General features: G+C 57.3%; 108 protein-coding genes, 4 tRNA genes, 3 rRNA genes and 3 pseudogenes (2 of these 118 running past the window's edge). 63 read left to right on the top strand and 55 right to left on the bottom strand.

The window, feature by feature from the left end:
* A protein-coding gene (locus AB1E37_RS22270) for a cupin domain-containing protein (RefSeq protein ID WP_117116885.1) crosses the window boundary here: on the bottom strand, nt 1–184 show its start. The gene continues 938 nt to the left of window position 1, outside the view; the window shows 184 of its 1122 coding nt (coding positions 1–184); its start codon is at nt 182–184; its stop codon lies beyond the left edge, outside the window.
* Between the two features lie 591 nt (nt 185–775).
* On the opposite strand from AB1E37_RS22270, the gene AB1E37_RS22265 reads away from it, so the two are divergent.
* From AB1E37_RS22265 to AB1E37_RS22245, 5 genes are all read left to right on the top strand, one after another.
* Nucleotides 776–2315: ribosomal RNA gene (locus tag AB1E37_RS22265) — 16S ribosomal RNA — on the top strand.
* Between the two features lie 85 nt (nt 2316–2400).
* Nucleotides 2401–2476 (top strand) — tRNA-Glu (locus tag AB1E37_RS22260).
* Nucleotides 2477–2658: 182 nt separating this feature from the next.
* A 23S ribosomal RNA gene (locus AB1E37_RS22255) occupies nt 2659–5559 on the top strand.
* 188 nt (nt 5560–5747) lie between these two features.
* Nucleotides 5748–5863, top strand: a 5S ribosomal RNA gene (rrf, locus tag AB1E37_RS22250).
* Together the 16S, 23S and 5S rRNA genes with 1 tRNA gene alongside form the textbook arrangement of a ribosomal RNA operon.
* A 590-nt stretch (nt 5864–6453) precedes the next feature.
* The gene (locus AB1E37_RS22245) at nt 6454–6771 is read left to right on the top strand and encodes a hypothetical protein (RefSeq protein ID WP_002887322.1); all 318 of its coding nucleotides are present in this window, start codon (nt 6454–6456) and stop codon (nt 6769–6771) included.
* Nucleotides 6772–6811: 40 nt separating this feature from the next.
* Here the strand turns inward: AB1E37_RS22245 and AB1E37_RS22240 are convergent, their stop codons facing one another.
* The 4 genes from AB1E37_RS22240 to trpS all read right to left on the bottom strand — a co-directional run bounded on the left by AB1E37_RS22240 (nt 6812) and on the right by trpS (nt 13058).
* On the bottom strand, nt 6812–7936 hold the full coding sequence (locus AB1E37_RS22240) for an ABC transporter permease (RefSeq protein ID WP_032448236.1): 1125 nt from the start codon (nt 7934–7936) through the stop codon (nt 6812–6814).
* Nucleotides 7936–10680, bottom strand: a complete 2745-nt coding sequence (rbbA, locus tag AB1E37_RS22235; protein WP_032448237.1) for a ribosome-associated ATPase/putative transporter RbbA — start codon at nt 10678–10680, stop codon at nt 7936–7938. The genes AB1E37_RS22240 and rbbA overlap by 1 nt, the downstream gene beginning before the upstream one ends.
* Nucleotides 10677–11744: an HlyD family secretion protein gene (locus tag AB1E37_RS22230; protein WP_014599028.1), complete on the bottom strand. Its 1068-nt coding sequence runs from the start codon at nt 11742–11744 to the stop codon at nt 10677–10679. Before AB1E37_RS22230 ends, rbbA begins: the two co-directional genes overlap by 4 nt.
* Before the next feature lie 306 nt (nt 11745–12050).
* On the bottom strand, nt 12051–13058 hold the full coding sequence (gene trpS, locus AB1E37_RS22225; protein WP_004178473.1) for a tryptophan--tRNA ligase: 1008 nt from the start codon (nt 13056–13058) through the stop codon (nt 12051–12053).
* 504 nt (nt 13059–13562) lie between these two features.
* Between trpS and AB1E37_RS22220 the strand changes: the two genes are divergently transcribed.
* The 4 genes from AB1E37_RS22220 to AB1E37_RS22205 are packed head-to-tail and all read left to right on the top strand — an operon-like array spanning nt 13563 to nt 17998.
* A complete protein-coding gene (locus tag AB1E37_RS22220; RefSeq protein WP_002887349.1) occupies nt 13563–14546 on the top strand; it encodes an autoinducer 2 ABC transporter substrate-binding protein in 984 nt (327 codons plus the stop codon).
* Nucleotides 14547–14596: 50 nt separating this feature from the next.
* On the top strand, nt 14597–16081 hold the full coding sequence (locus AB1E37_RS22215; protein WP_004177552.1) for a sugar ABC transporter ATP-binding protein: 1485 nt from the start codon (nt 14597–14599) through the stop codon (nt 16079–16081).
* Nucleotides 16074–17045: an ABC transporter permease gene (locus AB1E37_RS22210; RefSeq protein ID WP_004177551.1), complete on the top strand. Its 972-nt coding sequence runs from the start codon at nt 16074–16076 to the stop codon at nt 17043–17045. Before AB1E37_RS22215 ends, AB1E37_RS22210 begins: the two co-directional genes overlap by 8 nt.
* Nucleotides 17042–17998 (top strand): ABC transporter permease, encoded by a 957-nt coding sequence (locus tag AB1E37_RS22205; RefSeq protein WP_002887352.1) that lies wholly within the window; start codon nt 17042–17044, stop codon nt 17996–17998. The genes AB1E37_RS22210 and AB1E37_RS22205 overlap by 4 nt, the downstream gene beginning before the upstream one ends.
* Before the next feature lie 36 nt (nt 17999–18034).
* Here AB1E37_RS22205 and AB1E37_RS22200 read toward each other — a convergent pair whose 3' ends face one another.
* A complete protein-coding gene (locus AB1E37_RS22200; RefSeq protein WP_004177550.1) occupies nt 18035–18817 on the bottom strand; it encodes an NAD(P)H-dependent oxidoreductase in 783 nt (260 codons plus the stop codon).
* Nucleotides 18818–18903: 86 nt separating this feature from the next.
* Here AB1E37_RS22200 and AB1E37_RS22195 point away from each other — a divergent pair.
* Both AB1E37_RS22195 and fosA read left to right on the top strand, forming a co-directional pair.
* Nucleotides 18904–19811 (top strand): annotated as a pseudogene (locus AB1E37_RS22195) (LysR family transcriptional regulator).
* Nucleotides 19805–20224 carry a FosA5 family fosfomycin resistance glutathione transferase gene (fosA, locus tag AB1E37_RS22190; RefSeq protein ID WP_032448239.1) on the top strand — a complete coding sequence of 140 codons (420 nt, stop codon included), beginning with the start codon at nt 19805–19807 and terminating at the stop codon, nt 20222–20224. Before AB1E37_RS22195 ends, fosA begins: the two are co-directional and overlap by 7 nt.
* Nucleotides 20225–20295: 71 nt before the next feature.
* Here fosA and AB1E37_RS22185 read toward each other — a convergent pair whose 3' ends face one another.
* Nucleotides 20296–21708: a PLP-dependent aminotransferase family protein gene (locus tag AB1E37_RS22185; RefSeq protein ID WP_004222417.1), complete on the bottom strand. Its 1413-nt coding sequence runs from the start codon at nt 21706–21708 to the stop codon at nt 20296–20298.
* 177 nt (nt 21709–21885) lie between these two features.
* Between AB1E37_RS22185 and AB1E37_RS22180 the strand changes: the two genes are divergently transcribed.
* The 4 genes from AB1E37_RS22180 to AB1E37_RS22165 all read left to right on the top strand — a co-directional run bounded on the left by AB1E37_RS22180 (nt 21886) and on the right by AB1E37_RS22165 (nt 24807).
* Nucleotides 21886–22050 (top strand): DUF1127 domain-containing protein, encoded by a 165-nt coding sequence (locus AB1E37_RS22180; protein WP_002887388.1) that lies wholly within the window; start codon nt 21886–21888, stop codon nt 22048–22050.
* Nucleotides 22051–22214: 164 nt separating this feature from the next.
* Nucleotides 22215–22679: a MarR family winged helix-turn-helix transcriptional regulator gene (locus tag AB1E37_RS22175; RefSeq protein WP_004177547.1), complete on the top strand. Its 465-nt coding sequence runs from the start codon at nt 22215–22217 to the stop codon at nt 22677–22679.
* A gap of 6 nt (nt 22680–22685) precedes the next feature.
* Nucleotides 22686–23753 carry an HlyD family secretion protein gene (locus AB1E37_RS22170; protein ID WP_002887394.1) on the top strand — a complete coding sequence of 356 codons (1068 nt, stop codon included), beginning with the start codon at nt 22686–22688 and terminating at the stop codon, nt 23751–23753.
* Complete coding sequence (locus AB1E37_RS22165) at nt 23743–24807, top strand: DUF2955 domain-containing protein (RefSeq protein WP_002887411.1); 1065 nt, start codon at nt 23743–23745, stop codon at nt 24805–24807. The genes AB1E37_RS22170 and AB1E37_RS22165 overlap by 11 nt, the downstream gene beginning before the upstream one ends.
* Here the strand turns inward: AB1E37_RS22165 and AB1E37_RS22160 are convergent.
* The 8 genes from AB1E37_RS22160 to AB1E37_RS22125 form a co-directional block, all read right to left on the bottom strand.
* Nucleotides 24804–25058 carry a DUF3343 domain-containing protein gene (locus AB1E37_RS22160; RefSeq protein WP_002887412.1) on the bottom strand — a complete coding sequence of 85 codons (255 nt, stop codon included), beginning with the start codon at nt 25056–25058 and terminating at the stop codon, nt 24804–24806. The genes AB1E37_RS22165 and AB1E37_RS22160 overlap by 4 nt on opposite strands.
* Nucleotides 25055–25822 carry a putative 2-hydroxyacyl-CoA dehydratase activator YjiL gene (gene yjiL, locus AB1E37_RS22155; RefSeq protein WP_004177545.1) on the bottom strand — a complete coding sequence of 256 codons (768 nt, stop codon included), beginning with the start codon at nt 25820–25822 and terminating at the stop codon, nt 25055–25057. The genes AB1E37_RS22160 and yjiL overlap by 4 nt, the downstream gene beginning before the upstream one ends.
* A 9-nt stretch (nt 25823–25831) precedes the next feature.
* Entirely contained in the window at nt 25832–26983 is a 1152-nt protein-coding gene (locus AB1E37_RS22150; RefSeq protein ID WP_002887414.1) for a double-cubane-cluster-containing anaerobic reductase, read from the bottom strand.
* Between the two features lie 97 nt (nt 26984–27080).
* Nucleotides 27081–27320, bottom strand: a complete 240-nt coding sequence (locus tag AB1E37_RS22145; RefSeq protein WP_002887416.1) for a DUF2164 domain-containing protein — start codon at nt 27318–27320, stop codon at nt 27081–27083.
* Between the two features lie 25 nt (nt 27321–27345).
* A complete protein-coding gene (gene mdtM / locus AB1E37_RS22140; protein ID WP_029884232.1) occupies nt 27346–28587 on the bottom strand; it encodes a multidrug efflux MFS transporter MdtM in 1242 nt (413 codons plus the stop codon).
* A gap of 53 nt (nt 28588–28640) precedes the next feature.
* Nucleotides 28641–29933, bottom strand: coding sequence for a DUF445 domain-containing protein (locus AB1E37_RS22135; protein WP_004146918.1), 1293 nt, complete (start codon nt 29931–29933; stop codon nt 28641–28643).
* Nucleotides 29926–30588: a LysE family translocator gene (locus AB1E37_RS22130; RefSeq protein ID WP_004177543.1), complete on the bottom strand. Its 663-nt coding sequence runs from the start codon at nt 30586–30588 to the stop codon at nt 29926–29928. The genes AB1E37_RS22135 and AB1E37_RS22130 overlap by 8 nt, the downstream gene beginning before the upstream one ends.
* A gap of 47 nt (nt 30589–30635) precedes the next feature.
* A complete protein-coding gene (locus AB1E37_RS22125; protein ID WP_004211325.1) occupies nt 30636–31451 on the bottom strand; it encodes an AraC family transcriptional regulator in 816 nt (271 codons plus the stop codon).
* 215 nt (nt 31452–31666) lie between these two features.
* Here AB1E37_RS22125 and AB1E37_RS22120 point away from each other — a divergent pair, with 215 nt between their 5' ends.
* Complete coding sequence (locus AB1E37_RS22120) at nt 31667–32605, top strand: Rpn family recombination-promoting nuclease/putative transposase (RefSeq protein ID WP_004222429.1); 939 nt, start codon at nt 31667–31669, stop codon at nt 32603–32605.
* A gap of 158 nt (nt 32606–32763) precedes the next feature.
* The gene (locus tag AB1E37_RS22115; RefSeq protein ID WP_004146105.1) at nt 32764–34134 is read left to right on the top strand and encodes an NAD-dependent succinate-semialdehyde dehydrogenase; all 1371 of its coding nucleotides are present in this window, start codon (nt 32764–32766) and stop codon (nt 34132–34134) included.
* Nucleotides 34135–34231: 97 nt separating this feature from the next.
* Here AB1E37_RS22115 and AB1E37_RS22110 read toward each other — a convergent pair whose 3' ends face one another.
* The 4 genes from AB1E37_RS22110 to AB1E37_RS22095 all read right to left on the bottom strand — a co-directional run bounded on the left by AB1E37_RS22110 (nt 34232) and on the right by AB1E37_RS22095 (nt 38599).
* Complete coding sequence (locus AB1E37_RS22110; RefSeq protein ID WP_004177540.1) at nt 34232–34777, bottom strand: YfaZ family outer membrane protein; 546 nt, start codon at nt 34775–34777, stop codon at nt 34232–34234.
* A gap of 390 nt (nt 34778–35167) precedes the next feature.
* A complete protein-coding gene (yjiA, locus tag AB1E37_RS22105; protein WP_032448240.1) occupies nt 35168–36124 on the bottom strand; it encodes a GTPase in 957 nt (318 codons plus the stop codon).
* An 11-nt stretch (nt 36125–36135) separates the two neighbouring features.
* Nucleotides 36136–36339 (bottom strand): YbdD/YjiX family protein, encoded by a 204-nt coding sequence (locus tag AB1E37_RS22100; protein WP_002887451.1) that lies wholly within the window; start codon nt 36337–36339, stop codon nt 36136–36138.
* A 109-nt stretch (nt 36340–36448) separates the two neighbouring features.
* Nucleotides 36449–38599, bottom strand: a complete 2151-nt coding sequence (locus tag AB1E37_RS22095; protein ID WP_002887454.1) for a carbon starvation protein — start codon at nt 38597–38599, stop codon at nt 36449–36451.
* A gap of 384 nt (nt 38600–38983) precedes the next feature.
* Between AB1E37_RS22095 and AB1E37_RS22090 the strand changes: the two genes are divergently transcribed.
* Both AB1E37_RS22090 and AB1E37_RS22085 read left to right on the top strand, forming a co-directional pair.
* The gene (locus tag AB1E37_RS22090) at nt 38984–39607 is read left to right on the top strand and encodes a hypothetical protein (protein WP_004222437.1); all 624 of its coding nucleotides are present in this window, start codon (nt 38984–38986) and stop codon (nt 39605–39607) included.
* 127 nt (nt 39608–39734) lie between these two features.
* A complete protein-coding gene (locus tag AB1E37_RS22085) occupies nt 39735–40445 on the top strand; it encodes a transcriptional regulator (RefSeq protein WP_074455031.1) in 711 nt (236 codons plus the stop codon).
* 74 nt (nt 40446–40519) lie between these two features.
* Here AB1E37_RS22085 and AB1E37_RS22080 read toward each other — a convergent pair whose 3' ends face one another.
* The 12 genes from AB1E37_RS22080 to AB1E37_RS22025 all read right to left on the bottom strand — a co-directional run bounded on the left by AB1E37_RS22080 (nt 40520) and on the right by AB1E37_RS22025 (nt 51166).
* A complete protein-coding gene (locus tag AB1E37_RS22080) occupies nt 40520–41032 on the bottom strand; it encodes a 4-hydroxyphenylacetate 3-monooxygenase reductase subunit (RefSeq protein WP_002887467.1) in 513 nt (170 codons plus the stop codon).
* 19 nt (nt 41033–41051) lie between these two features.
* Entirely contained in the window at nt 41052–42614 is a 1563-nt protein-coding gene (hpaB, locus tag AB1E37_RS22075; RefSeq protein WP_004222444.1) for a 4-hydroxyphenylacetate 3-monooxygenase, oxygenase component, read from the bottom strand.
* A 224-nt stretch (nt 42615–42838) separates the two neighbouring features.
* Nucleotides 42839–43729 (bottom strand): 4-hydroxyphenylacetate catabolism regulatory protein HpaA, encoded by an 891-nt coding sequence (hpaA, locus tag AB1E37_RS22070; RefSeq protein WP_004177537.1) that lies wholly within the window; start codon nt 43727–43729, stop codon nt 42839–42841.
* Between the two features lie 9 nt (nt 43730–43738).
* Entirely contained in the window at nt 43739–45097 is a 1359-nt protein-coding gene (gene hpaX, locus AB1E37_RS22065) for a 4-hydroxyphenylacetate permease (protein ID WP_004222447.1), read from the bottom strand.
* A 21-nt stretch (nt 45098–45118) separates the two neighbouring features.
* The gene (gene hpaI / locus AB1E37_RS22060) at nt 45119–45916 is read right to left on the bottom strand and encodes a 4-hydroxy-2-oxoheptanedioate aldolase (protein ID WP_032448241.1); all 798 of its coding nucleotides are present in this window, start codon (nt 45914–45916) and stop codon (nt 45119–45121) included.
* 10 nt (nt 45917–45926) lie between these two features.
* On the bottom strand, nt 45927–46730 hold the full coding sequence (hpaH, locus tag AB1E37_RS22055; RefSeq protein WP_002887487.1) for a 2-oxo-hept-4-ene-1,7-dioate hydratase: 804 nt from the start codon (nt 46728–46730) through the stop codon (nt 45927–45929).
* A 108-nt stretch (nt 46731–46838) separates the two neighbouring features.
* Nucleotides 46839–47219: a 5-carboxymethyl-2-hydroxymuconate Delta-isomerase gene (locus AB1E37_RS22050; RefSeq protein ID WP_004151392.1), complete on the bottom strand. Its 381-nt coding sequence runs from the start codon at nt 47217–47219 to the stop codon at nt 46839–46841.
* A gap of 9 nt (nt 47220–47228) precedes the next feature.
* A complete protein-coding gene (gene hpaD / locus AB1E37_RS22045; protein WP_004222457.1) occupies nt 47229–48086 on the bottom strand; it encodes a 3,4-dihydroxyphenylacetate 2,3-dioxygenase in 858 nt (285 codons plus the stop codon).
* 1 nt (nt 48087) lies between these two features.
* A complete protein-coding gene (gene hpaE, locus AB1E37_RS22040) occupies nt 48088–49554 on the bottom strand; it encodes a 5-carboxymethyl-2-hydroxymuconate semialdehyde dehydrogenase (protein WP_004222460.1) in 1467 nt (488 codons plus the stop codon).
* Nucleotides 49551–50315, bottom strand: a complete 765-nt coding sequence (locus AB1E37_RS22035; protein ID WP_004177534.1) for a fumarylacetoacetate hydrolase family protein — start codon at nt 50313–50315, stop codon at nt 49551–49553. The genes hpaE and AB1E37_RS22035 overlap by 4 nt, the downstream gene beginning before the upstream one ends.
* On the bottom strand, nt 50312–50944 hold the full coding sequence (locus AB1E37_RS22030; RefSeq protein ID WP_004146085.1) for a fumarylacetoacetate hydrolase family protein: 633 nt from the start codon (nt 50942–50944) through the stop codon (nt 50312–50314). Before AB1E37_RS22030 ends, AB1E37_RS22035 begins: the two co-directional genes overlap by 4 nt.
* A 57-nt stretch (nt 50945–51001) precedes the next feature.
* Complete coding sequence (locus tag AB1E37_RS22025; protein ID WP_020805208.1) at nt 51002–51166, bottom strand: hypothetical protein; 165 nt, start codon at nt 51164–51166, stop codon at nt 51002–51004.
* A 64-nt stretch (nt 51167–51230) separates the two neighbouring features.
* Between AB1E37_RS22025 and hpaR the strand changes: the two genes are divergently transcribed.
* A complete protein-coding gene (hpaR, locus tag AB1E37_RS22020) occupies nt 51231–51671 on the top strand; it encodes a homoprotocatechuate degradation operon regulator HpaR (RefSeq protein WP_002887503.1) in 441 nt (146 codons plus the stop codon).
* A gap of 3 nt (nt 51672–51674) precedes the next feature.
* Here hpaR and AB1E37_RS22015 read toward each other — a convergent pair.
* Nucleotides 51675–51939 (bottom strand): annotated as a pseudogene (locus AB1E37_RS22015) (FAD/NAD(P)-binding oxidoreductase); the annotation flags it as partial.
* Between the two features lie 212 nt (nt 51940–52151).
* Between AB1E37_RS22015 and AB1E37_RS22010 the strand changes: the two are divergent.
* Nucleotides 52152–53168, top strand: a complete 1017-nt coding sequence (locus AB1E37_RS22010) for an Ldh family oxidoreductase (RefSeq protein WP_004222478.1) — start codon at nt 52152–52154, stop codon at nt 53166–53168.
* A gap of 118 nt (nt 53169–53286) precedes the next feature.
* Here the strand turns inward: AB1E37_RS22010 and AB1E37_RS22005 are convergent, their stop codons facing one another.
* Entirely contained in the window at nt 53287–54507 is a 1221-nt protein-coding gene (locus tag AB1E37_RS22005) for an amino acid deaminase (RefSeq protein ID WP_004177531.1), read from the bottom strand.
* Nucleotides 54508–54550: 43 nt separating this feature from the next.
* Nucleotides 54551–54730 (bottom strand): annotated as a pseudogene (locus AB1E37_RS22000) (hypothetical protein).
* On the opposite strand from AB1E37_RS22000, the gene AB1E37_RS21995 reads away from it, so the two are divergent.
* From AB1E37_RS21995 to AB1E37_RS21975, 5 genes are all read left to right on the top strand, one after another.
* The gene (locus AB1E37_RS21995) at nt 54708–56147 is read left to right on the top strand and encodes an amidohydrolase family protein (RefSeq protein WP_002887553.1); all 1440 of its coding nucleotides are present in this window, start codon (nt 54708–54710) and stop codon (nt 56145–56147) included. The pseudogene AB1E37_RS22000 and the gene AB1E37_RS21995 overlap by 23 nt on opposite strands.
* Nucleotides 56148–56157: 10 nt before the next feature.
* Entirely contained in the window at nt 56158–56550 is a 393-nt protein-coding gene (locus AB1E37_RS21990) for a RidA family protein (protein ID WP_004222482.1), read from the top strand.
* 185 nt (nt 56551–56735) lie between these two features.
* The gene (locus tag AB1E37_RS21985; protein WP_004222484.1) at nt 56736–58223 is read left to right on the top strand and encodes a sodium:solute symporter family protein; all 1488 of its coding nucleotides are present in this window, start codon (nt 56736–56738) and stop codon (nt 58221–58223) included.
* Between the two features lie 9 nt (nt 58224–58232).
* Entirely contained in the window at nt 58233–59105 is an 873-nt protein-coding gene (locus AB1E37_RS21980) for a 2-dehydro-3-deoxygalactonokinase (RefSeq protein WP_004222486.1), read from the top strand.
* The gene (locus tag AB1E37_RS21975; RefSeq protein WP_004146077.1) at nt 59092–59691 is read left to right on the top strand and encodes a 2-dehydro-3-deoxy-6-phosphogalactonate aldolase; all 600 of its coding nucleotides are present in this window, start codon (nt 59092–59094) and stop codon (nt 59689–59691) included. The genes AB1E37_RS21980 and AB1E37_RS21975 overlap by 14 nt, the downstream gene beginning before the upstream one ends.
* Here the strand turns inward: AB1E37_RS21975 and AB1E37_RS21970 are convergent.
* Both AB1E37_RS21970 and AB1E37_RS21965 read right to left on the bottom strand, forming a co-directional pair.
* On the bottom strand, nt 59688–60551 hold the full coding sequence (locus AB1E37_RS21970; RefSeq protein WP_004177525.1) for a MurR/RpiR family transcriptional regulator: 864 nt from the start codon (nt 60549–60551) through the stop codon (nt 59688–59690). The genes AB1E37_RS21975 and AB1E37_RS21970 overlap by 4 nt on opposite strands.
* 69 nt (nt 60552–60620) lie before the next feature.
* Nucleotides 60621–61154 carry a GNAT family N-acetyltransferase gene (locus tag AB1E37_RS21965; RefSeq protein WP_002887560.1) on the bottom strand — a complete coding sequence of 178 codons (534 nt, stop codon included), beginning with the start codon at nt 61152–61154 and terminating at the stop codon, nt 60621–60623.
* Nucleotides 61155–61186: 32 nt separating this feature from the next.
* Between AB1E37_RS21965 and AB1E37_RS21960 the strand changes: the two genes are divergently transcribed.
* From AB1E37_RS21960 to AB1E37_RS21920, 9 genes are all read left to right on the top strand, one after another.
* A complete protein-coding gene (locus AB1E37_RS21960; RefSeq protein ID WP_032448242.1) occupies nt 61187–62008 on the top strand; it encodes a GNAT family N-acetyltransferase in 822 nt (273 codons plus the stop codon).
* Between the two features lie 108 nt (nt 62009–62116).
* Nucleotides 62117–64882, top strand: a complete 2766-nt coding sequence (locus AB1E37_RS21955; protein ID WP_004222493.1) for a sigma 54-interacting transcriptional regulator — start codon at nt 62117–62119, stop codon at nt 64880–64882.
* Between the two features lie 100 nt (nt 64883–64982).
* On the top strand, nt 64983–65405 hold the full coding sequence (locus tag AB1E37_RS21950; protein ID WP_002887606.1) for a PTS sugar transporter subunit IIA: 423 nt from the start codon (nt 64983–64985) through the stop codon (nt 65403–65405).
* A gap of 14 nt (nt 65406–65419) precedes the next feature.
* A complete protein-coding gene (locus tag AB1E37_RS21945; RefSeq protein ID WP_002887607.1) occupies nt 65420–65890 on the top strand; it encodes a PTS sugar transporter subunit IIB in 471 nt (156 codons plus the stop codon).
* Between the two features lie 16 nt (nt 65891–65906).
* A complete protein-coding gene (locus AB1E37_RS21940; protein ID WP_002887608.1) occupies nt 65907–66686 on the top strand; it encodes a PTS mannose/fructose/sorbose/N-acetylgalactosamine transporter subunit IIC in 780 nt (259 codons plus the stop codon).
* A complete protein-coding gene (locus tag AB1E37_RS21935) occupies nt 66664–67515 on the top strand; it encodes a PTS system mannose/fructose/sorbose family transporter subunit IID (RefSeq protein ID WP_004146068.1) in 852 nt (283 codons plus the stop codon). The genes AB1E37_RS21940 and AB1E37_RS21935 overlap by 23 nt, the downstream gene beginning before the upstream one ends.
* A 12-nt stretch (nt 67516–67527) precedes the next feature.
* The gene (locus AB1E37_RS21930) at nt 67528–68589 is read left to right on the top strand and encodes an SIS domain-containing protein (protein ID WP_004222497.1); all 1062 of its coding nucleotides are present in this window, start codon (nt 67528–67530) and stop codon (nt 68587–68589) included.
* Between the two features lie 17 nt (nt 68590–68606).
* Nucleotides 68607–69617, top strand: coding sequence for an SIS domain-containing protein (locus AB1E37_RS21925; RefSeq protein WP_004222500.1), 1011 nt, complete (start codon nt 68607–68609; stop codon nt 69615–69617).
* Between the two features lie 133 nt (nt 69618–69750).
* Entirely contained in the window at nt 69751–70683 is a 933-nt protein-coding gene (locus tag AB1E37_RS21920; protein WP_075201676.1) for an Rpn family recombination-promoting nuclease/putative transposase, read from the top strand.
* Between the two features lie 54 nt (nt 70684–70737).
* Here the strand turns inward: AB1E37_RS21920 and opgB are convergent, their stop codons facing one another.
* From opgB to AB1E37_RS21890, 6 genes are all read right to left on the bottom strand, one after another.
* Nucleotides 70738–73029 (bottom strand): phosphatidylglycerol--membrane-oligosaccharide glycerophosphotransferase, encoded by a 2292-nt coding sequence (gene opgB / locus AB1E37_RS21915; protein WP_032448243.1) that lies wholly within the window; start codon nt 73027–73029, stop codon nt 70738–70740.
* Nucleotides 73030–73286: 257 nt separating this feature from the next.
* Nucleotides 73287–73778, bottom strand: a complete 492-nt coding sequence (locus tag AB1E37_RS21910; RefSeq protein ID WP_002887620.1) for a DUF2501 domain-containing protein — start codon at nt 73776–73778, stop codon at nt 73287–73289.
* Between the two features lie 65 nt (nt 73779–73843).
* Nucleotides 73844–74581 (bottom strand): DNA replication protein DnaC, encoded by a 738-nt coding sequence (gene dnaC, locus AB1E37_RS21905; protein ID WP_002887623.1) that lies wholly within the window; start codon nt 74579–74581, stop codon nt 73844–73846.
* 2 nt (nt 74582–74583) lie between these two features.
* Complete coding sequence (gene dnaT / locus AB1E37_RS21900; RefSeq protein WP_002887624.1) at nt 74584–75123, bottom strand: primosomal protein DnaT; 540 nt, start codon at nt 75121–75123, stop codon at nt 74584–74586.
* A 102-nt stretch (nt 75124–75225) separates the two neighbouring features.
* Nucleotides 75226–75699, bottom strand: coding sequence for a threonine/serine exporter (locus tag AB1E37_RS21895; RefSeq protein ID WP_002887631.1), 474 nt, complete (start codon nt 75697–75699; stop codon nt 75226–75228).
* On the bottom strand, nt 75690–76466 hold the full coding sequence (locus AB1E37_RS21890; protein WP_004146059.1) for a threonine/serine exporter ThrE family protein: 777 nt from the start codon (nt 76464–76466) through the stop codon (nt 75690–75692). Before AB1E37_RS21890 ends, AB1E37_RS21895 begins: the two co-directional genes overlap by 10 nt.
* 279 nt (nt 76467–76745) lie before the next feature.
* On the opposite strand from AB1E37_RS21890, the gene pobA reads away from it, so the two are divergent.
* From pobA to bglJ, 4 genes are all read left to right on the top strand, one after another.
* On the top strand, nt 76746–77930 hold the full coding sequence (pobA, locus tag AB1E37_RS21885; protein WP_004146953.1) for a 4-hydroxybenzoate 3-monooxygenase: 1185 nt from the start codon (nt 76746–76748) through the stop codon (nt 77928–77930).
* Nucleotides 77931–77946: 16 nt separating this feature from the next.
* The gene (locus AB1E37_RS21880) at nt 77947–78828 is read left to right on the top strand and encodes a helix-turn-helix domain-containing protein (RefSeq protein ID WP_002887643.1); all 882 of its coding nucleotides are present in this window, start codon (nt 77947–77949) and stop codon (nt 78826–78828) included.
* A gap of 265 nt (nt 78829–79093) precedes the next feature.
* On the top strand, nt 79094–79816 hold the full coding sequence (locus AB1E37_RS21875; RefSeq protein WP_002887645.1) for a LuxR C-terminal-related transcriptional regulator: 723 nt from the start codon (nt 79094–79096) through the stop codon (nt 79814–79816).
* Nucleotides 79777–80451: a DNA-binding transcriptional activator BglJ gene (bglJ, locus tag AB1E37_RS21870; protein ID WP_002887647.1), complete on the top strand. Its 675-nt coding sequence runs from the start codon at nt 79777–79779 to the stop codon at nt 80449–80451. The genes AB1E37_RS21875 and bglJ overlap by 40 nt, the downstream gene beginning before the upstream one ends.
* A 5-nt stretch (nt 80452–80456) precedes the next feature.
* On the opposite strand, the gene AB1E37_RS21865 is transcribed toward bglJ, so the two are convergent.
* Nucleotides 80457–80915, bottom strand: a complete 459-nt coding sequence (locus AB1E37_RS21865; protein ID WP_004151383.1) for a YbaK/EbsC family protein — start codon at nt 80913–80915, stop codon at nt 80457–80459.
* A gap of 337 nt (nt 80916–81252) precedes the next feature.
* Between AB1E37_RS21865 and AB1E37_RS21860 the strand changes: the two genes are divergently transcribed.
* Nucleotides 81253–82596, top strand: a complete 1344-nt coding sequence (locus tag AB1E37_RS21860; RefSeq protein ID WP_032448245.1) for a PTS sugar transporter subunit IIC — start codon at nt 81253–81255, stop codon at nt 82594–82596.
* Between the two features lie 49 nt (nt 82597–82645).
* Here the strand turns inward: AB1E37_RS21860 and fhuF are convergent, their stop codons facing one another.
* The 3 genes from fhuF to AB1E37_RS21845 all read right to left on the bottom strand — a co-directional run bounded on the left by fhuF (nt 82646) and on the right by AB1E37_RS21845 (nt 84781).
* On the bottom strand, nt 82646–83434 hold the full coding sequence (gene fhuF / locus AB1E37_RS21855; protein ID WP_002887652.1) for a siderophore-iron reductase FhuF: 789 nt from the start codon (nt 83432–83434) through the stop codon (nt 82646–82648).
* A gap of 106 nt (nt 83435–83540) precedes the next feature.
* Nucleotides 83541–84587 (bottom strand): GGDEF domain-containing protein, encoded by a 1047-nt coding sequence (locus AB1E37_RS21850; RefSeq protein ID WP_020802799.1) that lies wholly within the window; start codon nt 84585–84587, stop codon nt 83541–83543.
* Between the two features lie 23 nt (nt 84588–84610).
* Nucleotides 84611–84781, bottom strand: a complete 171-nt coding sequence (locus AB1E37_RS21845) for a hypothetical protein (RefSeq protein WP_004221147.1) — start codon at nt 84779–84781, stop codon at nt 84611–84613.
* 70 nt (nt 84782–84851) lie between these two features.
* Between AB1E37_RS21845 and AB1E37_RS21840 the strand changes: the two genes are divergently transcribed.
* The gene (locus AB1E37_RS21840; protein WP_002887654.1) at nt 84852–85091 is read left to right on the top strand and encodes a DUF1435 domain-containing protein; all 240 of its coding nucleotides are present in this window, start codon (nt 84852–84854) and stop codon (nt 85089–85091) included.
* A 21-nt stretch (nt 85092–85112) separates the two neighbouring features.
* Here the strand turns inward: AB1E37_RS21840 and AB1E37_RS21835 are convergent.
* From AB1E37_RS21835 to rsmC, 4 genes are all read right to left on the bottom strand, one after another.
* Nucleotides 85113–85199 (bottom strand) — tRNA-Leu (locus tag AB1E37_RS21835).
* A 31-nt stretch (nt 85200–85230) separates the two neighbouring features.
* A tRNA-Leu gene (locus tag AB1E37_RS21830) sits at nt 85231–85317 on the bottom strand.
* Between the two features lie 28 nt (nt 85318–85345).
* A tRNA-Leu gene (locus tag AB1E37_RS21825) sits at nt 85346–85432 on the bottom strand.
* 171 nt (nt 85433–85603) lie between these two features.
* Entirely contained in the window at nt 85604–86632 is a 1029-nt protein-coding gene (rsmC, locus tag AB1E37_RS21820) for a 16S rRNA (guanine(1207)-N(2))-methyltransferase RsmC (RefSeq protein ID WP_004177499.1), read from the bottom strand.
* Nucleotides 86633–86734: 102 nt separating this feature from the next.
* Between rsmC and AB1E37_RS21815 the strand changes: the two genes are divergently transcribed.
* The 13 genes from AB1E37_RS21815 to deoD all read left to right on the top strand — a co-directional run bounded on the left by AB1E37_RS21815 (nt 86735) and on the right by deoD (nt 99222).
* Entirely contained in the window at nt 86735–87148 is a 414-nt protein-coding gene (locus AB1E37_RS21815; protein ID WP_004146046.1) for a DNA polymerase III subunit psi, read from the top strand.
* A complete protein-coding gene (rimI, locus tag AB1E37_RS21810) occupies nt 87117–87563 on the top strand; it encodes a ribosomal protein S18-alanine N-acetyltransferase (protein WP_002887706.1) in 447 nt (148 codons plus the stop codon). The genes AB1E37_RS21815 and rimI overlap by 32 nt, the downstream gene beginning before the upstream one ends.
* 14 nt (nt 87564–87577) lie before the next feature.
* Entirely contained in the window at nt 87578–88255 is a 678-nt protein-coding gene (gene yjjG, locus AB1E37_RS21805; protein WP_004146044.1) for a pyrimidine 5'-nucleotidase, read from the top strand.
* Between the two features lie 90 nt (nt 88256–88345).
* Nucleotides 88346–89935: a peptide chain release factor 3 gene (gene prfC, locus AB1E37_RS21800; RefSeq protein WP_002887711.1), complete on the top strand. Its 1590-nt coding sequence runs from the start codon at nt 88346–88348 to the stop codon at nt 89933–89935.
* A gap of 219 nt (nt 89936–90154) precedes the next feature.
* Nucleotides 90155–90775, top strand: a complete 621-nt coding sequence (gene osmY, locus AB1E37_RS21795; RefSeq protein WP_004146042.1) for a molecular chaperone OsmY — start codon at nt 90155–90157, stop codon at nt 90773–90775.
* 129 nt (nt 90776–90904) lie between these two features.
* Nucleotides 90905–91066 carry a DUF1328 domain-containing protein gene (locus AB1E37_RS21790; protein WP_002887716.1) on the top strand — a complete coding sequence of 54 codons (162 nt, stop codon included), beginning with the start codon at nt 90905–90907 and terminating at the stop codon, nt 91064–91066.
* A 153-nt stretch (nt 91067–91219) separates the two neighbouring features.
* Nucleotides 91220–92293, top strand: coding sequence for a patatin family protein (locus tag AB1E37_RS21785; protein ID WP_004146038.1), 1074 nt, complete (start codon nt 91220–91222; stop codon nt 92291–92293).
* Nucleotides 92290–93084 carry a metal-dependent hydrolase gene (locus AB1E37_RS21780; protein ID WP_004177496.1) on the top strand — a complete coding sequence of 265 codons (795 nt, stop codon included), beginning with the start codon at nt 92290–92292 and terminating at the stop codon, nt 93082–93084. Before AB1E37_RS21785 ends, AB1E37_RS21780 begins: the two co-directional genes overlap by 4 nt.
* A 130-nt stretch (nt 93085–93214) precedes the next feature.
* The gene (locus tag AB1E37_RS21775) at nt 93215–94492 is read left to right on the top strand and encodes a NupC/NupG family nucleoside CNT transporter (RefSeq protein ID WP_004146034.1); all 1278 of its coding nucleotides are present in this window, start codon (nt 93215–93217) and stop codon (nt 94490–94492) included.
* A gap of 416 nt (nt 94493–94908) precedes the next feature.
* On the top strand, nt 94909–95688 hold the full coding sequence (gene deoC / locus AB1E37_RS21770; RefSeq protein WP_002887784.1) for a deoxyribose-phosphate aldolase: 780 nt from the start codon (nt 94909–94911) through the stop codon (nt 95686–95688).
* 113 nt (nt 95689–95801) lie between these two features.
* Entirely contained in the window at nt 95802–97124 is a 1323-nt protein-coding gene (gene deoA / locus AB1E37_RS21765) for a thymidine phosphorylase (RefSeq protein ID WP_002887787.1), read from the top strand.
* A gap of 52 nt (nt 97125–97176) precedes the next feature.
* Entirely contained in the window at nt 97177–98400 is a 1224-nt protein-coding gene (gene deoB / locus AB1E37_RS21760; protein ID WP_004151380.1) for a phosphopentomutase, read from the top strand.
* Between the two features lie 102 nt (nt 98401–98502).
* Entirely contained in the window at nt 98503–99222 is a 720-nt protein-coding gene (deoD, locus tag AB1E37_RS21755) for a purine-nucleoside phosphorylase (RefSeq protein ID WP_002887789.1), read from the top strand.
* A gap of 80 nt (nt 99223–99302) precedes the next feature.
* Here deoD and lplA read toward each other — a convergent pair whose 3' ends face one another.
* A complete protein-coding gene (gene lplA, locus AB1E37_RS21750; RefSeq protein WP_032448246.1) occupies nt 99303–100319 on the bottom strand; it encodes a lipoate--protein ligase LplA in 1017 nt (338 codons plus the stop codon).
* Nucleotides 100319–100966, bottom strand: coding sequence for a YtjB family periplasmic protein (locus tag AB1E37_RS21745; RefSeq protein WP_002887794.1), 648 nt, complete (start codon nt 100964–100966; stop codon nt 100319–100321). The genes lplA and AB1E37_RS21745 overlap by 1 nt, the downstream gene beginning before the upstream one ends.
* A 104-nt stretch (nt 100967–101070) precedes the next feature.
* Between AB1E37_RS21745 and serB the strand changes: the two genes are divergently transcribed.
* Genes serB through nadR form a run of 3 tightly spaced genes read left to right on the top strand, consistent with a single transcriptional unit; the run spans nt 101071 to nt 104688 of the window.
* Nucleotides 101071–102042 carry a phosphoserine phosphatase gene (gene serB, locus AB1E37_RS21740; RefSeq protein WP_004177487.1) on the top strand — a complete coding sequence of 324 codons (972 nt, stop codon included), beginning with the start codon at nt 101071–101073 and terminating at the stop codon, nt 102040–102042.
* A 9-nt stretch (nt 102043–102051) separates the two neighbouring features.
* Nucleotides 102052–103434 (top strand): DNA repair protein RadA, encoded by a 1383-nt coding sequence (radA, locus tag AB1E37_RS21735; protein ID WP_002887800.1) that lies wholly within the window; start codon nt 102052–102054, stop codon nt 103432–103434.
* 21 nt (nt 103435–103455) lie between these two features.
* On the top strand, nt 103456–104688 hold the full coding sequence (nadR, locus tag AB1E37_RS21730) for a multifunctional transcriptional regulator/nicotinamide-nucleotide adenylyltransferase/ribosylnicotinamide kinase NadR (protein WP_002887802.1): 1233 nt from the start codon (nt 103456–103458) through the stop codon (nt 104686–104688).
* Between the two features lie 93 nt (nt 104689–104781).
* Here the strand turns inward: nadR and ettA are convergent, their stop codons facing one another.
* Nucleotides 104782–106449: an energy-dependent translational throttle protein EttA gene (gene ettA, locus AB1E37_RS21725; protein WP_002887805.1), complete on the bottom strand. Its 1668-nt coding sequence runs from the start codon at nt 106447–106449 to the stop codon at nt 104782–104784.
* 228 nt (nt 106450–106677) lie between these two features.
* Here ettA and sltY point away from each other — a divergent pair, with 228 nt between their 5' ends.
* Both sltY and trpR read left to right on the top strand, forming a co-directional pair.
* On the top strand, nt 106678–108615 hold the full coding sequence (sltY, locus tag AB1E37_RS21720) for a murein transglycosylase (protein ID WP_032448250.1): 1938 nt from the start codon (nt 106678–106680) through the stop codon (nt 108613–108615).
* A gap of 88 nt (nt 108616–108703) precedes the next feature.
* Nucleotides 108704–109033 carry a trp operon repressor gene (trpR, locus tag AB1E37_RS21715; RefSeq protein WP_002887809.1) on the top strand — a complete coding sequence of 110 codons (330 nt, stop codon included), beginning with the start codon at nt 108704–108706 and terminating at the stop codon, nt 109031–109033.
* On the opposite strand, the gene yjjX is transcribed toward trpR, so the two are convergent.
* On the bottom strand, nt 109020–109535 hold the full coding sequence (yjjX, locus tag AB1E37_RS21710; protein ID WP_002887810.1) for an inosine/xanthosine triphosphatase: 516 nt from the start codon (nt 109533–109535) through the stop codon (nt 109020–109022). The two genes, trpR and yjjX, sit on opposite strands and share 14 nt — an antisense overlap.
* Nucleotides 109536–109648: 113 nt before the next feature.
* Between yjjX and gpmB the strand changes: the two genes are divergently transcribed.
* A complete protein-coding gene (gene gpmB, locus AB1E37_RS21705) occupies nt 109649–110296 on the top strand; it encodes a 2,3-diphosphoglycerate-dependent phosphoglycerate mutase GpmB (RefSeq protein WP_002887811.1) in 648 nt (215 codons plus the stop codon).
* Here the strand turns inward: gpmB and robA are convergent.
* Nucleotides 110293–111162, bottom strand: coding sequence for an MDR efflux pump AcrAB transcriptional activator RobA (robA, locus tag AB1E37_RS21700; protein ID WP_002887812.1), 870 nt, complete (start codon nt 111160–111162; stop codon nt 110293–110295). The genes gpmB and robA overlap by 4 nt on opposite strands.
* Nucleotides 111163–111371: 209 nt before the next feature.
* Here robA and creA point away from each other — a divergent pair, with 209 nt between their 5' ends.
* The 3 genes in view from creA to creC are tightly spaced (at most 12 nt apart) and all read left to right on the top strand, a layout consistent with a single transcriptional unit that may run on beyond the window.
* Complete coding sequence (creA, locus tag AB1E37_RS21695) at nt 111372–111845, top strand: protein CreA (RefSeq protein ID WP_002887814.1); 474 nt, start codon at nt 111372–111374, stop codon at nt 111843–111845.
* A 12-nt stretch (nt 111846–111857) separates the two neighbouring features.
* Complete coding sequence (gene creB / locus AB1E37_RS21690; protein WP_002887820.1) at nt 111858–112547, top strand: two-component system response regulator CreB; 690 nt, start codon at nt 111858–111860, stop codon at nt 112545–112547.
* A protein-coding gene (creC, locus tag AB1E37_RS21685) for a two-component system sensor histidine kinase CreC (RefSeq protein WP_002887823.1) crosses the window boundary here: on the top strand, nt 112547–112911 show its 5' end (the start). 1060 nt of this gene lie beyond the right edge of the window; 365 of the gene's 1425 nt are visible here — the first part of the coding sequence; the start codon lies at nt 112547–112549; its stop codon lies off the right edge, out of view. Before creB ends, creC begins: the two co-directional genes overlap by 1 nt.

The following is a 112911-nucleotide window of genomic DNA, read 5'->3' as shown; positions in this document are numbered from 1 at the left end:
GCCATTTGCCGTTTTTCAGGCTGACCAGCCGGCTGTCGACTTCCGGCTCCATGGCTAATCCGGCCAGCTCGTCCGGAGTAATCGGGTCGACGAAGTCCGGAAACGCGTTTTTTAATACCACCGGCTGTTTCTGCCAGTATTTTTCTAAAAACTCGGGCCAGTTAATGTTGAGTTGATAAGCCATCGATTATTACCAGTAAGAAGAAACGGGCCTGATTATAGAAATGAGGGCCGGGCGGGCGCATTGTCGTGGGTCAAGAGTGGTGCTTAATTCACCATCGGCGCGATAATGGCGTTGGGTAAGAGAGAAAAATCACATTTTCGCCAAAAACCGAACTTAGCGTAAATTGCGCTGCAGGCCGCATGAACACTGGGATTGCGCCTTTAATGGTAAGAAGATGAATTAGCGAAAAGTTCAAATAATGAGCGGTCGATAAGATTTTTCTATTTTAACGCTTGCTACTTCCGGCGAACTCCCTATAATGCGCTCCCACTGACACGGCAGATGTGAATCACTTCACACAAACAGCCGGTTCGGTTGCAGAGAAAAATCCTGAAAAACGGGTTGACTCTGAAAGAGGAAAGCGTAATATACGCCACCTCGCGACAGAGCGCTAAAGCGCGTCGCAACTGCTCTTTAACAATTTATCAGACAATCTGTGTGGGCACTCAAAGTGACATGGATTCTTAACGTCCTCGGACGAAAAATGAATACCAAGTCTCAAGAGTGAACACGTAATTCATTACGAAGTTTAATTCTTTGAGCATCAAACTTAAATTGAAGAGTTTGATCATGGCTCAGATTGAACGCTGGCGGCAGGCCTAACACATGCAAGTCGAGCGGTAGCACAGAGAGCTTGCTCTCGGGTGACGAGCGGCGGACGGGTGAGTAATGTCTGGGAAACTGCCTGATGGAGGGGGATAACTACTGGAAACGGTAGCTAATACCGCATAATGTCGCAAGACCAAAGTGGGGGACCTTCGGGCCTCATGCCATCAGATGTGCCCAGATGGGATTAGCTAGTAGGTGGGGTAACGGCTCACCTAGGCGACGATCCCTAGCTGGTCTGAGAGGATGACCAGCCACACTGGAACTGAGACACGGTCCAGACTCCTACGGGAGGCAGCAGTGGGGAATATTGCACAATGGGCGCAAGCCTGATGCAGCCATGCCGCGTGTGTGAAGAAGGCCTTCGGGTTGTAAAGCACTTTCAGCGGGGAGGAAGGCGTTAAGGTTAATAACCTTGGCGATTGACGTTACCCGCAGAAGAAGCACCGGCTAACTCCGTGCCAGCAGCCGCGGTAATACGGAGGGTGCAAGCGTTAATCGGAATTACTGGGCGTAAAGCGCACGCAGGCGGTCTGTCAAGTCGGATGTGAAATCCCCGGGCTTAACCTGGGAACTGCATTCGAAACTGGCAGGCTAGAGTCTTGTAGAGGGGGGTAGAATTCCAGGTGTAGCGGTGAAATGCGTAGAGATCTGGAGGAATACCGGTGGCGAAGGCGGCCCCCTGGACAAAGACTGACGCTCAGGTGCGAAAGCGTGGGGAGCAAACAGGATTAGATACCCTGGTAGTCCACGCCGTAAACGATGTCGATTTGGAGGTTGTGCCCTTGAGGCGTGGCTTCCGGAGCTAACGCGTTAAATCGACCGCCTGGGGAGTACGGCCGCAAGGTTAAAACTCAAATGAATTGACGGGGGCCCGCACAAGCGGTGGAGCATGTGGTTTAATTCGATGCAACGCGAAGAACCTTACCTGGTCTTGACATCCACAGAACTTTCCAGAGATGGATTGGTGCCTTCGGGAACTGTGAGACAGGTGCTGCATGGCTGTCGTCAGCTCGTGTTGTGAAATGTTGGGTTAAGTCCCGCAACGAGCGCAACCCTTATCCTTTGTTGCCAGCGGTCCGGCCGGGAACTCAAAGGAGACTGCCAGTGATAAACTGGAGGAAGGTGGGGATGACGTCAAGTCATCATGGCCCTTACGACCAGGGCTACACACGTGCTACAATGGCATATACAAAGAGAAGCGACCTCGCGAGAGCAAGCGGACCTCATAAAGTATGTCGTAGTCCGGATTGGAGTCTGCAACTCGACTCCATGAAGTCGGAATCGCTAGTAATCGTAGATCAGAATGCTACGGTGAATACGTTCCCGGGCCTTGTACACACCGCCCGTCACACCATGGGAGTGGGTTGCAAAAGAAGTAGGTAGCTTAACCTTCGGGAGGGCGCTTACCACTTTGTGATTCATGACTGGGGTGAAGTCGTAACAAGGTAACCGTAGGGGAACCTGCGGTTGGATCACCTCCTTACCTTAAAGAACCTGCCTTTGTAGTGCTCACACAGATTGTCTGATGAACGTAAAGAAGCAAGGCGTCTTGCGATTGAGACTTCAGTGTCCCCTTCGTCTAGAGGCCCAGGACACCGCCCTTTCACGGCGGTAACAGGGGTTCGAATCCCCTAGGGGACGCCACTTGCTGGTTCGTGAGTGAAAGACGCGTGCCGATGTATCTCAAAACTCATCTTCGGGTGACGTTTGAGATATTTGCTCTTTAAAAATCTGGATCAAGCTGAAAATTGAAACGACACACAGTCAATGTGTGTTCGAGTCTCTCAAATTTTCGCAATCAGAAGTGAAACATCTTCGGGTTGTGAGGTTAAGCGACTAAGCGTACACGGTGGATGCCCTGGCAGTCAGAGGCGATGAAGGACGTGCTAATCTGCGAAAAGCGTCGGTAAGGTGATATGAACCGTTATAACCGGCGATGTCCGAATGGGGAAACCCAGTGTGATTCGTCACACTATCGTTAACTGAATACATAGGTTAACGAGGCGAACCGGGGGAACTGAAACATCTAAGTACCCCGAGGAAAAGAAATCAACCGAGATTCCCCCAGTAGCGGCGAGCGAACGGGGAGCAGCCCAGAGTCTGAATCAGCTTGTGTGTTAGTGGAACGGTCTGGAAAGTCCGACGGTACAGGGTGATAGTCCCGTACACCAAAATGCACAGGTTGTGAACTCGAAGAGTAGGGCGGGACACGTGGTATCCTGTCTGAATATGGGGGGACCATCCTCCAAGGCTAAATACTCCTGACTGACCGATAGTGAACCAGTACCGTGAGGGAAAGGCGAAAAGAACCCCGGCGAGGGGAGTGAAAAAGAACCTGAAACCGTGTACGTACAAGCAGTGGGAGCACCTTCGGGTGTGACTGCGTACCTTTTGTATAATGGGTCAGCGACTTATATTCTGTAGCAAGGTTAACCGTATAGGGGAGCCGCAGGGAAACCGAGTCTTAACTGGGCGTTAAGTTGCAGGGTATAGACCCGAAACCCGGTGATCTAGCCATGGGCAGGTTGAAGGTTGGGTAACACTAACTGGAGGACCGAACCGACTAATGTTGAAAAATTAGCGGATGACTTGTGGCTGGGGGTGAAAGGCCAATCAAACCGGGAGATAGCTGGTTCTCCCCGAAAGCTATTTAGGTAGCGCCTCGTGAATTCATCTTCGGGGGTAGAGCACTGTTTCGGCTAGGGGGTCATCCCGACTTACCAACCCGATGCAAACTACGAATACCGAAGAATGTTATCACGGGAGACACACGGCGGGTGCTAACGTCCGTCGTGAAGAGGGAAACAACCCAGACCGCCAGCAAGGTCCCAAAGTCATGGTTAAGTGGGAAACGATGTGGGAAGGCACAGACAGCCAGGATGTTGGCTTAGAAGCAGCCATCATTTAAAGAAAGCGTAATAGCTCACTGGTCGAGTCGGCCTGCGCGGAAGATGTAACGGGGCTAAACCATGCACCGAAGCTGCGGCAGCGACACTATGTGTTGTTGGGTAGGGGAGCGTTCTGTAAGCCTGCGAAGGTGACCTGTGAGGGTTGCTGGAGGTATCAGAAGTGCGAATGCTGACATAAGTAACGATAAAGCGGGTGAAAAGCCCGCTCGCCGGAAGACCAAGGGTTCCTGTCCAACGTTAATCGGGGCAGGGTGAGTCGACCCCTAAGGCGAGGCCGAAAGGCGTAGTCGATGGGAAACAGGTTAATATTCCTGTACTTGGTGTTACTGCGAAGGGGGGACGGAGAAGGCTATGTTAGCCGGGCGACGGTTGTCCCGGTTTAAGCATGTAGGCTGGTTGTCCAGGCAAATCCGGATAATCAAGGCTGAGGTGTGATGACGAGGCACTACGGTGCTGAAGTAACAAATGCCCTGCTTCCAGGAAAAGCCTCTAAGCATCAGGTAACATCAAATCGTACCCCAAACCGACACAGGTGGTCAGGTAGAGAATACCAAGGCGCTTGAGAGAACTCGGGTGAAGGAACTAGGCAAAATGGTGCCGTAACTTCGGGAGAAGGCACGCTGGTGTGTAGGTGAAGTCCCTGCGGATGGAGCTGAGACCAGTCGAAGATACCAGCTGGCTGCAACTGTTTATTAAAAACACAGCACTGTGCAAACACGAAAGTGGACGTATACGGTGTGACGCCTGCCCGGTGCCGGAAGGTTAATTGATGGGGTTATCCGTAAGGAGAAGCTCTTGATCGAAGCCCCGGTAAACGGCGGCCGTAACTATAACGGTCCTAAGGTAGCGAAATTCCTTGTCGGGTAAGTTCCGACCTGCACGAATGGCGTAATGATGGCCAGGCTGTCTCCACCCGAGACTCAGTGAAATTGAACTCGCTGTGAAGATGCAGTGTACCCGCGGCAAGACGGAAAGACCCCGTGAACCTTTACTATAGCTTGACACTGAACATTGAGCCTTGATGTGTAGGATAGGTGGGAGGCTTTGAAGCGTGGACGCCAGTCTGCGTGGAGCCAACCTTGAAATACCACCCTTTAATGTTTGATGTTCTAACGTTGGCCCCTTACCGGGGTTGCGGACAGTGTCTGGTGGGTAGTTTGACTGGGGCGGTCTCCTCCCAAAGCGTAACGGAGGAGCACGAAGGTTAGCTAATCCTGGTCGGACATCAGGAGGTTAGTGCAATGGCATAAGCTAGCTTGACTGCGAGCGTGACGGCGCGAGCAGGTGCGAAAGCAGGTCATAGTGATCCGGTGGTTCTGAATGGAAGGGCCATCGCTCAACGGATAAAAGGTACTCCGGGGATAACAGGCTGATACCGCCCAAGAGTTCATATCGACGGCGGTGTTTGGCACCTCGATGTCGGCTCATCACATCCTGGGGCTGAAGTAGGTCCCAAGGGTATGGCTGTTCGCCATTTAAAGTGGTACGCGAGCTGGGTTTAGAACGTCGTGAGACAGTTCGGTCCCTATCTGCCGTGGGCGCTGGAGAATTGAGGGGGGCTGCTCCTAGTACGAGAGGACCGGAGTGGACGCATCACTGGTGTTCGGGTTGTCATGCCAATGGCACTGCCCGGTAGCTAAATGCGGAAGAGATAAGTGCTGAAAGCATCTAAGCACGAAACTTGCCCCGAGATGAGTTCTCCCTGAGACTTTAAGTCTCCTGAAGGAACGTTAAAGACGATGACGTTGATAGGCCGGGTGTGTAAGCGCAGCGATGCGTTGAGCTAACCGGTACTAATGAACCGTGAGGCTTAACCTTACAACGCCGAAGATGTTTTGGCGGATTTGAGAATTTTCAGCTCTGATTCAGAGTCCGAAGGATTTTGCGCTGAGACAAGGCGGCAAACGACGCGATGGAAGGAGCATACATAAGTATGTGACTGACACTCGCGAGAGCAGCCAACGCAGTATGAGCGCAAAAGACACAGGACGAGCACAAAGAATTTGCCTGGCGGCACTAGCGCGGTGGTCCCACCTGACCCCATGCCGAACTCAGAAGTGAAACGCCGTAGCGCCGATGGTAGTGTGGGGTCTCCCCATGTGAGAGTAGGGAACTGCCAGGCATCAAACAAGTGAAGAGCCCATCCTGCCGGATGGGCTTTTTGCGTTTCTGTCGTCCGGCCAGCGTGCCGGTATGTCTCCCCGGTGGCGCTGCGCTTACCGGGGCTACGGATCCGACACGGGGCTACGTCCCTGTGGCCGGACAAGGTGCGCAGCACCGCCTTTATTGCTTCGCAAAATAGCGTGACGAATGCTTGTGGCAGGGTCAACCGGATAGTGAATTTACCGGATGATACAAGTCGGAAAATAATTATCAGCAGCTACGATTAATATTATTTCTTTATTTCAGCGCCATTATATTGTGCCCCGGTAAAATAATGATGCGGCCTCTTCCTCCCACAAAATAACGCGTTTACGCTTCAGAAAAAATATTTCCGTGACTGGATACTTCGCTTCCGGATGTATTGTGGCGAACGGTATGCTTCTTCCCTGTTTTTGTCTAAATGAGCTTTATCATTAACACTTTGTTAACTTGATCTGGTTTGTATGGCAGCAAATTTGATATACAAAGGGGGATGATTGCCTGTATGGATGCTGCCCGAAATACCTTGCGAGACATATGCTGGTTCTCGGCTGGCAAATGAGAATAGAAATGAAAATCCTGCTTAACTGGTCGCCATTGCGCCAGCTCTTCACTTACATTCAGGAGCGCTTTACCTTTCTGGTGCTGCTCTGCTGGCCTGCGATTATCTGGTTGTTCTGCCGGGTCGGCGTGTGGCTCACCGATAACGTTTATGAACTGCTGGGAAAATCACCCGCGCAGTCCTTCACCGTGTATCTGCAGCCGTTTATGACCCCCGGCACGCTGCTGCGCATCTCCATCAGCTGGGTGGTGTTGCTGTTCATTCTCTTCAGTATGGCGATGGCCTTCACCTGGGGTTTACGTCGCTTTATGAATCGCCATAAATAAACCATTCGGCCGCCGTAAGTCGACGGCCCTTCTTAAGCCTTTATGCCATCTCACCGATAGTCTTACGAAAACGCAGCAACGCGATAGTAAAGAACACTCCGCCGATAGCCAGCAAGGTTAAGAACTGCGGCCAGACGATGGCGAAGCTGGCGCCTCGATACAATATCGCCTGCGCCAGGCTGACGAAGTGGGTGGTCGGCATGGTCAACATAATATCCTGTACCAGCTGCGGCATACTTTCTCGCGGCGTGGATCCGCCGGAGAGCATCTGCAGCGGCAGTAAGACCAGGATCATCAGCAGCCCCAGCTTCGGCATCGAGCGGGCGAGGGTGCCCATAAAAATGCCGATCGAGGTAGTGGCGAACAGGCTGAGCGCCACCCCCAGCATAAACAGGGTAATCGACCCTTCAATGGGCACCTGCAAAATCCCCTGTACCATCAGTATCAGTGACAACCCGGACACCACCAGCACCACCAGGCCCATCGACCAGATCTTGGCCAGCATAATTTCAAACGGCGTGACCGGCATCACCAGCAGATGCTCAATGGTGCCATGTTCCCGCTCGCGGATCAGCGCCGAACCGGTGAGGACAATGGCCAGCATGGTGATATTGTTGATGATCGCCATCACCGCGCCAAAGCGCTCCTGCTCAAGGTTAGGATTAAAACGCATCCTGACCGCCAGCTCTACCGGCAGCACGCTGTTATCCCGATAGCGGGCGATAAAACTGTTTACTTCGCCGGTGATAATATTCTGGATGTAACCGTTGCCGGTAAAGGCCTGACTCATGCGCGTGGCGTCGACGTTGACCTGGATTTCCGGCTGCCGACCGGCCAGTACATCGCGCTGGAAGTTAGGCGGGATGTTGATGGCGAACGTGTAGCGCCCGGCATCCAGCCCGGCGTCCATCTCATCAGCGGTGATCAGCTCCGGCTCAAGAAACCAGGGACGGTAAAAAGCGTTAATAATGCGTGAGGAGAGCTGTGATTTATCCATATCAGCAACCGCGATCGGCGCCAGGTGCAGCGAACCGGGCATCACCGTGGCCGAGGAGTACACCGACACGGTAAACGCAAACACGATCAGCGCCAGCATCGCTTTATCACCGAGCAGGCTGCGCAGCTCTTTGACGCCAAGATTATAAATATTGCGTAATCCGCGCATCATCCCTCCTGTTTCTTCAGCAGCAGCACGCTCAACCCGAGCACCAGCGGCACCGCAATCAGTAGCGGAATGAATGAGCCCCACAAATCGCTAATATTCAGCGCTTTGGAAAAGGTCCCGCGGGCGATAGTCAGGAAGTGGCTGGTCGGGTAGATTTGCCCAATCCAGCGTCCGGGACCTTCCAGCGAGGCCACCGGATCGATCATTCCGGAAAACTGGGTTGCCGGGATCAGCGTAATAATCGCGGTACCGAAAATAGCGGCGATTTGGCTCTTCATAAAGGTTGAGATCAGCAGCCCCAGACCAGTGGCGATGGTGACATACAGCAGCGCCGCCAGGGTCAGCGTCAGGAAACTCCCCTTATGCGCGACGCCAAAGACAAAGACCGACAGCGCGCACAGCAGGAAGAAGTTAAACATCCCCAGTACGATGTAAGGCAGCTGCTTGCCGAGCAGGAACTCGCTACGGGTGGTCGGCGTCACGTACAAGTTGATAATCGACCCGAGCTCTTTTTCACGTACTACGCTCAGGGCGCTGAGCATCGCCGGGATCATCATCAGCAGCAGCGGGATCACCGCCGGGACGATGGCCGGCAGGCTCTTCACCTCTGGATTGTAGCGATAGCGGGTCTCGATGGAGATGAGCGAGGTATCGCGCTGCGGGCTGCTCTGCCGGCCGGCCATCTCCTGCAGCCAGGCCAGATGCATCGCCTGTACGTAGCCGCGCACGGTTTCCGCGCGGTTGGGCATCGCGCCGTCCACCCACACGCCGATTTGCACCGGCGTGCCGCGGGCGATATCGCGGCCAAAGTTCGGCGGGATCTCTATCGCCACCGCCAGCTCGCCGTCGCGCATCCGGCGGTCCAGTTCGTCATAGCTGCGCAGCGGCGCCTGTTCGATAAAGTAGCGTGAACCGGCTATGTTCTGCGACCAGCCCTGGCTGCTGAGGGTTTGATCGCGGTCGAGGACGGCAAAGCGCAGATCCTCAACGTCCATGCTGATCCCATACCCCATGATAAACATCAGGATCACCGTCCCCAGCAGCGCCAGCGTCGATCGTACCGGATCGCGGCGCAGCTCCAGCGCCTCGCGGCGGCTATAGCTAAACAGCCGGCGAAGACTGAAGGCCTGCCGTGGAGCCGTATGTCCGGAATGCGATGCCACAGCAGACGTGGGTTCTTCTGGTACTGGAGAGGACGGCTGGGCCTCTTTAAGCCAGGCGATAAACGCCTCTTCCAGGCTGTTTGAACCGCGCTGCTCGACCAGCGCCTGCGGCGTATCGCTGGCCAGCACTTTGCCGGCGTGCATCAGGGAGATACGATCGCAGCGTTCCGCCTCATTCATAAAGTGGGTGGAGATAAAAATGGTCACCTGATCCTGCCGCGCGAGGTCTACCATCAGCTGCCAGAACATATCCCGCGCCACCGGGTCGACGCCGGAGGTCGGCTCGTCGAGGATCAGCATCTCCGGGCGATGGATGACCGCCACCGCTAACGACAGGCGCTGACGGATCCCCAGCGGCAGATCGGCGGGAAGCGCGTCTTCAACCTCGGTCAGCATAAAGCGCTCGCACATTTCCGCCACCCGGCCGGGGATTTCGCCGTCCGGAATATGGAACAGGCGGGCGTGCAGCTCGAGGTTTTGCCGGACGGTCAGCTCGCTATAGAGCGAGAAGGCCTGCGACATATAGCCCACCCGCTGGCGGGTGGCGATATCCTTCGGGTCGACCGGCTGGCCGAACAGCCAGGCTTCACCTTCGCTGGCGGGCAGCAGGCCGGTGAGCATCTTCATGGTGGTGGATTTGCCGCAGCCGTTGGAGCCGAGGAAGCCGAAGATTTCACCGCGGGCGATGCGGAAATTAACGTGGTCGACGGCAACAAAGTTGCCGAAGCGCATGGTCAGGCCGCGCGCTTCGATGGCGATCTCTTCCTCACGGCTGTCGCGCGGTGGGATAACTACCGCCCTATGCGCCCGACGCTGTGCTTCTGGCAGCAGGGCGATAAACGCCTGCTCCAGGGTCTGGCTGCCGGTCTGGGCTTTGAGCTCTGCGGCGCTGCCGGCCGCCAGCACCTCGCCGGCGTTCATCGCCACCAGCCAGTCAAAGCGCTCGGCCTCTTCCATGTAGGCGGTGGCCACCAGCACGCTCATCGCCGGCTGGCGCTGGCGAATACTGTCGATAAGCTCCCAGAACTGCGCCCGGGAGAGGGGATCGACGCCGGTGGTCGGTTCATCAAGGATCAGCAGCTGCGGATCGTGGATCAGCGCGCAGCACAGGCCGAGCTTTTGCTTCATCCCACCGGAAAGTTTTCCGGCGGGGCGATCGCGAAACGGCGCCAGCCCGGTACTCTGCAGCAGCTCGTTGATGCGCAGTTCGCGCTCGGCTTTATCGTGGCCGAACAGGCGGGCGAAGAAGTCGACGTTTTCATACACCGAGAGAGTGTGATAGAGGTTTTTCCCCAGCCCCTGCGGCATCCACGCGATTTTCGGGCACACCTCGCGGCGGTGATGCACATCGCGCATATCGCCGCCAAGCACCATCACGTTCCCCTGCTCGATGGTCCGCGCCCCGGCGATCAGCGAAAGCAGGCTCGATTTGCCGACGCCGTCCGGGCCAATCAGGCCAACCATACGCCGTGCCGGGATCGCCAGACTGATATCGCGCAGCGCGATGGTGGCGCCAAACTGCTGACCAACGTGTTCCAGCAGGGCGACGGGGGGCGAGGTATCCTGCGGCGTTAGTTTCATTGCGGTAACCTCACCGCCAGGGCTTCAGGCCAGGGTTGTTGTTTATCCAGCCGTACGTAAGCCATACCGGGCAGGCCGGTTTTGACATACTCCAGGTGTTGCGCCAGCAGCTCCGGCGGGATACGCGCTTTGACGCGGAACATTAGCTTCAGGCGCTCGTCGCTGGTCTCGACCGTTTTCGGCGTGAACTGGGCGACGCTGGCGACAAAGCTGATATTGGCCGGGATCACCAGATCCGGCGCGGCATCAAGGACCAAGCGCGCTTCGCTGCCGAGCGCCAGCAGACCTGCCTGTTCGGTGGGCAGAAAAAAGGTCATATAGACATCGGCGAGATCGACCATGTTCAGTACCCGGCCACCGGCGGCCAGGACTTCGCCTGGCTCAGCGACGCGATACTGAATGCGGCCATCGCGGGGGGCTTTGAGCTCGCTATCGTCAATATCGGCGAGGATCCGCCGCTCGGTCGCCTGGGCGGCTTCGACGCGGGTTTGCGCCTGAATAATGCTGGTGCGGGCAGCTTCGATGGCGGCGCGGGCGGCGGAGACCTGGGCTTTCGCCGATTCCAGCGCCGCGCGGGCGCTCTCTGCGGCCGCGCGATCGTCATCCAGCTGCTGGGCGGAGACGGCGCCACGCTGGGAGAGGGTGTTGGAGCGAACATGGCGTTTCGCCGTGGAATCCAGCTCCGCCTGGCGCTGCTTCACTACCGCTTCGCTGGCGCGCATTTCACTTTGTCGCTGATCGAGCAAGGCTCTGGCGGCCAGGACCGCGCTTTCCGCCTCCTTGATTTGCGCGGCGGCTTCAAGACGCTGCTCGTTCAGTACCCGGGTATCCATTCTCGCCAGCACCTCTCCCTGGTGCACGAACTGACCCTCTTTGACCAGAATGGTGTCGATACGCCCGGCGATTTTACTGGCAATATCGACTTCGGTGGCTTCGATTCGGCCGTTGCTGCTGGCAAAACCGTCCGGGAGACCTGGCGGGCGCAGCAGCCACCATGCGGCGGCGGCGAGCACCACCAGTAAGCCGACAAAATACCCTGCCCAACGTTTCTTTATTTTGTCCATACGCGACTCGCTTGATTCCCTGTGCTGAGTGGTGCGCGTGTTTCCTCCGGCGGGCGGAGCGTCCTTCTTGCGAAGGACGAAAAAGTGGAGGGAGGGCCGCTGACGCCGCGCTCTGCCGCGCCGATGCGCAGCCGCTCGCTGGGCTACTTATGTGGTCATCATCAGCGATCCTGGCCTTAATGAAACACGCATAGTGAGAGCTACCGTTAACGCGATAGTAACAGCCGGGGCGATATTGTCCATACGAAAGACAGGGTCTTGTCGGCGTGTTAACAAAATTATCCGCACAGGGAGTATTTCACCATCTCAGAACAGCACCGGCAGACCCAGCCCACGCTTCACCTCATGCAGCGTCTGCTGTGTGAGGTGGTGGGCGCGTTCGCTGCCCTGGCGCAGCAGCTCCAGCAGCATCCCTTTATCCTGAATAAAAGTGGCCCTGCGTTCGCGGATCGGCGCCAGTAGCGTCTGCAAGCAGGTCTCCAGCTCATTCTTACACTGGCGATCGCCCAGCCCGCCGCGCTGATAGTGGGCTTTCATCTCTGCCACCCGCGCCTTATCGCTGTGGAATGCATCGAGATAGGTAAACACCACGTTGCCCTCGACATGCCCCGGATCGCTGACTCTCAGGTGCGTCGGGTCGGTATACATCGCGCTGACCGCGTGGTGGATCTCCTCCTCTGTGGCCGATAACGTCAGCGTATTGCCCAGCGATTTCGACATTTTGGCGTTGCCATCGACGCCCGGCAGGCGACTCACTTCGCTGAGTAGCGCCTTGCAGTGGCGCAGCACCGGCTCGCCGGTGAGGCTATTCATCTTGTGGACGATCTCGTTGGTCTGCTCAATCATCGGTAGCTGATCGTCGCCCACCGGCACCAGTTCGGCCTTGAACGCGGTGATATCGGCCGCCTGGCTAATCGGATAGGCGAGAAAACCCACCGGCAGCGAGCGGGCGAATCCCTTCTGGGCAATCTCATTTTTGACCGTCGGATTACGTTCTACGCGGGCGACGGTGACGATATTCATATACAGCGCGCTGAGCTCCGCCAGCGCCGGCAGGGCGGACTGCAGGCAAATAGTGGTGAGCCTGGGGTCGATGCCGACGGCCAGATAATCGGCCATGACTTCGAGGATATGGTGGCTGATTTTTTGCGGATTGCTGCCGTTGTCCGTGAGCCCTTGCAGGTCGGCGATCAGGATAAATTGCTGGTGGTTATGCTGCAGCGCGACGCGCTGGCGCAGCGAGCCGACGTAGTGGCCAAGATGAAGTTGGCCGGTCGGGCGGTCGCCGGTGAGGATGGTTTGTGGATGGTTCATCAGGGACTCCTTATCAGACTGTTCAGCCGAAAGACGTCCTGAAAACACCAAAGCCGCCTTCCGGCGGCTTTGAAAATGGAAACGTGTATCGTGCCGCCTGTTATGCAGGCAGCCACCAACGGCGGGGATAGGTAACGATAACGTTTCTGTTCATAGGGAGTATCCTGCCACGGAAGGGGCTGGAGGCGCAATCAAAAATCACATACTTTTCCTGATGTTATTTATGTGATTGTTTTTCGGTAAATAACGAAGCGGGAAAAATATATTTTCTCTGCGACCCGATCATTATTCTGGAACAACAAACTATGTTGCATTTTTTTTGTGAAAAAGCTCACGCCACAGGATTATAGTATTATTATCCATATTTATAGCTGAATATTACCTGTCTGCTGTTACAGCTTGTGTTTATTCTCTTCTAAATTATTAACATTATTACAATTTCTATCTATTTTTCCGCTTTGCGTCATACCCCTGTCTGACTACAACGTATTGAGGCTAATTATTATGCATAAACGTCTGGTCGTTAATATTTTTTCATCCTTGCTGTTGGGGGCTGCGCTTATTTCCGCGCCGGTATATGCGGCGGAAAAAACCGTAGTCAATATTTCAAAAGTGGACGGCATGCCATGGTTTAACCGGATGGGTGAAGGGGTAGTCCAGGCCGGGAAAGAGTTTAACCTCAACGCCTCCCAGGTAGGGCCGTCCAGCACCGATGCGCCGCAGCAGGTGAAAATTATTGAGGACCTGATTGCACGTAAAGTGGATGCCATCACTATCGTGCCTAACGATGCCAACGTGCTGGAGCCGGTATTCAAAAAAGCCCGTGACGCCGGCATCGTGGTGCTGACCAACGAATCGCCCGGGCAGCCGAGCGCCAACTGGGATGTGGAGATCATCGATAACGAGAAGTTCGCTGCTGAATACGTGGAGCATATGGCCAAGCGGATGGGTGGCAAAGGCGGCTACGTTATCTATGTCGGTAGCCTTACGGTACCGCAGCACAACCTGTGGGCCGATCTGCTGGTGAAATACCAAAAAGAACATTACCCGGACATGCATGAAGTCACCCGCCGAATGCCGGTGGCGGAAAGTGTTGATGATTCCCGCCGTACCACGCTCGATCTGATGAAAACTTACCCGGATCTGAAAGCGGTGGTCTCTTTTGGTTCGAATGGCCCGATTGGCGCGGGGCGCGCGGTGAAAGAGAAGCGTGCGAAAAATAAAGTCGCGGTCTACGGGATGATGATCCCCTCGCAGGCGGCTTCTCTTATTAAGAGCGGCGATATTACCGAAGGGATCACCTACGATCCGGCGACAGCCGGCTATGCCCTCGCGGCCGTCGCCAGCACCCTGCTGAACGGCAAAACCATTGAGCCGGGATTTGAACTGAAAGAGCTCGGTAAAGCGGAGGTCGATAGCGACAAGCATATTATCCGCTTCCATAAAGTGCTGCTGGTAAATAAAGACAATATTGATTCGCTCTACTAATCCACCTTCCGGGGCGCCTGCCGCCCCGGCTTAACCAGCCAGGGGATGCTATGGAACCTTTCCTTTCCCTTCGACACGTCAGCAAAACCTTCCACGCCAACCGCGCGCTCAATGATATCAGCATCGACTTTATGCCCGGAGAAGTGCACTGCCTGGCCGGGCAGAACGGTTGCGGGAAGTCGACGTTGATCAAAATTATCTCTGGCGTCTATCGCCCGGATGAGGGCGCAGCGATGACGCTGGGCGGCAAGACGTGGCCCAAACTGACGCCAGCGGCCTCTGTCGCTCATGGGATCCAGGTGATTTATCAGGATCTGTCACTGTTTCCCAATCTCAGCGTGTGGGAGAACATTGCTATAAACCACTATCATCGCGGCGTGCTGGTGAGGCGCAGCGAACTGCGACGCAGTGCGGAGCAGGCGATGCGCAGTATTAACGTCTCGCTGCCGCTGGATGCCGCCGTGGAATCGCTCTCCATCGCTCGCTGTCAGCTGGTGGCTATCTGCCGCGCGCTGGCGCAGGATGCCCGGCTTATCATTATGGATGAACCCACGGCCTCATTGACCCATCAGGAAGTGGAGGGACTATTGCATGTGGTGCGCCAGCTGCGTGAGAGGGGGATCTGCATCGTCTTCGTAAGCCACCGTCTGGAAGAGGTCATGGCCGTATCGGACCGCATCAGCGTGCTGAAGGATGGCAATCTGGTCGGCACCTTGCCGGCGGCAGAGGTAACCACCCGCCGGCTCGGTTTTCTGATGACGGGCCAGGAATTTGACTATCAGGTGCGCGATCTGTGGCAGGGGCAGGGCAGTACGCCGGTGCTGGAGGTGCGCAATCTCAGCCGCAAAGGGGAATATCATAACGTCTCCCTGAAGGTCGAAGCCGGAGAAGTGGTGTCGATAGTCGGACTGTTGGGCGCCGGGCGAACAGAGCTGTGCCTGAGCCTTTTCGGCATGACCCGCCCTGACAGCGGCGAGATCCTGATAAATGGCCAGCCGGTGCGGTTGCGTAGCAATCAGGATGCTATCCGCCACGGTATCGGCTATGTCTCCGAGGACCGTATGTCGCGCGGCCTGGTGATGAGTCAGTCGATTGAAAACAACATTATCAGCACCGTGTTTCATAAAGTGAAAGGCGCTTGCGGACTATTGAGTGATAGTAAAGCTCAGCAGCTGGTCGCAAGAATGGTCAACGCGTTGACCATTAAGGCGCCGGATACGCATCTGCCGGTGAATACCCTCTCCGGTGGTAATGCCCAGCGCGTTTCTATTGCCAAATGGCTGGCGATCTCTCCTAAGCTGCTGATCCTCGATAGCCCAACCGTGGGGGTGGATATCGCAAACAAAGCCGGGATCTATCATATCATCAGCGATTTGGCTGCCCATGGTATCGCCGTGCTGATGATTTGCGACGAGATTGAAGAGGCGTGGTACCAGAGTCATCGCATCCTGGTGATGAAGCAGGGCGAGTTGACCCATAGCTTCCTGCCGGACAGCAGTACCCAGCAGCAGATAGCGGAGGTGGTCAATGGCTAATCTGTTGAAACGACATGAATTCTGGTTAGGCATGTTCATTATTGCGCTGTGCCTGCTGCTGGGCTGGCGCAGTGAGGAATTTTTCACTTTCGGCAATCTTTACGACCTCGCTAATAACTATGCGATGCTGACCATTCTCGCCTGTGGTCTGTTCGTGGTGCTGATCGCCGGCGGGATTGATATCTCCTTCCCGGCTATGACCATTATCGCCCAGTACGGCATGGTGGTGATGCTGCAAAAAGTAGGCGGCAACTTCGCGGTGGCTTTTGTGCTTGCAGGCGGCATCGGCGTGCTGCTGGGGCTGGTGAACGCGCTGTTGGTTAATCGTCTGCGGGTCCCCTCGATCATTATCACCATTTCTACGCTCAACATTTTCTACGGTTTGCTGCTGTGGTTAAGCAAAGGTGTCTGGCTCTACGACTTCCCTCCGTGGTTTGAAAAGGGGGTTATGCTGTTCAAATATACCGATGCCGATGGTTACGATTACGGTCTGGGGTTGCCGCTGCTGACGATGATCGCCGTGGTGCTGTTGACCGCGTTTATCATGAATTTCACCACCGTTGGCCGCAAGATCTATGCCATGGGCGGCAACCGGGAATCCGCCAGCCGCGTCGGCTTCAGCGTGCTCCGCCTGCAGCTGTTCGTTTATGGCTATATGGGGCTAATGTCGGGGGCCGCAGGTGTCGTGCAGGCGTGGACAGTGATGACCGTTGCGCCGGATTCACTGCTGGGCTATGAGCTGACGGTGCTGGCGGCGGTGGTGCTGGGCGGCACCAGCCTGATTGGCGGGCGCGGAACTCTCACCGGTACGCTGCTGGGGGTGATTTTACTGGCGGTGATGCAGAACGGCCTGAACCTGCTAGGGGTCTCCTCCTACTGGCAGACCCTGATCACTGGGGCGATCATCGTCGTCAGCATCAGCGTAACGGCATGGAGCCAGCATCAGAACCGGAGCTTGTTATGAAAAAATCGTGGCGCAACAACGTTGAGTTTTACCTGATCGGCCTGCTGCTGCTGATGGTTATCGCCTTTAGCATCGCCATGCCAAACATCTTCTGGTCTGTCAGCAATTTCCAGTCGATTGCCTCGCAAATGCCGGTGCTGGGGATCCTGGCGCTGGCGATGGCCATGACTATGCTTTGCGGCGGCATTAATTTGTCAATTATCGCGACGGCTAACGCCTGCTCGCTGGTGATGGCCTGGGTGGCGACGAGCTATCCGCCTGGGGGCGCTACCGCGCTGGCGACGCTGCTGGCCGGCGGAGGGGCGGCGATGATCATTGGCCTGTGCAACGGGATATTGATCGCCGGGATCCGCGTTTCGCCGATCCTGGCTACCCTTGGCATGATGACCCTGCTCAAAGGGATAAATATTCTGATCACCGGCGGCAGCGCCATCGCTAACTATCCGCAGTGGGTGCTGTGGCTGAATCACGCCCAGTGGTTCGGTATTCCGCTGCCAATGTGGCTTTTTGCGGTGGTGGCGGCCGGGCTGTGGGTGCTGCTGGAGAAAAGCCCGCTGGGTCGGGCGATCATGTTGATCGGATCCAACGAACGGGCGACCCATTATTCCGGGATCAATACCCGGCGGGTGTTGATGTGGGTATATGTCATCTCGGCCCTGCTCTGCGCGGTGGCTGCGTTTCTGATGATGTCGAAGCTGAACTCAGCCAAAGCATCTTATGGGGAATCGTATTTGCTGGTGTCGATCCTCGCGGCGGTGCTTGGCGGCGTGAATCCGGATGGCGGTAGCGGGCGCATCGTTGGGATGGTGCTCGCGCTGTTCCTGCTGCAGATTATTGAGAGTGGGTTCAATATCCTCGGTATCAGCCCCTATCTGACGATGGCGCTGTGGGGCGTATTGCTGCTGTGCTTTATCCAGGCGCGAGGCATGCTGGGACTGGAGAGAGCCGGGTAAATGACCCGTCCTCGGGGGCGAAGACGGGATAGCCAGTTATTCGCTACGCAAATGCACCGCCAGGCCGCTTTGCCCCGGCGCCAGCTCCGGGCGCAGCGTCAGCGACGGGATCAGATAATCGCCATGATTCTGGCGGCGGAATGGAATGGGCTCGGTTTGCCACAGCGTGTCCAGCCGCTCGGCCAGGGCGGCGCACTGATCGGCGAACTGCCCGGCATCGGTTTTATCCGTGCGGTAGAACACCAGCGGGGGAAGCACCTCAAAGCCGGGATAGAACAGCATACCGTGCTGAATGGGGAACAGGATGTCGTCGATGGGGCCATTGATCCCGCGCGGTGAATAGTGTTCCGCCCAGCCGCCGGCGGTGACGATCAGCATCGCCCGTTTGCCGACGAAAGTGCCTTCCCCGTAGCGATCGCCCCAGTGGCGGTCGCTGTGCTCGCCGACGCCATAGGCAAAGCCCCAGGCGTACACCCGGTCGATCCAGCCCTTCATGATGGCGGGCATCGAGAACCACCATAGCGGGAACTGAAAAATCACCGTATCGGCCCACAGCAGCTTTTCCTGCTCGGCTACGATATCCGCACTTTGGGTGCCCTGGGCAAAGGCCTGTTTGGAATCGAGGGTCGGCCGCCAGAACTCGCCGACCGGCGGGGCGCCGCTATCGTCGGCGTCATACCCGGCCTTCCAGCGCATAGCGTAGAGATCGGAAACCTGCACTTCATGCCCGGCCTGCTGCAGATGGCGGATGGCGAAATTTTTCAGCGCGCCATTGAGCGAGCGCGGTTCCGGATGGGCGTAAATCAGCAGTACTTTCATAATATCACCTCTGGCGTATGGAGAGCTGCAGAGTAGGAAAGCTGACGCTATAGTAGAAATTAATTACTTAAATTCCCGGTATAGTCGTGATTAATTTACAGCGTCTGGATCTCAATCTGTTGCGCACCCTGGATGTACTGCTTAACGAAAACAACGTTACCCGGGCGGCGCAGCGGCTGAATCTGTCGCAGCCCTCGGTAAGTATTCAGCTCGCCAGGCTGCGGGAGATTTTCGCCGATCCGCTGCTGATGCCGGGCCCGCGCGGCATGCAGCCCACCGCCCGCGCCGATGAGCTTCGCCAGCCGCTGCGCGCCGCATTAGCCGCGCTGGAGCAGGCGGTGGCGCCGGTTAGCCTTTTGATCCGGCCACGGCGGCGGAGACCTGGCGGGTGGCGGCGACGGACTATATGGCCTCGGCGATCCTCCTGCCGATGCTGGCTGGGTTACGCCAGGCCTCTCCCGGCAGTCGGCTGGCGGTATTCGAGCTGCAGCCTGCGCGGCTGGAGCAGCAGGCGGCCAACGATACAGTAGATCTTTTCTTTCATACCCGCGAGGGCGCGCCGCCGGGGCTGCATCAGCGCCTGCTGTTTCGCGAACGCTACGTGCTGGCTGGCCGGGCGGAACATTCGGCGCTGCGGCCTGGGCTTAGCCTGGAAACGTTCTGTCAGCTGGAGCACGTGATCGTCTCCCCGGACGGGGGCGGCTTCAGCGCGGCGACCGATATCGCGCTGGCGAACCTCGGACTGACGCGGCGGGTTGTCCTTTCCGTGCCACATTTCCTGTTTATGCTGGAGACCCTGCGCAATAGCGATCTGGTGGCGGTCCTGCCGGAGCGGCTGGTGCGCGGGCAGAGCGGGCTGGTGGTCGTCGAGCCGCCGCTGGCGGTCGCCGGCTTTGAAATGCTGATGCTGTGGCACGAGCGCTGGCACCGCGACCCGGCGCATCAATGGCTGCGTCAGTTCATTGTGAATTCACTGGAGGAACAGACATGCTGAGTGGACTGAATCACCTGACCCTGGCAGTCAGCCAGCTGGCGCCGAGCGTGGCGTTTTATCAGCAGCTACTGGGCATGACGCTGCATGCCCGCTGGGACAGCGGGGCTTATCTCTCCTGCGGCGATTTGTGGCTGTGCCTGTCGCTGGATACGCAGCGGCGCGTTACTCCGCCGGAAGAGAGCGACTACACCCATTATGCGTTTAGTATTAGCGAAGCCGATTTTGCTAGCTTCGCCGCCCGCCTTGAGGCTGCCGGCGTGGCGATCTGGAAGCTGAACCGTAGCGAAGGTGCCTCGCACTATTTCCTCGATCCCGATGGCCATAAGCTGGAGCTGCACGTCGGCAGTCTCGCCCAGCGTCTGGCCGCCTGCCGCGAACAGCCGTATAAGGGGATGGTGTTTTTTGAACAGTGAAGCTGCTACGCAGACGTTAGATCACCCGTAGCCCCGGTAAGCGCAGCGCCACCGGGGAGAACAGGTTAAATTCACTCCATCGCCACCTTCACCGCTTCTCCCAGCTTCACCATCACCGCTTTATGTTTCTCGGTCGGCGGCAGGGCGCAGTTGATCCTGACGCAGTTGCGATACTTGCCCGCTGCCGAAAACAGCGAGCCCGGCGCGACCTGGATCTTCAGCCGGCACAGCTGCTTGGCGACGCAGACCATATCTACCTGCTCCGGGAGCTCAACCCACAGCATAAAACCGCCCTTCGGCCGGGTGACGCAGATCCCGCAGGGGAAAAATTCCCGCAGCCAGCAGGTGTAGATCTCGATATTGCGCTGATAGATCTGCCGCATCCGCCGCACGTGGCGGTGGTAGTGGCCTTCGCGAATAAAATTGCAGGCCGCCAGCTGAGTGGAAGGGACGTTGGTCCCGCTGGCGGCGTACTTCATCTGTAGCAGCTTGTCGTAGTAGCGCCCGGGGGCGATCCAGCCGATACGCAGCCCGGGGGCGATGGTTTTGGTAAAGGAGCTGCAGAGCATCACCCGGCCGTCGATATCCCAGGAGTGGATCGTGCGCGGGCGCGGGTATTCGGTGGCCAGCTCGCCGTAAATATCATCCTCGAAAATAACGATATCGTAGCGTTGGGCAAGGTTCAGCACCGCGCGCTTGCGGGCGTCCGGCATGATAAAGCCCAGCGGGTTATTGCAGTTTGGCACGAGGATCACCCCTTTGATCGGCCACTGATCCAGCGCCAGCTCCAGGGCCTCGATGCTGATCCCGGTTTCCGGATCGGTGGGGATCTCAATGGTCTTTAATCCCAGCCCGCGCAGCATCTGCATGGTGCCGTAGTAGCAGGGGGATTCAACGGCGATGATGTCCCCTGGCTGACACACCGACAGCAGGGCCAGCGACAGCGCGCTGTGGCAGCCGCTGGTGAGCACCAGATCGTCGGCAGTTACCACCGATCCGCCGTCGAGCATCAGGCGGGCGATCTGCTCCCGTAGCTCGCGACGCCCGGCCAGCTCGTCATAGTTCAACACCTCAGTGAGGTTGTGCTGGATAGCCCGGCTCAGTTCACGCCAGATGGGCTTCAGGCTTGGCTGCGTCACGTCCGGCGAGCCACCGCCGAAGGGGATGATCGATTTATCGTAGCGGGCGTCAAGCATGGTCAGCACCTGATCCCACTGGGTGATCTCCACCGGGCGCTGGACCGGACGCGACATCGGCGGCACCGGCGGCTGGGCTTTGCGCGGGGCGACGAAATAGCCCGATCGCGGCTGCGGCACAATCATCTGCTGCTGCTCAAGCAGCTGATAGGCCTGCTGGACGGTGCTGATGCTGACGCCGTGCTCATGGCTCAGGCTGCGCACCGACGGCAGCTTTTCGCCATGGCGATACAGGCCCTGTTCGATGCGTTCGGCCAGCAGCGTAGCGAGATGTTGGTAGCGGGTCATACTGTATCCTTAATTGCCGCCATACAGATGGAATAACCAGTACAGATTGGCGTAAAAATTGGGCTCTGGTGTACGTTTTAGTTAATCTGTATGTTAAAGAAAAGCGTTTTGTGAATCTGTATTCCTTACCCCCAAATCCGTGAAGATAAAGCCTCTGGCAAGGTGAGGAGGTAGAGGATGGAATTTCACGAGAACAGGGCAAGACAGCCATTTATCGGTTTCGTACTGCTGGTGCGGTTTATCAAAAAATGGTGGCTTCAGGAGCAAACGCGCAGAGTTTTGCAGCAAATGAGCGACGAACAGCTGAAAGATATCGGCCTGCGTCGGGACCAGATCAATTAAAACGTGCGGTTTTTTACAGGCAAACCTTCTTCATTATCCCGGTGAGCGCAAAGTGCCGCCGGGATACATTCACGAAATTTATCAATTGATGCGGCACGAGCTTCCGTTTCTTGATACTTACCCTGATAAGTATTATTTTCTTCTCAATAATGAGAGGAAGACCCGTGACTGAAGACGAACTGTTTGCCCGCCGCCCGCTGGGGATGCGGATGGCTATGGTGGTGCGCCAGTGGCGCGCCATTATTGACTCCGCTATCACCGATACCGGACTCACCCAGTCCAGCTGGACGGTGCTGATGCAACTGCATCAGCTGGGAGACAACGTCTCGGTCAGCGAACTGGCGGAGGTGCAGGGCATTGAACTGCCGCCGCTAATGCGCACCCTCTCATTACTGGAAAAGCAGGGCTATCTGGTGCGTTCCACATCGCCATATGACAAACGCATTCGCCTGCTGACGCTGACCGCTGAGGGGCGGGCTATTCTGGAAAAACTGAGCTGCGTGATCGAGACCTATCAGGAGCGCGTAACCCAGACCATCCCGGAGGCCGATCTCGCCACCTTCAGCGCCACGTTAAATCAAATCGCCTGCCGTTTGCGGAATATCCGCGAAGAAGATAACAAGATCTAACACACTATGATGACGCCTGAACAAAAATTTGCCCGCTGGGTACGGGTGAGTATTGCCGCTTTTCTGGGAATATTCGCCTGGTTTATCGTTGCCGATATCTGGATCCCGCTGACGCCGGACTCCACCGTCATGCGCGTGGTGACCCCGGTTTCGTCGCGGGTCTCCGGCTATGTCTCGCACGTCTACGTGCACAACAACAGCCAGGTGAAAAAGGGCGACCTGCTGTATGAGCTCGACCCAACGCCATTCATTAATAAAGTTGAAGCGGCGCAGATCGCCCTCGAGCAGGCGAAACTGAGCAACCAGCAGCTGGACGCGCAAATCGCCGCCGCCCGCGCCAACCTGCGCACCGCGCAGTATACCGCGCGTAACGATAAGGTCACCCTCGATCGCTACCAGCGCTTGAGTACGATGCAGAACGTCTCGCAGTCCGACCTCGATAAGGTGCGAACCACCTGGCAGACCAGCGAGCAGTCGGTCTCGGCGCTGAACGCGCAGATCCAGAACCTGCTGATCCAGCGCGGCGAGCGCGACGATAAGCGCAACGTCACCCTGCAAAAATACCGTAATGCGCTGGAGGAGGCGCAGCTGAACCTGGCCTGGACCAAAGTGCGTGCGGAAACTGACGGCATGGTCAGCAACCTGCAGCTGAACCCGGGGATCTACGCCACCGCGGCGACGGCTGTGCTGGCATTGGTTAACAACAACACTGACATCGTCGCCGACTTCCGCGAAAAAAGCCTGCGCCACACCGCGGTGAATACCGATGCGGCGGTGGTCTTTGACGCCCTGCCGGGTCAAGTCTTCCCGGCGCACGTGACCAGCAGCGACGCCGGGATTCTGGCGGGACAGGAGGCGGTGAACGGTCAGCTGTCGCAGCCGGAGCAGTCCACCCGCTGGGTGCGCGACGCCCAGCGGATGCGCATTCACGTCGCGCTGGATCAGCCGCTGGACAAACCGCTGCCGACCGGCGCTCGCGCCACGGTGCAGCTGTACAATAGCGAGGGACCTTTCGCCCGCACCTTCGCCGGCCTGCAGATCCACCTGGTGAGCTGGTTGCACTATGTCTATTAATACCCTGGCGCATGTCTTTACCCCGCACGGCAATATCGTCTACACGGCGAATGATTTTCGCCAGACGGTGCGTATCGCCGTGGCCGGGACCATTGCGCTCAGCATCTCCACCTTCTACGACGTACAGTACGGCGTATTTTTCGTCGTTTATCCGCTGATGCTGATGTCGCTGGTACCGATGTTCAACCTGCACGTCGCCCGCCAGTTTATATTTAGCGCGGCGGTAAACTGTGTCGAAATGGTGCTAATTGTCGGCTATTTGTCGCAGTGGCCGGTGATCATGACCCTGGTGGTGTTTGCCCTGTACGTGATGCGTTTCCGCTTTATGAGCCAGGGACCGCTGTTCCTGTTGGGATCGATGGGGGTGGTGTGCCAGAGCACGATGCTCAACTTTATGAGCTATCCCACCAGCAACTGGCACACCCTGATGTTCTCCAATATGGAAGCCTGCGTGATGGCCGTGGCGCTGAGCGCGCTGCTGCATTACCTGATCCCGGACGTCGAACCGCGCAAGCCGCCGCCGCGGATTGAGAAAGACGCCGCCCGCATCCGTCATGAGTCGCTGCTCTCCGGTACGGTAGCGACGATCATCTTTGTGGTGTTTCAGATCTGCGATCTCAGCGACTCGCTGTCGGCGCTGATGGCCGGGATCCTGATCCTGTTCCCGATGCACTATCGTGGGGCGGTGATCAGCTCGATCTGGCGCGTCGTCGGGGTGGTGCTGGCCTGTCTCTATATACTGGTGGTGCAGCTGATTATCTATGATTTCAGCAACCACATGATCCTGATGATGCCGCTGATTGGTCTCGGGCTGGCCTTCAGCGCCCGCCTCCACGTGATGGAGAAAGTGGGCGCCGGGGTGGGCTTCGCCAGCATCACTACCATCGGCATTATGTTCGGCCAGAATCTGCATCCGTATCAGGATCTGGTGTTCAGCGATCTGTACCGCATCACCTCGGTGACGGTCTCGCTGGTGGTGACGCTGACCCTGGTTTTTCTCATGCACCGCCTGCTGAACTGTTTCGCGGCGACGCGTTTTGTGGTGAGCGATTAACCTGCAGGTGGGAAGGTGGCGAGACAGCGCCATGCTTCCCCGTTCTGCTGATACAGCGCCGCCGTCTGTTCCGGGACGATCCAGCCTCGCGCATCGGCTTCCGTCCCCTCCAGCAGGATGCACAGCCCGCAGCCGCTGCGCAGCTGGCGGGGTATATCTTTGACCTCGAAGGCCACTCCCGCCGCCTGCATGGCTTTGCGCATCCGCACCACCCCCACCGTGGAGTGAAATAAAAACAGAAACGTTGTCATCCGCGCCTCCGCTGGCGCTGGCCGATCAGCGCCGCGCCGATCGCCCCGGCAAACTGGGCGTCGGGATGGGTTGTCACCGCCATGCCGACATGGCTTTCCAGCATCCGGGCAAAGGCGGCGCAGTGGCTGACGCCGCCGGTAAACAGCAGCGGCCCCTGCGCCGATAAGCGGCCAATAAAGTTCGCGCTGCGCCGGGCCATGGCGTTAATCACCCCGGCCAGAATCGCCTCCGGCGCGACACCGGCCGACCGCAGGCTAATGACCTCCGATTCGGCAAACACCGTGCACATACTGGTAATGGCGTGCGGTTCCACGCCGTCGGTAATGGCGTCCAGTTGTTCGACGCTGGCGCCGAGGGTGCGTGAAATGACTTCCAGAAAACGGCCGGTGCCGGCGGCGCATTTGTCATTCATCAGGAAGTCGCTGAGGTTGCCCCCGGCGTCCAGCTGGATGACTTTGCTGTCCTGGCCGCCGATATCAATCACCGTGCGGGTGTCCGGCGCCAGCATGCGGGCGCCGAGGCCGTGACAAGAGATCTCCGTCACCTGCTTATCGGCAAAATCCACCAGCTGGCGGCCATAGCCGGTGAGGGTTAAAAAAGGCGTCTCCGTGAGGCCAGCGCGCAGTGTCTCCCAGGCCTCGTGGATGGCGTCGGCGGGGCGAAAGGGGGTGGGGCAGAGGAAGCGGCGCACGATGACGCCGTCCGCCAACAGGATGCCTTTTGTGGCGGTGGAGCCGGAATCAATGCCAACCGTATAGTTCACGCCAGCTCCTTACAGCATTTCGATAAAGGCGGCGACGCGGGTGCTGAGCTGGCCGAGGTCCGCTGTCGAATAGTCGGTTTCAATCGCCATGTAAGGAAGATCGTGCTGTTGGCGCAGATGGCGTTTAATCGCCAGCGATTCCACGGCATAGGTATGGCAGGCCTGCAAAATGACGTCGATCACCCCGTCGGCCTGATACTCCTCCACCATCTGGCTCAGCAGCTGCAGACGCTGGTCGTTGGGGGAGATACAGGAGCAGCCGATGGCGAGATATTTATCGGTTAAGGCGTCGTAGACGTCGCCCTCTTCCGCCACGCAGCGCTCGGTCGCTTTCGCGCCGGTGCAGTTCTCATAGCCGACCACCCAGCCGCCGTTTTCCTCGATGGCGCGGACCACTTTTTCCGCCGCGCCGCCGATCGGGCAGCCGGTGATCAGGATCCGCGGACGAGGTTCCAGCCGTTTACCCTGCTGCCACTCCTGATGGATGCGCTCCGCCATGGCATGCAGTTCATCAATCAGGGCGGTTTTGTCGAAACGAAAAGTGGCGCCGTACACCACTTTCAGGATGTCGCCGCCGCTGAGCGCCGGCGGATTGAGCTGCCCGAGACGATAAAAGTGGGCCAGCGCCCGGCGCTCGCGATTTTTCAACACGATGGCTTCGCGCAGCGCCGCCTCGCTAATCGGCGTGCCAAACCGGGCCTCAATCACCTGCTGCAGGCGCAGGATCTCCGTTTTCCACAGTGCGCGCGAGGCGGCATCGCTGGCGCTGTTCGGCAACTGCATGACGTGGACCGCCTTGAACTCGGCCATGTACTCATACATTTTCTTTTTGCCGTCGCAGGTGGTTTCCCCAACCACCAGGTCAGAGAAATAGAAGTAGGGACATTTATCGGTTTTGCCGAAGCCGTAGCTGCTTTTGATAAGCGGGCAGAGGTTGCGCGGGAGATCTTTTTCCGCTTCCTCGATGGTTTCATCGGAGGTTGAGCACAGCGAGACGACAACGGCGCCCGCCGCCATGGCGATCTCCTGGGGCATAAAGGTGCAGTAAGTGCCCACCAGCGGTACGTTCTGCTCTTTAAGATCCATGACGGTGAGAAAGCCCTTCTGGCGAGCTTCTGAGAACTGGTCAAAAATGGCGGGTAGATCGGTGATAAGCGACATGGTTTTCCTTCCCCGTACACGGGAGATGCTGAAAGAGTCGCCATTATAGCCATGGTGTATGCAGGGTTTTATTGATCTCCTGCGTCTGTACGCGGTGTTAATAGACCTTTTTCAAATCCATCTCTTCCTGGATACGCTCGCTCCATGCCTGATGGGTGCGGATGGCCTCTTCGATACCGGCGTTGTAAAACAGCGGCCCCAGCTCTTTGGCGATAAAGTCGACGAAAAATTCGGCGTCAAACTGCTCCAGTTCGAGGTCGAAGGTCTCTGCGCAGTACTTGCTGAGCCTGTCGCGCAGCAGGTCGCGCTGCGCCTGGCTGAGTTCAATGTCATTCATGATGGGGCTTTCTCCGTAAAAGGGCTCACGACTGCCGGGCTTCGATCACCGCTTGTCCGCGCTGGTGGCGTAACAGTCTGGCCAGGCAGCAGGCGGCGACAATCCCGGCGGCCACCGCCAACAGGTGGAAGGGGAGTCTGCCGCCATGGAACCACAGCCAGCGCGCGCCTTCAATTGATAACGCGCTGACGCTGAGGATCACGATATTCAGCGAGGCGGAGACCGTGCCTTTCGGCAGGTCGTTGGAAAAGAGGGTAAAGCGAAACAGCGTCGGGAAAATCAGCCCGATGCCGAAGGCGTAGAAGCAGGTGCCGACCACCGACCACAGCCAGACGTGGGGCCATACCAGATTGCCAACGATCAGGATGGCCAGGCCGAGCATCTGTACCGGCACCGCGCTGAGGACAAAGCGCGGGCGGGTGGGGTCTTTTACCCAGCGCGCCACCGACAGGTTGGCGATGATAACGGCGCTGAAGACCGGCACCTGGCTCCAGGCGAACTCGCTGGTGGTCAGTCCGCCGGCGTCCATTAAAATCACTGGCGATACCGCCACCCAGCTCATCAGCGGAATATAGCTCAGCGACAGCGTGGCGGCGCCGAGTAAAAAGATGCGGTTGCGAAAGACGTTGCGAAAATCGCGCAGCACGCCCAGGGGGCTGAACGGCACATCGCCGCGGCGCACCGTCTCCGGCATGGTCAACAGCAGGCCGAGCCAGGCCACCAATCCCATGGCGGCGATAATGCCGAACAGCGCTTTCCAGTGAATGAAATGCATCAGCGCCGCGCCGGAGAGCGGGCCGACGATCGGCGCCACCAGCACGACGGAGGTGATCACTGCCATCAGCCTGATCGACCTTTTTTCCTCAAAGGCCTCCTGTACGGTGACGTAGCCGACGGTGGCGATAAAGCAGATGCTGGTGCCCTGCACGAAGCGGGCAATCAGGAACTGCGTCATGGAGGTGGTGAACAGGGTCGCCAGGCATGCGAGGGTGAAAATCAGCGCGCCGGTGAGCAGCACCGGACGCCGTCCTATCCGGTCAGAGAGCGGCCCCAGCAGCCACTGTAGCGCCATGCCGCCGGCCATATACAGGCTCACCGAGGCCGGAGCCAGCGCCACATCAGCATTGAAATCCCGCACCACGTGCAGGATCCCCGGCTGGATCAGATCGGTAGTGAGATAAGCGGAAAAATCATACAGAATTAACGCCGCCGGGAAGAACAGCGCGGCGGCGTGTCGGCTCAGCCAGTGGGAAATCCTGTGCATCATCTCGCCCTCCCTGTGGAATATTTATCAGCGCTATTGTTCGGATAGTATCATTGCTAACCAATATGCAGATGCAGCAGCGAGGGGATCTGCGAGAGCAGCCACAACAACAGGCCGATGGTTCCCCCCACCAGGGTACCGTTGATGCGGATGAACTGCAGATCTTTACCGATATTGAGCTCGATCTGCCGCGACATATCGCGGGCGTCCCAGCTCTTCACTGTGTCGCTGATATGGCGGGTGAGGAAGGCGGCGAACTCCGGCGCCACCCGGTGCGCCGCCTGCTCCAGGTGTTCGTTAAGCGATTCGCGCAGCGCATCGTCGCGGAGTAAGGTTTCACCGAACCACTGCCCCGCCTCGGCGATACGCTGCTTAATACGTGAGTCGTCGCTGCTGATATCGTTTTTTACCCAGCCGCGCAGGTCGCCCCATACTTCGCCAAGATAGTGGTTAAAGGTCTCATCATTTTTTAGCCAGGCTTTGATGTTATCGGCCTTCTGCGCCATATCCGGGTCGGATTTCAGGTTATCGATAAGCTTTTGCACGGCGCGGTCAAAAGTCTGACGGATCTGATGCGTACGGTCGTGAGTCACCTCGTCCAGCAGGGTATTCACCGCGTCGGTGACCATCTCAGCGCTGTGCTCGCCGAGCCACTCGGTGGGTAGGAGTTTGGCCTTCAGCGGGTGTTCGGTCTCCAGCCAGTGTACGATGCCGCGGGCGATAAAGGCGCGGGAGCTGTCGCGCTGCAGCAGGGCGATCAGTTGGTTTATCAGCGAATCGAGCAGCTTTTGATGGCGATTGTCGCGGGTCAGTCCCTCCAGCATCATGGCGCTGGTCTGCGTCAGGTCGACCTTATCGATAGCCTTATGCACCGCGCGTCGCAGCAGACGTTGAATGCGCGCGTCATCGGTCAGTTCGAGAAAACCGCTCATCACCTGCAGCAGGTGCTGGCCGACCCGTCGGGCGTTCTCCGGCTGGCTGAACCAGTTGCCGAGCATCAGGGCTGGCTGATAGCGGCGGATCAGCGCGACCAGCGACGGGGTATCAAGGAACTTTTCCTCGACAAAGCGGCCGAGGTTGTCGGCGATGCGGTCTTTATTGCGCGGAATAATCGCCGTATGGCGGGCGACAAAGGGCAGCGGAATACGGCGAAACAGAGCCACGACCGCAAACCAGTCGGCCAGCGCCCCGACCATCGCCGCTTCGGAAATAGCTTTTAGCGCACCGACCCAGGGCGACGGTGGTAGCGCGAGGGTAGTGATAAAAATGGCGGCTGCAATCAGCAGCAGCGACAGCGCCAGCAGTTTGGCGCGTTTCAGTTCAGCGAGTTTTTCCATATGCTTAAGCATATAGCCTGACGGCGAGGTCGTGCAAAAATCGCCAGATAATCCCCAGGCCGAAGAGCATCAGGATCGCCCCCGCCGCCCGCTCGACTCGCCAGACGATGGCGCCCAGGCGGCGCTGTATCTGCGGCAGCGCAATCGCGCTCACCAGCAGTAAATCCCAGAAGAACACCACGCTGACCATCCACAGCCCGCTCACCGTTTGCTGAAGCAGGGTCACAGCCGGCCCGAGCAGGGAAGTCATCAGCGCCAGATAAAACAGGGCGTTTTTGGGGTTGAGCAGCGATGACCCCAGCCCCAGCAGCAGCTGCCTGCCGAACCCCGGACGCGCTGCGCGAACGCTCTCCATCGCCAGCGTCGCGGGACGGCTGCGTATCAGCAGGCTGCCAATCCACAATAAATAGCCCGCCCCCAGCAGTTCGATGAGCAAAAAAAGCAGCGGCGCCTGGCGCAGAAGCCCCCAGCCGACGATGGCGAGCACAATATACAGCGCATTGCCTGCGGCGATGCCGAGACACAATCCGATGCTGCCGCGGATCCGGTAGCGCACGGCGTAGCCGACCAGCAGAAAAAAATCAGGGCCCGGACTGAGCAGAGCGACAAAGTGGGACAGGGCTAACGCCGGGAAGGCGGCGGGAAAGAGCGTCGATAAGGTATGCATAGTGGCCTCGATAATGGTGCAGAGGCCACCCTACGCCAGGTGGCGTATTACTTATTGTCAGATATTGATCTGCTTTGCGCATACTGCCGCGGCGTGGCGGCGGTATAGCTGACAAAGGTTTTATGGAAATGGCTCTGATCGGCAAAGCCAGCCTGATAGCCAACGTCGGCGATAGGATCCCCGGCGCGTAAGCGCGTTTTCGCATATTCGATGCGCGCCATGTTGATCAAACTGGCAGGCGTCAGGCCGGTATCTTGTTTCACGGCGCGGATAACGGTCTCTTTACGAAGCGCGCTGTCGTGGGCCAGCTTATCCAGCGACGGCGACGCCGGCAGATCCATCGCCAGGCGCTGAAACAGCAGGGCGCTGGCGTGATGTGGCGCCTGCGGCGCGGCGGCGCACAGCGGCAGCGCGTGCAGGAGTTGCGCCAGCCGGGCGGGCAGTTGTTCAAGGCTCCCGCGGTTCATCAGGGCGACAACCTGCTGGAAACTGGCAAAGAGAGGGCTGTCGCGCAGCAGCGGCTGCGGCGAGGTGATACTGGCGCCAGGGGGAATATCCGGGCGCTGCGCGCGGCACCATGTCGCGTCCAGGTAAAGCATGTGATAGCTGCGCGGCCTGTCATGCAGCGGATTACAGCTATGCGGCGCGTGCGGCGGGATCACGATCAGATCCCCGGGCTGTAGCAGGTACTCCTGGCCAGCGCACAGGCAGCGCGTTTCCCCCTCGATAATCGCCCCCACCGAGAGCTGGGGGTGGCTGTGGCGCTTATAGGCCTGGCGGCTGCGCCAGGTGCTGCGCAGCTCCAGCCACGGCAGACGATCGTCTCGCCAGAAGGTTTGGGGAATATCTCGGGTATGGTTCACTGCTTTGGCCTTTGCTGCGGGGATAAGCCGTTTATAGCATGCTGCGCCGAGGCTGTCGCCCGCCTGGATTTGCGTACCGCGTCGAAAAAGGATGTCACGCTTGCAGTCCGGGGAAATATGTTTTCGTAGCGGAATGTAAAATCCCGGTTTCCGGGGTGCCAGAGACATTCATGGGATGTAGAGTCCCTGCAGGATAAGCAGGCAGGGATGAGCCGATGGCAAAGGGCACCACCTCGACGCCGCATGATGCGGTGTTTAAACAGTTCCTCACTCAGGCCGACACCGCGCGCGATTTTCTGGCGATCCATCTACCGCCTGCGCTGCGTCAGCGCTGCGACCTCGATACCTTACAGCTGGAGTCGGCAAGCTTTATCGAGGAGAGCCTGCGGGCCTGGTACTCCGATGTGCTGTGGTCACTCAAAACCGCCTCTGGCGAGGGCTACATTTATGTGGTTATCGAACATCAGAGCTCGCCGGATGCGCAGATGGCCTTCCGCCTGATGCGCTACGCCATCGCCGCGATGCAGCGCCATCTTGATGGCGGTCATACAAAACTGCCGCTGGTGGTGCCGATGCTGTTCTATCACGGAGCGACCACGCCATACCCGTGGTCACTCAACTGGCTGGACTGTTTTGCCGATCCACAGCTGGCGAGTGAGCTTTATATCTCGCCCTTTCCGCTGGTGGATGTCACGGTGATCCCCGACGATGAGATCGTTCGCCACCGGCGCGTGGCATTACTCGAGCTGATACAGAAGCATATTCGCCAGCGCGATTTAATGGGCATTGTTGAGCAACTGACGACGATTTTACTTAGCGGGGACGCTAATGACAGACAGCTAAAAACGCTGTTTAATTATCTGCTGCAGACTGGCAACGCGCGCCGCTTTGGCCGGTTTATCCACGAAGTGGCGCAACGGGTTCCTCAGCACAGGGAGAGATTGATGACTATTGCTGAAAGATTACAGGAAGTGGGCCGCAGAAAAGGCAAACGGGAAGGCCGGCTTGAAGGCAGACAAGAAGGCAGAAAAGAAGGACAGCATGCCGAGGCGTTGCGCATTGCCCAGAGGATGCTGGCTGACGGCATTGCCCGCGAGACGGTGGTGAAAATCACCGGCCTGACCGCCGACGAGATCGCCGCGCTGGCGCATTGATAACGCCGGGGCGGCCTGACGGTCGCCCCGGTTAGCCTCGTTATGGAATATTCCGGATATACCTAACTTTACCGGCATCGCCAGCCATCTCGACTACCCTTAATATCCTTAACGGCATTTTTGACTGCCTTAGTAGCGATAACAAGGAGACATGCGATATGGCCTATCAGACGGTGAATCCTGCGAACAATCAGCTTATTAAAACGTACCCGGCGCACAGCGATGCGGACGTGGAGGCGGCGCTGCAGCAGGCGGATGCGCTCTACCATTCTGCCTGGGCAAAAGGCGATATTGAACCGCGGCTGGCGGTACTGCATAAGCTGGCGGATCTGATCGATAGCCGGGCGGAGGAGCTGGCAAAAATCGCTAGCCAGGAGATGGGGAAACTCATTAAGCAGAGCCGCGGCGAAGTGAAACTTTGCGCGCAGATCGCCCGCTATTACGCCGATAACGCCAAATCGTTCCTGGCGCCGGTGAAGTATCCCTCCGAACTGGGTGAAGCCTGGGTTGAGCACCATCCCATTGGCGTCTTACTGGCGGTGGAGCCGTGGAACTTCCCCTATTACCAGCTGATGCGCGTCCTTGCGCCAAACCTGGCGGCCGGTAACCCGGTTATCGCCAAACACGCCAGCATTGTGCCGCACTGCGCGGAGACCTTTGCCCATCTGGTGCGTGAGGCCGGCGCTCCGGAGGGGGCGTGGACTAACCTGTTTATCTCCCAGGATCAGGTGGCGAAGATTATCGCCGACGATCGCGTGCAGGGCGCGGCGCTAACGGGGTCGGAGAAAGCCGGCAGCGTGGTGGCGGCGCAGGCGGCGAAGCATATTAAGAAATCAACGCTGGAACTGGGCGGCAATGATGTGTTTGTCGTGCTGGACGATGCCGACCTGGAGCGCGCGGTGAAAATCGGCGTCCAGGCGCGGCTGAACAACGCCGGCCAGGTGTGTACCGCTGCCAAGCGCTTTATCCTGCACGAAAATATCGCGGATGCATTCCTGACAAAATTTAGCGAGGCGTTTCGCCAGGTGAAAATCGGCGATCCGCTGGATGAAAGCACCACGCTGGGGCCGCTCTCTTCCAAAGATGCGCTGGATACCCTAAGCAAACAGGTGGACGAGGCGGTGAAAAATGGCGCTAAGCTGCATCTGGGCGGCAAAGCGGTGGCTCGAGAAGGCAATTTCTTTGAACCCACCATTTTGACCGGTATCACCCGTGATAATCCGGCGTACTTCGAAGAGTTCTTTGGCCCGGTGGCGCAGATCTACGTGGTGAAAAACGATGAGGAGGCAATCCAGCTGGCCAATGATTCCCACTATGGTCTGGGCGGCGCGGTGTTCAGTCAGGATATCGAACGCGCCAAACGGATGGCCTCCGCCATTGAAACCGGAATGGTTTATATCAACTGGCTCACCGATACCGCGCCGGAGCTGCCGTTTGGCGGCGTGAAGCGTTCCGGTTACGGACGGGAGCTCTCCGATCTCGGCATCAAAGAGTTTGTGAACCAGAAGCTGGTGGTGGTGCGCCGCTAAGCCTATGACCCGGCCATAAAAAAACCTGCCATTCGGCAGGTTTTTTTATGGCTAATGCTCAGCGCACCTTAACTTTATCGCGGGGCGTTGACCATAATCAGAAGGTGACCCCGCCGCCCACATAGGCGCCATCAATCAGGGTGTGGTTCGGGCGACCCTCTTTACCGTCAACGCTCACATGGCGGTAACCCACTTTCAACGTCACTGGACCAATCGGAGACCAGCTCACGCCGCCGTTCGCTTCAACATAGTTTTTCACGCTGTTGTTCAGACCATCCGGCGCGACATACCCTTCGCCAAACACGTGGATGCTGTCGGTCAGGGCCACGTTCACTCCGCCGCCGACCGGAAACGCGACGCCGTTATCGCCTTTTTTCGGCCCGAGGTAGATGGCTTTCGCGCCGGCGTTGAGCATCACCGGGCCCACTTCCAGGTTGTAACCCGCGCCCACGCCGCCGGTCTGGCTACCATCATCGGTATTCTTCAGCCAGTGGCTTTCGGCGTACAGGCCAGAAGAGGATTTACCCATTTCCATATTCAGATTAGTGAAGTTTTTACCCTGTTCAACGGTAAACCCCACCGCCATGGCGGAACCAGAGACCGCGGTCAGGGCTGCAAGAATAAGGATGTTAAGCTTTCTCATGGTTTACTCCTCGTCAATAAAGTTGTCTGAGGGCACCTTAACAAGCGATGTTTATCTCTGCAAATGTGACTTGCGTCGATTTTTTATGCTGGTTTTGTCAGGAAGGTATTTTGAAAATGTTGTAATGACGTTTGGTTACGGCGAGGTCAATCAGCAAATTTAGCCTGTTTAGCCGTGGTTTAATTGGTGGGCTAAACAGAAACTGAACAGAGCAGTCATTAATTATTAAGGGGCCTATTCATTCAGTTTCTTATAATTTCCAAAAATGTTTCTACTGTTACTTATTAAAACGTTGCTTTACATTTTTCGACGCGTTGCCGACGTTTGGTCCCTGTTTTTGACGAGGTCTCAGAGAGAAGGGGGCCTGCGCCTAGGGCGCAGGCGGGCAGGTTAGCGTCGTAACCCGGCAAACGCCGCGCGAATTTCCTCTTCCGGCAACTGAATGCCGATAAACACCAGCGTGCTGTGCGGCGTTTCATCGCCCCACGGGCGATCCCAGTCGGCGCTGTAGAGGCGCTGCACGCCCTGGAACAGCAGGCGATTTGGCTCGCCGTCGATCCACAGCATGCCTTTATAACGCATCAATTGCTCGGCGAAGGAGAGCAGCAGATTTTCCATTACCCGTGAAACTTCACTGATATCCACCGGATAGTCGAGCTCGACCACAATCGACGAGACGTCATTCTGTTTTTCTGCCACAAAATGAAAGCGCGGTGTGGCGCTGACAACCTTCTCTTCCAGCATAAAACCGCTGGTGTTAAACAGCTGGCTTAAATCGATATCGCCGTGAATGACGGTATAAATCGGCGCCCGCGCGTTAATGCGCGCCAGCCGTTCACGCAGCTTTTCGGTGTCGCCGGCGACGTCGGTTTTGGTTAACAGAATCCGGTCCGCGTAGCCGACCTGCGACTGGGCGATGGTGAACTGATCCATCTGCTGGTCGGCATGGGCGGCATCCACCAGGGCGATCACGCCGTCCAGCAGATAGCGCTCGCAGAGCACCTGATGGGAGAAAAAGGTCTGGATAATCGGCCCCGGGTTGGCCATGCCGGTGCATTCAATCACCAGCCGGTCAAACTCGATTTCGCCGCGATCGCGACTGTCGAGGAGATCGAGCAGGGCGTCTTCCAGTTCGTTGGAGCGTGTACAGCAGATACAGCCGTTGGTCAGGGTTTTAATCTGCGTGGCGCGGTCGCCGATCAGCTGATCGTCAACGGAGACTTCGCCGAATTCGTTTTCAATTACGGCGATTTTGAAACCGTGCTGCTCATTGAGGATATGGCGCAGGAGGGTGGTTTTTCCTGCGCCGAGAAAACCGGTGAGTAGGGTGACTGCAATCGGTGCCATTATTGCCTCCATTAACAGCAGCGTACGCCGCCTTTGCCGTCGCCGCCGTAGCGGGCCTGCTGACGTTCGCGGAAGAATTCTTCATAAGTCATGTACGGCTGATCCGGATGGTTGGTTTGCATATGCGTGACGTAGTTGTCGTAATCCGGAATGCCAATCAGCATTTTTGCCGCCTGACCGAGATATTTTTTTGCCTGACCTAAGTTACCAAACATTATAAGTTCCAGATAACGAATAAAGCCGGATGGCGGCTAGCGCCATATCCGGCCTACGTTAATGCGCTTTTGGTAGGCCGGATACGCGTAGCGCTATCCGGCATCAGGGTTAATGATGTGACGAGGTCTTCACGCCGCCTTCCGGTACCGGCACGTACGGAGTCTCTTTGTCGGTACGCACCTTATTGTTGCGGACATTGAGCCAGGTTTTGATGCCGTAGAAGATGATGCTGTACACCACCACCAGGAACAGAATACTCAGGCCGGCGTTGGTGTAGTTGTTGACCACGATATGGTTCATGTTGGCGATCTGCTGCGCGGTCAGCTCGCCGCCGGCGGCAATCTTCTCTTTATACTGCTGAGCCATAAAGAAGAAGCCTTCCATCTGCGGGTTGCTGCTGAACAGCTTCAGGCCCAGCGCCCAGGTGGTGCACAGCAGCAGCCATGCCGCCGGGATAACGGTGACCCAGATATATTTGGTGCGCTGCATCTTGACCAGCACCACGGTGCCAAGCACCAGCGCCACGGCGGCCAGCATCTGGTTAGAGATACCGAACAGCGGCCACAGGCTCTTCACGCCGCCCAGCGGGTCGACCACGCCCTGATACAGCAGGTAGCCCCACAGCCCGACGCAGCCGGCGGTACCGATAATCCCGGCGACCAGCGAGTCGGTTTTTTTCAGGAACGGCACGAAGTTACCCAACAGATCCTGCAGCATAAAGCGGCCTGCGCGGGTACCCGCATCCAGCGCGGTGAGGATAAACAGCGCTTCAAACAGGATACCGAAGTGGTACCAGAAGCCCATATCCGCCATCGGGATGATTTTATGGAATACGTGGGCGATACCGACGGCCAGCGTCGGCGCGCCGCCAGCGCGGTTCAGTACCGAAGGTTCGCCGATATCTTTCGCCGTCTGCAGGATCTGCTCAGGTGAAATCACAAAGCCCCAGGAGCTGACGGTCGCCGCCGCGTGGACGGTCACTTCTTTCAACTGCGCTGCGATCATCGCCGCGTTTTCACCGCCCATTTCATGCAGGTTTGGCATCACGATGCCCAGGCCCGCCGGCGGGGTGTTCATCGCGAAGTAGAGACCCGGTTCGATAATCGAGGCCGCAACCAGCGCCATAACTGCAACAAAGGATTCCATCAGCATCGCGCCGTAGCCAATAAAGCGGGCATCGGTTTCGTTGGCCAGCAGCTTCGGCGTGGTGCCGGAGGCGATCAGCGCGTGGAAGCCGGAGACCGCGCCGCAGGCGATGGTGATAAACAGGAACGGGAACAGCGCGCCTTTCCACAGCGGGCCGGTACCATCAATGTACTGGGTCACCGCCGGCATTTTCAGGTCCGGGTTAAGGATAACGATCCCCAGTGCCAGGCCGACGATCACGCCGATTTTCAGGAAGGTGGCCAGATAATCGCGCGGCGCCAGAATCAGCCATACCGGCAGCAGGGCGGAAATAAACGCGTAGCCAATCAGGGTAAAGGTGATGGTGGTGTCTTTAAAGGTCAGCGCCGGGCCCCAGTACGGGTCGTGGGCAATCACGCCGCCGAACCAGATAGAGGCCACCAGCAGCACGATACCGATAACCGACACTTCACCGACGCGGCCTGGGCGCAGGAAGCGCATGTAGATCCCCATAAACAGGGCGATAGGCACCGTCGAGCAGACGGTAAACACGCCCCACGGGCTTTCCGCCAGCGCTTTCACCACGATGAGCGCCAGCACCGCGAGGATGATGATCATAATCAGGAAGCAGCCGAACAGGGCGATAGAGCCCGGAACCGGCCCCATCTCCTGTTTAATCATCTCGCCCAGCGAGGCGCCGTTACGCCGCGAGGAGATAAACAGCACCATGAAGTCCTGTACCGCGCCCGCCAGCACCACGCCGGCCAGCAGCCACAGGGTGCCCGGCAGATAGCCCATCTGCGCGGCCAGTACCGGGCCAACCAGCGGGCCAGCGCCGGCGATCGCGGCAAAGTGGTGGCCAAACAGCACGTAGCGGTTGGTTGGCACATAGTTCAGGCCATCGTTATTAATGACCGCCGGCGTGGAGCGCGTCGGGTCAAGCTTCATCACCTTCTGCGCGATGTACAGGCTGTAATAACGGTAGGCGACGAGGTACACAGAAACCGATGCGACGACGATCCACAGGGCGCTGACGTGCTCACCGCGGCGCAGGGCGACGACTGAGAGGCAAAATGCCCCGATGATTCCGAGAATCACCCAGGGTATGTGCTTGAATAGTTTTTTGGTATCCATAGTAAAACCTGGCGTTAATTAGATGAATAATTGGCCGAAGCCGTCTGGTTTTAAGTAAGGGTTGATGGAGGTATTGATTAGCTAGGCTGCCTCCGATCTTGCCAGAACAGCGCGCGCGTAAAGTTGGGTAAATCGGTGAGTGGTTGTATAGGGGGTTAAGCGGTTACTTGCGGGGGTAAGCGGTTAGATATGAGTACGAGAGCGCGTAAATGTGTGATTAAGCTCACAATATTATTCTGCGCATCTCAAAGATATGCTTTCAAACTGAGGATAACGATTTTTATCACCCGCAGATCACTATCTTTATTTCAAGTAGAGGTATTTTGATATTATGCTGACTTTGCCATGTCGTATGGATAGCGTTTAACAAAGGGAATTCGAGTTATGAAATTTGTAAAGATAATGATCATCGCCAGTGCTTTTTACTTAACATATGCTCATGCAAGAGAGATACATCAGGCTGTTGATGAGCCGGCAGCCCCTTATAATTTGCGCTGGGGGATGAGTTACGATGAGGCCAGAAACACGCCTTTATATTCTCTGGAGGTATCAGATATCAATTATGCCGGAAAAGACCCGGATCTGATTATCTCAACGCTGACTCCCCAGGAAGTGGGGGCGTTGAAATATCAGGAGATGAAGCTTTATTTCGATAAGAATAAAGGGCTGAAAAGTGTTTTTGTTAGCGCTGATGTTGATTCCAGTCAGCAGGCCTATAAAGTTGATGATGGCCGGGAAGCACTCGCCTTATATAATGAGGAAGTTAAGGTTCTTGATCGAGAATATGGGCCAGCGACAATCAAAGAAGAGTTCATTGCAGAAAAAGGGAAATTCTATCAAAGTCTTTCCGCCTGCATTGCAAAACAGCAGGAGTGGTATAATAAAAGATTATATCTGAATAAAATAAAAAATTGTTCAACCTGGCAACGTACTTATAAAAAAGGTCGGGTAACCGTTTTGCTATACATCGAACCGAGACAAGTTTCCAAACATTATATTTATAAATAAATTAAAGGACTTAACGGTGAGAATATATAAGATTTTTTTTAGAAGTATTGCCATGGTCATTATGGTTATGATCCTTTCTGATTGTCGTCAGTCGTATTATATTGCCAGAAATACGGGGCGCAATATAATGACCTTATCCGACCATCAGCGCGCTAAATCGGCGTTAAACGCTAACGATTTAAATGCAGCTCAGGGCTACCTGACGGGAGAAAAATACAATAATCGCTACAGGCCTGTTAGCGGTGAGGAATCCTGGGGAAGTTTACAATATCGGGCGGCGAAAATCGTCGCCAACGCCGCGGCGAACGGTCAAAAAGTGCGTGATGATGCGCTCTATCTCGCTTATATCTCTTTGTTTGAAGCAGAAGAGGGAGTGCCCGAACATCCCGATATTATGTTGGGTTACATGCATAAAGCCATGGCGCTACTGTTAGCGAATCCGCAATTACTCGATAAAATCGATTCTAAAAATGTCAGTACTTTACCCAGCCAGTTTACCCTTGAACGCTATGCTGTATGGCAATATTTATACGATGGCGGCGAGATTGACTGGACCAAAAAAGCGCCTGAAGGTGAAGGTTATACAATTGTTGGTGAAAGCTATCAGACCTGGAATATCAAGTTAAAAAAAGCCATCTGGAATCGGGGAGACGCTTTTTTAACAAATATAGGTAAACAACAATTTATTCATGACGCTATAGATTATTCGCAATTTCCGGTTATTGCCTGTACCGCCAGGCGAAAAGGCTGGCACTTAACATTACCTGCTGACTACCGGGAACAAAATTTCCGCGGCGGTGGACGTTTTGATTGGGCTTCATGTCGCGCTGTTGAATAAGGCTGGCGGGTGAGATGACGCATATTAAGCGCCAGGTTTACGTATCGGGCGATAAGTAAACCTGGGCGCGGATTTTAGACTGCCACTTCCATTTCCATCATCACCGGATGGAAACGGCGTTTAAAGTAAATCAGGCCGTGCCCTTGCGGGCTCAGGGTAATATTCCTGATCTCCACCAGATACACCAGGTGGGTACCGATGGTTTGCACCTGGCTAATTTCGCCTTCGAGGCTGGCCAGCGAACCCTTCAGCACCGGCTGCCCGAGCGCGCCCTGCTGCCAGCCGCTGAGGGCAAACCGCTCTTCCATCGTCACCCCGGTCATCCCGGCGAAATGACGGGCCATGATTTCCTGTTCGTGGTTCAGCACGTTGATGCACAACTTGCCGTTGCCCTGAAACACCGGGTTCATCGCGCTGTTGGCGTTGATACAAACCATCACCGATGGCGGCGTATCCGTCACCGAGCATACCGCCGTGGCGGTAATGCCGCAGCGGCCGGCTTCGCCTGCGGTGGTGACAACGTTAACCGCAGCCGACAGGCTGGCCATGGCATCGCGAAAACGCAGGCGTTGTTCATCTAATTGCATTATGACCTCCCGCTGTGAATTACTTCAGCAGCTTATCCAACATGTTGATATCAGCGTTATTGTGCAGATGCGGCACCGTCCAGCCGTTCTGGTCGTACTCGGACAGGCAGCGGTCGACCATCGCCATCATTTTGTCCATATTGCCGGAGCTCTGCGCCTGGCGCAGACACTGCAGGCGAATTTCATCCTGGCTACCGGAGTAGTTGATCTCATACAGTTCATGGCGGCCGCCGAATTCGCTGCCGATGGCGTCCCACATCAGTTTGAGGATTTTGATACGTTCAACGTGGTCCATACCGTTGGAGCCGCGCACGTACTTCGCCAGATACTGGTCGATCTGCGGGTTGTTCAGATCGCGGGCGCTGGATGGCAGATAAATCAGGCCGCTGGTGACGTTGCGCTCGATGATGTTCTTGATCTTGGCGTAGGCCATCGGGGCCATCACGCGATAGGTCTGCAGCGCGGCGTGATCCGGCAGCCATGCGCCGTTGACCCACGGCGTCGCTTCCGAGCACATGGAATCGCTCAGCGCCCAGAACATGTTGCGCCACGCCACCACTTCGCCAAGGTCGGCCTGCACGCCACGGAATTCGAGGGTGCCGGTACATTCCAGAGAGCGTTTCATTAGGGCAGTGATAAAGTCCAGTTTGACCGCCAGGCGCACGCAGGCCTGCAGCGGGTACATGCGGGCGAAACCGCCTTCCATGGTCCAGCGACGGCAGCGGTCAAAGTCGCGATAAATTAGTACGTTCTCCCATGGGATCAGCACCTTATCCATTACCAGAATCGCGTCGTTCTCGTCGAAACGGCTGGAAAGCGGATAGTCGTACGGCGATCCGGTCGCGCCGGCGACCATCTCATAGGAGGCGCGGGAGATAAGCTTGACGCCTTCGGCATCCATCGGCGCGACGAACATCAGCGCGAAGTCCGGGTTCTCGCCCATCACCTGTGCGGAGCCGAAGCCGATCATGTTGTAGTGGGTCAGCGCCGAGTTGGTGGCGACCACTTTCGCGCCGCTGACGATGATCCCGGCATCGGTCTCTTTTTCCAGCTTGATGTAGACATCCTTCACTTCATCAGCCGGCTTGTGGCGGTCGATCGGCGGGTTGACGATCGCGTGGTTGAAGTACAGGCCGGTTTCCTGAATGCGGGTGTACCAGTTGCGGGCGTTCTGCTCGAACTGGCCGTAAAACGCCGGGTTGGCGCCCAGCGCGCAGCCGAAGGCGGCTTTGTAGTCCGGGGTGCGGCCCATCCAGCCGTAGCTTAAGCGAGACCATTCGGCGATGGCGTCGCGCTGCTGGCGCAGATCGTCGGCGCTTTTCGCCACGCGGAAGAATTTATGGGTGTAGCCACCGCTGCCAGTATCGGTGCCCCAGCACAGGGAATCCTGCATCTCCGGTTTATGCAGCGCATCGTACAGCTGAGCGACGGAGGCCGCGGCATTACGGAAGGCCGGGTGGGTGGTGACGTCTTTCACGCGCTCGCCGTAGATATAAATTTCGCGGCCATCCTGCAGGCTTTTTAAATACTCTTCGCCAGTTAACGGGCGTTTCGCGTCGGCGCGGAAATCTTCAGGTTTCATAGGGGCCTCTTCAGTATTTATCGGAATAATGATGTTAAATATATGTTTTGTTTTTGTTGTTTAATTGAAGCGGTTATGGCGCTTGTCGTGAAGGGACGTTTGCGACAACGGCGGGTACTTTTCAGGCGGGAGTGAATTTTGTGATCTCTGCAACTTTTACCGGCTGGCGCGGCGCTGACCCGCCCTACGGTCTATAGCCCAGGCAAGCGCAGCGCCGCCGGGTATTACGACACAGGTACTTTTTGCGCCCGGTAGCTGCTGGGCGAGCAGCCGACCTGGCGGCTAAAAAAGCGCGCAAAATAGGCGGGGTCTTTAAACCCCAGCTGCCAGGCAATCTCATTGACCGCGCTATCGGAGAACAGCAGCAGGCGCTTCGCCTCGCGCAGCTGACGGTCGAATATCAGCCGCTTCGGCGAACGGTTGGCGAAGCGGCGACAGATGTCGGTCAACCGCGATTCGGTCAGATGCAACTCCCTGGCGTAATCCGGTACCGTCCAGTGCTGATGGTAGTGGCTGTCGATCATCTGGTTAAAGCGCTGGAATAGTTTCAGCTCGCCGCGCATCCCGCTGGCGGCGTGATCGTCGAGCTTTGCGTTACGCAATAGCAGGGTAAAGACCGCCTGCGCCAGTAGCGCCAGGGTATGCTCCCGCCCCGGCAACTGGGCGGTAGATTCCCGGCGAATCAGCTGCCAGTAGTGGGCCAGCGCCGCCAGCTCGTCGGGTTTATCCGCCAGCGACAGGCAGATCCCCGGCAGGCCGAAGGTCTCCCGCGTGCCGGGATAAAGCACCTCCAGCAGCGGCCAGATCAGCTCCTCATGGACCGTCAACACATGGCCATCGCTATCGGACTCGGTAATAAAAGCGTGCGGTACCGAGGGCGGCGTTATCACAAACAGCGGCGCCTGCACCGAATAGCGATGGTCATCAAGCTGCAGCTCAATCTGTCCGGTATCAAGGTAGTGCATCTGGAAATAGCGGTCGTGGCGATGCGCCTGCATGTCGCGGCCAAAAAAGGCCGCCATGCGGGAGAACGACTGGTAGTGCACCTCTTCGGTACCCAGACTCTCGTCGTAATCTTTATTGATGTCGATGTTGGCGATGGAATGCTGGCACATACCCGCTCCTTAGTGGCCTTTTTGCGCCGCTAAGCCCGGCGCGGCGGCGGCGTCCTCACGCTGGCTCATTGGAATGCGGGTAAGCACCAGCGCGCCGACGATCAGTAATCCGGCGACAAACCACAGCCCGGAGCTAAAGCTGCCGGTGGTATCGCGCAAAATGCCGATCAACAGCGGGCTGACGGCAGAGCCGACGTTGCCGATAGCGTTGATCACCGCCAGCGCCACCGCGCGCGACTGCAGGCTGATCACCCGATCCGGGGTGGTCCAGAAAATGGCCATCGCGGTAAAGGATCCCACCGAAGCCATAATAATGCCGATCAGTTGGATCAGGCTGTGGTGCGTTGCCGAAGCCAGCAGCCAACCTGCCGCGGCGAACAGGTAGGGCAGGATGGTATGCATCTTGCGCTCTTTGCGGCGATCGGATCGGCGGCTCCACCAGATCATGCCGAAAATAGTGCAGAACTGCGGGATCGCCGCCAGCAGGCCAATCATGATGTTGCTGCTGCCGGTGTTGAAGCTCTGCAGGATCTGCGGCGTCCAGATATTAATGGCGCTGAGGGTATTGGTCAGGCAGAAGTAGGCGAGGGTATACATCAGCACCGCTGGCGTCAGTACTTCGCGCAGCGTGGAACGCGGCGAAGCCGGGACGATCGCCGCATGTTCCCGTTCGCGATCGATCATCGCCTTCAGCGCCTGTTTCTCTTCGTTATCCAGCCAGTTGGCTTTATCCGGCGTGTCGTTGAGGAAGAACCAGGTGACGACGCCGAGCACCACCGACGGCAGGCCTTCCAGCAGAAATAGCCATTGCCAGCCTTTCAGGTTCCACAGGCCGTCGAGCGCCAGGATATAGCCGGAAAGTATCGAGCCGAGCATCATGGTCACCGGCATGGCGATCATAAACAGGGCGTTGGCGCGGGCACGATGGTAGGCCGGGAACCACCAGGTCAGATAGACGAGGATCCCCGGTAGAAAACCGGCCTCGGCGATGCCGACCAGCATGCGCAGGATGTACAGCGTATGCGGATTGGTGGCGAACATGGTGCAGGTCGAGGCGATCCCCCAGACCACCATGATCCCGGCGATCCAACGGCGCGCGCCGACTTTCGCCAGCATGATATTGCTGGGGATCCCGCACAGCACGTAGGTGACGTAGAACAGCGTCGCCGCCAGGCCGAACATGGTGGAGGTCAGGCCGAGATCTTTACCCATCGTCAGACCGGCAAAGCCGATATTAATTCGATCCAAAAATGAGAAAACAAAGAGAACAAACAGGAAGGTAATCAGGCGGCGGAACAGCTTTTTGATCACTCGGTTTTCTACTTCAACGGCTTTATTATCATTGTGTTGCAGGGTAGAGGTAGTCATGTTGCGCTCCACATTATCCGTTCAATAGACGGATTTATTGTTATCGGTTGTGGTGGTTGCGTTGTGGGTAAACCGGGCCGCCAGCGCTTCTGCGCCGCGGGCCAGCAGGGTGGTATCGACGCCGACGGCGACGAACAGCGCGCCCAGTTCGAGATAGCGTTTCGCCAGCTGTTCATTGGCCATCAGGATCCCCGGCGCCTTGCCGGCCTGACGGATTTGCTGGATGGCATCTTCAATGGCGGCCTGCACTTCCGGGTGCTGCGGATTGCCGCCGTGGCCCATATCAGCGCTGAGATCCGCCGGGCCGATAAACACACCATCTACCCCGTCGACATCGAGGATCTGCGGCAGATTTTTCAGCGCTTCGCGAGTCTCAATCTGCACCAGGACGCACATGGCGTCATTGGCCCGGTGGATATAATCCGGGACGCGATTCCAGCGCGAGGCGCGGGCCAGCGCGCTGCCGACGCCGCGAATGCCGGCAGGCGGGTAGCGGGTGGCTCTGACCGCCAGCCGCGCTTCTTCGGCGTTCTGCACCATCGGCACCAGCAGGGTTTGCGCGCCGACGTCCAGCAGTTGTTTAATTTGTACCGGATCGTTCCACGACGGACGCACCACCGGCTGGCTGGGGTAGGGCGCAATGGCCTGAAGCTGGGTCAGCACCGTTTGTACATTGTTGGGCGCGTGTTCGCCGTCGATCAGCAGCCAGTCGAAGCCCGCGCCGGCCAGCAGTTCGGCGCTGTAGCTGCTGCACAGCCCAAGCCACAGGCCGATTTGCGGACGCCCGGCCTTGAGCGCCTCTTTAAATGCGTTGTTCATGTTGCTCTCCTCAAACAAAGCGGCAGCTGATGGCGCCCATGTTGCCGTAGTCGACGTGGAAGGTATCGCCCTTGCGCGCCGGGACCGGGCGGGTGAAGGAGCCGCCGAGGATAATCTGCCCGGCTTCGAGCTGGACATCGTATGGCGCCAGTTTGTTGGCCAGCCAGGCCACGCCGTTGGCCGGATGATTAAGCACGCCCGCGGCGACGCCGGTCTCTTCAATCACGCCGTTGCGATACAGCAGGGCGGAGATCCAGCGCAGGTCGAGCTCGTCCGGTTTAATCGGCCGGCCGCCGAGGATCACCCCGGCGTTGGCGGCGTTGTCGGAGATGGTGTCGAACACTTTGCGCGGACGCTGGGTTTCCGGGTCGATGTTGTGGCAACGCGCGTCGATAAGCTCCAGCGCAGGGATAACGTAGTCGGTGGCGTTGTAGACATCAAACAGCGTGCAGTTCGGGCCGCGCAGCGGTTTGGCCAGCACGAAGGCCAGCTCGACTTCAATACGCGGCACGATAAAGCGGTCGGTGGGAATATCGCTGCCGTCGTGAAAGAACATATCGTCGAGCAGCGCGCCGTAGTCCGGCTCGCTGATCTGCGAACTGGCCTGCATCGCTTTAGAGGTCAGGCCGATCTTGTGGCCTTTGAGCACGCGGCCTTCGGCGATCTTCATCTCGACCCACTCGCGCTGGACGGCGTAGGCGTCCTCAATGGTGATCGACGGATAATCCAGCGAGATCGCGCGGATCTGTTCACGCTGCTTTTCGGCCTGGTTCAGCCGCTGGGCAATCAGGGTACGGGTCTGTTTATCGAGCATAGAGATTCCTGTGGCATTGCATTGCCGGATGGCGCTTCGCTTATCCGGCCTACAAATTCATGGCCGTTGTAGGCCCGGTAAGCGCAGCGCCACCGGGCAATTTGCACATTATTTAAATAACGCGTGCACGTTGTTTTGTTTGTAGTTCAGCGTCGGGTCGAGCTCTTCCATGGCGAACGACAGCGCCAGATAGCGGCTCTCCATTAGCGTCGCGAAGTGGGATTTGATCAGCGCGAACAGCATATCTCCCACGTCCTGACGGCTCTCCAGGCTGCGCCCGGCGCCGATCTTCAGGGTCATATGCACGAAGGCGTAATCCTGCCTGCCGTCGGCCATCTGCCAGGTATCCAGCCAGTGGGCGCGGCTGCGGATCCCGCCGATGGGAAAGATGCCGGTGGCGGCCAGCGCCTCGTTGACTTTGGCGAACAGCCCAGGCAGATCGGCCTGCTCGCGGATGTTGTCGGTACATTCGGCGATAAAATGCGGCATGGGGCCCCCTTACGCCTGCGCTGGCAACGGGAACACGGCGTTAACCTGGCCGGTACCGGAGCTGGCGAATAGCTCGGTGATAAACTCCACTTTGCCGTCGTATTTATCCCAACCCAGCAGACCGAGCAGCATCACCGTGTCGTGCATGTTGCCTTCGCCGTAGCAGTAGTCGGCATACTCCGGCAGCATGGTGCAGAACTCTTTGAATTTGCCCTCGCGCCACAGCTTCACCACCCGCTCATCCATTTGATGGTCAAATTCGCGGGTGTAGCTGTTCATCCCCTCTTCGGCGCGCTGGTCGTCGATAAAGCGGTGCGACAGCGAACCGCTGGCCAGCACCGCCACGGTGCCGTCGTATTTCTCAATGGCTTTGAGGATCGCTTCGCCCAGCCTGCGGCTATCGGCAAAGTCGTGAACGGTACAGAAAGCAGAGATAGATACCACCTTGAAGTGCTTATCGCTGTTCATGTAGCGCATCGGCACCAGGGTGCCGTACTCCAGCTTCAGGCTGGGAATATTGTGCGCTTTGGCACGCACCCCGAGCTTCACCGCCTCGTCGGCGATAAGCTGGCCCAGCTCCGGGTTGCCGTCGTAGTCGTAGGTCATGTCGCGAATGAAATGCGGCAGTTCGTTACTGGTGTAGACGCCCTGAAAATGGTCGGCGCAGTTGATGTGGTAGGCGCTGTTGACCAGCCAGTGGGTATCAAACACGATAATGGTATCGACGCCCCTTTCACGGCAGCGCTTGCCAATTTCTTTATGCCCGTCGATCGCGCCCTGACGGCAGCCGTGGTTTTTCCCCGGCAGCTCAGACAGATACATCGACGGCACGTGAGTGATTTTTGCTGCTAACGCTAACTTACCCATATCAGACTCCCCATTTCGGGATCGGATGGTCGCCCATCGAGATGCAGACGTTTTTCATTTCGGCGAACACTTCAAAGCTGTACTCGCCGCCTTCGCGGCCGGTGCCGGAGGCCTTCACGCCGCCGAACGGCTGACGCAGGTCGCGCACGTTCTGGGTGTTGACGAACACCATCCCGGCTTCAATACCGCGCGCCAGACGCAGCACTTTGCTGACGTCCTGGGTCCAGATATACGACGCCAGGCCGTATTCCACATCGTTCGCCAGGCGCAGCCCTTCCGCTTCGTCTTTGAACGGCAGCAGGCAGGCGACCGGGCCAAAAATCTCTTCCTGGGCGACGCGCATACGGTTGTCGACATCCGCCAGCACCGTCGGGCGCAGGAAGTTGCCGGCTTTCAGATGCGCCGGCAGGTCGGACGGTTTATCCGCGCCGCCGGCCAGCAGGGTGGCCCCCTCTTCGATGCCGAGGCGAATGTAGCCGGACACTTTCTCCCAGTGCTGCTGGCTAATCAGCGCGCCGACTTGGGTGTTCGGATCGGTCGGATCGCCTACGCGCAGGCGATTGGCGCGCTCGGCGAAGCGTTTAACGAACTCGGGGTAGATACTCTGCTGAATAAAGATGCGCGAGCCGGCGGTGCAGCGTTCGCCGTTGATCGAGAAGATGGTGAACAGCGCGGCGTCAAGCGCGCGCTCGATATCGGCATCTTCAAAAATCAGCACCGGCGATTTTCCGCCCAGCTCCATGGAGTACTTTTTCAGACCGGCGTTTTTCATGATGTTGCGGCCGGTGGCGGTGCCGCCGGTGAAGGAGACGGCGCGCACATCATGATGGCGCACCAGCGCGTCGCCGGCGGTGGCGCCGTAGCCCTGCACCACATTGAGTACGCCAGCCGGGATCCCGGCTTCCAGCGCCAGCTCGCCCAGACGATCGGCGGTCAGCGGCGACAGTTCGGACATTTTCAGCACCGCGGTATTCCCCAGCGCCAGGCACGGCGCCACCTTCCAGGTGGCGGTCATAAACGGCACGTTCCACGGCGACACCAGCGCGCAGACGCCAACCGGCTGCACGAGGGTGTAGTTCAGCATCTTGTCGTCGACCGGATAGGTCTTGCCGTTCATCTGCTGGCATACTTCGGCGAAAAATTCGAAATTGTGTGAGGCGCGCGGGATCAACACGTTTTTGGTCTGGTGGATCGGCAGGCCGGTATCGGCGGTTTCCATCGCCGCGATCTTCGGGACGTTCTGATCGATCAGATCCCCCAGGCGGCGCATCAGGCGCGCGCGCTCTTTCATCGGCAGGTTAGCCCACTTCGGAAAGGCCTCTTTTGCCGCCGCCACCGCCTGGTTTATTTCGGCTTCACCGCCGGAGGCGACTTCCGCCAGTACCTCGCCGGTGGCCGGGTTGGTGGTATGAAAATAGTCTGCGCCGGCAACGTTTTTACCGTTGATCCAATGGTTAATCTTTTTCATGACAGTGTCTCCTCATACGCTTGCTGGCTGATGATATGGTTGACCAGGCGGCCCACGCCCTCGACTTCAACGATCACCTCGTCGCCCGGTACCACGTCGGATAGCCCTTTCGGCGTGCCGGTGGCGATCATGTCGCCCGGTTGCAGGGTCATAAATTCGCTTAAATAAGCGATGAGGAACGGGATGCTGAAGATCAGATCGGCGGTGGTGCCCTGCTGGCGCAGCTCGCCGTTGACCCAGGTGCGCAGGGCCAGATTATGCGGATCCGGGATCGCCTCTTTGCTGACGATCCACGGGCCGATCGGCGTCAGGGTGTCGCGGCTTTTCACCCGCAGGTTCGGGCGGTAGTAGTTTTCCAGATAGTCGCGGATCGCGTAGTCATTGCACACGGTATAGCCGGCGACATAATCCATAGCCTCGGCTTCGCTGACGCGGCGCGCGGTTTTCCCAATCACCACCACCAGTTCGGCTTCGTAGTGCATGTATTCGACGTTATCCGGGCGTACCGACTGCTGCTGGTGGCCAGTAAAGGTGTTCGGCGCTTTGATAAACACCAACGGCTCGGTTGGCGGTTTAAATTCCAGCTCGCTGGCGTGATCGGCGTAATTCAGCCCCAGCGCGAACAGCGTGCCGTCGGCGGGCGGCAGCCAGCGGAATTCACCTTCTTTTAATACCGTGCCATCGTCCAGGCGCACCTGGTCGCGTTCATTGACCAGCACGTCGCGTACCTGTCCTTGCCATTCAATGCGTGCCTGTTTCATGCCAGCTCTCCTTCTGCGACAACCGGGTTTTCGAGCGCCGGGAAACCGTCGGCGAGAATACGTACCCGGTCGCCGGGGCGCAGCGTGACGCGGGAGTGGGGCGTGCCGATAAGGATCGCGTCGCCGGGATTGAGGGTGGCGAACTCGCTCAAGGCGCTCAGCAGCTGCGCGGCATTACGCTGCAGATCGCCGGTATGCCAGCTATCCGCCTCGCGGCCGTTGATTTCGGTGATGATGGTCAGATCGTCGACGTTGCGTACCGCCGATAGCGTGCCGATGGGGCAGAAGCCATCGCGGCACTTGGCTTTGATCGCCGGGCGATAAAAACTCTCTTCCGGCAGACTCACATCGTTAGCCAGCGCGTAGCCAGCGATATAGTTCGCCGCCTCTTCCGCCGCCACTTTACGCGCGGTTTTGCCGACAATCAGCGCCACCGTTGCGCCGCTTTGTACGGTCTCGCCCTGCGGATACGGGATCGCTTCGCCATCGCCAATTACGGTATTGCGCGGCTTGATAAACCAGACCGCGGTTTTCGGCGGCGTCTTGTAGGGGGCCTGTTGAAACGCCTCGCGCCAGGCGTCGAGCTGGCTGCGATGATTGAGCGCAACGGCGAAGATGGTACCTTTCATTCACCACTCCTCTGGGACAGATTTCGGTTCAAAGGGATTTCGTTAATATATTAATGATCATCTTTTATGCTTTGCGCTGAGGTTTAGCAACTGGAAGTGAATGTTTTGTGATCGGATTAACACAATATTTACATAGCAATTACTTATTTGTTGTAAATCAATAATTTGAATATTTTTCAGGAAAAGACTGGTACTTTTCAGGTGCAGAAACCGGTTGTACATGGCAGGATTAACGCTAATTATTAAGTTATTAATAAGTTTTTGGTGAGGCTGTTGAGGGGATACTATGCATGATTCATTAACCATTGCCTTGTTGCAGGCGCGTGAAGCGGCGATGGCCTACTTTCGACCGATCGTCAAACGGCACAATCTCACCGAACAGCAGTGGCGGATCGTGCGAATTCTCGCCGAACGTCCGTCGATGGACTTTCACGATCTGGCCTTTCGCGCCTGTATCCTGCGCCCCAGCCTGACCGGGATTTTGACGCGCATGGAGCGGGATGGGCTGGTGCTGCGCTTAAAGCCAGTTAACGATCAGCGCAAGCTGTACGTCTCGCTGACGCCTGCCGGAACTGCGCTGTACGAAAGCGCCCAGGCGGAGGTGGAAGAAACCTATCGCCTGCTGGAGGCCCAGTTCACCACGGAAAAGCTGCAGCAACTGACCTCCCTGCTGGAGGAGTTTATTGCGCTTGGCGTCCCTGCCGGGCGCGGTGATGAAGAAGAGTAGCGGTTACGGCTCGGCGCTCAGCCTGGCGAGGGCAATAAGCGTTTCCGCGCGGGCGGGGGACAGCGGCTCTCTCGGCTGCGGCAGCGGCCAGCCATACAGCCAGCGGGCGCTGGGTCAGTTTGGCCTGCAGCCAGTCGTCGGCGGCAGCCACGTCGACGCAGCGCACATCTTCGCAACGGCACAGCAGGCTCTCCGGCGTCGCCGCGTTTTTCAACGACTCCGCCAGCCGGAAGGTGCGGTTGATGGCCGCGGCGAAGCGCTGCCAGCGCTGCAGCAGAGGATCAGTTTCTGCCAGTAAACCACGCCGCCGCCGTCGGCGGTTTCAAACAGCGCGTTGTGCACGGAGGGGCGGGCAATCAGCCGCGCGCCCTTCACCTTCCGGATGGCGGCGATGTCGTTGGGGATTTACTACTGGGGCGCGCGCAGCTGCCTGCCGCAGGCTAACTTTAGCGGAGACGAAGAAGAGTAAAGGAGAACAGTATGGAGTCGGTAACTCTATCGTTACCTGAAGCTTATGACCTGGCGCTGGAGGTACTCAGCGCCAATGGATTTAGCGCCGACCACGCGGCGGCGATTGCCCGCAATGTGACCGCCGGGGAGCGCGACGGCTGCGCTTCCCACGGCCTGTGGCGGCTGTTGGGCATTGTCGATACCCTGCGCAAAGGTAAGGTATCGCCCGATGCCGAGCCGCAGATCCATGACCAGGCGCCGGCGATTGCGCGGGCGGACGCCGGGGGCGCTTTTTCATTGCTGGCCTACGAGCGCGCGCTGCCGCTGCTGCTGGAGAAGGCGCGCCACAATGGCATTGCGGCGCTGGCAATCAATCGCTGCGTTCATTTTTCCGCGCTGTTTGCCGATATTGAGCCGTTGACCGAGGCAGGGCTGGTGGGGCTGGCCTGCACGCCAAGCCACGCCTGGGTCGCCCCGGCGGGCGGCACGCGTCCGCTGTTCGGCACCAATCCTATAGCTTTTGGCTGGCCGCGGCGGGACAAACCGCCGTTTATTGTTGATATGGCGACCAGCGCCGCGGCGCGCGGCGAGATCCAGCTGCATCAGCGCAGCGGCAAAGCGCTACCGGAAGGCTGGGGAATCGACAGTCAGGGACAGCCAACGACCGATGCCGCAGAGGTGCTGAACGGCGCGATGTTGACTTTCGGCGGCCATAAGGGCTCGGCGCTGGCGGCAATGGTTGAGCTGTTGGCCGGGCCGCTTATTGGCGATATGACCAGCGCCGAATCGCTGGCGTGGGATAACGGCGCGGGCGGTCTCCCCTACGGCGGCGAGCTGATTCTGGCGCTGGATCCGCAGCGCTTTCTCGGCGCGCAGGCACCAGAGCAGCTGGCGCGCGCCGAAACGCTGTTCAATGCGATGCAGGATCAGGGCGCGCGGCTGCCGGGCGAGCGGCGTTTTGCCTGCCGCCAGCAGAGTGAACGGCAGGGGGTCATTATCAGTCGTTCATTGCATGATGAGATTTGCGCCTTGCGCCAGGGCGGGTAAGGCGCGAAGCGCCGCTACCCGATACATCCCCCGGCTCGCGCTACGCTTAGCCGGGCTACCGAACGTCGCGGGTTGTGTAGCCCGGGTAAGGCGCGAAGCGCCGCTATCCGGATGCCTGTCAAAACAGCGTGTCGAGCTCGTCCAGCACGTTGTAGTCGTCATCGACCAGCAGCAACGTCTTCCACTTATCAAAGGTCAGACAGGGGTGCGAGGTGCCGAACAGCAGAATATCGCCGACCTGCACATCGCTGCCCGGCGCCAGGCGCAGCATACAATGCTGATCCATGATGCCGGTGCTGACGATCGACTCCGCGCGCAGCGCTAACTGCTGGCCATTACGATAATGGGCGATCGGCTGCGGCAGCCCGGCGTCGAAAGCGCAGTCGCGCTTGCCGAAATTCACTACCGCGCGATCCGCCTCCGGCACCGATTGCACCATCGCCATCAGCTCCAGCGCTGAAGTGAGATCGCCGGCGAGATCGCAGGCAATCGGATCGCGGGCGATCAGCGCTTGTTGGGCGAGATCGTAGATCCCGCGATCGTGGGTGATATAACAGCCAGGGCGGATGACGATACGGCAGCGGCGCGGTTTTGCCGCCGCCAGCCAGATGTTGCACACCACGTCATACCAGACGGTGCCCGCGCCGGTGAGAATAAATTCGCCGTCAACCAGCGGCTCCATGCGGCAGGCAAGCGCCGCGGCCTGCTGTAACAGCGCTTCCACCTGCGGCTGCGGATCGTCGCCGTGCAGCACCCCTTCATACAATTCCAGTCCGCGTAGCCGTAACCCCGGCAGGTCGCTTACCCGCTGCGCCAGCGCCAGCGCGTCATCAACGCTACGACAGCCGCAGCGCCCGCCAGGCACGCCAAGTTCAATCAGCACATCCAGCGTTTGTCCCTGGTCTGCGAAGAATGTGGAGAGGGCGCGCACGTTGACCTCGCTATCGACGCAGCAGATAAAATCCACCGCCCGATAGTGGGCTTTTAGCTGCGCGACCACCTGCATATTGGCTTTGCCGACCAGCTGATTAACCATCAGGACGCGTTGGATGCCGCTGGCCATCGCCGCGCTCGCCTGCCAGGCGCTGCCCACGCCGATCCCCCACGCCCCCGCTCGCTGCTGCGCCTGAAATATCCATGGCGTCATTGTCGTTTTACCATGCGGCGCCAGCGATACGCCGCGGGCGTCGGCGTAGCGCTGCATCCATGAAATATTATTTTCCAGCGCCGACTTTTTTAGCAGCGCGGCGGGTAGACAGACCTCTTCCGCCAGCAGATTAGCCGGCGCGGACATGAGGGCGGATTTGTGCGGGATGAGCGGTGCTGAATGGTATTTCATAACACTATCCTTTCAGGGTTTATAATCGGTTAGTCGCTGGGTATCATTTATAACTATTTGATAAATATATTTTTAATATAAAAATGTTATTCGTTTTGAATAAAAGTATCACAAAACGATCTGAGTTTTGCGTAGTTTTCTACTGTTTTTTGCGCTTGTAAATGGTTAACTTATCGGCATGTCGAAAGGGAGTAATTGCTATGAAAGTTGACTGGCTTTTCAAAAACGTCACGGTGATCGACGGGAGCGGCGGGCCGCAATACCGTGCTGATGTGGCGGTGAAGGGCGATCGAATTATGGCTATCGCCCCGGCGCTGGACGTTGCGGCGGAGCAGGTGATTGATGGCCAGGGGCGGGTACTGGCGCCGGGCTTTATTGATGTGCATACCCATGATGATATCAACGTGATCCGCATGCCGGAGTACTTGCCGAAGCTCAGCCAGGGGGTGACGACGGTGATCGTCGGCAACTGCGGGATCAGTGCGGCGACCGCCACCATGCGGGGGGAAGTGCCGGACCCGATGAATCTCCTCGGCGAGCAGCAACACTTTATCTATCCCACCGTGGAGGCTTATGCCCATGCGGTGGAGGCGGCGCGACCGTCGCTGAATGTCGGCACGTTAATCGGTCACACCGCGCTGCGTAATAACCATATGGACGATCTGTTTCGTCCGGCGAACGAGACGGAAATCGCCGGCATGCGCGTACAGCTACGCGATGCGCTGCGCCAGGGAGCATTAGGGCTCAGTACCGGGCTGGCCTACGCCAGCGCCTTCCAGTCGACCACCGAGGAGGTGATGGCGCTGGCGGAAGAGCTGGCGGCCGGGAAGGGCGTCTATACCACCCATTTACGTTCAGAGTTTGAGCCGATTCTCGAGGCGCTGGACGAAGCCTTCCGTATTGGCCGTCACGGCAACGTGCCGGTGGTGGTTTCGCACCACAAGTGCGCCGGGGCAAAAAACTGGGGGCGTACCAAAGAGACGCTGGCGTTTTTCGATGAGATGCGCCAGCAGCAGGATATCGCCTGCGACTGTTATCCCTACTCCGCCAGCTCGTCGACGCTGGATATGAAGCAGGTGACCGACGAGTTTGATATCGTGATTACCTGGTCCGAAGCGCAGCCGGAGCAGGCGGGGAAAACGCTGCAGCAGATCGCCGATGAGTGGCAGGTGAGCCTGCACGACGCCGCGGCGCGGCTGATGCCGGCGGGCGCTATTTATCACAACATGGATGAGCAGGACGTACGGCGGGTGATGCGCTATCCGGTCACCATGATTGGCTCTGACGGGCTGCCGAACGATCCGATGCCGCATCCGCGCCTGTGGGGCGCCTTCCCGCGGGTGCTCGGCCACTATAGCCGCGACGAGCAGCTATTCCCGCTGACTACCGCGGTACACAAGATGACCGGGCTGTCGGCGGCGCGCTTCCAGCTGGCGGATCGCGGGCTGGTGAAAATTGGCTACTTTGCCGACCTGGTGCTGTTTGACCCGCAGACGGTGCGCGATGTCGCCAGTTTCTCCGACCCGAAACGACCGGCGGACGGCATTGAGGCGGTGATGGTCAACGGCGTGATGAGCTACGGCAGTGATAAGAAAATTACCGGACGGGCAGGGCGTTTCCTGCGTCGTCGGATGGACTAAGGAGTTGAGTATGAGTATCAAGCGTTATGGCGTAGAAGGTGGTACCGGTACCGGCGGGCAGCACCTGCCGTTCGCGCGGGCGGTGGAAGCGGGAGGCTGGCTGTACGTTTCCGGCCAGACGCCGATGAAAAATGGCGAAGTCTTGGAAGGCGGGATTGTCGACCAGTCGCGTCTGGCGATTCAGAACTGCGTAGATATCATGACCGAAGCGGGCTACACCCTGGCCGACGTGGTGCATGTTAAAGTGATCCTCACCGATGCGCGCTATTTTCAGTCGTTCAATAAGGTATTTCGCGAGTTCTTTGGCGACAACCCGCCTGCCCGCATCTGCTGCGTAGCGGACCTGGTGGTGGATTGTAAAGTCGAAGTGGATGTGACCTGTTTTAACGCTGCGCGACAATAACGCTCGAAACCTAAAATAAATCCCTCCCTTTGCGGGAGGGAGCATCAAAAAAGTGTGATATCGGCACCAGAGTGAATAAATAAATCGGTGCCACTGGGTTCGCTATGCCTTTTTTCAGGCATGGTTCCTGTTAACTCATAATATTCAGCGGCACGAATATTATTTATTACGTCTGGATGTGAGCCATGAATAATATGTCATTTATGATTTGGTTTTCCGTTTATGCCTGCGCGATGATTACCTTAGGCTGGTACGTTTCGCGCAAACAGAAAACCGGCGAAGACTTTTTACTTGGCGGTCGTTCGCTGCCGATGATCCTCACTCTCGGTTCGACGGTCGGCACCATGGTAGGGACCGGTTCCAGCGTCGGCGCCGTCGGCTTTGGCTACAGCAACGGCTGGGCCGGGATGCTTTACGGCCTCGGCGGCGCGGTGGGGATCCTGCTGGTGGCATGGTTATTCGCGCCGGTACGTAAACTTCGCTTCATGACCATGAGTGAAGAAATGTCGTATTACACTGGCGGCAGTAAAATTATAAAAAACCTCGTCGCAATACTTATTTTTATTGCCTCTATAGGCTGGCTGGGGGCGCATATATTAGGCGGCGGATTATACCTGGCGTGGGCCAGCGGCATTGATATTAATGTCGCGAAAATTATTATCGCGCTGGCTTTTGTGGTTTATGTCGGTATCGGCGGCTATTCCGCGGTGGTGTGGATCGATACCATTCAATCGATTGTGCTGTTCGTGGGCTTTATTTTAATGGCGATACTGGCGGTTCATCACGTTGGCGGCTGGAGCCATATTCAGCAGGCCGTCGATCCGGCGGCGCAAAGCCTGTTCGCGGTCGATAAATTAGGCGTGCTGCCGGCGCTATCATTGGCGATGGTGATCGGCGTCGGCGTGCTGGCGACGCCTTCTTATCGCCAGCGTATTTACTCAGCGAAGACCGTCTCCTCGGTGCGCCAGTCCTTTACCATTACCGGCCTGCTGTATCTGGGCTTCTCCTTCCTGCCGGCGATCATCGGTATGGCGGTATGGACCATGAACCCGCAGCTGGAGAACAGCGGCTTCGCTTTCTTGTTTGCCACTCAGGTGCTGCCGCCGGTGCTGGCGATGGCGATCCTGATTGCCGGGATGTCGGCCAATATGTCTTCCGGTAGCTCTGATGCCATCGCCGCGGTGTCCATTATGCTGCGCGACCTCTACACCCTGGTGACCGGCCATATGCCCGCGCCGGAGAAAGCGATTCGCCTGTCGCGGATCTTCCTGGTTCTGGTGATTGCGCTGGCGCTGCTGTTTGCCCTGACCTCCAACGACATCATCAGCTACATCACCAAAATGATCTCGATGATTATGTCCGGGATGTTTATCTGCACCATGCTTGGCCGTTTCTGGACACGCTTTAACTGGCAGGGCGCGGTCGCCGCGCTGGCCGGCGGCGCCGGGGCATCGGTTGCGGTGCTGGTGGATAGCGACTGGCTGGCGTTCTGGGGCAACCCGTGTATTCCGGCGGTGCTGACGAGCCTGGTGGCTTCGGTTGTGGTGACGTTACTGACCCCGGCCAGCAGCATGAGCCGCGAGCAGGCGCTGGAGATGATTACCCGCGAGCGTGAAAGCCGCCCAACGCCGCCGCCGCTGCCGATTGGCAAACGTCATACCTCACGCGGGTAAGGGGCAATCATGAACGAGTATATTGCCGTCGATTGGGGCTCCACCCAGCTGCGGGCATGGCGGATGCGTGATGGCGAATGCATCGACAAGCTGAAACTGCCCTGCGGCGTCACGCGTCTGAACGGGCAGCGCGCCGAAGCGGTATTTCAGCAGCAGCTGGCGCCGTGGCGCGGCGACCCCGCGCTGCCGGTGGTGATGGCGGGCATGATCGGCAGCGATGCCGGATGGCAACCGGTGCCTTATCTGGCCTGCCCGCTGGCGCTGGAGGCGCTCAACGGTCAGTTATATGAGGTGGCGGAAAAAGTGTGGATCGTGCCGGGGCTGAAAGTGGCGCAGGCTGCAGATTACGACGTAATGCGCGGTGAAGAAACGCAGCTGCTGGGCGCCTGGCAACTGATGCCCGCGGAGTGTTACGTGATGCCCGGCACCCACTGCAAATGGGTGCAGGTGCAAAACGGCGTGGTGCGCCAGTTCGCCACGGCGATGACCGGCGAACTGCATCACCTGCTGCTTAACCATTCGCTGCTCGGCCAGCAATTGCCTGCGCAGTTGCCGGATGAAGCCGCTTTCGCCCTCGGTATGGAAAAAGGGTTAAATCAGCCGGCGTTATTGTCCGGGCTTTTTAGCGCCCGCGCCGCGCGGGTGTTAGGCGCGCTGGCGGCGACTTCGGTGAGCGATTATCTCTCCGGGCTGTTGATTGGCGCGGAGGTGGCGACATTCAGCGAACGCTATCGCGCCAGACGCGTGGTGCTGGTTGGTGAGCACTCGCTCAGTGTCCGTTATCAGCAGGCGATGGCGGCGCGTGGGTTAGCCGTTTCCCGTTGCTCCGGCGAGGCGGCGTTTCTTTCGGGTATAGCGAGGATGATTGATGGACAAGATTAAGCTGGTGGCGATTTTACGCGGCATTCAACCCGCTGAGGCGGCAGATCATATTGAGACGCTAATAAATGCAGGCTTTCGCTATATCGAAATCCCGCTCAACTCGCCGGACTGGCAGCAAAGTATTCCGGCGATGGTGCGTCAGTTTGGCGAGCGGGCGATGATTGGCGCGGGAACGGTGCTGAAGGTTGAACAGGTTGATTTTCTCGCTGAAGCCGGGGCGAAACTTATCGTGACGCCCAATACGGCCCCGGCGGTGATCCGCCGCGCGGTAGATAAGGGGATGCTGGTGTGCGCCGGCTGCGCGACGGCCTCCGAGGCGTTTAGCGCACTGGATGCCGGGGCGCAATGGCTGAAAATCTTTCCGTCATCAGCATTCGGCGCGGACTATATTCGCGCGCTGAAAGCGGTGTTGCCGCCGGAGGTGCCGGTGCTGGCGGTCGGCGGCGTGACGCCGGAAAATCTGGCGACCTGGATACAGGCGGGGTGCGCCGGTGCCGGTCTGGGCAGCGATCTTTATCGCGCCGGACAGGCCGTGGAACGTACCCGCGAGCAGGCGGAGAGGTTTATCTCCGCCAGTAAAAGTTAGTCCCCCAGCGGCTGCCGATCGACGCCGCCGCGGTGGCTGTCGAGCGCCAGCTTAATACGGCGTAATTTGCCTTTTGCCTGGGTTTTGTTGGCCATCGCCAGTTCGGTGGCCAGCACATCGACCATCGCCAGCATCGCGTAACGGGAAGTGCTGGGCTTAAAGATATAGTCGTTTTCCCGTACCAGCAGCGGTAGCACCAGATCCGCCTGTTCAGCCAGCGGCGTTCCGGCGGGGGTAATCGCAATAACCTTCGCGCCGTACTGGCTGGCAATCGCCGCGCTCTCGATGATTTCCCGGGTATAGCCGCCCAGAGACAGCACGATCACCACATCCTGCGGCGTCACCGCCGAGCTCATCATGCGTACCAGCAGACCATCGCTCTGGCTGACTACCGGCAGACCGAGGCGAAACAGGCGATACTGAATTTCCTGAGCGCAGATGGTCGAACCGCCGCCCATCCCCAGGGCGAGGATCTGCCGCGCATCGCTCAGCCAGCTCACCGCGCGCTTCAGCGCCTCGATATCCAGCGCCCGCCGGTTGGTCTCCAGTACGCTGATGATTGACTCATAGATCCCCTGGACGCCTTCGAGATCCGGAACATCGAGGATAAACCGCTGGCCGACCGCAAGAGATTGCGCAAGCTTCATCTTCAGCTCGCGGACGTCTTTACAGCCGAGTGCCCGGGCAAAACGGGTGACCGAAGCCTGGCTGGTTTGCGTCAGACGCGCTATCTCGGCGATGGGCAGCTCCGCCGCCGCCGCGACATCATCGAGAATAAACTGCGCAATGCGTTTTTCGGTCGCCGTGAGTTCCACAAAGCGATCGGTTATGCAGGAAATAATATCGATTGACCAGGACATACGGTAACAACGGGTAAGTTTTGAATGGTACTTTGTACCATATTGCGCCGCTGAAATCAGTGCTGAAGTCTACAACGCCAGGCGCATGGCGCAGCGCGACTCGGGCGGCAGGCCGTGCCGGGTCTCCTGTTCCCTTTTTGCCGCCAGCCCGGCGGGCAGGGTCAGCTCATCGAGCATGGCGAATCCCAGACGGGTATAAAACGGCGCATTCCACGGCACCTCGCGGAAGGTGGTGAGGGTTACCGCCGGGTAGCCCATCTGCCGTGCGCTCTCAATAACCCGCTCCAGCAGCATCCGGCCGATGCCCTGTTGCTGCCAGGCCTGGTGGACGGCGACTTCGACGATAAATAACGCATCGTCGAGCGGTTCGGTCAGAATAAAGCCAACGGGTTGCCCGGCGGCTACCGCCAGCAGGCTATGCTCCGTTTCCAGATAATCATGATGGCGCGCAACGCTAATCACCTCGCTGTCCGCCAGCCAGGCGAGAGAAGGGATCTGGCGAAATGCCTGGGCGGCAGAACGTTCAATGGCGGGCAGAAGGGCGATATCGCTCTCCTGAGTCAGGCGTAATACGGCACCGGCAGTTATAGTGTTAGTTTTCATCACCTCAGCATAGCAGCCTTCGGGAGAAAAGTATGGAGCTGACCGCCGTTCCCGCCACGCAGTTCAGCAGCGTGCAGTTAACGGATATTCTCAACGCCTGTTTTGAAGCCTACCTGGTGCCTGTTACCCAGTCGGTAGAGGGATTTGTTCAGCGTTTTAGCGCCGAGGGGATGAGCCTGGTCGATTCCCGCGTCTGGCTGGCCGGAGATGAACCGGCGGCGATCGCGATCGTCGCGCGCCGGGGGAGTGCCGCTCGCCTGGCGGCCTTTGCCCTGCGCCCGGCCTGGCGCGGCAAAGGCCTGGGCCGGAAACTGATGCAGGAGCTGCTGATGCTTTTGCAACAGCAGGGGATCGAGACGGTATTCCTGGAGGTGATCCGCGATAACCATGCGGCCGTCGCGCTGTATCAGTCGCTGGGCTTTACGCGACGCTATGGGCTCTGCGGCTACCTGAGTACAGAACTTCTGCCCCCGGTGCCGGGCGTATTGCAGCTTTATCCCACCCTGTCCCTGCTTCGGCGCGCCATTGAGGAGAGTAACAGCCAGCTTCCCTGGCTGCTGGATCCGCTCACCTTCGCCACTCTGCCATGTCAGGTCGTGACGCTGGAACAGCGCGCCTTCGCGGTTCTAACGACGGCGGGCTCGCGCCCTGTACTGTCGTTTTTGTGGGTGGAGCCCGCCGCCCGCCGCCAGGGGCTGGCGCGTGAGCTGCTGAAGGCGCTGGCGCAGCAGTTCCCGGGCATTGGTACTTCGGTGACGGTCCCGGAAACTTTTACGCCGCTGTTTGCCGCGGCCGGCTATACGCCGCTCTCGCTGCAGCAGTATGAAATGACGATGGATCTGGCCGACGCGTAGTCGGCTTAGCCGGGAGTGTGCGCTGGACCGCAAAAAACAGCACGAGCCGTCGATAAGCCTCTCTTTTCCCGCATCATATCCCTTCGTAATGGCGAGGAGGGGGATGCGATGCGTAAAACGGAACTGTTGGCTTTTTTGCAAAATCAGACCGATTTTTTCGATCCGGATAACCTGAGCGAGGTCTTTACCGCCAGCTGGCTGGCCCGGCGTTTCGCGATGCAAAGAAATACCGCCAGCCATTATCTCAATCAGCTGGTCGCTCAGGACGTGCTGGTGAAAATCAACACCCGGCCGGTCTATTTTCTGCATAAAAAAGCCTTTTGCCAGCAGTTCTACCCGCTTTCCCGCAGTGAGTATGCCAGCATGGCGGAGTTACTCGCGGAGAGCGACCGCCAGCCGGAGCAGGCGGACCATTTTTCGTTGCTGACCGGGCATGACGGCAGCCTGCGTAAACCGATTGAGCAGATGAAAACCGCGCTGTTTTATCCTAACGGCGGGCTACCGCTGCTGATCACCGGCGACAGCGGGACCGGCAAAAGCTATATGGCTGAGCTGATGCATGAGTTCGCCATCGCCCAGGGGCTGCTGGCGCCCGATGCCCCCTTTGTGAGCTTTAACTGCGCGCAGTATGCGAGTAATCCGGAGCTGCTGGCCGCCAACCTGTTTGGCTACGTCAAAGGCGCGTTTACCGGTGCGCAGAGCGATAAAGCGGGGGCGTTTGAGGCGGCAAACGGCGGGATGCTGTTTCTCGATGAGGTCCATCGCCTGGATGCTCAGGGACAGGAGAAGCTGTTCACCTGGCTGGATCGTAAGGAGATCTACCGGGTGGGGGATACCGCGCAAGGCTTGCCGATTTCGCTGCGGTTGGTGTTTGCCACCACCGAAGATATTCACAGCACTTTTCTCACCACCTTCCTGCGCCGAATTCCGATCCTGGTTAGCTTGCCCGATCTTCAACACCGTAGCCGCGAGGAGAAGGAGGCGCTAACGCTACAGTTTTTCTGGCAGGAGGCGCGCACGCTTGCCGCCCGGCTGCAACTAACGCCGCGATTGTTGCAGGTCCTGACGCAGTATGTTTATCGGGGCAACGTCGGCGAGCTGAAGAATGTGGTGAAGTACGCCGTGGCGTCAGCCTGGGCCAGGTCTCCGGGCCGCGAAATGTTGACCGTGACGCTGCACGATCTGCCGGAAAATGTCATGGCCGCGACGCCAGCGCTCAGCGAAGCGATGGGCCAGCAGGAGCCGCTGCTTATCGAGCCGCAGACCAGCCTGGTCTGGCTGCTGCGCGCGCGCGACCCGGTACAGGGGCTGATCTATGACGTTCAGTGTCGGGTTCTGGCGCAGTATGAAGCGGTGCTGAATAAAAAAACGGTCTGGGAAGAGGCGCAAAGGAGCATGGGGGAAGAGATTGAAACCCTCTTCGATCGGCTGATCTTTGATAATCATGACTCCAGTAGCTCGCAGATGCTGCTGCTGATCGCTCATCAGGTTCGGGAGGAGTATTATCGCCTGGAAAAGCGCTTCAATATCCAGTTTAACGGCAACTGCCTCTACGCGCTGAGCCACTACCTGATCCACCGATCCCGACAGCCGCAGTCCACGATAAACAATGAAAAAACCCGCCAGCTGGAGGACTTCCTGGTACAGAAGTTTCCGCTGCTGTATCGCTTTTGCGAAGCGATCCTCGGTGCGTTGACGCTGAAGCTGGATATTGAACCCCAGCGTATCGACCTGCTGCTGTTAGTGCTGTGGTTCCACAAGAATGGCGCCATCAGCCAGCAGCAGGTGACCCGGGCGATAATTCTCGCTCACGGTTACGCTACCGCCAGCAGCATCGCCAACGTGGCGAACCGCTTGCTGAAAAGCCAGCTCTTTGAGTCATTCGATATGCCGCTGGACGTGACGCCGGAGGCTATCGCTAACCAGGTGATGGCCTACATAGAGAGCCATGCCCTGGCATCAGGATTGATAATCCTGGTCGACATGGGATCGCTGAACGCCATTCACCGCCATTTTAATCGTCGCCTGAGTACGCCGATGGCGATCATCAACAATGTCTCCACCGGTATGGCGATGTACGTCGGGGAGCGCATTTTGCAGGGCGTTATGCTGGAAGATATCGTCCGCGAGATCGGCGATGACCTTGCGGTTGAGCACCAGCTCTATTACCCGCAAACCGATAAGCCGCGGGCGATTTTAACCACCTGCGCGACCGGTCTGGGCGCGGCGGCGAATCTGTCGGCGCTGTTAAAAGCCAGCATTCCTGAAGCGCTTGGCATTGATATTGTGGCCTGCGATGTGGAGACCCTTGCCGATCCCGCGCGACGGGAGCCGATGCTAAGCCGCTATGAGGTGCTGGCGATCGTCGGCACCCTGGATCCGCATCTTGCCGATCTACCCTGGATCTCGCTGGATTCGCTGATCTCTGGCGAAGGGAGTCGTCCGCTGATGCGCATTTTTGGCGAACTGGCGACGGCGGAGCAGGTCAGCGAGATCAACAACCTGATCCTGAAAAACTTTTCGCTGCGCCGGGTGATCGAGTCGGTGACGATCCTCGATACGGCTAAGGTGATCAACCAGGTTGAGCAGTTTTTGCTGCGCTATGAGCATCTGGCCGGGCGCGATGTACCTAACGATCGTAAGGTCGCGCTGTATGTGCATATAAGCTGTTTGATAGAGCGATTAATTCGTCACGCTTCCCCAGCCCAATACACTGGAGGGCAGTGTCCGGATCGCGAGCTGGCTACGCTACGCGAGGCCTTTAGTGTCATAGAGAGCGGGTATAGTGTCAAAATTCCCGTTGTAGAGCTCTGCTACATTCACGATATCCTGACGCGGGAAACGGAATTTATTCAGGAAGATCAAGACTTTTAACACATCTCTTCTTTTTTATCCTTACGTTAGCCGACGCGCCACTGTTTCTGGCACGTCGGTTGCAATTAAGAAAGCAGTGGAATGCGCTTTCGAGGTAAGGATGAAACGACACTATATTTTTGCCAGCCATGGCAGCTTTGCTAACGGTTTGTTGAACTCCGTGGAACTGATCCTCGGTAAACAACCCGATATACATACCTTGTGTGCCTACGTGGAAGAAGAGGTCGATCTGACGCAGCAGGTGGAAGCGCTAGTGGCGCGTTTCCCGGCGCAGGATGAGCTGATCGTAATTACGGATATTTTTGCCGGTAGCGTGAATAACGAGTTTGTTCGTTTTTTATCTCGCCCACATTTCCATTTATTATCCGGTTTAAATCTGCCGTTAATTATTGACTTGCTGATTTCCGCAGCGGAAGACAATACCGAAAAATTAATTACCGAGGCATTAACAAACGCCAAAGAGAGCATTCAGTACTGCAATCAAACGATTGCCAGTGCGATGACTATGGATAAAGACTTCTGAAATGAGGAAGCATGATGATTACGTTATTAAGGGTAGACCATCGATTACTTCACGGCCAGGTGGCCTTTTCCTGGACCCAATATGTCGGCGCCGATTGTATTTTAATCGCCAACGATAGCGTCCCTGGCGATGAGTTGCGGAAAACCACCATTAAGCTTGCCAAACCGCCCTCGGTGAAGCTGGTGATTAAAAATATAAATGATTCTATTGAGGCAATAAAAAGCGGGGTTACCGATAAATATAATTTATTTATTGTTGTGGAGTCGGTTAATGACGCCTGGCGTATTGCCAGCGCCATCGACGAAATAAAAAGTATAAATCTTGGCGGAATAAAGGCTAAAGAGGGCAGTAAAAATATCTCTAAGGCGATTAATTTACTGCCGACAGAAATAGAACAGCTACAACAACTGGTGGGCAAGGGCGTCGAAGTGGAGATTCGCCAGGTCCCGAACGATCGCAAACAGCTTTTTGCGGAATGCGTGTAATTCCGGAGGACAGATTATGGTAGAGGCTCTCTTACTGGGTCTGGTGGCGTTTATCGCGCAATCGGAATATGCCTTAGGGACGTCGCTAATTTCACGGCCTATCGTCACCGGACTGTTGACCGGGCTGGTGCTGGGGGATGTACAGACCGGCGTCATTATGGGCGCGACGCTGGAGCTGGCGTTTATCGGCTCTTTCTCCGTTGGCGCCTCGATCCCGCCCGACGTCGTGACCGGCGGTATTCTCGGCGTGGCGTTCGCCATTACCTCTGGCGCAGGCACAGAAACGGCGTTGCTGCTTGGCCTGCCTATCGCCACGCTGACTTTGATCCTGAAAAACATCTATCTGGGGATGTTCATTCCAATGCTTAGCCAGAAGGCGGACGGGTATGCGGAACGGGCAGATCTCCGCGGCATTGAGCGGATGCATTTGATTGCCGGATTCGGCCTGTCGCTGATGCTTGCCGCGGTGGTCACCGTCTCATTCCTGGTGGGCAGCAACGCGGTGAAATCCCTGCTCGATACGATCCCGGAATTTATCAAACATGGGCTCAGCGTCGCCACCGGCATCATCCCGGCCCTCGGCTTCGCGATGCTCGCCAGGCTGCTGATTAACAAGAAAGTGGCGCCGTATTTTTTCCTCGGTTTTGTGCTAATGGCCTATTTGAAAATCCCGGTGACCGGTATCGCCATTCTCGGCGCTATCGTGGCGGTGGTCATGGTTAACGTCACCGCATTGAATTCACCTCGTATCACGACAGAACAAGGAGTCAGCGATGACGACGAAGATGATTTCTGAAGAGACCCTGCAGCCGCAGGCGCAGGAAGAAACCCGGATTACGCCGCGCGATTTACGCCGGGTGTTCTGGCGCTCTTTCCAGATGGAGTTCTCGTGGAACTATGAGCGGCAGATGAATCTCGCCTTTGTTTACGCGTTGATCCCGGTGCTGAAGAAGCTCTATCCGCGCAGAGAGGAGCTGGCCGCAGCGCTGAAGCGGCATCTGGTTTTTTTCAATACCACGCCGCATATCGTCACCCTGCTGCTGGGGATCACCACGGCGATGGAAGAGAAAAACAGTCAGCAGAAAAACATGGATGCCACTGCGATTGATAACGTCAAAGCCTCACTGATGGGACCGTTAGCCGGGCTGGGTGACTCTTTCTTCTGGGGGACGCTGCGCCTCATCGCCACCGGGATCGGCACCAGCCTGGCGCTGAAGGGCAACATCCTCGGGCCGATCCTGTTTCTTCTGGTGTTTAACGTGCCGCACATTCTGGTGCGCTGGTGTTTTACCCGCTGGGGCTACGTACTGGGCACCGGGGTCCTGCAGCGGATCCAGAAGAGCGGAATGATGGAGAGCCTGACCTACGGGGCGTCGATTATCGGTCTGATGGTAGTCGGGGCGATGACCGCTTCAATGATCGATATCACCATTCCTCTCTCCTTCGGCGCCGGGGAGGCCAAAACCCAGGTACAGGACATTATCAACGACATTCTGCCCTGCATGCTGCCGTTGGTGAGTTTTGGCATCGTCTACTGGCTACTGGGACGGAAAGTTAAACCGCTCTCAATTATTGGCGGCATGGCGCTGGTGGGCATTCTGGGTTCGTGGATCGGATTGTTTTAACGGGAGTGAGCTATGCGACCAACAATGATGACATATATCAGTGAAGAGCCGGCCTGCCTGGCGCAGATCCTGCGCGACTACCGGCAAAAGCTGGCGCCGATTGAAACCTTCGCCCGCCAGCACCCGGTACGGCGGATATTATTGCTCGCGACCGGATCGTCGCTGAATGCCGCGCTGTGCGCGCGCTATTTCTTTGAGCAACGCTTCGGTGTACTGCTTGACATTAAAGAGCCGTACAACTTCACCCATTACGACGCGATCGACCCGCATGCCGATCTGGTGGTGGCGATTTCACAGAGCGGAAAAAGCGCGTCGACGCTGGAGGCGATGCGTAAGGTACAGGCTTCCGGCAAGTCGGTTTTCGCCCTGACCTCAGATCCGCAAAGCCCGATAGGAGGCGCCAGCGATGGCGTTCTGGATATTAATACCGGGATCGAGAGCGTAGGGTTTGTGACCCGCGGCTTTAGCGCGACGGTGCTCAACCTGTTGCTGATAGCGCTGATCATTGCTCGTAAGCAGGAGAAAGCCAGCGAGGTCGAGGAGCAGCACTATCTCGCTGAATTGCAGCGGCTGGTAGCGGCGATCCCGGAGGTTATCGTCCGTACCTCGCGCTTTATTGACCGCCATAGCGAAACGCTGCGGAGCGGCGAGCGCTTTGTCGCCACCGGCTACGGCGCGCTGGTTGGCGTGGCGAAGGAGTTCGAAACCAAATTTACCGAGACGGTGCGCGTGCCTTCCAGCGGCTTTGAGCTGGAAGCCTATATGCATGGCCCCTATCTGGAAGCCAATGCCCGCCATGTGATGCTGTTTATTGAAGATACGCCGGACGCGCGAACCCGGGCGCTGCGCGACTATCTGGCGCCGTCCATTGGCCGGGCCTTTACCCTGACGCTGGGTGACGAAGAGGATGCTCAAACGCTGGCGCTAAACTGTCCGTGCGAGCATCACCTGGCGCCTCTGCTGCTGATTGTCCCAGTGCAGATGCTCGCCTGGCATACCGCAGGACTGAAAGGCATCGATCTGGCTAAACGTATTTTCGACGATTTTGACCGCGTCTTAAAAAGTAAAATCTGAATATTCAGGAGAAAACTATGTTGGGTTTTAATCAGGACGAGTACCTGACCAGTGCTCGCGAGATCATCGCTGCGCGTAAACAGGCTGAAACCGTAGCCGACGATATTTATGACAGCGGCTGTAGCGCATTATTTTTTGCTTCGGTAGGTGGTTCCCTGGCGCCGATGATGGCAATTAATGAATTTGCCAAAGAATTAACCAGCGTGCCGGTATATCTTGAACAGGCCGCGGAGTTAATCCATCGCGGACATAAAAAATTAAATAAAGATGCGGTTGTCGTTACGTTATCTAAATCCGGCGATACCAAAGAGTCGGTCGCCATTGCCGAATGGTGCAAGGCACAGGGGATCCGCGTGGTGGCTATTACTCGTCACGCCGACTCGCCATTGGCTGCCGCCGCCAGCTGGCATATTCCGATGTGCCACAAAAATGGCGTGGAATATGAATATATGCTGCTGTACTGGTTATTCTTCCGCGTCATTTTTCGTCACGGCGAGTTTGCTGATTATGCGCGATTTGCCAGCCAGCTAGAGTTACTGCCGGAAAATCTCCTGCAGGCGAAACGCCTGTTCGATCCCCGAGCGGATAGCATTGCCGCGCAATACCATGACTGCGACTATATGATGTGGATTGGCGGCGCGGAAATGTGGGGCGAGGTCTATCTGTTCTCAATGTGTATTCTCGAAGAGATGCAGTGGAAGCGGACGAAGTCGGTGAGCTCCGCTGAATTTTTCCACGGCACCCTGGAGCTGCTGGAAAAAGAGGTTCCGCTGTTTCTGGTGAAAGGCGAGGGGAGATGCCGGGCGCTGGACGAACGCGTCGAGCGTTTTGCCGAAAAAATAACTGACCATCTGGTGGTTATCGACCCGCGCGACTATCCGCTGAACGGCATTGATGACGCGTTCCGCTGGATTATGGCGCCGTGCGTGGTGTCCACCCTGCTGGTGGACCGGCTGGCGGCCCACTTTGAACACCATACCGGCCACGACCTCAATATCCGCCGTTACTACCGGCAGTTTGATTACTAAGTCGTGTTGATGGCGGCCAGCCGGGCTGGCCGCCATGCTATTCTCCGAGGCGCTTCCCAGAAAATTGTCGTCAAACCCAATCGGGTAAAAACCGGTGATAGAGTCCGGCTTACCTTCTCTTTCAGGCAAGCGGATGGCCATGAAAAAACGGATGACCTCGACGCCGCACGATGCGGTCTTTAAGCGATTTCTTCGTCAACCGGAGACAACGACTGATTTCCTCACCCTCTACCTTCCCGAAGCGATCCGTCAGCGGTGCGATTTCTCTACTCTGAGGCTGCAATCGGCGAGCTTTATCGATGAGGATCTGCGCGCCTGGTATTCAGATGTCCTCTGGTCGGTGCAGACCACCTGCGGCACGGGGTATGTTTACGTGGTGATAGAGCACCAGAGCTCACCGGATAGCCATATGGCCTTTCGCCTGATGCGCTATGCGATTGCCGCAATGCAGCGCCACCTGGATGCCGGGCACAAAACGCTGCCGCTGGTGGTGCCGATGCTTTTTTATCACGGTGCAACCAGTCCGTATCCTTTTTCCCTCAACTGGCTGGATGAATTTGCCGACCCGCAGCTGGCGAAGACGCTGTATGGCTGTCCGTTTCCATTGATCGACGTGACGGTGATGCCGGACGATGACATCGTGCAACATCGGCGAGTCGCCTTGCTGGAGCTGATGCAAAAACATATTCGCCAGCGCGATCTCAGCGGCATAACGGAGTCGTTGGCGGCCGTTGTGATGCTGGGATACACTAACCGTCGGCAGTTGAGAATGCTGTTTCACTATATGCTGCAGTACGGTAATACGGCCGAGCCGGGCGTGTTTCTCCGCCGGCTGGCCCGCCGTCTGCCACAGTATGAGGAGACATTGATGTCTATCGCGCAAAAGCTTAAGCAGGAAGGTCGGGAAGAAGGCCGGGAAGAAGGGCACCTGGAGGGCTTGCAGGAAGGCAGCCGACGCGAGGCGCTGCGCATTGCCGGCAGTATGTTACAGAATGGCCTCGACAAAGAGATGGTACAGAAGATCACCGGACTGTCGGCTGATGAACTACAGCCGCTGTGTGGTTAACGTCCTGCCACGACAACCGCTGCCCGGCGCGAAAATCCGCCGGGCAGGATTGCGTTAGCCTTCGCTTTTCACCACTTTGATCTCCACCATGCCGAGCCCCAACTGACGCGGGGAGTGGCCGAGGATATTGCCCTCGTTAGTGGTTTGCGGGTCCGGCGGGGTGATGATCAGCGTGTTGCTGCGCGTTGGGTTGTCAAAATGCAGCGTCGTGGTAGTAACGTCATTATCCAGAGTGAGCACTTGCTCACTTTCTCCAACTCGCACCGGAATCGGCTTATTGGCGTTTGGGCCATAAGCTTTGGCGGTGATCACCAGATCAAATTTCTCCGGCAACGGCTCTTTATATTCAATCTTCACGTCGCTGCCCAACTGAGCATTGGACCACCGCCCCCACGACTCGGGACGCGAAATACCGCTGAACTGTTTAACCTCTTCCGGGGCGCCAGCGACGTTAAACACGAAGCTGTCGGCCTTATAGCGAATATCGTTGTCGACAATTTTCAGCGTATCGACGTTGCCCTTATAGCGCTCCATATCGATAAGGGTGTCCCTGAAGGCGGTCTTGCCGTGCCACTGCGGCTTATCAACGTGCTGGACCTTCTGCTCACCCCCCAGCTGTCCCTGCGAGACGCACCAGTCGGTGGAGAGCGCCAGCTCAGGCGACCACAGCTGGCCCATTTTATAACAGCGATCGACCCACACGAAATTATCCCGTGGCGCGAAATCGGCCAGCTGGAAGCGCAGCGGCGCAGAGTATTCACTCTCTGGCAGCGGTTCTACGCGCTGGTCAGATACCCGCAGCAGCAGCGGCAGACGGAAATGGCTGCCGGAGAAAGCGATCATATTTTTCTGCGAGTCGATGGTGAAATTCTTCATTTCTTTGGGGAAATTCCACAGGCGGATCACGTCAGGCTTCCATGCCAGGACTTTCTCTTTCATATTCATGAAAATACCGGAGAGCGACTGGCCGGAGAGGCTGCTACGCCCGAGGCCGATATAGTTATCGCCGCCGAGAATATCCAGCACCGTCGCGCCGTTATCCATGGTGTTGCGTTTCACCGCCAGGGTCTCCTGCTGCGGTTTATCGCCGCGCAGGACGAAGAACAGATTGCTGCGATCGTGCTTGTTGAGATAATCCCAGGCGCTGTTCTTCATGGCCAGGTGATCGGAAGAGACCACGATGACCGTGTTTTTGAAATAGGGTGAGGCTTTAATCTTCTCTATCAGCGCGGCGATATGTTCCTGACTGCAGCTAACGGCGCTGAAAGAGAGGTTTTTCTTGCCGTCCACATCATAGCGTTTACGCTCGCAGGTGCGTGAGATAAAACCGTCGGGATGGTGGGTATCCACCGTCAGGGCGAAGAGCGAGAAGCGTTTCCCGGACTGCGACAGCTCTTCGAATTTTTTCCAGGTCTCGTCGAGTACGGTGTCGTCATAGAAGCCCCAGTCGTTGCGGTAGGTAGGATCCGCCACCGTAGTTTTTAGCTCTTCCGCCCCGTACAGATGATCGAAGCCGTGGGATTTAAGAAACACGTCTTTGCCGGCAAAGCGCAGGTTAGCCCCCTGCACAAAGTAATTCTCGTAACCGGAGTTCTTCAGAATATCGCCAAGGCAAATATTCTGTGGAAAGAAGCTGGAGACTGAGGCTGAGGCATTACCTTCGAACGGCGCGAACAGCGGAATGCCGCACTGTGAGGCGACCATGCCGGCGATAGTGTAATCGGTCCCCGGCAGCTGCATGGTATTGCTGAAATCAATGGCCTCAGCTTTAATTCTGCCAAGCTCAGGGGTGAGGTTGGGGAAGGCGTCGTTATCAAAATAGGTGCGCTCGAGACTTTCGCCATAGATATAGACCAGGTTCAGCTGCGGATTGTCGATTTGCTTCGACGGCTCTTTATAGTACGCGGCAAAGTCTGGATCGCCCTCGCGTGACTGGGATTTCACCAGCTCGCTGATCTGATGGAAGGCCGGGCTGGCATCAACGGAGGCCAGCGCCAGCAGTAGCGCCGCCAGGCTGTAACCGACGTGATGAGGATGATGCCGACGGCGGCGCAGCACCCAGCCGAGGGCGCCAAAGACGGCGACCAGTGCGACGGCCACGCCGACCCCCGGCAGTATATATTTGCCGATCCCGGCGCCGGTCAGGCTGTTGGTCAGAGTGTAGAGTACCGCGTCGTTGATGCCGTCGCCGGTGAAGTAGTCACTGGCGTAGAGGGTGATATTCAGCACCACGAACAGGCCTAACACCGTGAGCGTGGCGGCAAACCACCAGGTGTTACGACCCGCTTTCCAGGCATACAGCACCACCGAAGCTAAAAATAAGGCGATGGATAACAACTCTGACACAGCTCATCCTCATTAATGCCAGTTATCGGCTGGCAGAACAGATTACTTTTCAAGCCCCACTGTAATTGCAGCGCCATCTTGCTGCAATTCTAGCGTCATGAAAGTGTGCAGTTATTCAGAATTGGTTTAGAAGTTGCCTTTTTTGATCGGCATCGCATCGGGCGAAATGGGAAAACGGAACAGGAAAACTGCAAAAAAAAGCGTTTCAGGCCGCGGCGCCGCCGCGAAGGCAACAAATGCGGCCTTGTCAGTCAGGATCAGGAGAGGAAATTAACACCCTGTTTTAAGACCAGATCGCAGGCTTTGGTTTTTACCTGTTTCGCCAGCGAGCTATTGCCGAGCGTATTCAGGTCCAACTGCTGGCCGTTTTTGCTGTTGAGCAGCCCCTGCAGGCCATCCAGATAGCTGGTGTCCTGTTTTTGTTTTTCCGGCGTGCTAAGCCCCAGTTTATCCAGCACCTGATTTTTGACGTTATCGGCGCTGGTCACGGAGGCCAGCTTCTGTTTCGCGCAATATGACAGGATCCCGGCCGCATTATTCATGCTGCTGGCGGTCAGGGATTGGCTGCTGCCGTTGAGCAGGCTGGTTAGCGAGGAGACGGACATGCCGCCGCTGGCCTGGGCGTTACTGCCGCTGAGCTGGCTGGCAGCGCTGTTAAGGGAATCCTGCCAGGAGGCGGCGTGGGCGCCAGAGAGGGTAAACGCGCTAACAGCAAGCGCGGCAATAACGCTATTTTTAAACGATTTCATAGACGGACTCATAAGCGTGACTGAATAATCGCTTTAGTATAACGCCGTCGTCGCCCGGAAATCTCTTAATACTCCTTGCCTGTAACGCGGTGCCGGTAACTTTCCCAATTGAAGATAACCCACAGGCTGTTGCCGAGCCGCATACGGTCCATCACCCGCTCGCCGAGCAGTTTGTTCATCTCTTCCATATTGCTGTTGGTGAGCATCCCGGTAGGTCGTTTGGAGGATGAGCGCCGGTCAACTATCTGATTGATAATGACCTTTTCATAGCGAGACTCTGTCTGCATACCAATTTCATCGATCACCAGCAGGTCGACCATGCTGAGGTCGTTAAGCAACTGTTCTTCGCTCGTTTCCCGGTTGCCGAAGGTATCTTTCATCGCCGACATAATATCGGCCACGGTGATGATTAAGACCGACTTCCCGCGCAGCAGCAGCTCGTTGCAAATGGCTGCCGCCAGGTGGTTTTTGCCAGTGCCCGGTTTACCGGAGAAGATAAAGCTGGCGATATTGCCATCGAACTCTTCTACGTACTGGCGCGCCCGGGCGAGCGCATTCATCTGCCCCTCGCACTCGACGCGATAGTTATCAAAGGAGCAGTTCTGATGCAGCGGGCGGATCCCCGAGCGGTTGAAGGTGCGCTGCATTTTCATCGCGCGATTCTCTCGCTCCAGCGCTTCGGAACGCAGCCGGCCTTGCTCTTTTTGCCAGGCCAGCAGCTCTTCGCCGGTTTTAAACGCCGGTTCAATATGTGCCGGCATCATTTTCTGCAGGCGTTTCATCAGGTCGCCAACGTTTTTCATGCTCATCCTCGGAAACCTCGCGGAATATGGCTGTCGGGTTCGCTAACGCTGTTCACATCGCGCTTCGGCTGTCCGCCGTTGCTGGCGCGGCTGATTTGCACGCTACGCGCCAGCTTCTGCTGCCACTGCACGTGGTGAAAGACTTTACCTTCCGCCTGCCAGTAAGCGACGAAAGCGGCCAGCTCTTCGGGGGTAACCGGCTGGCTCAGGGCAATGCCCCACAGCGCGGCCAGGCGCTGAAAATCGGCGTCAGGCTGCCACCCGGCGTACATAGCAAATTTGCCCATCGGCACCGCAACCGGCGCCGCGGCGGGCTCCTCGAAAAACTGCGGGTCAAGCGCGATGTCGCTGCCGGGGCGCGCCAGCCTGGCTTCCAGCTCCAGCAGTTGCGCCAGCCGCGCTGGCGTCAGCGCATAGAATGCCGGCGCGTTATTGGCAAAAACGGCAACGGTGCCGTCAGTCGATTTTGCCAGCAGCGCCGCGTGCTGCTGGAGGAACTCTTCCAGGCCGCTAAAATGGGAGGTTAAAATTCGCGAAGACATAACTCTATCTCAACTCTGAACTGCAAAGAGTGGGGTGATCTGCACATAGTAGCACAGAGGCCATCGCGGAAGGAGCGTCGCGGATTAACCGCGACGTCGGGGTTAGACGCGAGGACGCTTACGATACAGCCACAGGCCGGGTATCGACAGGCCAATCGAAAGGGCGCCCACAATCGAAGAGGCCTTTAAAAAATTGCTCAGCAGCAAAATCATCATCTCTTCCGAATAACCAAAATGACTGATTTTTACCGCGGAAATCATCGCCGTGTAGGCTGAGATGCCAGGAAACATCGGGATCACGGCGGCGACGGTAAAAATCTTCGGATGCGCCAGATACCAGCGCGACCATTGAATGCCAATGCTGCCCACCAGCAGAGCGGCGAGAAAGGTGGCCCATTCAATGTTAAAACCGGCGCTCATCATGATCATACGCGAGCCATGGCCAATCGCCCCCAGCAGCGCGCACCAGCGCAGAGCGCGCTGAGGGACATTAAAGACCATCGCAAACCCGACGGCGGGGATCGCCGCCAGCAGCATGTCTTCCGCCAGCGCAAAAATAAATGAGATTATGCCCATCCGCGCAGCCCCCATACGGTCATGGCCATCACCACGCCAATGCAGGTGGCGAGGGTTAGCAGGCTGGCGATCGCCCAGCGGGCGAGTCCGGTATTGATATGCCCTTTAAACATATCGGCGACGGCATTGATTAATGGAAAACCCGGGACCAGCAGCAGAACGCTGGCGGCCATGGCAATGGTCGGCGTGCTGGCAAACGCCGGGAGGCGCAGCAGCAGCCCGGAGATGGTGGTGGCGACAAAGGCGGTGATGCAGAAGTTGATCTGCGGATGCATGGAGCGATGGGTCAGCACCTGGCGAATGTACATGGCTACCGTGCTGGCGCAGAAGCTGACCAGCGCTCCATCCCAACCGCCGTTATTCAGTTTGCAGAAACAGGCGCAGGAAAGACCCACCATCAGCACCAGCAGCCAGCGCGGATAGCGCAGGGGAACGATCTGCGCAAAACGCTTCTCGACGTCGCGATAGTCCAGCAGCTTATGCTCGGCGAGGATCACAATGTGCTGCACTTCCGTCACCACATGCATATTAATGCCGCGATCGACATTTTTGCGCGTAGAGGTAAGACATTCGCCATTTTTAATGGTGGTCAGGACGATGGCATTCGAAGAGATGGCGCTTTCAACGCTGTCCATCCCCAACGCCAGCCCGAGACGTGTTGACAGTTCCTCCACCAGCGCACTCTCGGCGCCGTGCTGTAACAGAAAAAGACCACACTGGATGCATAAACGTGTGATTGCCCGCTGCTGTGTCCGATCAACCTGCATACTTCCTCTATTGTTCACGACGCCTGGTATCTGCCGATACTTTAACCTGAAGCGCAGTGGCGGCTGAGGGGGGTGGGATCAAATAATGTGCAAAAATTCCCAGTCTGCGGGGCGGCAGAATTTGAAGCATCCCACACTTTTGCCAGTTTGGTGAAAAGTGCAATTTTTGTCGCCATTCATCCCTTCTTTTTCCCCACTGACTTATCAAAAATGCAGAAAAGCACTTTTATTAAACAAAAATTATACAAATAATTAACCCTGCAAGAGTGAGACATCCCTATGAAGACACAGGTCGCGATTATTGGCGCGGGCCCCTCCGGGCTGCTGCTGGGGCAGTTGCTGCACAACGCCGGGATCCATACCGTGATCCTTGAGCGTCAAACGCCGCAGTATGTGCTGGGGCGCATCCGCGCGGGAATTCTGGAAAGCGGTACCGTTGATCTGCTGCGCGAAGCGGGCGTGGCGCAGCGGATGGATGCCGAAGGCCTGGTGCATCATGGGGTGGAGTTTCTGTTTGACGGCCAGCGGGTGCCCGTCGCACTGAGCGAGCTAACCGACGGTAAGAGCGTAATGGTTTATGGCCAGACCGAAGTCACCCGCGATCTGATGGCTGCCCGGGCCGCCAGCGGCGCGCCGATCGTCTATGGCGTGAGCGAGGTGGCTATCCATGACGCCAAAAGCGACCGGCCGACGATCACCTACCTCAGCGAAGGGGAAACCTGCCGTCTGGAGTGCGATTTTATTGCCGGTTGCGACGGTTTCCACGGCGTATCGCGGCAAAGTATTCCAGCTGGCATTTTGCAGACCTACGAGAGCGTGTGGCCGTTTGGCTGGCTAGGCCTGCTGGCGGATACGCCGCCGGTCAATCCGGAGCTTATTTATGCGCACCATCAGCGGGGGTTTGTATTGTGCAGTCAACGCTCACTGACCCGCAGCCGCTATTATCTGCAGGTTCCGCTGAGCGATAAGGTTGAAGCATGGTCGGACGAGCGCTTCTGGCAGGAGCTGAAAAGCCGCTTGCCGGAGGAGCTGGCATCCAGGTTAGTGACTGGTCACTCACTTGAGAAGAGCATTGCCCCCCTGCGTAGCTTCGTCGTGGAGCCGATGCAATATGGGCGGTTGTTCCTGGTGGGGGATGCGGCGCATATCGTTCCGCCAACCGGGGCGAAAGGATTAAATCTGGCGGCATCGGACGTGAACTATCTGTGGCGGATTCTGCGCGAATACTACCATCGTGGCCGCAGCGATCTGCTGGCGGCCTACTCGCAACTGGCGCTGGATCGGGTCTGGAAAGGGGAACGCTTTAGCTGGTTTATGACCCGCCTGCTGCATGATTTTCCGGATCAGAACGCGTTCGACGCTAAAATGCAGGCCGCCGACCGCCGCTACTATCTGGGCTCGCGCGCCGGGCTGACCACTATCGCGGAAAACTACGTGGGCTTGCCCATGGAGCGTGTCGCCTGAATTAAGAGGAGTCATCATGCCGTTCGTTCAAACCGTGCCCGTATTTAAGCTGTATGGCGAAGAGTGCGGCTGGCCGACGCCGGACCTGCTGCACTGTGAGTCGATTTTACAGCGCAGCAGCCTGTATCAGTGGCATATTCGCGTCCATCAGCATGCGGAAATGGTCCAGCTTCTCTATCTGCATCAGGGGCGGGCGGAGATCGAAATTGAAGGCGCCACCGCGGTGATGACGGAGTCCTGCATCCAGGTGGTTCCCGCCCTCTGTATTCACGGGTTTAATTTTTCACCCGGGACGCAAGGGTTTGTGCTCTCTCTGGCGCTGCCGCTGCTGAGCCGGTTTGAAAATCAGTTCGGTCGCCCTCTGGATGTGCTTAGCGTGCCGCAGTGTGTGCCGGTGGGCCGTTCTCGCGGGCGCATGCATACGCTGTTTTCAGCGCTTCGCGAGGAGTACTGCGAAGAGCACGATGCGCGAGAAATGATGCTCTATTCGCTGCTGGGGACGCTGTTGGTCTGGCTGAACCGACAGTGCCATCCCGCGTCCCCCGCGGAAGATAAAGCGGAGCGGAAGCGCAGCATGATGCGTCACTTCGCCCGCCTTATCGAGAGCCACTACCGACAGCATCTCCCGTTGGCGGAGTATGCGAAGCTGATTGGACTGTCGGTTACGCACTTAAATTATTTATGTCGTGAGTTTTATGGCTGTAGCGCTCTTGGAGTATTGCATCAGCGGTTGATGCTTGAAGCGCGACGCAATCTGCAGTACACCCGCATGACGATTACACAACTCTCTGATTATTTGGGGTTTAGCGATGCAGCCTATTTTTCGCGTTTTTTCCGTCGCTATAGCGGTATGTCACCCAAAGCATTTAGAGAAACAATTAAAGATAATGCTTCATAATGTTCAGTACTGAAATTATTTTTGCTAAATAATGTTTTTATCTTTTCTAATTTATTAGCGCAGGAACGTCTGTGTTAATATTAATCGCAAGTATACACGGCAATAATATTTTACACGGTATGACCACGGTTCGGTCGTTACGTATATCGTGTGCGCAGGCCATGAATATGATTTTAATATTCATCCAGGAAATGATATGGCGATAAAGTCGCTCGCCGATCGTTTGCAGGCAAGCGAAGGAACTTCGACAGGAAGCGGAGGTGTTATGTTACCAGGACAAGGTAAGTTTGGCGTCGTTATTAGTAAAATTCCCGTCATGCAATCAGGGTTAAAGGTGATCTTCAATGAGAACCTCCCTGATTACGAACTGAGTTTTTGTCGTTCTCATGATGAGCTCACCCTTTTACAACTGCGGCGGGCGGTGCTGGTTGTCGCGGATATCTCCGGCGAGATTGCGCACCCCCGAGCCGTCTGCGAGCGTTATTACTCCCTCATGACTCAGTACCGTGATATTCACTGGGTTTTTATGGTCAGCGACAGCCTCTATCCGTTGGCCGTTGAGCTATTAATTCGTCCTGAAAGCTCGTTGATCTCCGAGAGCGAGCCGGTTAACCGGCTGATTGAGGTGATTTGCGCCGGTAGCCGTGCGGCTGAACAGATTAGCCGTACGCTGTTTGCCGGGGATGAGGACAGCGATTTCGCAAGCTACCACTCTGCGGCGATGCTCACTCTTTCAGAGCGTAAAGTTCTGCGCCTTCTGGCGAAGGGGTGGGGAATAAACCAGATCGCCGCGCTGTTGAAAAAGAGTAATAAGACGATCAGCGCGCAGAAAAACAGCGCAATGCGTCGCTTATCTCTACGCAGCAACGCTGAAATGTATGCCTGGATCAACAGCGCGCAGGGAATGCAAGAGCTGAATATCAATTCAGCTTACGGGGAGCAAATGGAATGGAAAAAAATAGTACAACCCGCCATGTCGCCATCGTAGAAAAATGCGTGATGACGGAAATGGCATGGCGCTATATCTTTAGTCGTGAAGATAATCGCCGTTATCATATTCATCTGTTTAAAAATGTCAGTATGCTCAGGGCGGCGGAAATACCGTTTCCCTGGTCAACCATTATTTTTTCTCTTTCGGGAAGTCGTTCTTCACGAGCCGAGAGTCTGCTCTTTGTTCATGAAATGGCGCGGTGCCGGCCGGAAGTCCAAACGATTATTCTGGCTAATAATGAAAGTGAAATGCACCTGATCGGCCATCTTATGCCGGCCTGTTTGCACGGCATACTGAATAAATCCGCGCCGCGACGCGGGCTACAGGAGCGTTTGCTGCAGCTACTGGACAATCATCATCTCAGCGGCAGCGAACAATTTTGCGACAGAGAGGCGTGCAACGATCCGCTAAGCCCGACGGAGCACGCCATCCTTCGGTATATGTCGTGGGGATATTCGCTTTCTGATATTGCGATACAGCTCAACCGGAATATTAAAACGATCCGCGCGCATAAGTTTAACGCCATGACCAAGCTCGGAGTTCGCTCAGACATTGGTTTATTAAACGCGGCGGATATCCTGTTGCATTTACCGCTCAATAGTACGACCAGCGCCGTTAAACAGGTAGCGTAATGCGGCTATAAACACACATCTACCCATGTTGCATCGGTGAGCTGCGCCATGCGTTCTGGTTCAATGCGAACCGCGCTATGGATGGCTCCCGCTGCGGGTAGTACTTCCTGATAATGTCTGAGAGAGACGTCGCAGTAGACTGCCAGCGGGTTTTCCAGACCAAACGGGCAAACGCCGCCGACCGGATGACCGGTCCAGGTAACCACTTCATCGCTGCTTAGCATGCGTGCTTTCGCGCCAAAGGTCTCTTTCAGCTTTTTATTATCCAGCCGCGCATCGCCCCTGGCGACGATCAGTACAATCTTATCTTTGATCTTGAGCGACAGCGTTTTGGCAATTTGCCCCGGCTCAACGTTGTGTGCGGCAGCGGCAAGTGCGACGGTGGCGGTACTCTGATTTAACTCAATAATTTCGATATCGGGGGCGTGTTCGGCAAAAAACTGCCGTACAGACTGCAGACTCATTGGATTCTCCTGATTTAAGCCTGGTTAAATCTGTCACAAGCCTGGCGGAGTGTAAATATCAGCGCGGACAATCCAGATTCTTTCTATTTTGTCGATCTCCTTCACAATCGCCGTAACCGGTTACTGTAACCGGTTGCGGTTATCTGCATTGAGATGAATACTGGAACAGTCACTTCTCCTTTTATTTATAACAAAAGAGCCGTGTATGAATCGTTGCCTCATGAGCAGTATAGCCGGTTGCACATCCGCCAGCGGCCTGCTGCGTCAAAAAGCGGTCATCGTAACGGCAGGGTAATCGTTGTTGGGCCAGTATCAATAGCCTGTCAGGAGGGCTACTATGTCTGCTAACCATGCTGCGTTTAATTTGATATTTCGCTTTGTAGAAAATTACATAAGCCCCATAGCAGGGCGGATCTCGTCGCAGCGCCACGTCATGGCTATCCGTGACGGATTTATCTCAGCGATGCCGTTTATGATCGTCGGATCGTTCCTGTTAGTGTTTGCTTATCCACCGTTCTCACCGGATACCACCTGGGGTTTTGCCCGCGCCTGGCTGGATCTGGCGAAAGAGTTTGAGGGGCGTATTCTGACCCCCTTTGATATGACGATGGGGATCATGTCGATCTACATCTGCGCGGCAATCTCCTATAACCTCGGTAAGCATTACGAGAAATCCAATCAGCTCGATCCCTTTATGTGCGCAATGCTGTCGATCATGGCCTTTTTGCTGATTGCCGCGCCGAAGACCAATGGCGCGCTGCCGGTGGATAGCCTCGGGGGGACCGGGATCTTTACCGCCATCCTGGTGGCGATCTACTGCGTGGAGATGATGCGTTTCTTGAAAGCGCACAACATTGGGATCCGCTTGCCGGACCAGGTTCCGCCGATGATCAAAAACTCGTTTGATCTGTTGATCCCGGTGCTGGTGGTCGTGCTGACGCTCTATCCGCTGAGCCTGTTTATCCAGCACCATTTTGACATGCTGATCCCGCAGGCCATTATGGCCATTTTCAAGCCGCTGGTTTCGGCAGCCGACTCTCTGCCGGCAATTCTGTTGGCGGTGCTGATCGGCCACCTGCTGTGGTTTGCCGGGATCCACGGTGCGGCGATCGTGTCCGGGATGCTGCAGATGTTCTGGCTGACTAACCTCGGTATGAACCAGCAGGCGCTGGCCCAGGGCGCGCCTCTGCCGCATATCTTTATGGAGGCATTCTGGACCTTCTTTATCGTGGTCGGAGGTTCCGGGGCGACCATGGGACTGGTGTTCTGTTATCTGCGCAGCCGTTCAGCGCATTTGCGCTCCATTGGTCGTTTGAGCGTGGTGCCAAGCCTGTTCAATATCAACGAGCCGGTGATCTTTGGGACGCCTATCGTCATGAACCCAGTGTTCTTTATTCCGTTCCTGCTGGCGCCGATGGTGAACGCTGTGCTGGCCTGGGCGGCAATGAAGCTGGATCTGATTGGCCGCGTCATCTCCGTCGTACCATGGACGGCGCCAGCGCCAATTGGCGGCGCCTGGGCGTTGGGCTGGGATTTCCGGGCGGCGATTCTGGTCATTGTTCTGGCCTGCGTGTCGGCAATCATCTACTTCCCATTCTTTAAGGTATATGAGAAACAGCTGCTTGCTCAGGAAGCGGAAGAGGCCGAGCGGGCGGAGCAGGAGAGTCAACAGACCGCATAAATAGCAACGGGCGGTAAAGGCCGCCCGTTACTTTTCAGGTAAGTGGTAATTATTTAAGCGTACAGTCGCCGCACTGTTGGACATCCGGCAGGCGATAGCGCTGACAGCAGGTGCGTCGGACTAACTGCCCTTCACGCAGCATCACCGTTCGCCACAGCGGGTTATCCTGGCCATCGGCGAGTTGTTTTTCAAAAAAACAGTGCTGACGTAGCGCGGCAAGCCGCTCATCACCCAGCAGCGCGCGCATTTCCCCAAGATACCAGTTAATCAGATAGCCGGTATTGCTCCAGATAAGTTTGCTATTGATTTCGCCCGTCGCTGCCAGCGCCTCAACAACCGGCTGCAGGGTGCGCGTTACCAGGGCATCCATTCGCGCCTGCGGTGAAAGCCTCTCGATGTCGGCATCGCTATGCACATCAATCCAGAAGCAGGCCGCCCGGCCGCTTTCATGAAATTCGACATGGAAATGTTCTGGCGCCAGGCTGAGGCCTTGCGGTTCATTGAGCAGCGCCAGCATCAGCGGCGGCACCAGCAGGCCGATATACCATTGCGCCCAGAGCGAGAGCAGAGGCTTCTGTTCCCGAGGCAGCGTCGGCTGATGACGATAGATATGATCGGACCAGGTGGCCAGCAGGGAGCGCAAGGCGATGGGTTGCGACCATTCGGCAAGCGTTAACGCGTGCCGTGGGGCGGGTTCGTCAAGTCGCAGGAAATCAAGCAGGTGTGGACGCAGGGTGGCGATTTTTTCCCGAATACTCTCCGCCAGGGCATGCTCAGCCGTCGGCAAAGGAGCCCGCCAGATAAGTTCATCGCTGAGAGGAAGGGAACGCCAGGCCATTCGATTTCCAGATACAAATCTAAATGATAATGATTACTGATATTAGTTGCTTGCAGGCGGCATGGCAAGGCTTTTATCGGCGCCGCGATGTCGCAGCGCGCGCAGGTCAACTGGCAAGAATAATGTTGCGGCCTTTATTTTTTGCCTCATAGAGTGCGCCGTCGGCGCGCGCCAGCGCTTGTTCAATGTTGTCATTAATGAGCGGCGTCAGGCCAATACTGATGGTGACGTTGGTGGCGACGCTTTCATTAAACATATGCGGGATCTTCAGGTCATAGACCCGCTGACGTATACGTTCGGCTGTCTGCCAGGCCGTTTCTTCGCTGCTATTGGTCAGCAGCACCATAAACTCCTCTCCACCAAAGCGGGCGACAATATCGCGTGAGCGTACAGCGTTGCGAATGGCAGCAGAGACGCGAATAAGCGCCTGGTCACCCATCATATGACCATAGTGATCGTTATAGGCCTTGAAGTGATCGATATCGAGGAGCAGCACGTAGTGGTTGTCGCCGTCCAGCGCCAGCAGGGTATCGAGGCGGTTCTGCAGTCCGCGGCGATTATACAAACCGGTCAGGGGATCGAGCATACTGAGATCGTTGAGCGTATTGCGTTCATGCATCAGTTTATCCATTAAACCCTGCGTAAAGGCATCGCTGCGCTTCTGGATAATATTTTGCAGGGTAATACCGGCTATAGGCAGCATAAAGCAGTAAGTCATACGCAACCATTGTTCCCCCTCCGCCATTATCAGGCAGGCAAGGAAAGTTGGTAAAGAGTGGAGGGTAAAGGCAGTGATATTATTGGAAAAAGCGATGGTGCCGATAAACAGAATGCTTAATAGGGCGATCACCAGATAGTTAAAATGCGGCGGTGTCAATAGCATCGCTTTTGTCACTACGTGCCATGCCCATAGCATGCCAAATAACAACGAGATAGTGGGAATATTTATTTTCGATTGCGGCCATTTCCAGTGCCAGAGCAGCAGCAGCCCGCTGCAGACGACGATCAGGGCGCAGGGCAGCGTAAAACGAACTACCGTAAATAGGGGGGTGACCAGCGACAGCGAGGAAGAAATGAAATTAAGCAGTAAAAAAAGCCGTAAGGAATATTGATATTTTTGTGCGTAGTGTGCTCGCCAGGTTTGTGCAGTCATATCGGAAGAATCATTATTAGTCGTTAAATTTCAAAATGATGAAAGCCAAAAATGAAGAGTCTGATAACAATGTGCAAAAAAAGGTTATTTGCAAAATAAGCAAAATATTTAATATATATCGATAATCCGCTTAATTTATCACCTTCATGAATGTATGTCATTACCGCGAACGTAAAGAAAAAGGGGCAGAGCACGTCGCAAATGACAAATGATAAATATTATCATATGATATTGGTTATCATTATCGTTGTGAGAGGTGAAACCATGCTGCAGCGAGCATTAGGAAGCGGCTGGGGAGTGATGATTCCCGGCGCGCTAATTGTCGCTCTCGGGTATGCCGGAGTGTCGGCTGACGTATGGCGGGTACTGGTCGCGGTGGGCATGCTGATGTCCGCGGCGATGATCTGGCATCGTCAATTGCGCCATTTTATCCTGCTGCCATCGTGTGTCGCGTTGATCGGCGGAATAATGCTGATGATTGTGGATATTAAACTGAGAGGATAATGCCGGGAGAGGGAAGAATATTGGTGCGAGGGGGGGGACTTGAACCCCCACGTCCGTAAGGACACTAACACCTGAAGCTAGCGCGTCTACCAATTCCGCCACCTTCGCACAGTATTCTTTCTTTGGGATATTGCCTCGTTGGTGCGAGGGGGGGGACTTGAACCCCCACGTCCGTAAGGACACTAACACCTGAAGCTAGCGCGTCTACCAATTCCGCCACCTTCGCCCAGTGCGAGCAATATCTTCGTGGATTATGGTGCGAGGGGGGGGACTTGAACCCCCACGTCCGTAAGGACACTAACACCTGAAGCTAGCGCGTCTACCAATTCCGCCACCTTCGCATACCATCGATACTCTGAAAGTATCGTTACCACGGAGGCGCATTCTAGTGGTTTTCGGCGACACGTCAATAGTTAATTATGCAGGTTGTATCGATTGCTGCAAAAATGGGCGGATTTGCCCGCGGGAAGCGCCAGCGGTACCAGGAGCGGGCCGCCGGCGTGAAAAGACGATTATTTTTTCGCCTGACGGGTCATGATGGTGCGATAGACCTTAAAGCGCCCGGTCTGGGCGATCACCTCATGGAAGCCGAACGTCTCATCCAGCACCTGCGGATACGGCAGGAAGGCGTTGGCGACAATGCGCAGCTCGCCGCCGCTGTTCAGATGGCGAACCGCGCCGCGGATCAGCGCCTGGGCGGCTTCGAGACTGGTCTGCAGGCCGTCATGGAATGGCGGGTTGGAGATGATCATGTCGAAGCGACCATTGACCTCGGAGAAGACGTTGCTGGCAAACACATCGCCAGCCAGGCCGTTGGCGGCAAGCGTCGCGCGGCTGGCTTCGACCGCCGGGGCGCTGACGTCGCACAGGGTGAGGCGCACTTTCGGTGAATGGCTGGCCAGCGCGGCGGCCAGCACGCCCGCGCCGCAGCCGACGTCCAGCACTTTCCCTTTGGTATGCGGCTCGAGGGTGGAGAGCAGCAGCTGGCTGCCGACGTCCAGACCGTCGCGGCTGAAGACGCCCGGCAGGGTTTTAATCGTCAGATTATCCAGTGTGTATTCGCCCCAGAATGCGTCGGCGTCGAAGGTCGGCTGCTTTTCCAGACGGCCATGATAGAGGCCACAGCGGCGGGCGCTATCCACTTTGTTTAATGGCGCGTATTCAGCCAGCATCTGCTCCGCGCTGCGGACGCCGCTGCGGTTTTCACCGACGACGAAAATGTCGCTTCCCACCGGCAGCAGAGAGAGCAGGTTCATCAGCTGGAACTGCGCCTCTGGTTTGTTCTTTGGCCAGTAGTAGATCAGGGTGTCGCATTCGGCGACGTCAGCGGCCTCAGCCACTAAGCTAAAACGGACGGTGTCACCCATCTGGCGGTTGAGGACCTGCCAGTGGTGGAACTGTTGGGTGTGGGCGCGGCTGGCCGCGGTATCCAGACGCGCAGGCAGGTCATCCTGCAGGTCACCGGCAAACAGAACGCGGGCGGACTCGAAATCATCACTGTGGCGCAGCAAGACTTCACTTGCCGGGGTAAAAGCGGACATGAAACACTCCTTCATTAAGACTGGCGCCGATTATAGTAGTTTGTTGGCGCAGATACGACGGATTTGCTATATTGCGCGCTTGTTTAACAGGAGTGTTTCGCTATGACATCCCGACGAGACTGGCAATTACAGCAGCTGGGCATTACCCAGTGGTCGCTGCGCCGACCGGGGGCGTTGCAGGGCGAAATCGCTATCTCGCTTCCTGAACATATTCGTCTGGTGATGGTGGCGGAAACCCCGCCGTCGCTGACAGAGCCGCTGATTGGCGACATATTACGCGCGCTGGCCGTGACGCCAGATCAGGTCCTGCAGCTGACTCCGGAGCGGGTGGCGATGCTGCCGCAGGACAGCCGCTGCAACAGCTGGCGGTTGGGCACAGAGGCGTCGCTGCCGCTGGCGGGCGCCCAGGTGTCCACCCCCGCTTTTGATGAACTCCAGACCAGCGCGCCGGCTCGCAGGGCGCTCTGGCAACAAATCTGCGCACATGAACACGATTTCTACCCTCAGCACGGCTGATTTAACCAAAGCCTGGCACATCGAAAAACGCGCCCACGCTTTCCCGTGGAGCGAACAGACTCTGGCCAGTAACCAGGGGGAGCGCTATCGCAACTATCAGCTGTCGGTAGATGGCGAAATGGCGGCTTTCGCCATTACGCAAGTGGTGCTGGATGAGGCGACGCTGTTCAATATCGCCGTCGATCCCGCCTACCAGCGCCGCGGCCTGGGGCGAGCGCTGCTGGAGCATGTCATTGATGAAGTCGAAAAACTCGGCGTCGTCACGCTGTGGCTGGAGGTGCGAGCATCCAACGTTGCCGCCATCGCGCTGTATGAGAGCGTAGGCTTCAATGAGGCAACCATCCGCCGCAACTACTATCCTACGGCCGACGGACGCGAAGACGCCATTATTATGGCTCTGCCAATCAGTATGTAACACAAGGTGATACGATGAAATGGGACTGGATTTTCTTTGATGCCGATGAAACGCTGTTTACGTTTGATTCTTTCAGCGGCTTGCAGCGGATGTTTCTCGACTACAGCGTGACCTTTACCGCCGAAGATTTTCAGGACTATCAGGCCGTGAACAAGCCGCTATGGGTGGATTACCAAAACGGCGCCATCACCTCGCTACAATTACAGCATCAGCGTTTTGACAGCTGGGCGGAACGTTTGAACGTCCCTCCGGGCGAACTGAACGACGCTTTCATGAATGCGATGGCGGAAATCTGTGCCCCGTTGCCGGGCGCGGTCTCGCTGCTCAACGCGCTGCAGGGCAAGGTCAGAATGGGCATCATCACCAACGGCTTTACCTCGCTGCAGCAGACTCGTCTGGAACGCACAGGTTTACGCGATCACTTTGATTTGCTGATTATTTCTGAACAGGTGGGTGTCGCCAAACCGGACGCGCGTATTTTCGATTATGCGCTGGCGCAGGCGGGTAACCCACCGCGCTCGCGGGTGCTGATGGTCGGCGATACCGCCGAGTCGGATATTCGCGGCGGCGTGAACGCCGGACTGGCGACCTGCTGGCTCAATGCGCATCAGCGCGAGCTGCCGGCGGACCTCGAGCCGGACTGGACGGTGACCTCGTTAAGCGAACTGGAGCAGCTCCTGTGTAAACACTGATTGCCTCCCCCCCGTTGATGGGTAAAATAGCCGCAATTTTTCGTATTCCACATGCGTGGCCCATGGCCGCGTTTACTTAGAAGATTAATTATGACGTTGTCTCCTTATCTGCAAGAGGTGGCCAAACGCCGCACTTTTGCCATTATTTCTCACCCGGATGCCGGTAAGACCACCATCACCGAAAAGGTGCTGCTGTTCGGACAGGCGATTCAGACCGCCGGTACAGTAAAAGGTCGTGGTTCCAGCCAGCACGCGAAATCCGACTGGATGGAGATGGAAAAGCAGCGTGGTATCTCGATCACCACCTCGGTAATGCAGTTCCCGTATCATGACTGCCTGGTGAACCTGCTGGATACCCCGGGGCACGAAGACTTCTCCGAAGATACCTACCGTACCCTGACGGCGGTGGACTGCTGCCTGATGGTGATTGACGCGGCAAAAGGCGTCGAAGATCGGACCCGTAAGCTGATGGAAGTCACCCGTCTGCGCGATACGCCGATCCTCACCTTTATGAACAAACTCGACCGTGATATCCGCGATCCGATGGAGCTGCTGGATGAAGTCGAGAACGAGCTGAAAATCGGCTGCGCGCCGATTACCTGGCCTATCGGCTGCGGCAAGCTGTTCAAAGGCGTTTATCATCTCTACAAAGACGAAACCTACCTGTATCAGACCGGTAAAGGCCACACCATCCAGGAAGTGCGTATCGTGAAGGGGCTCAACAACCCGGATCTCGACGCGGCGGTGGGGGAAGACCTGGCGCAGCAGCTGCGTGACGAGCTGGAGCTGGTGCAGGGGGCGTCGAATGAGTTCGACAAAGATCTGTTCCTGGCCGGGGAAATCACCCCGGTCTTCTTCGGAACCGCGTTAGGTAACTTCGGCGTTGACCATATGCTGGATGGCCTGGTGGAGTGGGCCCCGGCGCCGATGCCGCGCAACACCGACACGCGTGAAGTCACCGCCACGGAAGAGAAATTCACCGGCTTCGTGTTTAAAATTCAGGCCAACATGGATCCGAAACACCGCGACCGCGTGGCTTTCATGCGGGTGGTGTCCGGCAAATATGAAAAAGGTATGAAGCTGCGTCAGGTGCGTATCGGCAAGGACGTAGTGATTTCCGACGCGCTGACCTTTATGGCGGGCGATCGCTCGCACGTTGAAGAAGCGTACCCAGGCGATATCATCGGCCTGCATAACCACGGCACCATTCAGATTGGCGATACCTTTACCCAGGGCGAGATGATGAAGTTCACCGGTATTCCGAACTTCGCGCCGGAACTGTTCCGTCGTATTCGCCTGAAGGATCCGCTGAAGCAGAAACAGCTGCTGAAAGGGCTGGTTCAGCTCTCTGAAGAGGGCGCGGTCCAGGTCTTTCGCCCGATCGCTAATAACGATCTGATCGTTGGCGCCGTCGGCGTGCTGCAGTTTGACGTGGTGGTAGCGCGTCTGAAAAGCGAATACAACGTGGAAGCGATTTACGAATCGGTCAACGTGGCCACCGCGCGCTGGGTTGAATCTACTGACGTGAAGAAGTTCGAAGAGTTCAAGCGGAAAAATGAAGTTCAGCTGGCGCTGGATGGCGGCGATAACCTGACCTACATCGCCCCGACAATGGTCAACCTGAACCTGACGCAGGAGCGTTACCCTGACGTGGTGTTCCGCAAAACGCGCGAGCACTAATCCCTGACGAAGCGCGGCGCAGGCCGCGCTTTTTTCTGGTTACGCCCCCGTTCCCTTCCTTCTGGAAAGTTCTTAAAACACCGCTAATTCGTCTGTTTTTTATCCATATCCTCCGCAACCCCTTCGTCTGTCTACTATATTTAATTCGTGTTTTTAAAAATGCTGGCGTAATTCACTGCGATAAGACGCCAGCGCTGGTGAAAAAACGAGGACATAACGATGACCAGACTAAAGAATGCCAATATGTTGCTGGCGCTCTTCTTAGGCTTAGCCGCGTTGAACGCCTCGGCAGAGACGGAAAAAACAACGGTAGACAGTGCGAAGTCGGCTGCCAGCAATGCGGGAGAGGCGGTAGATAATTCGATTAACAAAGTCGGCGATTTTATGGATGACAGTACCATTACCGCACGGGTAAAAGCGGCGCTGATCGACCATAAAGATATTAACTCCGGCGATATTTCGGTGAAAACGGAGAATAAAGTGGTCACCCTCAGCGGCGACGTCACCAGTGCTGAACAGAAAAGTCAGGCACTGAGCGTAGCGAAAGAGGTCAAAGGCGTCTCACATGTTAACGACAAGCTGACGGTCCATCATAAATCATCGAGCGAGACGGCGACGCTGAAAGGCTATGCCGGGGATACCGCCATTACCAGCGAAGTGAAAGCCAAGCTGCTGGCGGATGACATTGTCCCTTCGCGCAATGTGAAAGTCGAAACCAACGCCGGCGCGGTACATCTGACCGGTACGGTGGCTTCCGCGGCGCAGGCGGAGCGTGCCGCAGAGATTGCGAAAGCGGTCTCCGGTGTGAAAAGCGTGCGCAACGATCTTAGCGTTAAGTAAACCGAGTTATTAACAAAAGTGTTGTCTGGCCAAGGTTGCCGAACGAATAGCAGCATCCACTGAGCGATGAGCTATACAGAAAGGGTGCGCAAACCGCTGTTCACCGTCCATTATGGTAAGGAGAAAAGTATGTTTCGATGGGGAATTATTTTTCTGGTCATTGCATTAATTGCTGCGGCTCTGGGCTTTGGTGGTCTGGCGGGTACGGCCGCTGGCGCTGCGAAAATCGTCTTTGTCGTCGGGATTATCTTGTTCCTGGTGAGCCTGTTTACAGGACGCAGACGTCCTTAGGCGGCCCGCGATGCGGGCGATACTGAAGCCTAAGCATTTTTACTGACACGTCATCTTACACAAAGCCAGTCCTGAGGACTGGCTTTCGTGGTTTAAGCGGCGGGCAAATTGCGTTACCTTGTCAGGAGAAGATCAATCGAACAGGAAAGCAGGGTGGGGCAACGCATTCCCGTCACGCTGGGCAATATCGCCCCGCTGGCGGTTAAACCCTTCCGACCAGGCAAGCTGGCGCTGGTATGCGAAGGCGGAGGACAGCGAGGGATTTTTACTGCCGGGGTGCTGGACGAATTTATGCGCGCCGGATTTAACCCCTTTGACCTGATGCTGGGTACTTCCGCCGGCGCGCAAAACCTCTCCGCCTACATGTGTAATCAGCAAGGCTATGCCCGCAAAGTTATCACCCGCTACACCACTTCACGCCAGTTTTTCGATCCGATGCGCTTTGTGCGCGGCGGCAACCTTATCGATCTCGACTGGCTGGTTGAGGCCACTTCGCAGCAAATGCCGCTTGCCATGAACTATGCCGAAGCGCAGTTCGCGTTGGGGAAAGAGCTGTGGCTATGCGCTTGCCGCGGTGACGATTACTCCGCTAGCTATTTTTCGCCGACGCCGCAAACGTGGCTGGATCTGATCCGCGCCTCCAGCGCCATCCCCGGCTTTTATCGCAGCGGCGTGTTGCTCGACGGCGTTAGCTACCTGGACGGCGGCGTCAGCGATGCGATCCCGGTGCAGGAGGCGGCCCGCCGCGGCGCCCAGACCATCGTGGTGATCCGTACCGTCCCTTCGCAGATGTTTTATACCCCGCAGTGGTTCAAGCGGATGGAGCGCTGGCTGGGAGAGAGTAGTCTGCAACCGCTGGTCAATTTGGTGCATCATCATGAAACCACCTACCGCGCCATCCAGCAGTTCATCGAGAAACCGCCGGGTAAGTTGCGGATCTTCGAAATCTATCCGCAGCGGCCGCTGCGCAGCATGGCGCTTGGCAGCCGACTACCGGCGCTGCTGGAGGACTACAAAACCGGGCGCCAGTGCGGCCGTTATTTCCTGGCGACGGTGGGTAAACTACTGGCCGACCAGCCGCCGCTGCTGCGCCACGCGCCGCGTATTGCCCGGCCCGCGCCGGTGGTGGTGCCGCCGGTGCCGGTGGCCAATGAAGCGCCCCAGGCGACCATCATTCCTGCGCCCCAGGCGAATGACCCCAGTTTTGATCATGAGGATCTGGCGTGACGCACCGTTTTATCGATACCCACTGTCACTTTGATTTTCCCCCCTTCGCGGCAGATGAGGTCGCCAGCCTGGCGCGTGCGGCGCAGGCCGGCGTCGGGCGAATTATCGTTCCAGCCATCTCTGCTGAGCGTTTTAGCCGCGTGCTGGCGCTGGCAGCTCAGCACGAAGCGCTGTACGCCGCGCTGGGTATGCATCCGATCGTCATCGAAGAGCATACTGATGAGGGACTGGCGCAGCTGGAAGCCTTGATGGCGCAGCGGCCGCCTAAACTGGTGGCGGTGGGAGAGATTGGCCTCGATCTTTATCGCGACGATCCGCAGTTTGATCGTCAGCAGGCGCTGCTGGAAGCGCAGCTGAGGCTGGCGAAGCGTTACGATCTGCCGGTGATCCTCCACTCCAGACGCACCCACGATAAGCTGGCGATGCTGCTGAAAAAACATGCCCTGCCGCGTACCGGAGTCATCCATGGCTTTGCCGGCAGCCTGCAGCAGGCCGAGCGCTTCGTTCAGCTTGGCTATAAGATCGGCGTTGGCGGCACCATTACCTATCCCCGCGCCAGTAAAACCCGTGAAGTGATGGCGCGTCTGCCGCTTTCCGCTCTGCTGCTGGAGACCGATGCGCCGGATATGCCGCTAAATGGCTTTCAGGGACAGCCCAATCGACCGGAACAAGCTGCACGGGTATTTGAGGCGCTGTGTGAACTGCGTCCGGAGTCGCCGGCTGCCATAGAAGAAAGGATCATGCACAATACGCTCGCCTTGTTTTCCCTTCCCCCGGCCTCTGTATGGTGATCGATTTCTCATAATTGTCCATCCATATCATTGATTTGCTTAAAATGTGTGAAGCCAGACGGGCAGGATAGTTTCAGGCCGATATAATCACGCGGTTAGTACTGGACTATCAAAAACACAGGGAATCTGTATGCAAATCCTCATGGGACTTATCGGCATGGTGGCGCTATTGGCCATTGCTGTGCTGCTCTCCAATAACCGAAAAGCCATTAACCTGCGCACCGTGCTCGGCGCCTGGATAATCCAGGTGGGTATCGGCGCGTTAATATTGTATGTACCGGCCGGGCGCGCGGCGCTATTAGCGATGTCGAATGGCGTCGCCAGCGTTATTGCCTACGGCAATGAAGGGATTAGTTTCATCTTCGGCGGGCTGGTCTCCGATAAAATGTTCGAGGTGTTTGGCGGCGGCGGCTTCGTCTTTGCCCTGCGCGTGCTGCCGGTGATCGTCTTCTTCTCGTCGCTGATTGCCGTGCTTTACTACCTGGGCATTATGCAGCTGGTCATTCGCATTCTCGGCGGCGCGCTGCGGGCAGTGCTGAAGACCTCACGTACCGAATCGCTGTCGGCCACGGCAAACATCTTTGTTGGCCAGACCGAAGCGCCGCTGGTGGTGCGTCCTTATATCGCCACCATGACTCGCTCGGAGCTGTTTGCGGTCATGTGCGGCGGCCTGGCCTCGGTGGCGGGCTCGGTACTGGCGGGCTATGCGCAGATGGGCGTTCCGCTGGAGTACCTTATTGCCGCGTCGTTTATGGCGGCGCCGGGAGGCCTGCTGTTTGCCAAAATTATCGTACCGGAAACGGAAAAACCGGACGATAACCCGGCTCATGACAGCCAAAGCGCTGACGCGGATAAACCGGCCAACGTGCTGGATGCCGCCGCCTCCGGCGCCGCGTCTGGTATGCAACTGGCGCTCAACGTCGGCGCGATGCTGCTGGCGTTTATTGCGCTGATCGCCCTGCTGAACGGCATACTCTCCGGCGTCGGCGGCTGGTTTAACCATCCTGAGCTGTCGCTGCAGATGATCCTCGGCTGGATCTTCTCACCCCTGGCGTGGGTGATTGGCGTGCCGTGGCACGAAGCGACGGTGGCGGGGTCGTTTATCGGCCAGAAGCTGATCATTAACGAGTTCGTGGCCTACATGAACTTTGGCGAATATTTAAAGGCGGATGCCGAAGTGGCGGCGGCCGGGCTGCAGGTCATTTCAGATCACACCAAAGCCATTATCTCTTTCGCGCTGTGCGGCTTTGCCAACCTGTCATCGATCGCCATTCTGATTGGCGGACTCGGGGGAATGGCGCCCAACCGGCGGCAGGATATCGCTCAGCTTGGGCTACGTGCGGTAGCGGCGGGGACGCTATCCAACCTGATGAGCGCCACCATCGCCGGGGTTTTTCTCGCCCTGTAAGCCTGTCTCCTGAACCAGCGGCCACCGTGCCGCTGGTGTTGCTGTAAATGTGATAATTCCATCACCACTCTCTTTTTTGAAAAATAGTTTATATTTCAATTTGTAGCGTTTTAATTGCCCGTAAATTGGGCAAAATGTGCGCCACGCTATCGAGTGTAATTGTTATTGTGTGTTAGAATTATCACATCCTCATCGGCGGCGTGGTATCTATTATGCTTAAGAGGGGACTAACGATAATTGCTACGGTATTGAGTGGTAATTTGTGATTTTAATCACGTTACAGTAATGCAAATTCGTAAGTAGTTTTCATTAACTGTGATGAATGTCGAAGTGTAACGACGAGCGAATGTTACAATAGTAACAGACTCGCAAGGTGAACAAACTATTGATCCGGCACGACGCCGGCGGAGTATGAAATGACTGATTTAAAAGCAAGCAGCCTGCGCGCGTTAAAACTGATGGACCTGACCACTCTGAATGACGACGACACCAATGAGAAAGTCATTGCCCTGTGTCATCAGGCGAAAACGCCGGTGGGTAACACCGCGGCGGTCTGCATCTACCCGCGCTTCATCCCGATCGCCCGTAAAACGCTGAATGAGCAGGGGACGCCGGATATTCGCATCGCCACGGTCACCAACTTCCCGCACGGGAATGACGATATCGACATTGCGCTGGCGGAAACCCGCGCGGCGATCGCTTACGGCGCTGACGAAGTGGACGTGGTCTTCCCGTACCGCGCGCTGATCGCCGGCAACGAGCAGGTCGGTTTCGAGCTGGTGAAAGCCTGTAAGGAAGCCTGTGCGGCGGCTAACGTGCTGCTGAAAGTGATCATCGAAACCGGTGAGCTGAAAGAAGAAGCGCTGATCCGTAAAGCGTCTGAAATCTCTATCAAAGCCGGGGCCGATTTCATCAAAACCTCGACCGGTAAAGTGCCGGTAAATGCCACGCCGGAAAGCGCGCGCATCATGATGGAAGTGATCCGCGATATGGGCGTTGAGAAAACCGTTGGCTTCAAACCGGCGGGCGGCGTGCGCAGCGCGGAAGACGCGCAGCAGTTCCTGGCGATCGCTGATGAACTGTTCGGCGCCGACTGGGCCGATTCTCGTCACTATCGTTTTGGCGCATCCAGCCTGCTGGCTAGCCTGTTGAAAGCCCTGGGTCACGGCGACGGCAAGAGCGCCAGCAGCTACTAATCCCTTGATTTGCCGGATGGCGCTGCGCTTATCCGGCCTACGAATTGATGCCTGTAGGCCGGATAAGGCGCTCGCGCCGTCATCCGGCAATTTATTCTCTTTGGGAGGTTACCGTGTTTCTCGCACAAGAAATTATTCGTAAAAAACGTGATGGTCAGGCATTAAGCGATGAAGAGATCCGCTTTTTCATCAACGGCATCCGCGACAATACTATCTCTGAAGGGCAGATCGCCGCGCTGGCGATGACCATCTTCTTCCACGATATGTCTATGCCGGAGCGCGTTTCGCTGACCATGGCGATGCGGGATTCCGGTACCGTTCTGGACTGGAAAAGCCTCAACCTTAACGGTCCGATCGTCGATAAACACTCTACCGGCGGCGTCGGGGATGTCACTTCGCTGATGCTGGGGCCGATGGTGGCCGCCTGCGGTGGTTACGTACCGATGATCTCCGGCCGCGGCCTCGGCCATACCGGCGGTACGCTGGACAAACTGGAAGCGATCCCGGGCTTCGATATCTTCCCGGACGACAACCGCTTCCGCGAGATTATAAAAGATGTTGGCGTGGCAATTATCGGGCAGACCAGCTCCCTTGCCCCGGCCGACAAACGTTTCTATGCCACCCGCGATATTACCGCGACGGTGGACTCCATCCCGCTGATTACCGCCTCGATTCTGGCGAAGAAGCTGGCGGAAGGGCTGGATGCGCTGGTGATGGACGTCAAAGTCGGCAGCGGCGCCTTTATGCCGACTTATGAACTCTCTGCCGCGCTGGCCGAAGCGATCGTGGGTGTCGCCAACGGCGCCGGCGTGCGCACCACCGCGCTGCTGACCGATATGAATCAGGTACTGGCCTCCAGCGCCGGCAACGCCGTTGAAGTTCGCGAAGCGGTGCAGTTCCTGACCGGCGAATATCGCAACCCGCGCCTGTTCGACGTGACAATGGCGCTGTGTGTGGAAATGCTGATCTCCGGCAAGCTGGCGGCGGACGATGCCGAGGCGCGCGCGAAGCTGCAGGCGGTGCTGGATAACGGTAAAGCGGCGGAAGTGTTTGGCCGCATGGTCGCGGCGCAGAAAGGGCCGAGCGACTTTGTCGAGAATTATGCTAATTATCTGCCGACGGCGATGCTGAGCAAAGCAGTCTATGCTGATACCGAAGGTTTTATCAGCGCGATGGATACTCGCGCGCTGGGCATGGCAGTGGTTTCTATGGGCGGCGGCCGCCGTCAGGCATCGGACACCATTGACTATAGCGTTGGCTTTACCGAGATGGCGCGTCTGGGTGACCGCGTCGACGGACAGCGTCCGCTGGCGGTGATCCATGCCAAAGACGAGAACAGCTGGCAGGAGGCCGCGAAAGCGGTCAAAGCGGCCATTAAACTGGACGATAAAGCCCCGGAAATTACACCGACAGTCTATCGCCGTATCACTGAATAGCGATATACTGATCTGATCGCTTTTTTGCAGCGCAAGATGTATGGAGAACAAGATGAAACGTGCATTTATCATGGTGCTGGACTCCTTTGGGATTGGCGCAACGGAAGACGCAGACCGCTTTGGCGACGTCGGCGCCGATACGCTGGGCCACATTGCAGAAGCCTGCGCCAAAGGCGAGGCTGACCACGGCCGCAAAGGCCCGCTGAATTTACCGAACCTGACCCGTCTGGGTCTGGTGAAAGCGCATGAAGGCTCCACCGGTAAAATTGCCGCGGGTATGGATGGCAATGCCGAAGTGATTGGCGCCTATGCCTGGGCGCATGAACTTTCTTCCGGTAAAGATACCCCGTCCGGTCACTGGGAAATCGCCGGCGTGCCGGTGCTGTTTGACTGGGGCTACTTCAGCGACCAGGAAAACAGCTTCCCGCAGGAGCTGCTGGATAAGCTGGTGAAACGCGCCAACCTGCCGGGCTATCTCGGCAACTGCCACTCCTCCGGGACGGTGATCCTCGATCAGCTCGGCGAAGAGCATATGAAAACCGGGAAACCGATCTTCTATACCTCCGCTGACTCGGTGTTCCAGATCGCCTGCCACGAAGAGACCTTTGGCCTCGACAAGCTGTATGAGCTGTGCGAAATCGCGCGTGAAGAGCTGACCGAAGGCGGCTATAACATTGGTCGCGTGATTGCTCGTCCTTTCGTGGGCGACAAAGCCGGTAACTTCCAGCGTACCGGTAACCGTCACGACCTGGCGGTAGAGCCGCCGGCGCCGACCGTGCTGCAGAAGCTGGTCGATGAGAAAAACGGCCACGTGGTGTCCGTGGGTAAAATCGCCGATATCTACGCCAACTGCGGTATCACTAAGAAAGTGAAAGCCACTGGGCTGGACGCGCTGTTCGACGCGACCATCAAAGAGATGAAGGAAGCGGGCGACGAGACTATCGTCTTCACTAACTTCGTCGATTTTGACTCCTCCTGGGGCCACCGTCGTGACGTCGCTGGCTACGCGGCGGGTCTGGAGCTCTTCGACCGCCGTCTGCCGGAGCTGATGGAGCTGGTTGGTGAGGACGACATCCTGATCCTCACCGCCGACCACGGCTGCGACCCGACCTGGACCGGTACTGACCACACCCGCGAGCATATCCCGGTGCTGGTGTACGGCCCGAAAGTGAAACCAGGTTCGCTCGGTCACCGTGAAACCTTCGCGGACATCGGCCAGACTATTGCGAAATACTTTGGTACGTCTGACATGGAATATGGCAAAGCCATGTTCTGAGGTCATTGCCCGGTGGCGCACAGCGATCCGGGCCTACGATTTGTAGGCCGGGTAAGGCGTAGCCGCCACCCGGCAAAAACAACAATGTAAAAGGAACTGAAGATGGCAACTCCTCACATTAACGCAGAAATGGGCGATTTCGCTGACGTCGTTTTGATGCCGGGCGACCCGCTGCGCGCGAAGCACATTGCAGAAACCTTCCTCGAAGACGTGCGTGAAGTGAACAACGTGCGCGGCATGCTGGGCTTCACCGGTACCTATAAAGGCCGCAAAATCTCCGTGATGGGCCACGGGATGGGTATCCCGTCCTGCTCTATCTACACCAAAGAGCTGATCACCGATTTCGGCGTGAAGAAAATCATCCGCGTGGGCTCCTGCGGCGCGGTGCGTGAAGATGTCAAACTGCGTGACGTGGTGATCGGCATGGGCGCGTGCACCGACTCTAAAGTGAACCGTCTGCGTTTCAAAGACCATGATTTTGCGGCGATTGCCGATTTCGGCATGGTGCGTAATGCGGTAGACGCGGCGAAAGCGCTGGGCGTTGACGCGCGCGTCGGCAACATCTTCTCCGCAGACCTGTTCTATACGCCGGACCCGTCCATGTTCGACGTGATGGAAAAATACGGCATTCTGGGCGTGGAAATGGAAGCGGCGGGTATCTACGGCGTGGCGGCGGAGTTCGGCGCGAAAGCGCTGACCATCTGCACCGTCTCCGACCACATCCGTACCCACGAGCAGACCACTGCCGCTGAACGTCAGACGACCTTCAACGACATGATCAAAATCGCGCTGGAATCCGTGCTGCTGGGCGATAAAGAGTAAGAGCTGTTGTGCCGGGTGGCGGCTTCGTCTGACCCGGCCTACGGTTTTCCCGGCCCGCTAAGCGCAGCGGGCTTTTTTTATCAGCGCACTGCGCCGGCAATCCACGCCGACAGTTCTTTCAGTTCCGCTTCCTGCTCCGGGAAATCGCCGACCAGCGCCTCGCACTGCTGCTGTAATACTTCCGCCCGATACTGACAGCCGACTAAGCGTGCCGCCAGGGCCTCCAGCGGCGCCGGGTTCAGGCTATCGGTAAAGGCCTGCGCGCGGGTGATATGCCCTTTTTCGACGTCAAAATGCAGCTCAACGCCGCCCCAGCGAAAGCGCTCGTCCAGAAGATGAGAGAAGGCCGGTGCCTGGCCGAAGTTCCACTCCCAGCTGCTCTGACGGGCGAATGTCTCAGCAAAATTTGGTAGATCCGGCGTGTTGTCGGGGGAGATCACCTCGGCGTCCACCCGTTCGCCGTAATGGCTGAAGAATGCTTCCTGGATCGCCTCGCAAACTTGCTGATTGGTAATGCCCGGCAGCAGCTCAACCAGGTTCGCCACCCGTCCGCGCACCGAGGTAATGCCTTTAGCCTGCAGCTTTTTCTGGTCCGGGTTGAGGTAGTTGGCGAGACGGCTTAAATCGGCGTTGAGCAGCAGGGTGCCGTGATGAAAACCGCGGTCCATGGTTTCACGATAGGCGGAGCCGGAGACTTTGCGGTCGCCGCTGTCGGTTTTGACCACCAGATCGTTGCGCCCGGAGGCTTCGGCGGTTACGCCGAGTGAATTAAGCGCCGTCAGCACAATAGCGGTGGAGACGGTTTTGTCGTACTCCGGTTTGCCTGCCATAAAGGTAAAGCAGGTATTGCCGAGGTCGTGGAACACCGCGCCGCCGCCGCTGCTGCGACGGGCCAGCCGCACATGGTCTTCTTCCATGCGGCGGGTATTACACTCCTTCCACGGGTTCTGCGCGCGGCCGATGACCACGGTATCGGCATTGCGCCACAGGAACAGCACCCGCTGGGTGGCGGGCATCTGGCGGAAAATGCACTCCTCGACCGCCAGGTTGAACCACGGGTCGTAAGAGTCAGAGAGCAGGAGGCGCAATGTGGACATTATAGATTTCCTTTCTTTTCATCGTCTTCATCCTCAACCGGCTTGTTGGCGGTGAGCAGGAAGGGCGATTGCTGCCAGCGGGTGCGTTTGCCCTGCAGCAGCGTGCGGGTCAGCACCACGCCGATAGCCAGGGACAGTAACAGCATCAGGCGTAAGATATTGGTGGTATTATCCACCTGCTTCGCCTCGGTCGCCAGGGTATGAGTATCGAGGGTCAGACGCAGGTAGCCCAGCGGGCCGTTTTTTCCTGGCACCGGTTCGACAATCTGCTGGTTGAAGTAGCCGCCGGCTTTTTTACCATCCAGCGCCAGCCGGTCGCGAACCTCGACGCTTTCGCCAGAGCGCGCCACCAGGTCGCCCTGTTCGTCATATACGCCGGCGTCCAGGACGCGGCTGTTATGGGTTAGCTGGGTCAACAGCTGATTGATGCGCTTCTCGTCAGGCGTCTCGCTGCGCATCAGCGGCGCGAGATTCAGCACCACCTGCTGCGCCAGCGTGCGGGCCAGCTCTTCCAGCTGCGGATTGCGTTGTTTCTGACTGTTCTGACTGAACCACGAAGCGCCCTGCATCAGCGCGACGAGCAGGGCGAGACAGATAAGAACAATGACCGCACGATGCAGCCGGAATTTCAGTTTTGCGCGAACCATATTCCACCTTTGAAAATTTGCAGCTTAATGTTGCCAGAAGCGCTGGTTACAAGGTAGCCTCATGCGTTATTTTCCTCGCCTGAATGAAGAGATGTGGAGCCGTAATGCCTAACAGTTTGACCTGGTGCGACCTGCCTGAAGACGTTTCCCTGTGGCCTGGGTTGCCGCTTTCCCTGAGCGGCGACGAGGTCATGCCGCTGGATTATCACGCCGGGCGCAGCGGCTGGCTGCTGTATGGTCGCGGTCTGGATAAACGTCGGCTGACGGCGTGGCAGCGTGAGCTGGGCGCCGCGTTAGTGATCGTTGCCTCCTGGGTGGTCGAGGATTACCAGGTGATCCGTTTGGCCGGTTCGCTGACTCCCCGTGCGACGCGACTGGCGCATGAGGCGGGGCTGGACGTCGCGCCATTGGGTAAAATTCCCCATTTGCGCACCCCGGGCCTGCTGGTGATGGACATGGACTCCACGGCGATTCAGATCGAATGCATCGATGAGATCGCGAAACTGGCCGGCACCGGCGAGCTGGTCTCGGAAGTGACCGAGCGGGCGATGCGTGGCGAGCTGGACTTCACCGCCAGCCTGCGCCAGCGCGTGGCGACGTTGAAAGACGCCGATGCCAGTATTTTGCTGCAGGTTCGCGACGCGCTGCCGCTGATGCCGGGCCTAGCGCAGCTGGTGCTCAAGCTGGAAACGCTGGGCTGGAAAGTGGCGATCGCCTCCGGCGGTTTCACCTTCTTTGCCGAGTATCTGCGCGACAAACTGCATCTCGACGCGGTATTCGCCAATGAGCTGGAGATCCGCGACGGCAAGCTCACCGGCAACGTGCTCGGCGATATCGTCGATGCGAAATATAAAGCCAATACGTTGCGCAAGCTGGCGGAAAAGTATGAGATCCCAACGGCGCAAACCGTGGCTATCGGCGATGGCGCCAACGACCTGCCGATGATTAAGGCAGCAGGGCTTGGCATCGCCTATCACGCGAAGCCCAAAGTGAATGAACAGGCGGAAGTGACTATCCGCCACGCTGACCTGATGGGGGTATTCTGTATTCTCTCGGGCAGCATGAACCAAAAGTAAGAGGTAAACGTGGCGAAAGCTCCAAAACGCGCATTTGTCTGTAATGAATGTGGTGCGGATTATCCGCGCTGGCAGGGGCAGTGCAGCGCCTGCCATGCCTGGAACACCATCACCGAGATGCGCATCGCCGCGTCGCCGCAGGTGGCGAGAAACGAGCGTCTTTCAGGCTATGCCGGTAACGCCGGCGTGTCGAAGGTGCAGAAGCTGTCAGATATCAGCCTGGAGGCGCTGCCGCGTTTCTCCACCGGCTTTAAAGAATTTGACCGCGTGCTGGGCGGCGGCGTGGTACCGGGCAGCGCGATCCTGATTGGCGGCAACCCCGGCGCGGGCAAATCGACGCTGCTGCTGCAAACCCTCTGCAAACTGGCGGAAGGGATGAAAACCCTGTACGTCACCGGGGAGGAGTCCCTGCAGCAGGTGGCGATGCGCGCCCATCGTCTCGGGTTGCCAACGGCCAACCTGAACATGCTCTCGGAAACCAGCATTGAGCAGATCTGTCAGATCGCCGATGAAGAAAAGCCGCAGCTGATGGTGATCGACTCCATCCAGGTGATGCATATGGCCGACGTGCAGTCGTCGCCGGGCAGCGTCGCCCAGGTACGGGAAACCGCGGCCTATTTGACGCGCTTTGCTAAAACTCGCGGCGTGGCGATTGTGATGGTCGGCCACGTCACCAAAGACGGCTCGCTGGCCGGTCCGAAGGTGCTGGAGCACTGTATCGACTGCTCGGTGCTGCTGGACGGGGATGCCGACTCCCGCTTCCGCACGTTGCGCAGCCATAAAAACCGCTTTGGCGCGGTGAACGAGCTGGGCGTCTTCGCCATGACCGAGCAGGGCCTGCGCGAAGTGAGCAACCCGTCCGCTATCTTCCTCAGCCGGGGAGATGAAATCACCTCCGGTAGCTCGGTGATGGTGGTCTGGGAAGGGACCCGCCCGCTGCTGGTGGAGATCCAGGCGCTGGTCGATCACTCAATGATGTCCAACCCGCGCCGCGTGGCGGTGGGGCTGGAACAGAACCGTCTGGCGATCCTGCTAGCGGTGCTGCACCGTCACGGCGGCCTACAGATGGCCGATCAGGACGTCTTCGTCAATGTGGTCGGCGGGGTGAAGGTCACGGAAACCAGCGCCGACCTGGCGCTGCTGCTGGCGATGGTCTCCAGCCTGCGCGACCGTCCTCTGCCGCAGGATCTGGTGGTCTTTGGCGAAGTGGGGCTGGCCGGGGAAATTCGCCCGGTACCGAGCGGTCAGGAGCGTATCTCCGAAGCAGCCAAGCACGGCTTCCGCCGCGCCATCGTCCCGGCGGCCAATGTGCCGAAAAAAGTGCCGGAAGGCATGCAAATCTTTGGCGTGAAAAAGCTTTCAGACGCGCTAAGCGTTTTTGACGACTTATAATAAGTTAAAAGGAGATTAGCGATGTCGTCATTTGACTATTTAAAAAGCGCCATTAAGCAGAAAGGCTGTACCCTGCAGCAGGTGGCGGAAGCCAGCGGAATGACCAAGGGGTATCTTAGCCAACTGCTGAATGCCAAAATCAAAAGCCCGAGCGCGCAGAAGCTTGAAGCGCTGCATCGTTTCCTCGGGCTGGAGTTTCCCCGCCGACAGAAAAGCGTCGGCGTGGTGTTTGGTAAGTTTTACCCACTGCATACCGGGCATATCTACCTGATACAGCGCGCCTGTAGCCAGGTCGATGAGCTGCATATCATTATGGGCTATGACGACACCCGCGACCGCGAGCTGTTTGAAGAGAGCGCCATGTCGCAACAGCCGACGGTGCCTGACCGCCTGCGCTGGCTGCTGCAAACCTTTAAATATCAGAAGAATATTCGCATCCACGCCTTCAATGAAGAGGGGATGGAGCCCTATCCGCACGGCTGGGACGTGTGGAGCCATGGGATCCGCGCTTTTATGAGCGAAAAAGGGATCGAGCCGAACCGGATCTATACCTCGGAAGAGGCCGATGCGCCGCAGTACCTTGAGCATCTGGGGATCGAGACGGTGCTTATCGATCCTAAGCGGACCTTTATGAATATTAGCGGCGGGCAGATCCGCGAGAACCCGTTCCGCTACTGGGAATATATTCCGACGGAAGTGAAACCGTTCTTTGTGCGGACGGTGGCGATCCTCGGCGGCGAGTCGAGCGGTAAATCGACGCTGGTCAATAAACTCGCCAATATCTTCAATACCACCAGCGCCTGGGAATATGGCCGGGATTATGTTTTTTCGCATCTCGGCGGCGATGAGATGGCGCTCCAGTATTCGGATTACGATAAAATTGCCCTTGGGCATGCGCAGTATATTGATTTTGCGGTGAAATATGCCAACAAGGTGGCGTTCATCGATACCGACTTCGTCAGCACTCAGGCCTTCTGTCTGAAGTACGAGGGACGTGAGCACCCGTTTGTGCAGGCGCTGATTGATGAATACCGCTTCGACCTGGTGATCCTGCTGGAGAACAATACCCCGTGGGTGGCCGATGGACTGCGCAGTCTTGGGAGCTCGGTGGATCGTAAAGAGTTTCAGTCGTTGCTGGTATCGCTGCTGAAAGAGAACGAGATCGAATTCGTTCATGTGAAGGAGTCGGACTACGATGCCCGGTTCCTGCGCTGCGTCGAGCTGGTGAAACAGCTGATGGGCGAGCAGGGGTAGGGGCTCTGCGGGCAGTTGCCCTCACCCCAACCCTCTCCCAATGGGAGAGGGAGCAAACATTAAAAAAGGCAACTTGCGTTGCCTTTTTGCGTTTTATTTCGCGATACGTTTGTACTTGATTCGCTTCGGCTCCAGCGCGTCGGCGCCGAGAGTGCGTTTCTTGTACTCTTCGTACTCGGTAAAGTTACCTTCGAAGAACTCAACCTTACCTTCATCCTGGTAATCCAGAATGTGGGTGGCAATACGGTCAAGGAACCAGCGGTCGTGCGAGATAACCATCGCGCAGCCCGGGAACTCCAGCAGGGCGTTTTCCAGCGCGCGCAGGGTTTCGATATCCAGGTCGTTGGTTGGTTCATCGAGCAGCAGGACGTTACCGCCGACCTGCAGCAGTTTCGCCAGGTGCAGACGACCACGTTCACCGCCGGACAGCTCGCCAACGCGTTTACCCTGGTCGACGCCTTTGAAGTTAAAGCGGCCCACGTAGGCGCGGCTCGGCATCTCGGTGTTGCCGATCTTCATGATATCCAGGCCGCCAGACACTTCTTCCCACACGGTCTTACTGTTGTCCATCGCGTCGCGGAACTGATCGACGGAAGCCAGCTTAACGGTTTCACCCAGGGTGATGGTGCCGGAATCAGGCTGTTCCTGGCCGGACATCATGCGGAAGAGGGTGGATTTACCCGCGCCGTTCGGACCGATGATGCCGACGATAGCGCCTTTCGGTACCGAGAAGCTCAGATCGTCAATCAGAACGCGGTCGCCGTAGGATTTGCGCAGATGGCTGACTTCCAGAACTTTATCGCCCAGACGCGGGCCTGGCGGAATGAACAGTTCGTTAGTCTCGTTACGTTTCTGATATTCAACGTTGTTAAGCTCTTCAAAGCGCGCCAGGCGGGCTTTGCCCTTAGACTGACGGCCTTTCGCGCCCTGGCGAACCCACTCGAGTTCTTTCTCGATAGATTTGCGGCGTGCGGCTTCCTGAGAAGCTTCCTGCGCCAGACGCTGGTCTTTCTGCTCCAGCCAGGAGGAGTAGTTGCCTTCCCACGGAATACCTTCGCCGCGGTCAAGCTCGAGGATCCAGCCGGCGACGTTATCAAGGAAGTAACGGTCGTGGGTAATCGCCACCACGGTGCCTTCGAAGTCGTGCAGGAAGCGTTCCAGCCAGGCGACGGACTCGGCGTCGAGGTGGTTGGTCGGTTCGTCGAGCAGCAGCATATCCGGTTTTTCCAGCAGCAGACGGCACAGCGCGACGCGGCGGCGTTCACCACCGGAAAGATTAGCGATTTTCGCATCCCAGTCCGGCAGGCGCAGGGCGTCGGCCGCGCGCTCCAGCTGGACGTTCAGGTTGTGGCCGTCGTGCGCCTGGATAATCTCTTCGAACTTGCCTTGCTGTGCGGCAAGCTTATCGAAGTCCGCATCCGGCTCGGCGTATTTGGCATAGACTTCGTCCAGACCCTTCAGCGCGTTAACCACTTCGGCGACCGCTTCTTCCACGGACTCGCGCACGGTGTGCTCCGGGTTGAGCTGCGGCTCCTGCGGCAGGTAGCCGATTTTGATGCCGGGCTGCGGACGCGCTTCACCTTCGATCTCGGTGTCGATACCGGCCATGATGCGCAGCAGGGTAGATTTACCGGCGCCGTTCAGACCGAGCACACCGATTTTCGCGCCAGGGAAAAAGCTGAGGGAGATATTTTTCAAAATATGACGTTTCGGCGGAACCACTTTGCCGACACGATGCATGGTATAAACGAATTGAGCCACGTTGGACTTCGCCTCTTTCTATTTTGATAGATAGTTCAAAGCCGAAGTGTAGCCTTTTTCGCGCGCTAATCCCAGCGAGGCGACAGGATTCACAGAAGCGTAAAAAAATGTCCAGGACATGGCGCGTTTAGCGTTGTCTGATTAGCATAAGTAAAGCCGCCTGCCGAACCGGCAGGGGTTTTTAAGCGGCACGATGCTGCGAAAATGCACCGGAAAGAGGAAGAGCTTGTGGAAAAAGCCAAAAAAATGGCGTGGCATCTTTTGGCTGCCAGCGTTGGTTTGTTGACGTTGAGTCAGCTGGCGCATGCGGATTCACTGGATGAACAGCGCAGCCGCTACGCACAAATTAAGCAGGCGTGGGATAACCGGCAGATGGATGTAGTCGACCAGCTGATGCCCACGTTAAGCACCTATCCCCTGTATCCCTATTTGCAGTACCGACAGATCACCGACGATCTGATGAACCAGCCGGCGCTGGTGGTGAAAAACTTTATTGACGCCAATCCGACGCTGCCCCCTGCGCGTTCATTACGTTCGCGCTTCGTGAATGAACTGGCCCGGCGCAGCGACTGGCGCGGCTTGCTGGCGTTTAGCCCGGATAAGCCGACCAGCACCGAGGCGCTGTGCAACTATTACTACGCCAAGCTGAGCGTGGGGCAGTCGCAGGAGGCCTGGAGCGGGGCGAAAGAGCTGTGGCTGACGGGCAAGAATCAGCCCGGCGCCTGTGAACCGCTGTTCAGCGCCTGGCGCGACTCCGGTCAGCAGGATCCGCTGGCCTATCTCGAACGGATCCGCCTGGCGATGAAGGCCGGCAATATCGGGCTGGTGAAATCGCTGGCCCAGCAAATGCCCGCCAACTACCAGAGCATCGCCAGCGCCGTGGTCGCCCTGGCTAACGATCCAAACAGCGTCCTCACCTTCGCCCGCACCACCGGGGCGACGGACTTTACCCGTCAGATGGCCGCCGTCGCCTTCGCCAGCGTCGCCCGCCAGGACGTGGAAAATGCCCGCCTGATGATCCCTTCGCTGGTACAGGCTCAGCAGCTCAATGAGGATCAGACCCAGGAACTGCGCGATATTGTCGCCTGGCGCCTGATGGGTAGCGATGTAACCGAAGAGCAGGCCATCTGGCGCGATGACGCAATCATGCGTTCGCAGTCCACGCCGCTGGTGGAGCGGCGGGTACGGATGGCGTTGGGGACGGGCGATCGCCATGGCCTCAACACCTGGCTGGCGCGTCTGCCGATGGAGGCGAAAGAGAAAGACGAATGGCGCTACTGGCAGGCGGATCTGCTGCTGGAGCGCGGCAGGGATGAGGAGGCGCAGGCGATCCTTCGCTCGTTGATGCAACAGCGAGGCTTCTACCCGATGGTCGCCGCGCAGCGTCTTGGCGAGGAGTATACCTTCCGCATCGATAAAGCCTCGGGCACCATCGATCCGGCGCTGGCCTCCGGGCCGGAGATGGCGCGGGTACGTGAGCTGATGTACTGGAATATGGATAACACCGCGCGCACCGAATGGGCCAACCTGGTCACTAGTCGCACCAAATCCCAGCAGGCGCAGCTGGCGCGCTATGCCTTCGATCAGCACTGGTGGGATCTGAGCGTGCAGGCGACGATCGCCGGTAAGCTGTGGGATCAGCTGGAAGAACGTTTCCCGCTGGCCTATAACGACCTGTTTGCCCGCTATGTTAGCGGCAAAGATATTCCGCAGAGCTACGCGATGGCGATTGCCCGTCAGGAGAGCGCCTGGAACCCGAAAGTGCGCTCGCCGGTCGGCGCCAGCGGACTGATGCAGATTATGCCGGGCACCGCGACGCATACCGTCAGTATGTTCAGCATTCCCGGCTACAGCGGCCCGTCGCAGCTGTTGGATCCGGAAACCAACATCAACATCGGCACCAGCTATCTGCAGTACGTTTATCAGCAGTTCGGCAATAACCGTATCTACGCCTCAGCGGCCTATAACGCCGGGCCGGGCCGGGTACGCAGCTGGCAGGGGAACAGCGCCGGACGGATCGACGCCGTGGCGTTTGTCGAGAGTATTCCGTTTTCGGAAACCCGCGGTTACGTGAAGAATGTCCTCTCCTATGACGCCTACTACCGCTACTTTATGGGGCAGCAGGATAAGATCCTCAGCGATGCGGAGTGGCGCCAGCGTTACTGATCGCCGGGAAGTATGTTATGCTTTGTACTCGTTGAAGAGTACATTCGACGGGCAGCGTAAGCTGCCCGTCTCAATATGGTGGCGCGATATGACCCAACAATCTCCCTATTCCGCGGCCGTTGCCGAACAACGTCATCAGGAGTGGCTGCGCTTTGTTGCCCTGCTTCAGCAGGCCTATGCTGAGGATCTGCATCTGCCGTTGCTGCAGCTGATGCTGACGCCCGACGAGCGCGAAGCCCTGGGTACCCGGGTGCGCATTATCGAAGAGTTGCTGCGCGGCGAGATGAGCCAGCGTGAGCTGAAAAATGAGCTCGGCGCCGGAATTGCGACCATTACCCGCGGGTCGAACAGCCTGAAATCGGCGCCGGTAGAGCTGCGCCAGTGGCTGGAGCAGACGTTGCTGGCTAGCGATAAATAGCGTTATGGAACGGGCTTAGCGCCAGCACGACCGCCTGGTGGTAAACGCTGCTGCGGGTTAATCTGCCGCCGGTGAAAACCCCAATCGCCCCCTCTTTACGACCGATCTGATCGATGCCGGTATACTGCGACATGACCGGGCCGAGGGCTTCGCCAGCGCGAACCTGCTCAAGAATAACGTCAGGCAACGGCAGCGTCGCTGAGCGCGCTTCTCCGCGCTGGCTGGCGCTTTCGATGACCACCCAGCTAAAGGTGCTGTCATCGTCGATACCGGCTTCGATGGCTACCCAGAAATCGGCATTTGGCTGGGCAAGGCGCGCATTGGCGACGCGATTTCGTGCGCCAGCGCGCGTTTCCTCGCTGCCGAAGGGCTGTTCCGGCACGCCGCTCTCGACGGCGACGGACTCAATGTGGCAGGATCCTTCGCCGAAAATCTCGTCAAAAGCCTGCAGAATTGCCTGAATTTTGGCGGGATTAGTGGTCGCTGAGACAACATGGTGCATAATCAAAACAACTCAGAATAAACTAACGTCATCGCAGTATACTCTAAATCACCCCGAGGGCAGGCGGTAATGCCCGAAAGCGGTTGATAACGAGTCCAGAACGGAAAAAAAGCATGTTACAAGTATACCTTGTTCGCCACGGTGAAACGCAGTGGAACGCCGAGCGACGTATTCAGGGTCAGTCCGACAGCCCGCTGACCGCCCATGGTGAGCGCCAGGCCTGGCAGGTGGGCGAGCGCGCCAGAACGCTGGGGATCACCCATATCATTACCAGCGATCTGGGGCGAACCCGCCGCACAGCAGAAATTATCGCCGAAGCCTGCGGCTGCAGCGTGATCGCCGATGCGCGCCTGCGCGAACTGGATATGGGGGTGCTGGAGAAGCGCCATATCGACTCGCTCAGCGAAGAAGAAGAAGGCTGGCGTCGCCAGCTGGTCAACGGCACACCGGACGGTCGTATTCCGCAGGGCGAATCGATGCAGGAGCTCAGCGAGCGTATGCATGCGGCGCTGGCATCCTGTCTGGAATTACCCGCCGGTAGCCGGCCGCTGCTGGTGAGTCATGGGATCGCGCTGGGCTGCCTGGTGAGCACGATATTAGGGCTGCCGGCGTACGCTGAGCGTCGTCTGCGGCTGCGCAACTGCTCTATTTCGCGCGTCGACTATCAGCAAAGCCCGTGGCTGGCTTCCGGCTGGGTGGTGGAAACGGCGGGCGACGTCTCGCATCTTGACGCCCCCGCAATGGACGAGCTGCAGCGTTAACGGCGGATCGGGATCAGATACTCGCAGCGCAACTGAATCGGCGTGGCCTGATCCCGGCTTTCATCTTCAGGGTAGAAGCGTTCAATATCCAGCCCCTTGCGACGCGTCAGGTTCAGCATCGGCATGCAGGTGCCGTAGACGGTCAGGATGAATTCCTGCAGACCGGTACCCAGCCCTTCATACGTAAACATGACATACTCGCCGCCCTCCAGGGTCACTGGATGGGCATGCTGCAGGTGGCCGTTAGCCATCTCCGGCGTCAGCGCGGTGGTATAGAATACTTCCTGCTCATCGTCTTTTTCCAGGCTCGGACGCGGCTCATGCAGCCCGTAGAGCACCGGGGGGATTGACGGTGAGTTGCCGAGGAAGTCTCGCCAGAACTGGACCCGCATCTGGTTACGAAAATCGGAGATTTCCTCGAGCTTACAGGTATAGCTCTGGGTCACGCCAAGCAGCTGAGTAGGGGGCAGAGTGATAAACTCATGTTTCGGCAGGGTAAATTCGCCAAGACGCAGCGGCGGGCGCATACCGAACGAGCTCCAGTCCGGCGAGCGGCGGTAGAGCGCCGGCGTCAGCGAGAATTGCTTCTTAAACGCTCGGGTGAAGGTCTGCTGGGAGTCGAAACGGTACTGCAGCGCAATATCAAGGATTGGACGGGCGGTCAGGCGTAATGCGACAGCAGATTTCGACAAGCGGCGCGCGCGAATATAGGCACCGATGGCATGGCCGGTGACATCCTTAAACATTCGCTGCAAATGCCACTTGGAATAACCTGCCTTCGCCGCCACATTATCCAGAGAAAGCGGCTGATCCAGGTGACCTTCCAGCCAGCTAAGGAGATCGCGAATAATCCCTGCTTGATCCATAAAATGTCCCCATCCTTAAACACAGGTGCCTGATATTAAAGTAGCGGATAATAGCATTTTTTGATGTTTTAGCATTCAGTGTTTTTTTTGCTTTTAAATGCGGTAGGTCAGGGGATTTGAACGATAATTTTGTAAAGCTGTGATCTATAAACCTTTTCTGCTAAGTGCGTGATAATCACTCAGCTATATTTTTTAATAATGGTAACAATATGAAATACAAGAAGTTTGCGATGGGGCTGCTCCTGCTGGCCGGTAGCCAGCTGGCTCAGGCGGAGCAGATTGGTTCCGTGGATACGGTCTTCAAATGGTTAGGGCCGGATCACAAAATCGTCGTCGAAGCCTTTGACGATCCGGATGTACAGAACGTGACCTGCTATATCAGCCGGGCGAAAACCGGTGGTATCAAAGGCGGGCTGGGGCTGGCGGAAGATACCTCTGACGCGGCGATTTCCTGCCAGCAGGTCGGGCCGATTGAGCTAACGGACAAAATCAAAAACGGCAAAAGCCAGGGCGACGTGGTGTTCCAGAAGCGCACCTCGCTGGTGTTTAAAAAACTGCAGGTCGTGCGTTTCTATGATGCGAAGCGCAATGCGCTGGTCTATCTGACCTACTCGGATAAAGTGGTTGATGGCTCGCCGAAGAACGCCATCAGCGCCGTGCCGATCATGCCATGGAATAAATAAACGGGAGCGCGCATGCAGCAGCCACGGATTTGGTTAGTTGAGGATGAACAGAGTATCGCTGATACCCTGGTTTACATGCTGCAGCAGGAGGGCTTCCAGGTCAGCGTCTTTGGCCGCGGTCTGCCCGCGCTGGAGGCGGCGGCGCATCAGGCGCCAGATGTCGCCATCCTCGACGTCGGCTTGCCGGATATCAGCGGCTTCGAGCTCTGTCGGCGTCTGCTGACGCGTTATCCGGCGCTGCCGGTGCTGTTTTTGACGGCGCGTAGCGACGAGGTCGATAAGCTGCTGGGGCTGGAAATCGGCGCTGACGATTATATCGCCAAGCCGTTTTCACCACGCGAAGTCTGCGCGCGGGTGCGAACCGTGCTGCGGCGGCTGCAGAAGTTTGCCGCGCCATCGCCGGTGGTACGCGTCGGCGAGTTTGTGCTCGATGAGCAGGCGGCGGCGATCAGCTGGTTCGGCCAGCCGCTGAATCTGACGCGCTACGAATTTCTGCTGCTGAAAACCCTGCTTCACGCGCCCGGTCGCGTCTTCTCCCGTCAGCAGCTGATGGAGCTGGTGTGGATCGATGCCTGGGAAAGCCTCGACCGTACCGTCGATACCCATATCAAAACCCTGCGCGCTAAGCTGCGGGCTGTGAATCCTGAAAAGGCGCCAATCAATACCCATCGCGGTATGGGCTACAGCCTGGGGCGCGGCTGATGCGCATCGGCATGCGCCTGCTGCTGGGCTATTTTCTTATCGTCGCGATCGCCGCGTGGTTTGTGCTGTCGATCTTTGTCCAGGAAGTGAAGCCGGGCGTGCGCCGGGCGACAGAGGGGACCCTCAATGATACCGCTACCCTGTTGGCGGCGCTGGCGCGTGAGGATCTGCTGGCGGCAAACCCGCAGCAGGGCAGGCTGGCGCAGGCCTTTCACCAGCTCAACCAGCAGCCGCTCAACGCCAATATTGGCGGAATTAAAAAGGTACGTAATGAGTACCGCGTCTATCTGACCGATGCCCGGGGCAAGGTGGTGTTTGACTCCAGCGGGCAGGCGACAGGGCAGGACTATTCGCGCTGGAACGA

The sequence above is a fragment of the Klebsiella sp. Shm-1 genome, from assembly GCF_040804525.1.
GTDB classification, from domain to species: Bacteria; Pseudomonadota; Gammaproteobacteria; order Enterobacterales; family Enterobacteriaceae; genus Klebsiella; species Klebsiella pneumoniae.
The sequence above is the reverse complement of the archived record's forward strand: the minus strand, read 5'-3'. Positions and strand labels throughout refer to the sequence as shown.

Coding starts and splice junctions, on each gene's coding strand:
- AB1E37_RS22245 (WP_002887322.1), top strand. CDS start 6,454: ATGAAAATCCTGCTTAACTGGTCGCCATTGCGCCAGCTCTTCACTTAC.
- AB1E37_RS22240 (WP_032448236.1), bottom strand. CDS start 7,936: ATGCGCGGATTACGCAATATTTATAATCTTGGCGTCAAAGAGCTGCGC.
- rbbA (WP_032448237.1), bottom strand. CDS start 10,680: ATGAAACTAACGCCGCAGGATACCTCGCCCCCCGTCGCCCTGCTGGAA.
- AB1E37_RS22230 (WP_014599028.1), bottom strand. CDS start 11,744: ATGGACAAAATAAAGAAACGTTGGGCAGGGTATTTTGTCGGCTTACTG.
- trpS (WP_004178473.1), bottom strand. CDS start 13,058: ATGAACCATCCACAAACCATCCTCACCGGCGACCGCCCGACCGGCCAA.
- AB1E37_RS22220 (WP_002887349.1), top strand. CDS start 13,563: ATGCATAAACGTCTGGTCGTTAATATTTTTTCATCCTTGCTGTTGGGG.
- AB1E37_RS22215 (WP_004177552.1), top strand. CDS start 14,597: ATGGAACCTTTCCTTTCCCTTCGACACGTCAGCAAAACCTTCCACGCC.
- AB1E37_RS22210 (WP_004177551.1), top strand. CDS start 16,074: ATGGCTAATCTGTTGAAACGACATGAATTCTGGTTAGGCATGTTCATT.
- AB1E37_RS22205 (WP_002887352.1), top strand. CDS start 17,042: ATGAAAAAATCGTGGCGCAACAACGTTGAGTTTTACCTGATCGGCCTG.
- AB1E37_RS22200 (WP_004177550.1), bottom strand. CDS start 18,817: ATGAAAGTACTGCTGATTTACGCCCATCCGGAACCGCGCTCGCTCAAT.
- fosA (WP_032448239.1), top strand. CDS start 19,805: ATGCTGAGTGGACTGAATCACCTGACCCTGGCAGTCAGCCAGCTGGCG.
- AB1E37_RS22185 (WP_004222417.1), bottom strand. CDS start 21,708: ATGACCCGCTACCAACATCTCGCTACGCTGCTGGCCGAACGCATCGAA.
- AB1E37_RS22180 (WP_002887388.1), top strand. CDS start 21,886: ATGGAATTTCACGAGAACAGGGCAAGACAGCCATTTATCGGTTTCGTA.
- AB1E37_RS22170 (WP_002887394.1), top strand. CDS start 22,686: ATGATGACGCCTGAACAAAAATTTGCCCGCTGGGTACGGGTGAGTATT.
- AB1E37_RS22165 (WP_002887411.1), top strand. CDS start 23,743: ATGTCTATTAATACCCTGGCGCATGTCTTTACCCCGCACGGCAATATC.
- AB1E37_RS22160 (WP_002887412.1), bottom strand. CDS start 25,058: ATGACAACGTTTCTGTTTTTATTTCACTCCACGGTGGGGGTGGTGCGG.
- AB1E37_RS22150 (WP_002887414.1), bottom strand. CDS start 26,983: ATGTCGCTTATCACCGATCTACCCGCCATTTTTGACCAGTTCTCAGAA.
- AB1E37_RS22145 (WP_002887416.1), bottom strand. CDS start 27,320: ATGAATGACATTGAACTCAGCCAGGCGCAGCGCGACCTGCTGCGCGAC.
- mdtM (WP_029884232.1), bottom strand. CDS start 28,587: ATGATGCACAGGATTTCCCACTGGCTGAGCCGACACGCCGCCGCGCTG.
- AB1E37_RS22135 (WP_004146918.1), bottom strand. CDS start 29,933: ATGCTTAAGCATATGGAAAAACTCGCTGAACTGAAACGCGCCAAACTG.
- AB1E37_RS22130 (WP_004177543.1), bottom strand. CDS start 30,588: ATGCATACCTTATCGACGCTCTTTCCCGCCGCCTTCCCGGCGTTAGCC.
- AB1E37_RS22120 (WP_004222429.1), top strand. CDS start 31,667: ATGGCAAAGGGCACCACCTCGACGCCGCATGATGCGGTGTTTAAACAG.
- AB1E37_RS22115 (WP_004146105.1), top strand. CDS start 32,764: ATGGCCTATCAGACGGTGAATCCTGCGAACAATCAGCTTATTAAAACG.
- AB1E37_RS22110 (WP_004177540.1), bottom strand. CDS start 34,777: ATGAGAAAGCTTAACATCCTTATTCTTGCAGCCCTGACCGCGGTCTCT.
- yjiA (WP_032448240.1), bottom strand. CDS start 36,124: ATGGCACCGATTGCAGTCACCCTACTCACCGGTTTTCTCGGCGCAGGA.
- AB1E37_RS22100 (WP_002887451.1), bottom strand. CDS start 36,339: ATGTTTGGTAACTTAGGTCAGGCAAAAAAATATCTCGGTCAGGCGGCA.
- AB1E37_RS22095 (WP_002887454.1), bottom strand. CDS start 38,599: ATGGATACCAAAAAACTATTCAAGCACATACCCTGGGTGATTCTCGGA.
- AB1E37_RS22090 (WP_004222437.1), top strand. CDS start 38,984: ATGAAATTTGTAAAGATAATGATCATCGCCAGTGCTTTTTACTTAACA.
- AB1E37_RS22085 (WP_074455031.1), top strand. CDS start 39,735: ATGACCTTATCCGACCATCAGCGCGCTAAATCGGCGTTAAACGCTAAC.
- AB1E37_RS22080 (WP_002887467.1), bottom strand. CDS start 41,032: ATGCAATTAGATGAACAACGCCTGCGTTTTCGCGATGCCATGGCCAGC.
- hpaB (WP_004222444.1), bottom strand. CDS start 42,614: ATGAAACCTGAAGATTTCCGCGCCGACGCGAAACGCCCGTTAACTGGC.
- hpaA (WP_004177537.1), bottom strand. CDS start 43,729: ATGTGCCAGCATTCCATCGCCAACATCGACATCAATAAAGATTACGAC.
- hpaX (WP_004222447.1), bottom strand. CDS start 45,097: ATGACTACCTCTACCCTGCAACACAATGATAATAAAGCCGTTGAAGTA.
- hpaI (WP_032448241.1), bottom strand. CDS start 45,916: ATGAACAACGCATTTAAAGAGGCGCTCAAGGCCGGGCGTCCGCAAATC.
- hpaH (WP_002887487.1), bottom strand. CDS start 46,730: ATGCTCGATAAACAGACCCGTACCCTGATTGCCCAGCGGCTGAACCAG.
- AB1E37_RS22050 (WP_004151392.1), bottom strand. CDS start 47,219: ATGCCGCATTTTATCGCCGAATGTACCGACAACATCCGCGAGCAGGCC.
- hpaD (WP_004222457.1), bottom strand. CDS start 48,086: ATGGGTAAGTTAGCGTTAGCAGCAAAAATCACTCACGTGCCGTCGATG.
- hpaE (WP_004222460.1), bottom strand. CDS start 49,554: ATGAAAAAGATTAACCATTGGATCAACGGTAAAAACGTTGCCGGCGCA.
- AB1E37_RS22035 (WP_004177534.1), bottom strand. CDS start 50,315: ATGAAACAGGCACGCATTGAATGGCAAGGACAGGTACGCGACGTGCTG.
- AB1E37_RS22030 (WP_004146085.1), bottom strand. CDS start 50,944: ATGAAAGGTACCATCTTCGCCGTTGCGCTCAATCATCGCAGCCAGCTC.
- AB1E37_RS22025 (WP_020805208.1), bottom strand. CDS start 51,166: ATGTACAACCGGTTTCTGCACCTGAAAAGTACCAGTCTTTTCCTGAAA.
- hpaR (WP_002887503.1), top strand. CDS start 51,231: ATGCATGATTCATTAACCATTGCCTTGTTGCAGGCGCGTGAAGCGGCG.
- AB1E37_RS22010 (WP_004222478.1), top strand. CDS start 52,152: ATGGAGTCGGTAACTCTATCGTTACCTGAAGCTTATGACCTGGCGCTG.
- AB1E37_RS22005 (WP_004177531.1), bottom strand. CDS start 54,507: ATGAAATACCATTCAGCACCGCTCATCCCGCACAAATCCGCCCTCATG.
- AB1E37_RS21995 (WP_002887553.1), top strand. CDS start 54,708: ATGAAAGTTGACTGGCTTTTCAAAAACGTCACGGTGATCGACGGGAGC.
- AB1E37_RS21990 (WP_004222482.1), top strand. CDS start 56,158: ATGAGTATCAAGCGTTATGGCGTAGAAGGTGGTACCGGTACCGGCGGG.
- AB1E37_RS21985 (WP_004222484.1), top strand. CDS start 56,736: ATGAATAATATGTCATTTATGATTTGGTTTTCCGTTTATGCCTGCGCG.
- AB1E37_RS21980 (WP_004222486.1), top strand. CDS start 58,233: ATGAACGAGTATATTGCCGTCGATTGGGGCTCCACCCAGCTGCGGGCA.
- AB1E37_RS21975 (WP_004146077.1), top strand. CDS start 59,092: ATGGACAAGATTAAGCTGGTGGCGATTTTACGCGGCATTCAACCCGCT.
- AB1E37_RS21970 (WP_004177525.1), bottom strand. CDS start 60,551: ATGTCCTGGTCAATCGATATTATTTCCTGCATAACCGATCGCTTTGTG.
- AB1E37_RS21965 (WP_002887560.1), bottom strand. CDS start 61,154: ATGAAAACTAACACTATAACTGCCGGTGCCGTATTACGCCTGACTCAG.
- AB1E37_RS21960 (WP_032448242.1), top strand. CDS start 61,187: ATGGAGCTGACCGCCGTTCCCGCCACGCAGTTCAGCAGCGTGCAGTTA.
- AB1E37_RS21955 (WP_004222493.1), top strand. CDS start 62,117: ATGCGTAAAACGGAACTGTTGGCTTTTTTGCAAAATCAGACCGATTTT.
- AB1E37_RS21950 (WP_002887606.1), top strand. CDS start 64,983: ATGAAACGACACTATATTTTTGCCAGCCATGGCAGCTTTGCTAACGGT.
- AB1E37_RS21945 (WP_002887607.1), top strand. CDS start 65,420: ATGATTACGTTATTAAGGGTAGACCATCGATTACTTCACGGCCAGGTG.
- AB1E37_RS21940 (WP_002887608.1), top strand. CDS start 65,907: ATGGTAGAGGCTCTCTTACTGGGTCTGGTGGCGTTTATCGCGCAATCG.
- AB1E37_RS21935 (WP_004146068.1), top strand. CDS start 66,664: ATGACGACGAAGATGATTTCTGAAGAGACCCTGCAGCCGCAGGCGCAG.
- AB1E37_RS21930 (WP_004222497.1), top strand. CDS start 67,528: ATGCGACCAACAATGATGACATATATCAGTGAAGAGCCGGCCTGCCTG.
- AB1E37_RS21925 (WP_004222500.1), top strand. CDS start 68,607: ATGTTGGGTTTTAATCAGGACGAGTACCTGACCAGTGCTCGCGAGATC.
- AB1E37_RS21920 (WP_075201676.1), top strand. CDS start 69,751: ATGGCCATGAAAAAACGGATGACCTCGACGCCGCACGATGCGGTCTTT.
- AB1E37_RS21910 (WP_002887620.1), bottom strand. CDS start 73,778: ATGAAATCGTTTAAAAATAGCGTTATTGCCGCGCTTGCTGTTAGCGCG.
- dnaC (WP_002887623.1), bottom strand. CDS start 74,581: ATGAAAAACGTTGGCGACCTGATGAAACGCCTGCAGAAAATGATGCCG.
- dnaT (WP_002887624.1), bottom strand. CDS start 75,123: ATGTCTTCGCGAATTTTAACCTCCCATTTTAGCGGCCTGGAAGAGTTC.
- AB1E37_RS21895 (WP_002887631.1), bottom strand. CDS start 75,699: ATGGGCATAATCTCATTTATTTTTGCGCTGGCGGAAGACATGCTGCTG.
- AB1E37_RS21890 (WP_004146059.1), bottom strand. CDS start 76,466: ATGCAGGTTGATCGGACACAGCAGCGGGCAATCACACGTTTATGCATC.
- pobA (WP_004146953.1), top strand. CDS start 76,746: ATGAAGACACAGGTCGCGATTATTGGCGCGGGCCCCTCCGGGCTGCTG.
- AB1E37_RS21880 (WP_002887643.1), top strand. CDS start 77,947: ATGCCGTTCGTTCAAACCGTGCCCGTATTTAAGCTGTATGGCGAAGAG.
- AB1E37_RS21875 (WP_002887645.1), top strand. CDS start 79,094: ATGTTACCAGGACAAGGTAAGTTTGGCGTCGTTATTAGTAAAATTCCC.
- bglJ (WP_002887647.1), top strand. CDS start 79,777: ATGGAAAAAAATAGTACAACCCGCCATGTCGCCATCGTAGAAAAATGC.
- AB1E37_RS21865 (WP_004151383.1), bottom strand. CDS start 80,915: ATGAGTCTGCAGTCTGTACGGCAGTTTTTTGCCGAACACGCCCCCGAT.
- AB1E37_RS21860 (WP_032448245.1), top strand. CDS start 81,253: ATGTCTGCTAACCATGCTGCGTTTAATTTGATATTTCGCTTTGTAGAA.
- fhuF (WP_002887652.1), bottom strand. CDS start 83,434: ATGGCCTGGCGTTCCCTTCCTCTCAGCGATGAACTTATCTGGCGGGCT.
- AB1E37_RS21850 (WP_020802799.1), bottom strand. CDS start 84,587: ATGACTGCACAAACCTGGCGAGCACACTACGCACAAAAATATCAATAT.
- AB1E37_RS21840 (WP_002887654.1), top strand. CDS start 84,852: ATGCTGCAGCGAGCATTAGGAAGCGGCTGGGGAGTGATGATTCCCGGC.
- rsmC (WP_004177499.1), bottom strand. CDS start 86,632: ATGTCCGCTTTTACCCCGGCAAGTGAAGTCTTGCTGCGCCACAGTGAT.
- AB1E37_RS21815 (WP_004146046.1), top strand. CDS start 86,735: ATGACATCCCGACGAGACTGGCAATTACAGCAGCTGGGCATTACCCAG.
- rimI (WP_002887706.1), top strand. CDS start 87,117: ATGAACACGATTTCTACCCTCAGCACGGCTGATTTAACCAAAGCCTGG.
- yjjG (WP_004146044.1), top strand. CDS start 87,578: ATGAAATGGGACTGGATTTTCTTTGATGCCGATGAAACGCTGTTTACG.
- prfC (WP_002887711.1), top strand. CDS start 88,346: ATGACGTTGTCTCCTTATCTGCAAGAGGTGGCCAAACGCCGCACTTTT.
- osmY (WP_004146042.1), top strand. CDS start 90,155: ATGACCAGACTAAAGAATGCCAATATGTTGCTGGCGCTCTTCTTAGGC.
- AB1E37_RS21790 (WP_002887716.1), top strand. CDS start 90,905: ATGTTTCGATGGGGAATTATTTTTCTGGTCATTGCATTAATTGCTGCG.
- AB1E37_RS21775 (WP_004146034.1), top strand. CDS start 93,215: ATGCAAATCCTCATGGGACTTATCGGCATGGTGGCGCTATTGGCCATT.
- deoC (WP_002887784.1), top strand. CDS start 94,909: ATGACTGATTTAAAAGCAAGCAGCCTGCGCGCGTTAAAACTGATGGAC.
- deoB (WP_004151380.1), top strand. CDS start 97,177: ATGAAACGTGCATTTATCATGGTGCTGGACTCCTTTGGGATTGGCGCA.
- deoD (WP_002887789.1), top strand. CDS start 98,503: ATGGCAACTCCTCACATTAACGCAGAAATGGGCGATTTCGCTGACGTC.
- lplA (WP_032448246.1), bottom strand. CDS start 100,319: ATGTCCACATTGCGCCTCCTGCTCTCTGACTCTTACGACCCGTGGTTC.
- AB1E37_RS21745 (WP_002887794.1), bottom strand. CDS start 100,966: ATGGTTCGCGCAAAACTGAAATTCCGGCTGCATCGTGCGGTCATTGTT.
- serB (WP_004177487.1), top strand. CDS start 101,071: ATGCCTAACAGTTTGACCTGGTGCGACCTGCCTGAAGACGTTTCCCTG.
- nadR (WP_002887802.1), top strand. CDS start 103,456: ATGTCGTCATTTGACTATTTAAAAAGCGCCATTAAGCAGAAAGGCTGT.
- trpR (WP_002887809.1), top strand. CDS start 108,704: ATGACCCAACAATCTCCCTATTCCGCGGCCGTTGCCGAACAACGTCAT.
- yjjX (WP_002887810.1), bottom strand. CDS start 109,535: ATGCACCATGTTGTCTCAGCGACCACTAATCCCGCCAAAATTCAGGCA.
- gpmB (WP_002887811.1), top strand. CDS start 109,649: ATGTTACAAGTATACCTTGTTCGCCACGGTGAAACGCAGTGGAACGCC.
- robA (WP_002887812.1), bottom strand. CDS start 111,162: ATGGATCAAGCAGGGATTATTCGCGATCTCCTTAGCTGGCTGGAAGGT.
- creA (WP_002887814.1), top strand. CDS start 111,372: ATGAAATACAAGAAGTTTGCGATGGGGCTGCTCCTGCTGGCCGGTAGC.
- creB (WP_002887820.1), top strand. CDS start 111,858: ATGCAGCAGCCACGGATTTGGTTAGTTGAGGATGAACAGAGTATCGCT.